The 112,687-nt window shown below is 67.8% G+C and carries 110 protein-coding genes, 3 tRNA genes and 1 pseudogene (1 of these 114 cut by a window edge); 59 read left to right on the plus strand and 55 right to left on the minus strand.

All coding sequences use genetic code 11. The features are described from left to right. The 4 genes from ACFTSF_RS00005 to ACFTSF_RS00020 form a co-directional block, all read right to left on the minus strand. On the minus strand, positions 1-323 hold a 323-nt coding region (locus ACFTSF_RS00005; protein ID WP_380151704.1), incomplete at its 3' end, for a transposase. 451 nt (positions 324-774) lie between these two features. Beyond that, positions 775-2,220: a M81 family metallopeptidase gene (locus ACFTSF_RS00010; RefSeq protein WP_380151705.1), complete on the minus strand. Its 1,446-nt coding sequence runs from the start codon at positions 2,218-2,220 to the stop codon at positions 775-777. A gap of 23 nt (positions 2,221-2,243) precedes the next feature. Further along, positions 2,244-2,612: a YciI family protein gene (locus ACFTSF_RS00015; protein WP_344160534.1), complete on the minus strand. Its 369-nt coding sequence runs from the start codon at positions 2,610-2,612 to the stop codon at positions 2,244-2,246. A 97-nt stretch (positions 2,613-2,709) separates the two neighbouring features. Beyond that, positions 2,710-3,720 carry a LacI family DNA-binding transcriptional regulator gene (locus tag ACFTSF_RS00020; protein WP_380151706.1) on the minus strand — a complete coding sequence of 337 codons (1,011 nt, stop codon included), beginning with the start codon at positions 3,718-3,720 and terminating at the stop codon, positions 2,710-2,712. 124 nt (positions 3,721-3,844) lie between these two features. On the opposite strand from ACFTSF_RS00020, the gene ACFTSF_RS00025 reads away from it, so the two are divergent. Continuing rightward, positions 3,845-5,749 (plus strand): glycoside hydrolase family 30 beta sandwich domain-containing protein, encoded by a 1,905-nt coding sequence (locus ACFTSF_RS00025; RefSeq protein ID WP_380151707.1) that lies wholly within the window; start codon positions 3,845-3,847, stop codon positions 5,747-5,749. Here ACFTSF_RS00025 and ACFTSF_RS00030 read toward each other — a convergent pair. Continuing rightward, entirely contained in the window at positions 5,746-7,299 is a 1,554-nt protein-coding gene (locus tag ACFTSF_RS00030; RefSeq protein WP_380151709.1) for an alkaline phosphatase D family protein, read from the minus strand. The two genes, ACFTSF_RS00025 and ACFTSF_RS00030, sit on opposite strands and share 4 nt — an antisense overlap. A gap of 112 nt (positions 7,300-7,411) precedes the next feature. Between ACFTSF_RS00030 and ACFTSF_RS00035 the strand changes: the two genes are divergently transcribed. Continuing rightward, entirely contained in the window at positions 7,412-7,858 is a 447-nt protein-coding gene (locus ACFTSF_RS00035; RefSeq protein ID WP_380151710.1) for a GNAT family N-acetyltransferase, read from the plus strand. Here ACFTSF_RS00035 and ACFTSF_RS00040 read toward each other — a convergent pair. Both ACFTSF_RS00040 and ACFTSF_RS00045 read right to left on the minus strand, forming a co-directional pair. Next, positions 7,855-9,294, minus strand: coding sequence for an ATP-binding protein (locus ACFTSF_RS00040; protein WP_380151711.1), 1,440 nt, complete (start codon positions 9,292-9,294; stop codon positions 7,855-7,857). The genes ACFTSF_RS00035 and ACFTSF_RS00040 overlap by 4 nt on opposite strands. Before the next feature lie 46 nt (positions 9,295-9,340). Then, positions 9,341-9,961 carry a hypothetical protein gene (locus ACFTSF_RS00045; RefSeq protein WP_380151712.1) on the minus strand — a complete coding sequence of 207 codons (621 nt, stop codon included), beginning with the start codon at positions 9,959-9,961 and terminating at the stop codon, positions 9,341-9,343. A 27-nt stretch (positions 9,962-9,988) separates the two neighbouring features. On the opposite strand from ACFTSF_RS00045, the gene ACFTSF_RS00050 reads away from it, so the two are divergent. Then, positions 9,989-10,771 (plus strand): aminotransferase class IV, encoded by a 783-nt coding sequence (locus ACFTSF_RS00050; RefSeq protein WP_380151713.1) that lies wholly within the window; start codon positions 9,989-9,991, stop codon positions 10,769-10,771. Here ACFTSF_RS00050 and ACFTSF_RS00055 read toward each other — a convergent pair. After that, complete coding sequence (locus tag ACFTSF_RS00055; RefSeq protein ID WP_380151714.1) at positions 10,768-12,225, minus strand: CCA tRNA nucleotidyltransferase; 1,458 nt, start codon at positions 12,223-12,225, stop codon at positions 10,768-10,770. The genes ACFTSF_RS00050 and ACFTSF_RS00055 overlap by 4 nt on opposite strands. A 24-nt stretch (positions 12,226-12,249) precedes the next feature. Here ACFTSF_RS00055 and ACFTSF_RS00060 point away from each other — a divergent pair, with 24 nt between their 5' ends. The 8 genes from ACFTSF_RS00060 to ACFTSF_RS00095 all read left to right on the plus strand — a co-directional run bounded on the left by ACFTSF_RS00060 (position 12,250) and on the right by ACFTSF_RS00095 (position 22,165). Further along, a complete protein-coding gene (locus tag ACFTSF_RS00060; protein WP_380151715.1) occupies positions 12,250-14,535 on the plus strand; it encodes a DUF6049 family protein in 2,286 nt (761 codons plus the stop codon). After that, a complete protein-coding gene (murJ, locus tag ACFTSF_RS00065) occupies positions 14,528-16,174 on the plus strand; it encodes a murein biosynthesis integral membrane protein MurJ (RefSeq protein WP_380151716.1) in 1,647 nt (548 codons plus the stop codon). The genes ACFTSF_RS00060 and murJ overlap by 8 nt, the downstream gene beginning before the upstream one ends. 94 nt (positions 16,175-16,268) lie before the next feature. Then, positions 16,269-17,930: a protein kinase family protein gene (locus ACFTSF_RS00070; protein ID WP_380151717.1), complete on the plus strand. Its 1,662-nt coding sequence runs from the start codon at positions 16,269-16,271 to the stop codon at positions 17,928-17,930. A 20-nt stretch (positions 17,931-17,950) separates the two neighbouring features. Continuing rightward, the gene (sigM, locus tag ACFTSF_RS00075; RefSeq protein WP_344160563.1) at positions 17,951-18,625 is read left to right on the plus strand and encodes an RNA polymerase sigma factor SigM; all 675 of its coding nucleotides are present in this window, start codon (positions 17,951-17,953) and stop codon (positions 18,623-18,625) included. A 142-nt stretch (positions 18,626-18,767) separates the two neighbouring features. Beyond that, entirely contained in the window at positions 18,768-19,532 is a 765-nt protein-coding gene (locus ACFTSF_RS00080) for a hypothetical protein (protein WP_380151718.1), read from the plus strand. Positions 19,533-19,649: 117 nt separating this feature from the next. After that, positions 19,650-20,636, plus strand: coding sequence for a thioredoxin-disulfide reductase (trxB, locus tag ACFTSF_RS00085; RefSeq protein ID WP_380151719.1), 987 nt, complete (start codon positions 19,650-19,652; stop codon positions 20,634-20,636). Positions 20,637-20,668: 32 nt separating this feature from the next. Then, positions 20,669-20,998, plus strand: coding sequence for a thioredoxin (gene trxA / locus ACFTSF_RS00090; protein ID WP_132409012.1), 330 nt, complete (start codon positions 20,669-20,671; stop codon positions 20,996-20,998). Between the two features lie 42 nt (positions 20,999-21,040). After that, positions 21,041-22,165, plus strand: coding sequence for an N-acetylmuramoyl-L-alanine amidase (locus ACFTSF_RS00095; RefSeq protein WP_344160574.1), 1,125 nt, complete (start codon positions 21,041-21,043; stop codon positions 22,163-22,165). Here ACFTSF_RS00095 and ACFTSF_RS00100 read toward each other — a convergent pair. Next, positions 22,150-23,334 (minus strand): FAD-dependent monooxygenase, encoded by a 1,185-nt coding sequence (locus tag ACFTSF_RS00100; protein ID WP_380151720.1) that lies wholly within the window; start codon positions 23,332-23,334, stop codon positions 22,150-22,152. The two genes, ACFTSF_RS00095 and ACFTSF_RS00100, sit on opposite strands and share 16 nt — an antisense overlap. Positions 23,335-23,426: 92 nt before the next feature. Here ACFTSF_RS00100 and ACFTSF_RS00105 point away from each other — a divergent pair, with 92 nt between their 5' ends. Next, on the plus strand, positions 23,427-24,371 hold the full coding sequence (locus tag ACFTSF_RS00105) for a DUF6528 family protein (RefSeq protein WP_380151721.1): 945 nt from the start codon (positions 23,427-23,429) through the stop codon (positions 24,369-24,371). Between the two features lie 9 nt (positions 24,372-24,380). Further along, positions 24,381-24,707, plus strand: a complete 327-nt coding sequence (locus ACFTSF_RS00110) for a helix-turn-helix transcriptional regulator (protein ID WP_344160582.1) — start codon at positions 24,381-24,383, stop codon at positions 24,705-24,707. On the opposite strand, the gene ACFTSF_RS00115 is transcribed toward ACFTSF_RS00110, so the two are convergent. From ACFTSF_RS00115 to ACFTSF_RS00130, 4 genes are read right to left on the minus strand one after another with little or no spacing between them, the layout of a single operon-like run. After that, positions 24,687-25,331 carry a permease prefix domain 1-containing protein gene (locus ACFTSF_RS00115; protein ID WP_380151722.1) on the minus strand — a complete coding sequence of 215 codons (645 nt, stop codon included), beginning with the start codon at positions 25,329-25,331 and terminating at the stop codon, positions 24,687-24,689. The two genes, ACFTSF_RS00110 and ACFTSF_RS00115, sit on opposite strands and share 21 nt — an antisense overlap. A gap of 30 nt (positions 25,332-25,361) precedes the next feature. Beyond that, on the minus strand, positions 25,362-25,748 hold the full coding sequence (locus ACFTSF_RS00120) for a DUF2784 domain-containing protein (RefSeq protein WP_380151723.1): 387 nt from the start codon (positions 25,746-25,748) through the stop codon (positions 25,362-25,364). Between the two features lies 1 nt (position 25,749). Next, a complete protein-coding gene (locus ACFTSF_RS00125) occupies positions 25,750-26,400 on the minus strand; it encodes a GNAT family N-acetyltransferase (RefSeq protein WP_344160591.1) in 651 nt (216 codons plus the stop codon). Positions 26,401-26,452: 52 nt separating this feature from the next. Further along, complete coding sequence (locus tag ACFTSF_RS00130) at positions 26,453-26,641, minus strand: hypothetical protein (protein WP_344160594.1); 189 nt, start codon at positions 26,639-26,641, stop codon at positions 26,453-26,455. Between the two features lie 134 nt (positions 26,642-26,775). Here ACFTSF_RS00130 and ACFTSF_RS00135 point away from each other — a divergent pair, with 134 nt between their 5' ends. From ACFTSF_RS00135 to ACFTSF_RS00155, 5 genes are all read left to right on the plus strand, one after another. Continuing rightward, positions 26,776-28,086 carry a PLP-dependent aminotransferase family protein gene (locus ACFTSF_RS00135; RefSeq protein ID WP_380151724.1) on the plus strand — a complete coding sequence of 437 codons (1,311 nt, stop codon included), beginning with the start codon at positions 26,776-26,778 and terminating at the stop codon, positions 28,084-28,086. Between the two features lie 132 nt (positions 28,087-28,218). Next, complete coding sequence (locus ACFTSF_RS00140; RefSeq protein ID WP_380151725.1) at positions 28,219-29,166, plus strand: D-alanine--D-alanine ligase; 948 nt, start codon at positions 28,219-28,221, stop codon at positions 29,164-29,166. Between the two features lies 1 nt (position 29,167). After that, positions 29,168-29,983 carry an SURF1 family protein gene (locus ACFTSF_RS00145; protein ID WP_380151726.1) on the plus strand — a complete coding sequence of 272 codons (816 nt, stop codon included), beginning with the start codon at positions 29,168-29,170 and terminating at the stop codon, positions 29,981-29,983. Next, complete coding sequence (locus ACFTSF_RS00150) at positions 29,980-30,327, plus strand: DUF3817 domain-containing protein (protein ID WP_380151727.1); 348 nt, start codon at positions 29,980-29,982, stop codon at positions 30,325-30,327. The genes ACFTSF_RS00145 and ACFTSF_RS00150 overlap by 4 nt, the downstream gene beginning before the upstream one ends. A 214-nt stretch (positions 30,328-30,541) precedes the next feature. Next, positions 30,542-30,724, plus strand: coding sequence for a hypothetical protein (locus tag ACFTSF_RS00155; protein ID WP_380151728.1), 183 nt, complete (start codon positions 30,542-30,544; stop codon positions 30,722-30,724). Between the two features lie 1,399 nt (positions 30,725-32,123). Here the strand turns inward: ACFTSF_RS00155 and ACFTSF_RS00160 are convergent. From ACFTSF_RS00160 to rpmH, 8 genes and pseudogenes are all read right to left on the minus strand, one after another. After that, positions 32,124-33,077 carry a ParB/RepB/Spo0J family partition protein gene (locus tag ACFTSF_RS00160; RefSeq protein ID WP_380151729.1) on the minus strand — a complete coding sequence of 318 codons (954 nt, stop codon included), beginning with the start codon at positions 33,075-33,077 and terminating at the stop codon, positions 32,124-32,126. Next, positions 33,074-34,021 (minus strand): ParA family protein, encoded by a 948-nt coding sequence (locus tag ACFTSF_RS00165; RefSeq protein WP_272948643.1) that lies wholly within the window; start codon positions 34,019-34,021, stop codon positions 33,074-33,076. The genes ACFTSF_RS00160 and ACFTSF_RS00165 overlap by 4 nt, the downstream gene beginning before the upstream one ends. 599 nt (positions 34,022-34,620) lie before the next feature. Then, a complete protein-coding gene (gene rsmG, locus ACFTSF_RS00170) occupies positions 34,621-35,295 on the minus strand; it encodes a 16S rRNA (guanine(527)-N(7))-methyltransferase RsmG (protein WP_380151730.1) in 675 nt (224 codons plus the stop codon). Beyond that, positions 35,292-35,801 (minus strand): protein jag, encoded by a 510-nt coding sequence (locus ACFTSF_RS00175; protein ID WP_380151731.1) that lies wholly within the window; start codon positions 35,799-35,801, stop codon positions 35,292-35,294. Before ACFTSF_RS00175 ends, rsmG begins: the two co-directional genes overlap by 4 nt. 295 nt (positions 35,802-36,096) lie before the next feature. Beyond that, positions 36,097-37,017 (minus strand): annotated as a pseudogene (yidC, locus tag ACFTSF_RS00180) (membrane protein insertase YidC); the annotation flags it as partial. Between the two features lie 66 nt (positions 37,018-37,083). Beyond that, positions 37,084-37,425: a membrane protein insertion efficiency factor YidD gene (gene yidD / locus ACFTSF_RS00185; RefSeq protein ID WP_380151732.1), complete on the minus strand. Its 342-nt coding sequence runs from the start codon at positions 37,423-37,425 to the stop codon at positions 37,084-37,086. Beyond that, the gene (gene rnpA, locus ACFTSF_RS00190; protein WP_344160627.1) at positions 37,422-37,769 is read right to left on the minus strand and encodes a ribonuclease P protein component; all 348 of its coding nucleotides are present in this window, start codon (positions 37,767-37,769) and stop codon (positions 37,422-37,424) included. Before rnpA ends, yidD begins: the two co-directional genes overlap by 4 nt. Before the next feature lie 25 nt (positions 37,770-37,794). Then, complete coding sequence (gene rpmH, locus ACFTSF_RS00195) at positions 37,795-37,932, minus strand: 50S ribosomal protein L34 (RefSeq protein WP_132165595.1); 138 nt, start codon at positions 37,930-37,932, stop codon at positions 37,795-37,797. Positions 37,933-39,179: 1,247 nt separating this feature from the next. Between rpmH and dnaA the strand changes: the two genes are divergently transcribed. The 6 genes from dnaA to ACFTSF_RS00225 all read left to right on the plus strand — a co-directional run bounded on the left by dnaA (position 39,180) and on the right by ACFTSF_RS00225 (position 46,440). Further along, positions 39,180-40,781: a chromosomal replication initiator protein DnaA gene (gene dnaA / locus ACFTSF_RS00200; protein WP_380153063.1), complete on the plus strand. Its 1,602-nt coding sequence runs from the start codon at positions 39,180-39,182 to the stop codon at positions 40,779-40,781. A 484-nt stretch (positions 40,782-41,265) separates the two neighbouring features. Then, positions 41,266-42,411: a DNA polymerase III subunit beta gene (gene dnaN, locus ACFTSF_RS00205; RefSeq protein ID WP_344160630.1), complete on the plus strand. Its 1,146-nt coding sequence runs from the start codon at positions 41,266-41,268 to the stop codon at positions 42,409-42,411. 26 nt (positions 42,412-42,437) lie between these two features. Further along, positions 42,438-43,361 carry a phosphogluconate dehydrogenase (NAD(+)-dependent, decarboxylating) gene (gnd, locus tag ACFTSF_RS00210; protein ID WP_380151733.1) on the plus strand — a complete coding sequence of 308 codons (924 nt, stop codon included), beginning with the start codon at positions 42,438-42,440 and terminating at the stop codon, positions 43,359-43,361. 1 nt (position 43,362) lies between these two features. After that, the gene (gene recF / locus ACFTSF_RS00215) at positions 43,363-44,502 is read left to right on the plus strand and encodes a DNA replication/repair protein RecF (protein WP_380151734.1); all 1,140 of its coding nucleotides are present in this window, start codon (positions 43,363-43,365) and stop codon (positions 44,500-44,502) included. Then, the gene (locus ACFTSF_RS00220) at positions 44,495-45,070 is read left to right on the plus strand and encodes a DUF721 domain-containing protein (RefSeq protein WP_380151735.1); all 576 of its coding nucleotides are present in this window, start codon (positions 44,495-44,497) and stop codon (positions 45,068-45,070) included. The genes recF and ACFTSF_RS00220 overlap by 8 nt, the downstream gene beginning before the upstream one ends. A gap of 56 nt (positions 45,071-45,126) precedes the next feature. Next, positions 45,127-46,440 carry a hypothetical protein gene (locus tag ACFTSF_RS00225; RefSeq protein WP_380151736.1) on the plus strand — a complete coding sequence of 438 codons (1,314 nt, stop codon included), beginning with the start codon at positions 45,127-45,129 and terminating at the stop codon, positions 46,438-46,440. A 10-nt stretch (positions 46,441-46,450) separates the two neighbouring features. Here ACFTSF_RS00225 and ACFTSF_RS00230 read toward each other — a convergent pair whose 3' ends face one another. From ACFTSF_RS00230 to ACFTSF_RS00240, 3 genes are read right to left on the minus strand one after another with little or no spacing between them, the layout of a single operon-like run. Beyond that, entirely contained in the window at positions 46,451-47,008 is a 558-nt protein-coding gene (locus ACFTSF_RS00230) for a hypothetical protein (protein ID WP_380151737.1), read from the minus strand. Next, a complete protein-coding gene (locus ACFTSF_RS00235; protein WP_380151738.1) occupies positions 47,005-47,604 on the minus strand; it encodes a hypothetical protein in 600 nt (199 codons plus the stop codon). Before ACFTSF_RS00235 ends, ACFTSF_RS00230 begins: the two co-directional genes overlap by 4 nt. 2 nt (positions 47,605-47,606) lie before the next feature. Further along, the gene (locus ACFTSF_RS00240; RefSeq protein WP_380151739.1) at positions 47,607-48,236 is read right to left on the minus strand and encodes a hypothetical protein; all 630 of its coding nucleotides are present in this window, start codon (positions 48,234-48,236) and stop codon (positions 47,607-47,609) included. Positions 48,237-48,525: 289 nt separating this feature from the next. On the opposite strand from ACFTSF_RS00240, the gene gyrB reads away from it, so the two are divergent. The 6 genes from gyrB (at position 48,526) to ACFTSF_RS00270 (ending at position 54,720) form a co-directional block, all read left to right on the plus strand. Continuing rightward, a complete protein-coding gene (gene gyrB / locus ACFTSF_RS00245) occupies positions 48,526-50,622 on the plus strand; it encodes a DNA topoisomerase (ATP-hydrolyzing) subunit B (RefSeq protein WP_380151740.1) in 2,097 nt (698 codons plus the stop codon). 90 nt (positions 50,623-50,712) lie between these two features. Beyond that, positions 50,713-53,370 carry a DNA gyrase subunit A gene (gyrA, locus tag ACFTSF_RS00250; protein ID WP_380151741.1) on the plus strand — a complete coding sequence of 886 codons (2,658 nt, stop codon included), beginning with the start codon at positions 50,713-50,715 and terminating at the stop codon, positions 53,368-53,370. Then, the gene (locus ACFTSF_RS00255; RefSeq protein WP_380151742.1) at positions 53,370-54,299 is read left to right on the plus strand and encodes a DUF3566 domain-containing protein; all 930 of its coding nucleotides are present in this window, start codon (positions 53,370-53,372) and stop codon (positions 54,297-54,299) included. Before gyrA ends, ACFTSF_RS00255 begins: the two co-directional genes overlap by 1 nt. Before the next feature lie 96 nt (positions 54,300-54,395). Further along, positions 54,396-54,472 (plus strand) — tRNA-Ile (locus ACFTSF_RS00260). A 31-nt stretch (positions 54,473-54,503) separates the two neighbouring features. Then, on the plus strand, positions 54,504-54,635 hold the full coding sequence (locus ACFTSF_RS00265) for a DLW-39 family protein (RefSeq protein WP_238176512.1): 132 nt from the start codon (positions 54,504-54,506) through the stop codon (positions 54,633-54,635). Between the two features lie 12 nt (positions 54,636-54,647). After that, positions 54,648-54,720: transfer RNA gene (locus ACFTSF_RS00270), tRNA-Ala, on the plus strand. 321 nt (positions 54,721-55,041) lie between these two features. Here the strand turns inward: ACFTSF_RS00270 and ACFTSF_RS00275 are convergent. Beyond that, positions 55,042-55,449 carry an NUDIX domain-containing protein gene (locus ACFTSF_RS00275; RefSeq protein WP_380151743.1) on the minus strand — a complete coding sequence of 136 codons (408 nt, stop codon included), beginning with the start codon at positions 55,447-55,449 and terminating at the stop codon, positions 55,042-55,044. Positions 55,450-55,557: 108 nt separating this feature from the next. Between ACFTSF_RS00275 and ACFTSF_RS00280 the strand changes: the two genes are divergently transcribed. Continuing rightward, positions 55,558-56,196, plus strand: a complete 639-nt coding sequence (locus ACFTSF_RS00280) for a DUF402 domain-containing protein (protein WP_380151744.1) — start codon at positions 55,558-55,560, stop codon at positions 56,194-56,196. An 889-nt stretch (positions 56,197-57,085) separates the two neighbouring features. Here ACFTSF_RS00280 and ACFTSF_RS00285 read toward each other — a convergent pair. Then, positions 57,086-57,559, minus strand: coding sequence for an NUDIX hydrolase (locus ACFTSF_RS00285; RefSeq protein WP_380151745.1), 474 nt, complete (start codon positions 57,557-57,559; stop codon positions 57,086-57,088). 59 nt (positions 57,560-57,618) lie between these two features. Continuing rightward, the gene (locus ACFTSF_RS00290; RefSeq protein ID WP_380151746.1) at positions 57,619-58,005 is read right to left on the minus strand and encodes a hypothetical protein; all 387 of its coding nucleotides are present in this window, start codon (positions 58,003-58,005) and stop codon (positions 57,619-57,621) included. Between the two features lie 34 nt (positions 58,006-58,039). On the opposite strand from ACFTSF_RS00290, the gene ACFTSF_RS00295 reads away from it, so the two are divergent. Continuing rightward, positions 58,040-58,720: a nucleotidyltransferase domain-containing protein gene (locus ACFTSF_RS00295; RefSeq protein WP_380151747.1), complete on the plus strand. Its 681-nt coding sequence runs from the start codon at positions 58,040-58,042 to the stop codon at positions 58,718-58,720. Here the strand turns inward: ACFTSF_RS00295 and ACFTSF_RS00300 are convergent. Genes ACFTSF_RS00300 through ACFTSF_RS00310 form a run of 3 tightly spaced genes read right to left on the minus strand, consistent with a single transcriptional unit; the run spans position 58,670 to position 61,205 of the window. Then, a complete protein-coding gene (locus ACFTSF_RS00300) occupies positions 58,670-59,221 on the minus strand; it encodes an AAA family ATPase (protein ID WP_380151748.1) in 552 nt (183 codons plus the stop codon). The genes ACFTSF_RS00295 and ACFTSF_RS00300 overlap by 51 nt on opposite strands. 8 nt (positions 59,222-59,229) lie before the next feature. Further along, positions 59,230-60,213 (minus strand): GNAT family N-acetyltransferase, encoded by a 984-nt coding sequence (locus tag ACFTSF_RS00305; protein WP_380151749.1) that lies wholly within the window; start codon positions 60,211-60,213, stop codon positions 59,230-59,232. Between the two features lie 41 nt (positions 60,214-60,254). Beyond that, entirely contained in the window at positions 60,255-61,205 is a 951-nt protein-coding gene (locus ACFTSF_RS00310; protein WP_380151750.1) for a threonine/serine dehydratase, read from the minus strand. Positions 61,206-61,281: 76 nt separating this feature from the next. On the opposite strand from ACFTSF_RS00310, the gene ACFTSF_RS00315 reads away from it, so the two are divergent. The 5 genes from ACFTSF_RS00315 to ACFTSF_RS00335 all read left to right on the plus strand — a co-directional run bounded on the left by ACFTSF_RS00315 (position 61,282) and on the right by ACFTSF_RS00335 (position 65,508). Next, positions 61,282-62,574 (plus strand): epoxide hydrolase family protein, encoded by a 1,293-nt coding sequence (locus ACFTSF_RS00315; protein ID WP_380151751.1) that lies wholly within the window; start codon positions 61,282-61,284, stop codon positions 62,572-62,574. Between the two features lie 277 nt (positions 62,575-62,851). Further along, positions 62,852-63,463, plus strand: a complete 612-nt coding sequence (locus tag ACFTSF_RS00320) for an FMN-binding negative transcriptional regulator (RefSeq protein WP_380151752.1) — start codon at positions 62,852-62,854, stop codon at positions 63,461-63,463. A 51-nt stretch (positions 63,464-63,514) separates the two neighbouring features. Beyond that, complete coding sequence (locus tag ACFTSF_RS00325) at positions 63,515-64,075, plus strand: RNA polymerase sigma factor (RefSeq protein WP_344160692.1); 561 nt, start codon at positions 63,515-63,517, stop codon at positions 64,073-64,075. Continuing rightward, the gene (locus ACFTSF_RS00330) at positions 64,072-64,656 is read left to right on the plus strand and encodes a hypothetical protein (RefSeq protein WP_380151753.1); all 585 of its coding nucleotides are present in this window, start codon (positions 64,072-64,074) and stop codon (positions 64,654-64,656) included. Before ACFTSF_RS00325 ends, ACFTSF_RS00330 begins: the two co-directional genes overlap by 4 nt. A 192-nt stretch (positions 64,657-64,848) precedes the next feature. Next, positions 64,849-65,508, plus strand: a complete 660-nt coding sequence (locus ACFTSF_RS00335; protein ID WP_380151754.1) for a VanZ family protein — start codon at positions 64,849-64,851, stop codon at positions 65,506-65,508. Between the two features lie 263 nt (positions 65,509-65,771). On the opposite strand, the gene ACFTSF_RS00340 is transcribed toward ACFTSF_RS00335, so the two are convergent. After that, entirely contained in the window at positions 65,772-66,383 is a 612-nt protein-coding gene (locus ACFTSF_RS00340) for a pentapeptide repeat-containing protein (RefSeq protein WP_380151756.1), read from the minus strand. A gap of 105 nt (positions 66,384-66,488) precedes the next feature. Here ACFTSF_RS00340 and ACFTSF_RS00345 point away from each other — a divergent pair, with 105 nt between their 5' ends. Together ACFTSF_RS00345 and ACFTSF_RS00350 are read left to right on the plus strand one after the other, a co-directional pair. Then, positions 66,489-67,385, plus strand: coding sequence for an NAD-dependent epimerase/dehydratase family protein (locus ACFTSF_RS00345; RefSeq protein ID WP_380151757.1), 897 nt, complete (start codon positions 66,489-66,491; stop codon positions 67,383-67,385). A gap of 4 nt (positions 67,386-67,389) precedes the next feature. Beyond that, positions 67,390-68,175: a protein phosphatase 2C domain-containing protein gene (locus ACFTSF_RS00350; RefSeq protein WP_380151758.1), complete on the plus strand. Its 786-nt coding sequence runs from the start codon at positions 67,390-67,392 to the stop codon at positions 68,173-68,175. On the opposite strand, the gene ACFTSF_RS00355 is transcribed toward ACFTSF_RS00350, so the two are convergent. The 3 genes from ACFTSF_RS00355 to ACFTSF_RS00365 are packed head-to-tail and all read right to left on the minus strand — an operon-like array spanning position 68,133 to position 71,219. Continuing rightward, positions 68,133-69,023, minus strand: coding sequence for a DUF4328 domain-containing protein (locus tag ACFTSF_RS00355; RefSeq protein ID WP_380151759.1), 891 nt, complete (start codon positions 69,021-69,023; stop codon positions 68,133-68,135). The genes ACFTSF_RS00350 and ACFTSF_RS00355 overlap by 43 nt on opposite strands. A 43-nt stretch (positions 69,024-69,066) precedes the next feature. Next, positions 69,067-70,602, minus strand: coding sequence for a glycerol-3-phosphate dehydrogenase/oxidase (locus tag ACFTSF_RS00360; protein ID WP_380151760.1), 1,536 nt, complete (start codon positions 70,600-70,602; stop codon positions 69,067-69,069). After that, positions 70,599-71,219: a TetR/AcrR family transcriptional regulator gene (locus ACFTSF_RS00365; protein WP_380153064.1), complete on the minus strand. Its 621-nt coding sequence runs from the start codon at positions 71,217-71,219 to the stop codon at positions 70,599-70,601. The genes ACFTSF_RS00360 and ACFTSF_RS00365 overlap by 4 nt, the downstream gene beginning before the upstream one ends. A gap of 116 nt (positions 71,220-71,335) precedes the next feature. Here ACFTSF_RS00365 and ACFTSF_RS00370 point away from each other — a divergent pair, with 116 nt between their 5' ends. The 3 genes from ACFTSF_RS00370 to ACFTSF_RS00380 are packed head-to-tail and all read left to right on the plus strand — an operon-like array spanning position 71,336 to position 74,654. Beyond that, positions 71,336-72,883, plus strand: a complete 1,548-nt coding sequence (locus tag ACFTSF_RS00370; protein WP_380151761.1) for an FAD-binding oxidoreductase — start codon at positions 71,336-71,338, stop codon at positions 72,881-72,883. A 23-nt stretch (positions 72,884-72,906) separates the two neighbouring features. After that, positions 72,907-73,626 carry an SDR family NAD(P)-dependent oxidoreductase gene (locus ACFTSF_RS00375; protein ID WP_380151762.1) on the plus strand — a complete coding sequence of 240 codons (720 nt, stop codon included), beginning with the start codon at positions 72,907-72,909 and terminating at the stop codon, positions 73,624-73,626. After that, on the plus strand, positions 73,623-74,654 hold the full coding sequence (locus ACFTSF_RS00380) for an S-adenosylmethionine:tRNA ribosyltransferase-isomerase (protein WP_344160726.1): 1,032 nt from the start codon (positions 73,623-73,625) through the stop codon (positions 74,652-74,654). Before ACFTSF_RS00375 ends, ACFTSF_RS00380 begins: the two co-directional genes overlap by 4 nt. 182 nt (positions 74,655-74,836) lie before the next feature. On the opposite strand, the gene ACFTSF_RS00385 is transcribed toward ACFTSF_RS00380, so the two are convergent. Beyond that, positions 74,837-75,445 carry a TetR/AcrR family transcriptional regulator gene (locus tag ACFTSF_RS00385; protein WP_380151763.1) on the minus strand — a complete coding sequence of 203 codons (609 nt, stop codon included), beginning with the start codon at positions 75,443-75,445 and terminating at the stop codon, positions 74,837-74,839. Positions 75,446-75,491: 46 nt separating this feature from the next. Between ACFTSF_RS00385 and ACFTSF_RS00390 the strand changes: the two genes are divergently transcribed. Next, a complete protein-coding gene (locus ACFTSF_RS00390) occupies positions 75,492-75,908 on the plus strand; it encodes a PPOX class F420-dependent oxidoreductase (RefSeq protein ID WP_344160747.1) in 417 nt (138 codons plus the stop codon). Here ACFTSF_RS00390 and ACFTSF_RS00395 read toward each other — a convergent pair. Both ACFTSF_RS00395 and ACFTSF_RS00400 read right to left on the minus strand, forming a co-directional pair. Then, complete coding sequence (locus tag ACFTSF_RS00395) at positions 75,905-76,648, minus strand: rhomboid family intramembrane serine protease (RefSeq protein WP_344160750.1); 744 nt, start codon at positions 76,646-76,648, stop codon at positions 75,905-75,907. The genes ACFTSF_RS00390 and ACFTSF_RS00395 overlap by 4 nt on opposite strands. A 60-nt stretch (positions 76,649-76,708) precedes the next feature. After that, positions 76,709-77,251, minus strand: coding sequence for a peptidylprolyl isomerase (locus ACFTSF_RS00400; protein ID WP_380151765.1), 543 nt, complete (start codon positions 77,249-77,251; stop codon positions 76,709-76,711). Positions 77,252-77,407: 156 nt separating this feature from the next. Here ACFTSF_RS00400 and ACFTSF_RS00405 point away from each other — a divergent pair, with 156 nt between their 5' ends. Next, positions 77,408-78,163, plus strand: a complete 756-nt coding sequence (locus ACFTSF_RS00405) for a DUF5324 family protein (RefSeq protein ID WP_380151766.1) — start codon at positions 77,408-77,410, stop codon at positions 78,161-78,163. Between the two features lie 71 nt (positions 78,164-78,234). Here the strand turns inward: ACFTSF_RS00405 and ACFTSF_RS00410 are convergent, their stop codons facing one another. Together ACFTSF_RS00410 and ACFTSF_RS00415 are read right to left on the minus strand one after the other, a co-directional pair. Next, the gene (locus ACFTSF_RS00410; protein ID WP_344160756.1) at positions 78,235-78,558 is read right to left on the minus strand and encodes a hypothetical protein; all 324 of its coding nucleotides are present in this window, start codon (positions 78,556-78,558) and stop codon (positions 78,235-78,237) included. A gap of 176 nt (positions 78,559-78,734) precedes the next feature. Continuing rightward, entirely contained in the window at positions 78,735-79,211 is a 477-nt protein-coding gene (locus ACFTSF_RS00415) for a methylated-DNA--[protein]-cysteine S-methyltransferase (RefSeq protein WP_344160759.1), read from the minus strand. 60 nt (positions 79,212-79,271) lie between these two features. Between ACFTSF_RS00415 and ACFTSF_RS00420 the strand changes: the two genes are divergently transcribed. The 3 genes from ACFTSF_RS00420 to ACFTSF_RS00430 all read left to right on the plus strand — a co-directional run bounded on the left by ACFTSF_RS00420 (position 79,272) and on the right by ACFTSF_RS00430 (position 83,057). After that, complete coding sequence (locus tag ACFTSF_RS00420; protein WP_344160762.1) at positions 79,272-79,988, plus strand: DUF4328 domain-containing protein; 717 nt, start codon at positions 79,272-79,274, stop codon at positions 79,986-79,988. 205 nt (positions 79,989-80,193) lie between these two features. Further along, a complete protein-coding gene (locus ACFTSF_RS00425) occupies positions 80,194-82,293 on the plus strand; it encodes a DUF4328 domain-containing protein (protein WP_380151767.1) in 2,100 nt (699 codons plus the stop codon). Between the two features lie 2 nt (positions 82,294-82,295). Further along, complete coding sequence (locus ACFTSF_RS00430; RefSeq protein WP_380151768.1) at positions 82,296-83,057, plus strand: sugar phosphate isomerase/epimerase family protein; 762 nt, start codon at positions 82,296-82,298, stop codon at positions 83,055-83,057. Here ACFTSF_RS00430 and ACFTSF_RS00435 read toward each other — a convergent pair. Further along, the gene (locus ACFTSF_RS00435; protein WP_380151769.1) at positions 83,044-83,601 is read right to left on the minus strand and encodes a TetR family transcriptional regulator; all 558 of its coding nucleotides are present in this window, start codon (positions 83,599-83,601) and stop codon (positions 83,044-83,046) included. The two genes, ACFTSF_RS00430 and ACFTSF_RS00435, sit on opposite strands and share 14 nt — an antisense overlap. A gap of 93 nt (positions 83,602-83,694) precedes the next feature. On the opposite strand from ACFTSF_RS00435, the gene ACFTSF_RS00440 reads away from it, so the two are divergent. Further along, positions 83,695-84,843, plus strand: a complete 1,149-nt coding sequence (locus tag ACFTSF_RS00440) for an FAD-dependent oxidoreductase (protein WP_380151770.1) — start codon at positions 83,695-83,697, stop codon at positions 84,841-84,843. A gap of 67 nt (positions 84,844-84,910) precedes the next feature. Continuing rightward, positions 84,911-86,614, plus strand: coding sequence for a M14 family metallopeptidase (locus ACFTSF_RS00445; protein WP_380151771.1), 1,704 nt, complete (start codon positions 84,911-84,913; stop codon positions 86,612-86,614). On the opposite strand, the gene ACFTSF_RS00450 is transcribed toward ACFTSF_RS00445, so the two are convergent. After that, the gene (locus ACFTSF_RS00450) at positions 86,611-87,621 is read right to left on the minus strand and encodes a LacI family DNA-binding transcriptional regulator (RefSeq protein ID WP_344160784.1); all 1,011 of its coding nucleotides are present in this window, start codon (positions 87,619-87,621) and stop codon (positions 86,611-86,613) included. The two genes, ACFTSF_RS00445 and ACFTSF_RS00450, sit on opposite strands and share 4 nt — an antisense overlap. 129 nt (positions 87,622-87,750) lie before the next feature. On the opposite strand from ACFTSF_RS00450, the gene ACFTSF_RS00455 reads away from it, so the two are divergent. The 4 genes from ACFTSF_RS00455 (at position 87,751) to ACFTSF_RS00470 (ending at position 92,978) form a co-directional block, all read left to right on the plus strand. Then, on the plus strand, positions 87,751-89,241 hold the full coding sequence (locus ACFTSF_RS00455) for an alpha-N-arabinofuranosidase (RefSeq protein WP_380151773.1): 1,491 nt from the start codon (positions 87,751-87,753) through the stop codon (positions 89,239-89,241). Positions 89,242-89,262: 21 nt separating this feature from the next. Continuing rightward, positions 89,263-91,476 (plus strand): family 43 glycosylhydrolase, encoded by a 2,214-nt coding sequence (locus ACFTSF_RS00460; RefSeq protein ID WP_380151774.1) that lies wholly within the window; start codon positions 89,263-89,265, stop codon positions 91,474-91,476. A 1-nt stretch (position 91,477) separates the two neighbouring features. Further along, positions 91,478-92,317 (plus strand): glycoside hydrolase family 43 protein, encoded by an 840-nt coding sequence (locus tag ACFTSF_RS00465; RefSeq protein ID WP_380151775.1) that lies wholly within the window; start codon positions 91,478-91,480, stop codon positions 92,315-92,317. A gap of 286 nt (positions 92,318-92,603) precedes the next feature. Further along, positions 92,604-92,978 (plus strand): helix-turn-helix domain-containing protein, encoded by a 375-nt coding sequence (locus ACFTSF_RS00470; protein ID WP_380151776.1) that lies wholly within the window; start codon positions 92,604-92,606, stop codon positions 92,976-92,978. 3 nt (positions 92,979-92,981) lie between these two features. Here the strand turns inward: ACFTSF_RS00470 and ACFTSF_RS00475 are convergent, their stop codons facing one another. The 3 genes from ACFTSF_RS00475 to ACFTSF_RS00485 are packed head-to-tail and all read right to left on the minus strand — an operon-like array spanning position 92,982 to position 95,789. After that, positions 92,982-93,950 carry a hypothetical protein gene (locus ACFTSF_RS00475; RefSeq protein ID WP_380151777.1) on the minus strand — a complete coding sequence of 323 codons (969 nt, stop codon included), beginning with the start codon at positions 93,948-93,950 and terminating at the stop codon, positions 92,982-92,984. 51 nt (positions 93,951-94,001) lie between these two features. Then, positions 94,002-95,369, minus strand: a complete 1,368-nt coding sequence (locus ACFTSF_RS00480; protein WP_380151778.1) for a PLP-dependent aminotransferase family protein — start codon at positions 95,367-95,369, stop codon at positions 94,002-94,004. Between the two features lie 18 nt (positions 95,370-95,387). After that, positions 95,388-95,789 carry a hypothetical protein gene (locus ACFTSF_RS00485; RefSeq protein ID WP_380151779.1) on the minus strand — a complete coding sequence of 134 codons (402 nt, stop codon included), beginning with the start codon at positions 95,787-95,789 and terminating at the stop codon, positions 95,388-95,390. Positions 95,790-95,961: 172 nt separating this feature from the next. Between ACFTSF_RS00485 and ACFTSF_RS00490 the strand changes: the two genes are divergently transcribed. Beyond that, positions 95,962-96,642: a pyridoxamine 5'-phosphate oxidase family protein gene (locus tag ACFTSF_RS00490; protein WP_380151780.1), complete on the plus strand. Its 681-nt coding sequence runs from the start codon at positions 95,962-95,964 to the stop codon at positions 96,640-96,642. Here the strand turns inward: ACFTSF_RS00490 and ACFTSF_RS00495 are convergent. The 3 genes from ACFTSF_RS00495 to ACFTSF_RS00505 form a co-directional block, all read right to left on the minus strand. Beyond that, the gene (locus ACFTSF_RS00495; protein ID WP_380151781.1) at positions 96,639-97,427 is read right to left on the minus strand and encodes an ABC transporter permease; all 789 of its coding nucleotides are present in this window, start codon (positions 97,425-97,427) and stop codon (positions 96,639-96,641) included. The two genes, ACFTSF_RS00490 and ACFTSF_RS00495, sit on opposite strands and share 4 nt — an antisense overlap. After that, entirely contained in the window at positions 97,427-98,365 is a 939-nt protein-coding gene (locus ACFTSF_RS00500; RefSeq protein ID WP_380151782.1) for an ATP-binding cassette domain-containing protein, read from the minus strand. The genes ACFTSF_RS00495 and ACFTSF_RS00500 overlap by 1 nt, the downstream gene beginning before the upstream one ends. 122 nt (positions 98,366-98,487) lie before the next feature. After that, complete coding sequence (locus ACFTSF_RS00505) at positions 98,488-99,012, minus strand: EXLDI protein (protein ID WP_380151783.1); 525 nt, start codon at positions 99,010-99,012, stop codon at positions 98,488-98,490. Between the two features lie 259 nt (positions 99,013-99,271). On the opposite strand from ACFTSF_RS00505, the gene ACFTSF_RS00510 reads away from it, so the two are divergent. Then, positions 99,272-100,267 (plus strand): ABC transporter substrate-binding protein, encoded by a 996-nt coding sequence (locus ACFTSF_RS00510; protein WP_380151784.1) that lies wholly within the window; start codon positions 99,272-99,274, stop codon positions 100,265-100,267. Positions 100,268-100,291: 24 nt separating this feature from the next. Here ACFTSF_RS00510 and ACFTSF_RS00515 read toward each other — a convergent pair whose 3' ends face one another. Beyond that, positions 100,292-100,552, minus strand: coding sequence for a cell division protein CrgA (locus tag ACFTSF_RS00515; protein ID WP_344160820.1), 261 nt, complete (start codon positions 100,550-100,552; stop codon positions 100,292-100,294). Positions 100,553-100,664: 112 nt separating this feature from the next. Between ACFTSF_RS00515 and ACFTSF_RS00520 the strand changes: the two genes are divergently transcribed. Continuing rightward, positions 100,665-101,438 carry a DUF881 domain-containing protein gene (locus ACFTSF_RS00520; RefSeq protein ID WP_380151785.1) on the plus strand — a complete coding sequence of 258 codons (774 nt, stop codon included), beginning with the start codon at positions 100,665-100,667 and terminating at the stop codon, positions 101,436-101,438. Positions 101,439-101,465: 27 nt separating this feature from the next. After that, positions 101,466-102,083 (plus strand): aminodeoxychorismate/anthranilate synthase component II, encoded by a 618-nt coding sequence (locus ACFTSF_RS00525; protein WP_344160825.1) that lies wholly within the window; start codon positions 101,466-101,468, stop codon positions 102,081-102,083. 56 nt (positions 102,084-102,139) lie between these two features. On the opposite strand, the gene pknB is transcribed toward ACFTSF_RS00525, so the two are convergent. The 6 genes from pknB to ACFTSF_RS00555 form a co-directional block, all read right to left on the minus strand. Continuing rightward, positions 102,140-103,981 carry a Stk1 family PASTA domain-containing Ser/Thr kinase gene (gene pknB / locus ACFTSF_RS00530; protein ID WP_380151786.1) on the minus strand — a complete coding sequence of 614 codons (1,842 nt, stop codon included), beginning with the start codon at positions 103,979-103,981 and terminating at the stop codon, positions 102,140-102,142. A gap of 114 nt (positions 103,982-104,095) precedes the next feature. Continuing rightward, a complete protein-coding gene (locus tag ACFTSF_RS00535) occupies positions 104,096-105,550 on the minus strand; it encodes a peptidoglycan D,D-transpeptidase FtsI family protein (protein WP_380151787.1) in 1,455 nt (484 codons plus the stop codon). Then, positions 105,547-106,932: an FtsW/RodA/SpoVE family cell cycle protein gene (locus tag ACFTSF_RS00540; RefSeq protein ID WP_380151788.1), complete on the minus strand. Its 1,386-nt coding sequence runs from the start codon at positions 106,930-106,932 to the stop codon at positions 105,547-105,549. The genes ACFTSF_RS00535 and ACFTSF_RS00540 overlap by 4 nt, the downstream gene beginning before the upstream one ends. After that, positions 106,929-108,320, minus strand: coding sequence for a protein phosphatase 2C domain-containing protein (locus ACFTSF_RS00545; protein ID WP_344160836.1), 1,392 nt, complete (start codon positions 108,318-108,320; stop codon positions 106,929-106,931). The genes ACFTSF_RS00540 and ACFTSF_RS00545 overlap by 4 nt, the downstream gene beginning before the upstream one ends. A gap of 10 nt (positions 108,321-108,330) precedes the next feature. Beyond that, entirely contained in the window at positions 108,331-108,813 is a 483-nt protein-coding gene (locus tag ACFTSF_RS00550) for an FHA domain-containing protein (protein ID WP_132406816.1), read from the minus strand. Positions 108,814-108,823: 10 nt separating this feature from the next. Next, a complete protein-coding gene (locus tag ACFTSF_RS00555) occupies positions 108,824-109,657 on the minus strand; it encodes a DUF3662 and FHA domain-containing protein (RefSeq protein WP_344160845.1) in 834 nt (277 codons plus the stop codon). A 168-nt stretch (positions 109,658-109,825) separates the two neighbouring features. Here ACFTSF_RS00555 and ACFTSF_RS00560 point away from each other — a divergent pair. Continuing rightward, a tRNA-Leu gene (locus tag ACFTSF_RS00560) sits at positions 109,826-109,909 on the plus strand. A gap of 67 nt (positions 109,910-109,976) precedes the next feature. On the opposite strand, the gene ACFTSF_RS00565 is transcribed toward ACFTSF_RS00560, so the two are convergent. Continuing rightward, positions 109,977-110,807: a carbon-nitrogen hydrolase family protein gene (locus tag ACFTSF_RS00565; RefSeq protein ID WP_380151789.1), complete on the minus strand. Its 831-nt coding sequence runs from the start codon at positions 110,805-110,807 to the stop codon at positions 109,977-109,979. Positions 110,808-111,009: 202 nt separating this feature from the next. Here ACFTSF_RS00565 and ACFTSF_RS00570 point away from each other — a divergent pair, with 202 nt between their 5' ends. Further along, positions 111,010-112,687, plus strand: the 5' portion of a protein-coding gene (locus tag ACFTSF_RS00570) for a BTAD domain-containing putative transcriptional regulator (RefSeq protein WP_380151790.1). Its footprint extends 992 nt past the window's final position; 1,678 of the gene's 2,670 nt are visible here — the first part of the coding sequence; its start codon is at positions 111,010-111,012; its stop codon lies off the right edge, out of view.

The raw sequence follows: 112,687 nt of genomic DNA on the forward strand, positions 1-112,687 counted from the left end.
CGCGCGATCGTCGTGTGATCAGGCACGTCCTGGGCACAGATCACCCGGAACGCCACATCCACAGTGCACAACCGCTCGATCTGCCGCGACGACCGTACCTTGTTCGCATACGCATACATCAGCAACACCAACAGCATGTCCGGATCGAACCCAGCCCGCCCCTGCCCCACCCGCACCCGGCCGGCATGCAGCACCGACGTGTCCAGCTCCTCGACCGTATCGATCAAGAACCACACCAGATGATCACCCGGCAACCAGGCCGCCATATCCGGCGGCAACAAGAACCCCTGCCCACGATCAACCCGCCGATACCCATTCGCCACCACCCAATCCTCAACCAACCCACCCACCCCGACCACCACCGCCACACCCATTCCGCAACAGGCTCCAGGCGCCGAAAATGCTCCGATCAACGCGCCAGATATCCCCCGGGGCCCGAGACCGCGGGCCGGCCATCACCTTGTGCACCCACCATCCATTCGGGACCCGCCGGAACGGTTGAACCGTGCTCAAGGTCGACGCGACCAGCGCACCTTGGGCACCCCTCGACCACCTTCGGCCCGCGCAGATGGTTGATCCGTGCACAACGTCGTACCGGCTCGTGGGGAGAGCCCTAGCCGGCCTTGGCGCGGTCAGCCCATCGAACGGCGCGGGACGGAGTGGGGTGGGTGTGCTCCCATTTGGCTGGCTGGGTAGGGAAATTGGGGGTTTGGCACTCTGGTTATGGGTGTAGAACCCCTGAGGTCGGTGGGTAGCCGGGGAAATGGGGTCTGGTCAGAGGAGGTTGGGGGTTAGGGCGGGGGTGGGCATTTCGGGGTCGAAGGGGTAGAGGGGGCGGATTACTCCGTGGTGGCCTAGGCGGAGGAGGTCTTGGTCTACGCCGCCGGGGGTTAGGGCTAGGAGCCAGTCGGCGGCGAGGGTGTAGAGCTCGGGTTCGAGGTAGCCGATCTTGACGATGACTAGGTCGGTGGCGGCTGGGTCTAGGCCTAGCAGGGTGAAGTCGGCTAGGTGGTGGTAGGGCTTGCGGCGGGAGGTGAGGATGGCGTGCAGGCCGCCGATTTGGATGACGGCTACGGTTCCGCCTACTGGGTCTTCGGAGAGGGAGAAGACGGTGCCGGTGACTTCGACCGGGCCTGCGGGGCCGGAGTCGACCTTGCCGCCGGCTGCGACGCTGATGGGGTTGCCGACGCCGGCTGCGACACAGGCGGCGACTGCATCGGGGTCGGTGATGCTGGCGTGGATCGCGGTCGCCTGGCCGCCAATCAACTCCTCAACCGACAGCAGTTCGCGCAGGGTCCACGAGACGTCGCCGGCACCGCCGGCGGTCGGGTTGTCGCCGGAGTCGCTGATCAGGAACGGGCGCGCCGTACTCTTCAGACCCGCCGCGACGCACTCGTGCAGCGTCCCGGTCGGTGCTACGAACTCGAAGTCGGACCGTGCATCCCAGTAGGCCTGAGCCAGCTCGGTCGCGCGCTCGGTGATCAGCGCCTCGTCGTCGCCCATCACCACCACGGCCGCCTGGCATCGCGGCTCGTCGGCCCACGCGTACCCGACCCAGACGGCCGCATCCAGTACGCCGGGCTCGTCCGCGATCTCGCCGACCCGCTGGTAGATCGAGGCCGCCGGCTCGATCCGGGTCGACGTCTTCTCCCCCGGCAGCAGCACCGGCACCTGGATCCATGCCTTCTTCGGCGTACCCAGCCCGGAACGCAACCGCTCGACCAGATTCCGCGCTGTCCGCTCGCGGCTCTCCATCGCGTCCTCGTGCGGTGCCATCCGGTAGCAGGTGATCAGATCGACGGCCGAGCCCAGTTCCCGCGACACGTTGCCGTGCAGATCCATCGAGGTCGAGATCATCACGTCCGGTCCGAGCGCGGCCCGAACCCGGGTGGCCAGATCCGCCTCGGCGTCCTGACGGCCGACCACGCTCATCGCGCCATGGATGTCGAAGAACAGGCCGTCGAGCTCACCCGCCGTACCGATCCGCTCGATGATCTCCGCGGACAGGGCGTCGTACACCTCGGCAACGACTGCCCCGCCCGGCAACGACCGTGCATGCAGCAACGGCACCCACTCGACGCCCTCGGCCCATTCCTTCGCGAGGAAGTCGTACCGCTTGAGCAGGTCCTCCCCACGCCGTACGTCGAAGTCGTCCAGGCCGGCGCGATGCGGCGAGAACGTGCTGGACTCGATGGCGATCCCGGCAATCCCGATCCTCATGAAGTCCAACCTTTCACATCCGCTCAGGGCGTCGCACTGGTTTCGACGGAGCGGGGAAAGCGCTGAACCTCCTGGGGCCAGTCGAGCGCGACCGCGAGCCGGCCGGCCCAGTACCGCGCGGCTTCGTCATCCGGTACGTCGATCGCCGCGAATCCACCGAGGTGTTCCTTGGACTCGACGTACGGGCCGTCGGTGAAGACCGGCTCGCCGTCGCGGGCGGTGACGCTGCAGACCACGGACGTGGCATCGAGGCCGCCGTTGCTGAAGAGGAAGACGCCGGCCTCCTTCATCTCCTCGATCACGGGGCGCACGGACGCGGACTTCGCCCGGATCTCCGCCTCCGTGTGCTCAGGAACCCACTCGTCGTTGAAGCTGATCAGGTACTCGGGCACTGTCGTCTCCGATCAAGTCTGGGCAGGCCGGTCGGCCGCCGCACACCAACTCCACGAACAGCTGCACTCCGATCCGACACCACTCACCAGACTAATTTCAACGCTGACCGGTCGAGCCGCGGACAACCAACTCGGTGGCAAGTTCCACGTGCAGGGCTTCGAGGGTGTGGCGATCCAGGAGCCTAGTGAGGAGGGAGACGGCCATCCGGCCCATCTCGGCCAGCGGCTGGCGGACCGTGGTGAGTTGCGGGGTGGTGGCTTGGCTGAGGTCGAGGTCGTCGAAACCGGCGATCGACAAGTCGGTGGGCACGCTGAGGCCTCGGGCGGTGGCGGCTTGGAGGGCGCCGATGGCCGACTTGTCGTTGAACGCGATCAACGCAGTAGGGCGTGGGTCGAGAGCCAGGAGTTGGGTGGCCGCCTCGTAGCCGTCGGCGGTGGTCGGATGGGTATGGCGGACGAGATCCGGGTTGGGCAGGATGCCGGCGTCAGCGAGGGCGGCGTGGTGTCCGGAGAGCCGGGCGTCAGCCGCGAGCCACTCGCGAGGACCGGCGATGACGCCGATGCGGGTGTGGCCGAGGGCGGCCAGGTGAGTGGTCAGTTGTCGAGCACCCGAGTGGTGAGCGGCTGAGACCGAGGGGATGTCGCGCGGGAGGGTCGTGCGCGGATCCACCACGACGAAGGGGAAGCGGCGCGAGCTGAGGCGGACGAGGTCTTCGCTCGACTCGGGCGGGAGGATCAGGATCGCTCCGGCCAGACCGCTCTGGGACGGCAGCCGGGACAGGACCGGCTCGTGGGCCGCGGCTTCGCCGGCGTTGAGGACGACCTGGCGGCCGTGGCGGTCGAGGGTCTCGGCGATGGACGAGACGATCAGCCCGAAGTAGTCGGTCAGCAGGTACGGGCAGCGCACGTAGACCGCACCGGCGACGGGCTTCGGCGTACCGCCGCGGGGAGTCGGAGCGAGCAGGCCGAGCTCCTCGACCGCGCGCTCGACCAGGAGGCGTGTCTCGGGCGCCACGCTGCTGGCCTGGTTGAGCACCCGGGAGACCGTCGCGCTCGACACTCCGGCCGCGGCCGCGACATCGCGCACGGTCGCGCGCCGCCTAGACACTTGTTACATCGCTTTGTTTCACGCTCAGCACTCTAAACCCAGGCGGCACACCATTGACAGGGCTCAAAGAGAGTCGTTTCCTGACGCTGTTTGTTGCACTGTGTTTCACACCCTGAGGAGTGCGATGCGAACACCGATGATCGCCACCGCCTTGGCGCTCACCACCGGTCTGCTGACCGTGCCGACCGCCGAGGCCCATCCCCCGACCACCCAGGCCCGGATCTGGGTGACCACCCCGGACCGGGCCGAGCTCCTGCACGAGCGCACCCCGGTCGCGTTCCAGCGAAACAGCAGCGACCTGACGACGATCACGGTCGACCCGCGGACGACGTACCAGACCATGGACGGGTTCGGCGCCTCGATCACCGACTCGTCGGCGGACGTGCTGTACCGGCTGAGCCCTGCGGTCCGTGAGGAGACGTTGCGGAAGCTGTTCGATCCCCGGCACGGCATCGGCGTCAGCTTCCTGCGGCAGCCGGTCGGGTCGTCGGACTTCACCGCGGCGACCGAGCACTACACGTACGACGACGTGGCCCCCGGCGAGACCGATTTCAAGCTGAAGCAGTTCAGCATCAAGCACGACGAACAGCAGGTGCTCCCGCTGCTCCGCCGCGCCAAGCAACTGAACCCCGCGCTTAAGGTGATGGCGTCGCCGTGGAGTCCGCCGGCCTGGATGAAGACCGGTGACTCGCTCGTCGGCGGTCGCCTCAAGGACGACCCCAAGGTGTACGACGCCTATGCGCGCTACCTGGTGAAGTTCGTCGAGGCGTACACGCGGGCCGGCGTACCGGTCGACTTCCTCTCGATCCAGAACGAGCCGCAGAACCGCAAGCCCGGCGGCTACCCCGGTACCGACGTCCCGGTCCGGCAGGAGGCCGAGGTCATCTCGCGGCTCGGGCCGCTGCTGCACAAGGCCAGCCCGCGGACCAAGATCCTCGGCTACGACCACAACTGGTCGACGCACCCCGGCGACATCGGGACCACCCCGCCCGGTGAGGACCCGGAGACCAACTACCCCTACAAGCTGCTGCAGTCCGACGCGGCGCGATGGATCGCAGGTACGGCGTACCACTGCTACTCGGGCAATGCGGCGGCTCAGACCGCGTTGCACAACGCCTTCCCGGACAAGGGCATCTGGTTCACCGAATGCTCCGGTTCGCACGGGCCGAATGACACCCCGCCGCAGATCTTCCGCGGCACGCTCACCTGGCACGCACGCAACCTGATGCTCGGCACCACCCGCAACTGGGCGAAGTCGGTCGTCAACTGGAACATCGCCCTCGACTCCACCGGCGGTCCGCACCTCGGCGGCTGCGGGACGTGTACCGGGCTCGTCACCCTGCAGGCCGATGGCACGGTGAGCACGGATGCGGAGTACTACACGATCGGCCACCTGTCGAAGTTCGTGAAGCCGGGTGCGGTGCGGATCGGAAGTACGTCGTACGGGACGACCGGGTGGAACGGGCAGCTGATGACGTCCGCCTTCAAGAACCCGGACGGATCGACCGCACTGGTCGTGCACAACGAGAACGACGCGCCGCGGAAGTTCGCGGTCGCGGTCGGCGACCAGTCGTTCGAGTACGAGCTGCCGGGCGGTGCGATCGGGACCTTCACCTGGCCGTCCTCCCGGCTATCCACGCCGACGCCGGTGTCCTTGGCCGGCGCGACCGCAACCGCCTCGGTCAACGGCGCCGAGGCCGGGCTCGCGATCGACGCGGACGGAGCGACGGTGTGGTCGAGCAAGGCAGCCCAGGCGCCGGGTCAGTCGATCCAGCTCGATCTCGGTTCCCGCAAGCTGTTCCGGGAGATCGCACTGGACAGCGGCGGACAGAGCGGTGACTTCGCCACCAGCTGGGAAGTTGCCGTCAGCAACGATGGGGTGAGCTGGTCGAAGCCGGTGACCGGTACGTCGACCGGCCAGCTCACCACGGTTGACCTCAAACCGTCGTACGCGAGGTATGTCCGGATCACCTCGAACGGCAGCAGCGACCACTGGTGGAGTCTGGCGGATCTCCGGATCTATCGCTAGAGCACCTCGAGCCGGGCGCTGCCCCGTCCGGTTCGCACCTGGTAGCTGGTGCTGACGCCCGCGTCGGGGTGCAGCTTGTCGACCGCTCGGTACGACAGCTTCGCCTCGTAGCGGGTCACCTCCAGTACGCCGTACCCGTGCTGCCGCATGTCGACCTGCTTCAGATGCGGGTTGTACTGCAACCGCTTCTGCTCCTCGGCCTTCGCGCCCGCAACACCCTTGGTGTCACCGGTGTTCGTCGACGACACCGACGGTACGACGAACTCCACACCTGCACGCTTTGTCCCGGCCGGGTTGCCGGGCGTGCCCGGAGCGAACCCGGTGTTCCACAGCTCACCCGAGAACGTGTCGTGGTCGTCTCCGGTCACAACGACCAGGTCGGAGACGCGGTCGGCCGCGAGGGACAGCAGTTCGGTCCGCTCGGCGCCGTACCCGTCCCAGGTGTCCATGAACGCCCGCTCGCCGGCAGCGCCGGTGACCATGCCCATCATCATGTTCGGGTTCGCGAGCACCTTCCATTGCGCGCCCGACGAGCGCAGACCGTTCTCCAGCCAGGCCTTCTGATCGGGACCGAGCATGGTCCGGCCGGTGGCGTCCGCTGCCGCGCAGATAATGCTGCCGCCGTCGTTGCACGGCTGGTCGTCCTTGTACTGCCGGTTGTCGATGGCGAACAGTTCGGCCGTCTTACCGAGCCGCAGCGAGCGATACGTCCGGGTCATGTCGTTGGCGTACCGCGGAACCGGCATCCGCTCGAACCACGTGTGCCAGGCTGCCGACTTCTTCTCCTGGAAGAACAGTTCGGGCAGCGACCATTTGTTCTTGGTGTAGTTGTTGCGGAACTCGTGGTCGTCCCACAGCGGCAGGAACGCGTGCTGCGCGTGCATCGCCCGCAGGTCGTCGTCGCTGCGATAGAGCGTGTACTTCGCGCGCATCGACGACAGGACCTGCGGATAGAGGTTCAGGTCGATCCCGCGAACGCCGGGAACCGTGGCCTCGTAGACGTAGTCACCGAGGCCGACGACGAGGTCGAGTTCCTCCGCGGCGAGGTGCCGGTGCACGGCGTAGTACCCCTCGGTGAAGCCTTGGCAGGTGAAGAACCCGATCCGCACCGGCTGGTTCGAGTCCGCCGGGCGCAGGGTCTGGAACCGGCCGATCGGCGAGACCGTGTCCTTCCCGCGGAACTGGTAGAAGTACTCCTCGCCCGCGGTCAGCCCGTTCGCCGGGAAGTGGACGCAACCGTCCCACTGCTTCTCCGCGATCACCGTCTTCACGATCACCGGGCGGGAGAGGTCGCGATTACGCGAGACCACGACCGCCAGCTCGGCGTCGCCGTCGAACAGTCCGCGGGGCACGCGAGTCCACAGCATCGCCCCGTCGGTGCGCGGCACCCCGGCCATCACGCCCTCGGGGAACGTCGCCCCTGTGACCAGGGTCGGCGACGCATCCGCCGCAGTCCGCAGCGCCGGCGTACCGAACGCTTCCAGTGGGACGGCAACCGCCGCACCGAGAACACCTACCGTGCCGAGCACCGTACGCCGAGTCACAGTCATGCCCTGGATAATGAAAGATTTTCATGAATAGTGGAAGACCTCACGGCGACCCGGATCTGGCGAGAGGAAAGCGAAACAGCTGCGTCACGCCTGCTTGCTACCGTCCGGACGCATGATCGAGAACCTGGAACTGCGCGCCGTACCGGGCACCGATCCCGCCATCCGCACCCTCGCCGCCGCGCAGCAGGCCGAGCTCGCCGCGGTCTACGGCGACGACCAGCCGCAGGTCGGCCTGCACCCTGACATCGCATTCATCCTGCTGCTCCTCGAGGGAAGCCCCGTCGGATGCGTCGGCCTCCAGCCGGTGGGACCCGGCCTTGGCGAGATCAAGCGCATGTACGTCGACCCGTCCGCCCGCGGCTGGGGTCTGTCGCGGCACCTGCTCACCGCGGTCGAGGCGGAGGCGCAGCGCAACGGCATCACGCGACTCCGGCTCGAGACGGGTACCCAGCAACTGGAGGCGATCGCGCTCTACACGCATCACGGGTATGTGCCGACCCCGCCGTACCCGCCGTTCGAGAACGAGTCGGCGTCGCTGTGTTTCGCGAAGGACCTCTAGGGCGTCACGGCGTACAACTGCTCGAGTCCAATGGTCAGAACCTCTGGATCAAGACCCGGCTCGAATCCCGCCCCGCTGTAGCAGGCAAGCTTCGTTTCGGACGTGTCGTAGTCACGGGACAGTAGATGCTTGGCCCGCTCCAGCCGCTCCACATGACGGCGCCCCATCACCTCGCCCCACTTCACCTCACCCAGCGACAAGACCTTCTTCCGCTGCCCAGAGGACGCCGCACCCATCACCACGACATCTATCTCGATCTGGCTGCGCCGACTGGGGTCTGCGACCACACCTGAACCGATCTCGCCCGGCAGCTCACCGCCGTACAACTCAGGCTCGGCCCAGAGCGCGAAGTCCCGGCAGAGCTGCTCGAAATGCGGCCCGATGATCTGAGAGGAGAACTTCGATCCCGACAGCCGCCACACCGTGTCGGCCCGACCGCTCTCCAGCAGGCCCCACTGCGAGCGCATGACCACCTCGTAGAAGGTGACCAACGGCTCGGCGATCCGGTACACAGCACGCCGCGACCGGAAGATGTCCGTCTGCGCCCGAAGCAGGCCGCTGTCTTCGAGGACCACCAGGTGATGGCCGATGTCGGTGGACTTCCGGCCGACGTAGTTCGCGATGCCACCGCGCGTATTGTTGCCCACAGCAACGGCAGCCAGCACCGAGTGGTAGAGCGCGGTGTCCCGGACCGCCATCTCCTCTTCCAGCAGATAGCGGGCCTCGCGCATCAGCGGGGTGCGGGAGTTCAGCACGGTCCGCTTGATCCAATCCTCGAAGTCCGCCACCGACTGTGGGGTGTCGTCGCGCGCCAGGGCGCGGTACGCCGGAGTGCCGCCGACGACCGAGTGGACGAGCACGGCAAGCCGCGGGTCCTCCAGTTCCCAGAACTCCTTGGCCCGCCAGTACTCGAACGGCCGAACGATCATCTCCAGGGTTGCCCGACCTCGGAGCGGCGCATTACCGGCGAGCAGGCGCCCCATCACCGACATGGCCGAACCACACAGCAGCAGCCTGATCGGGTGCTGCGCGAACGCGGCCCGGTCGATCTCCCGCTGGATGATCGACGGCACCGCCGGCGCACCCTTGGTGAGGTAGGGAAACTCATCGATGATGAACGGTCCGACACCTGGCTCGAGCGCGAACAGATACCGGATGGCCTCGTCCCAGGTGTCGAGGCGCGGTGGCGACGACTGACCGAGATGACGACCGAGAGCTGCCGCGAAGAGAGCCAGCGACTCAGTCTCTGTCGCCTCGGTGGCGCCGAAGTACAGACCACCGGTCAGATTCGCCAACGACTCGATCAGGAAGGTCTTGCCCTGGCGCCGCCGCCCGCTGACGACACCTAGCCCGGGGTGCGGCGTCGTACCGGAGGCGAACCGGACGAGCGCATCCCACTCACCATCGCGCGCAAAGATCCGATCGGGTTTCTGCATGTTGTAGAACTGTACTTATTATAAATACAGTTATCAAACTTCCATCTCAGGTGTTCGGCAGGTCGAGGACGAGGGCGTCGCCGTCGCGGTGGAAGCCGAGGCCGTTGAGGTACGGCGAGGAGTCGCGCATCCGGGGTGAGGCGAGGACCTGGTGGAAGCCCTGGTCGGTGAAGACGTCACTGCGGCGGTAGACGAACTCACCGGGGGTGAAGTCGCGGTACTTCGGGAGCACGTAGTCCAGATCGATCTGGGCGCGACCCTCGCCGGCGTCGTGGGCGAGGACGACGCCGATCGTTCGCTCGCCGCGCTGGACGAGGAACGCGTACGGGCTCGCGGCGAGCTCGAAGCCGGGGTTGAAGCGGCTGATGTCGCGAGCGTGGGTGGCCAGGACGTGACCGAGGTACGCGTCGTCGGCCCGGACCCGGAGCACCTCGTACTCGGCCTCGTCGTGCCGGTGCCGGAGCAGCCGCCACAGGTGGACGACGTTGATAACCGCCAGGACGGCGTTCATCCCGACCATCGGCCAGACCCCGATGACGAGGTTGAAGCCGACCAGGATGATGCAACCGACCAGGTTCAGCAGACGCAGCCGCAGGATGCGCGTCTGCAGCAGCGACACCACCACCAACGCGGATCCGCCCCAGCCGATGATGCTCCACACGTCCACGATGCGAGCGTAGACCAGAATGACTCCGTGTCAGAAACCTTGTTCCTGAACGGCGAACCACTGCCCACTGTGACGTTGGAGTTGCTCCGAGCAACCACTTATGGCCACTTCTCCTCGCTGCAGGTCCGCGACGGCCGCGTCGACGGCCTCGACCTGCACTTCGAGCGCCTGGACCGCAGCTCCCGCGAAGTCTTCGGCCGCTCGCTGGACTCCGCCCGGATCCGCCAAAATCTCCGTACGGCGCTCGGCGACGCCCGCGACTGCAGTCTGCGCGTCAACGTGTTCTCGCTCGCGGGCGATCTCGACCTGCTGATCCGCCGCAGCGCCCCGATCGAGCCCGGAACCACCCCACTCCGCTTACGCCCGGTCCAGCACCAGCGCGCACTGCCGCACCTCAAGCACACCGGCACCTTCGACCTCATCTATCACGCGCGTCAGGCAACAGCGGCCGGGTACGACGACGCGCTGTTCCACACGCCAGCGGGTGAAGTGTCCGAGGCGTCGATCTGGAACATCTGCTTCGCCCGCGGCACCGAGATCGTGTTCCCGGCCGCGCCGATCCTGGCCGGCATCCGGCAGCAAGTCCTGCAGCGCGGCCTGGCGTCGGTCCCCCTCGCCGGCCTGACGACGTTCGAGACGGCGCCGGTGCCGCTCGCCGACCTGGCGACGTACGACGCGGCTTACCTGACCAACTCGATCGACCCCGCGCTACCGGTCGCCGCGATCGGCGAGATCACCTACGCACCCCATCCGGAGTCGGCCGCGACGATCGCGGCCGCGTACGCGACGCAGGAAGCGCAGCCGATCTAGCGCTCGGCCCACCAGCGGAGGAGTTCTTCGCGGGCCCGCTCTTCGCCGAGTGGGCCTTGGTCGAGGCGGAGTTCCATCAGGAACTTGTAGGCCTCGCCGACCTCACGACCGGGAGCCAGGTCGAGGATCTGCATGATCTGGTTGCCGTCGAGATCCGGGCGCAGCGAGTCGAGCTCCTCCTGCTCCTGCAACCGCGCGATCCGCTCTTCGAGATCGCTGTACGCCGCCCGCAGGGTTTCCGCGCGGCGGCGGTTGCGGGTGGTGCAGTCGGCGCGGGTCAACACGTGCAGGCGTTCGAGCTGATCGCCGGCGTCGCGGACATAGCGCCGTACGGCGGAGTCGGTCCACTCGCCGTCGCCGTACCCGTGGAAGCGCAGGTGCAGCTCGATCAGCTTGCTGACCTGGTCGATCTGCTCGTTGCTGAACCGGAGTGCCTTCATTCGTTTACGCGCCAGCTTCGCGCCGACGACGTCGTGGTGATGGAAGGTCACCTTGCCGCCGTCTTCGAAGCGACGCGTCTTCGGCTTGCCGATGTCGTGGATCAACGCGGCGAACCGGCTGACGAAGTCGGGAGCCTCGTACGGGAGTCGGGACTCCAGATCGATTGCCTGATCGAGCACAGTTAGTGAGTGTTCGTAAACGTCCTTGTGCCGGTGGTGCTCGTCCTTCTCCAGCCGTAGCGCGGGCAGCTCGGGCAGCACGTGGTCGGCGATTCCGGTGGTGACCAGGAGGTCCAGACCGATCCGCGGGTGGTCGGCGCAGATCAGTTTGATCAGCTCGTCGCGGACCCGTTCGGCGGACACGATCGTGATCCGGTCGGCCATCGCGGTCATCGCAGCGACCACTCCGGGATCCGGCGTGAACCCCAGCTGGGCGGCGAATCGGGCCGCGCGCATCATCCGCAGCGGGTCGTCGGAGAACGAGTCCTCCGGGCTGCCCGGCGTCCGGATCACCTTGTTCGCGACGTCGGCGATACCGCCGTACGGGTCGACGAACTGGTGTGACGGGAGCAGCACGGCCATCGAGTTCATCGCGAAGTCACGCCGGGCCAGGTCGCCCTCGAGGCTGTCGCCGTAGGCCACCTCCGGTTTGCGTGAGGTGGGATCGTAGGACTCTGACCGGTAGGTGGTGATCTCCAGCACCCACTCGCCCTTACGACAACCGATGGTGCCGAACGCCTTGCCGATATCCCAGACATGGTCCGCCCAGCCGGCCAGCTGCCGCTCGACCTCGTCCGGATGCGCAGACGTGGCGAAGTCCAGGTCCTTGCTCCCGCGACCGAGGAGAATGTCCCTGACGGGGCCGCCGACCAGGGCGATCTCGTGGCCGGCGGCGGCGAACCGGGCGCCCAGTTCGTCCACGACAGGGGCGATCGCCAGCAGTGACTGGACGCCTTGGCGCTGTACGGCGGACAGGGATCCTGCAGGGCCTGACTGGTCGGCAAAAGGTGACACGGGGAACTAGGTTACGGTGACGGCGTGTTCAGACGGCGACTGAGGCTCTCCGCGGCGGTGACCGCGAGCCTGCTGATCGTTGCCCCGGCAGCGATTTCGGCCGTCCCGGCGATGGCCGTGGACGACGAACCGACCGTCCAGGTGACGATCGACTCGTTCCTTCCGGTGGCCCCCAAACCCGGTCAGCCCGTCACCATCAAGGGCACCGTCACCAACACCAGTGCGGCGACCTTCGAGAACGATCCGCAGGTCGTCACCTGTATCGACCGGCACCCGATGACCACGCCCGGCGAGATCGCCGCGGTGCCGAACGAGCAGAACACCCCGATGAACGACCGGGACAGCTGCTCCGGGATCGGCTTCCAGAACTCGGATTCGACGGCGTACCAGGTCCTCGGCGAGAAGCTGACTCCGAATGCCAAGGTGCCGTTCACGCTGACCGTGCCGTGGAAAGAGTGGCGGATCGACAGCCGCACCGGCGTCTACACCGTCGGTGTGATGTTCCGCGGCGACCCGCAGGACAAGTCCCGGACGACTGCCGGCCGGGCACGCACGCTGATGCCGGTGATCGGCACCGACCCGTTGACGCGACCGGTCAGCACTGCGCTCGTGATCCCGCTGCAGCACCGCCCGACGTTCCTCGGCGGTCAACTGTTCGTGGACGACTCCCTGGCGCAGGCCATGACCACGGGCGGTTCGCTGCGCCGGGCACTCGACCTCGGCAAGCAGCGCCGCGTCACCTGGCTGCTGGACCCCGCGCTGATCGACGCGATCCGGAAGATGGCGGGCCAGTATCGGGTCGGCACGAGCTACAGCCACTCTGTCCCCGGCCTCAACGCCAAGATCGCCCAGAACTGGCTCGCCGACCTGACCAAGAGTCTGGAGACCGGTAGCCAGGTCGTCGCGCTGCCGTACGGCGATGTGGACGTGGCCGGCCTGTACGACGCGGGTGGCTCGCTGAAGGAGCTGGTCCGGCAGGCCCGGATGGCGACCGAGCAGGCGAACCTCGGCTTTCCGGGGCGCACCAACGGGCTCTGGCTGGAGAACACCACCGCCGCGAGCCGCTATCTGGCCTTCGCCGCCAGCGGGTTCGCGGGTGCCGACGAGGCCGAGGACCTGAATCTGGTCAACAGCGCAGCCTGGTCCGGCGACTCCGCCAAGGTCCTGACCCCGGGGACGTCGGTCTACCAGGTGCTGACCCCCGAGGGCCCGGCGAAGCAGACCCGCACAGTCGTCGCCGACTCGGCGATGACCGCCGGTGGACCGGACGCCGGCTCCGATCGTGACCCGCTCCAGGTCCGGCAGCGATTCCTTGCCGAGACCATGCTGCTCGCCGCCTCCTCTGGTAAGCGCCCGGCGACGGCGGTCGTCGTACCGCCGCGGGGTTGGGACACCGACGGCCGCCTGACTTCTGCACTGGCCGGCGCGCTCGCAGCGCCGTGGCTGGCGCCGGTGACCGTCGACCAGGTCGTGAGGGCCACTCCGAAGCCGCGCGCGATCGTGGCCCCGGCCGCACCGAAGACGAACGGGGCCATCAGCGGTCCTCAGCTCGACAAGCTCAAGCGGCTCGAGAAGTCGATCAAGACCTACACGAGCCTGCTGTCCGATCCGGAGTCAGCCGGCCCGGACATGTCCAAAGGGCTGATGCAGTCCGCTTCGCTCGGCTGGAACGGTCAGGCCGACAAGGCCGGGCAGTACGCCGATGTCGAGCTCGGCTCGGTGAACGGGCAGCTCCGCCAGGTGCACCTGGTCAACTCGAGTCTCGACAAGGGCAAGGGGATCAAGGTCAACCTTGCCGGCAGCAACGGCACCTTCCCGCTGACGGTGGCGAACGACCTGGACCACTCGATCCGGGTCGGCGTCGTCGTCCGGTCGGTGAACCGGACCGACCTGCGGGTGCGGCCTGTCGACACCGTGGTCGTGCGGGCGGGCCAGAAGTGGACTCCGCGGATCACCGCCAGCGCCGAACAGAACGGTGTCATCCAGGCCACCGCGCAGGTCGTCACCGTCGACGGCGACCCGGTCGGCGCCCCGCAGCCGATGCTGATCCAAGCGAGTCAGTACGGCAGTGTCGGCTGGATCCTGGTCGGCGCCGCCTGCGCACTGCTCTTCGGTACGTCGTTCGTCCGGATCTACCGGCGGATCCGCGCCGAGCGCCGCAACCCACCGGCTGAGGCATCAGAACCAGAGATCGACCCGCTGCACCCGGCGCCGCTGCCGGCCGCCCCCGGAACGCCCGCCACGAACGGGGATGCCGGCCTCCCGGCGGACGCGTCGCTGAAAGAAGGAGTCGGCTCGAAGGATGGCTGACCGCACCCTGCGCTCCGCGGCGGTGATGGCAGCCGGGACCGTGCTGTCCCGCCTGCTCGGATTCGTCCGGCTCGCCCTGCTCGCGGCCGCCATCGGCACCGCGCTGCGGGCCGACATCTTCAACGCTGCGAACACGATCCCGAACAGTCTGTACATCCTGCTGGCCGGTGGCGTGTTCAACACCGTCCTGGTCCCGCAGTTGGTGCGGGCGATCAAGAACCACGACGACGGCGGTCAGGACTTCACCAACCGCGTGCTGACGTTCGGCTTCGTCGTACTGGCCGTGGTGACGACGGCTTGTGTGCTGCTGGCACCGGCGATCGCCAACCTCTACACCCCGGACGAGCTGCACGACCCGTCTCTGATCACGGAGAAGGCGAACCTGCTGCTGTTCGTTCAGCTCTGTCTGCCGCAGATCTTCTTCTACGGCGCCTTCGTGCTGGTCGGCCAGGTGCTGAACGCGCGGCGCCGGTTCGGTCCGATGATGTGGGCGCCGATCGCGAACAACATCGTCGCCTGCGCGTCGATCGTCGTGTTCCTCTTCATCTACCGCACCGGGGACACCCCGGCGACCTTCACGCACGGCGAGCAGTTGCTGCTCGGTCTCGGGCACACGGCCGGCATCGCGGTCCAGCTGCTGGTGCTGCTGCCGTACCTGAAGGCGAGTGGGCACACCTTCCGGCCGAAGTTCGGGTTGCGCGGGACCGGACTCAGCCAGACCGCCAAGCTCGGCATCTGGACGATGCTGTTCGTCGCGGTCAACCAGGTCACGCTGGTCGTGGTCACCAAGCTCGCGCTCGCCGGTAGTGCGTCCGACGACCTCGGTGCCAAGGCGGGTCTGACGGCGTACCAGACCGCGATGCTGATCATCCTGATGCCGCACGGCATCATCACGGTCTCGCTGGCGACCGCCGCGCTACCGCAGATGTCGGCGCTGGCCGCGGATCGCGATCTCACCGAGGTGGCCAGGCTGTCCGCGCGCTCGATCCGGCAGACGCTGGCGATCGTCGTACCGGCCGCGGCCGCGATGATCGCGTTCGCCTACCCGATCGTCACGGTGATCGCCGGCTACGGCTCCGGTAAGAACAACCTGACGCTGATGGCCTACACGCTCGTCACGCTCGCCTTCGGAGTCGTGCCGTACACAATCCAGTACTTCCAGCTGCGCACGTTCTACGCCTTCGAAGACACCCGTACGCCGTTCTTCCTGCAGTGCGTGATCGCGGCGACGAACATCACGGCCGCCCTGGTCGGAGTCCGGGTGCTGTTGGACGAGGAGCACCTGCGGTACTCCGGTGTGATGCTCGGCGGCGCATTCGCGCTGGCTTACACGGTCGCCGTACTGATCTCCCGGCCGGTACTGCGGCGGCGCGTGCCGCGGGTCGCGGGTGCCGGAATCGGGCTGCCGCTGCTCGCCATGGTGATCGCGGCCGCCCTCGGCGCGGGTGCCGGGCGGCTGGCGCTGTGGGCGGTCGGGCTGGCCGTCGAGTTCTCCGGACCGATCGGCGCGCTGCTCCAGCTGGCCGTCGCCGGAATCGTGCTGCTGCCGGTGTACGCGGGCGTTGCTCGGGTATTAAGGATCCACGAGGTCAACGACGTGGTGTCGATGGTCACATCGAAGCTGCCTGGCCGCCGCTGATCGGACCGCTTGTGCACTCGTGCACCGGGACTGGATCACGATGCCACTACGATGGTGGCTGCCGACCACAGCATCCAGGAGGGCGAGAGACACCGTGTCGAACCAGACCGTCAGTCCTGGTGCACTGCTCGCCGGGCGGTACCGGATCGCCGAGCTACTCGCGGAGATCGACGGTGCACGGGTGTGGCGAGCCGTCGACGAGGTGCTCAGCCGGGCGGTCGTCGTCGATGTCCTGCCGGTCGGCGACCCGCGGACCAACCTGCTCTTCGACGCCGCGCGGCGGGCCGCCGCAGCGGCCGATCCACGCTTCCTGCGGGTGCTGGACTGCGACATGTTCGAAGGCGTCACATACTGCGTGCGTGAGTGGGCCGGCGGTCGTCCGCTGGAGCGGATGCTCGCCAGCGGACCGCTGACCGGCCAGCAGGCCGGCTGGCTGGCCCGCGAGGTGTCCGAGGCGCTGGAGAACCTGCACCGCACCGGTCACGCGCACGGCTCGATCAGCCCGTCGACGGTCGTCGTCACCGACGCCGGCGCGATCAAGGTCGTCGGCCTGGCGACCGAGGCCGCCCTGCGGTCCGCCGGTCCGGGCTCGGCCGAACAAGACGTCTACAACCTCGGTGAGCTCCTCTACGCCTCGCTGACCGGCCGCTGGCCCGGCGCGGCCCCGGCGTGGGGTCTGCAGCCGGCACCGGTGGAGCACGGTCGGCTGATGAGCCCGCGCCAGGTGCGGGCCGGCGTACCGCGCTCGCTGGACGACATCAGCGACCGGCTGCTGGCCGACCCGCCGCGGCACCACGCGCCGCCGATCACCAGCGCCGCCGGTCTGTCCGCAGCCCTGTCCGGAGTCGTCGGCAGCTCACACGAGCCGCCGAACCAGATGGACGAGACCGTTCAGGTCGCCCGGCAGAACGGCAGCATCGACGACGCCACCCAGGTCGTCCCGCAGGCGCCGCCGCCCGCGCTCGACCCGACACCACCGGCGTACCAGTCCTCCAACGGTCACGCCGAGACGGCGGCGTACGCCCCGGCCGAGGCGCGGCCCGCCCGGCGGCAGACCCCGCCGCCGTCGAACGGGAACGGCGGCGGCCGCCGCCGCGCCGACGAGCCGAAGCGGAAGGGCTCGTGGGGCGGCCGGATCCTGATCCTGCTCGCCATCCTGGCGCTGCTCTCGGTGGTCGCGATGGCACAGTTCCTGCTCAAGGGCGCGATGAACAACGACCAGACCGACGACCCCGGTACCGGGAACAAGACCACCCCGTCGGCCAGCAGCAAGCCGTCGGCCACCGGAGCGGTCGCGAAGATCGTCAGCGCCAAGGACTTCGACCCGGAGCCCGCCGGTAACGGCGAGGAGCACCCGGAGGACGTCCCGAACACCTACGACGGCAAGACCAGCACGGTCTGGGAGACCCAGTCGTACAACAACAAGCCGAACTTCGGTGGTCAGAAGCCGGGTGTGGGCATCGTCTACAACCTCGGCGCACCGACCCCGATCTCGAAGGTGATCGTCACGCTCGAGGGTGACGGCACCAGCCTGGAACTCCGGGTGCCGAAGGGTGACGACAAGACCAAGTCGCCGTCGGCGGTGAACGGCTGGGAGCCGATCGCCACCGAGGAGGACCAGCCCGAGGGTGCGGTCACGCTGACTCCGTCGGCACCGACCGAGACGCAGTACGTGATGGTCTGGCTGACGAAGATCCCCAAGGAGAGCGGCAGCAAGTATCGCGGCACGATCGCGGAGGTCTCGATCCAGAAATGACCGCACACCTGGATTCGGGGATGAATCAGCTCCCCCGGATCGGCGTCGACGAACCCGTCCACCCGGCCGGCCCGGTCGGGTACGACCAGCTGGACGACCACGAGCTGCTCCGCCTGCACGTGGCCGGCAACCCGGACACCTTCGGGTTCCTGGTCAAGCGGCACCGGGACCGGATGTGGGCGGTCGCGATCCGGACGCTCGGCGAGCCCGAGGAGGCGGCCGACGCGCTGCAGGAGGCGTTCATCTCGGCGTTCCGCCGGGCCGACTCGTTCCGCGGTGACGCGAAGGTGACCACCTGGCTGCACCGGATCGTGGTGAACGCCTGTCTGGACCGGATCCGCCGCCGGCAGGTCCGCCAGGCCGACCCGCTGCCGGAGGACGAGGACCGCGCGGCCGAGCTGGCCGGACCGGTCGAGGAGGACGCCGCCGAGGTGCGCGAGCGCCGGCTCGACGTCCTGAACGCGCTCAAGCAGATCAACTCCGACCAGCGCAGCGCGCTCGTACTGGTCGACATGGAGGGCTACTCGATCGAGGAGGCGGCCGCGATCCTGGGCTGCGCGCCGGGGACGGTGAAATCACGCTGTGCCCGCGGGCGCGCCCGCCTGCTGCCCCTGCTGCGGCACTGGCAGACCACGCGCGGTGGCGACTCCGACGTGCCGGAGAAAACTGCTGCCGAAATCGGGGGAACCGAATGAGCGGCCAGGCCGTCGTAGCGGAGTCGCCTGGGGTACGCCCCGACTCTGGCGGCCCGATTGCCGACGTCTTCGACCGGAGTACTCCACCGATGACCACCACGCGCGCCTCTCGGGGCACGTCCCGTCTGGGGGCGAGTTCACGATGACCGAGTCCGGTCTGCCGACCAGCGAACATCTCGAGCACCTCGACACCGACACGATTGCCGACCTGCTCGAGAACCTGCTGCCCGCCGCCGAGGCGCACAGCGCTCGTGAGCATGTGAAAGCGTGTCCCGACTGTCAGTTCACCTATGACGCGCTGCTGGAGCTCTCCGAGGACCTCGCGGACGAGGGCCGCACGGACATCCCGATGCCGGCCGATGTCGCCGAGCACCTGGACGCGGTGATCAGTTCCGAGGCCGTGATGCGGGCGTCGACGGTCGGCGTGCACTCGCTGGCGCAGATCCGCGAGGAACCGCACCGGCACATGCCGAAGCTGTTCGGTGCGGCGGCGGCCGTCGTACTGATCGCAGCGATCGGTGTCGGCGTCGTGATGGCAACCAAGGACCGCGCGGCCGAGAACGCGGCGAACACGAACCCGACCGCGATCCTGCCGACCGGCGTGGTCTCGCTGAGCACGTCGCAGATCGCTCCGCAGGTGCAGAAGTGGCTGGAGAACAGCAGTACTTCGCTACTGAACGGCACCGAGGCCGAGCTCAGTTGTGCCCGGACCTTCGCTTCCACCCGCCCGAACCCGCAGGTCCGGCTCGTCCAGCCGGCCAAGGTCGACGGCGCCCGCGCGACGGTGGTCGGCCTGGAGGGCGGCTCACCGCGTGACATCGAGGTCTACGTGCTGACCGGGTGTGACGGAGGCGGCGGCACCGGTACGTCGATCTACGACACCTCGGTGACGCTGCGCAATCGCTGACCGCTTCTGGTGGGCCACGGCGGCGTAAGCCTCCGGCAATCGGTACCGTGGGAATGGTCGGCCTCAAGGATCCGTTGAGTACGACGTACCCGTCTCAACGATTCGAGGAACGCCTGCATGAGCGACTCCGTAGTCCGCAACGTCATCATCGTCGGCTCCGGCCCGGCCGGTTACACGGCCGCCGTGTACGCCGCGCGTGCGCAGCTGGAGCCGTTGGTCTTCGAGGGTTCGGTCACGGCCGGCGGTGCGCTGATGAACACCACCGAGGTGGAGAACTTCCCCGGTTTCGCGCAGGGCATCATGGGCCCGGCGCTGATGGACGAGATGCGCACCCAGGCGGAGCGCTTCGGCGCTGAGCTGGTCGCCGACGACATCGTCGCGATGGACCTGACCGGTGAGATCAAGTCGGTCACCGACTCGGCCGGCACCGTCCACCAGGCGCGTTCGGTGATCCTGGCGATGGGTTCGGGCTACCGCAAGCTGGGTATCGAGCACGAGGACCGGATGTCGGGCCACGGCGTCTCGTGGTGTGCGACCTGTGACGGCTTCTTCTTCCGGCAGCAGGAGATCGCGGTCGTCGGTGGCGGTGACTCCGCCATCGAGGAGGCGACCTTCCTGACCCGGTTCGCGTCGAAGGTGACGCTGGTCCACCGTCGCGGTGAGCTGCGCGCCTCGAAGATCATGGCCGAGCGGGCGTTCGCGAACGACAAGATCGACTTCGCCTGGAACTCCGAGGTCGCCGAGATCCAGGGCGATGAGAAGCTGTCCGGCGTGGTCCTGCGCGACACCGAGAACGGCGAGACCCGCGAGCTGCCGATCACCGGCCTGTTCATCGCGATCGGTCACGACCCGCGCTCGGAGCTGATCCACGGTCAGATTCGGCTCGACGAGGAAGGGTACGTACTGACTCGCGAGGGCAGCACGGAGACCAACCAGCCGGGTGTGTTCGCGGCCGGTGACCTGGTCGACCACACCTACCGTCAGGCGATCACCGCGGCCGGCAGCGGCTGTGCCGCGGCCCTGGACGCGGAGCGCTTCCTGGCCAGCCTCGAGTTCGAGCACACCGTGGCGGCGGCTGCCGCCACCGAGTCCGTCACCGTCTGAACCTGATAACCACCTCTGAAGGAGATATCGCCGTGGGCGAGAAGATGAACGCCGTCACCGACGCCGAGTTCGACCAGACCGTGCTGAAGAGCGACAAGCCGGTCCTGGTCGACTTCTGGGCCGAGTGGTGCGGCCCGTGCCGCCAGGTCTCGCCGATCCTGGAGGAGCTCAACCAGGACCACGGGGACAAGCTGACGTTCCTGAAGATGAACGTCGACGAGAACCCGGTCACCCCGAGCAACTACCGTGTTACCGGTATCCCTACCATCAACGTCTACGTGAACGGTGAGCTCGCGAAGTCCATCGTCGGCGCGAAGCCGAAGGCGGCACTGCTGAAGGAGCTCGCCGACTTCACGGCGTGATTCTGTAGGTAGGACACCGTCCGCCACGGCTAGGAGTGATGTATGGAAGGCCCGCACGGCGTGTACAGGATCGGCGACACCGGTGAGGCAGTCGCCGAAATTATTGGCAAGCTCCAGCGACTGGGCTTGCTGACCGGCGGTCATGACGTCTACGACGAAGCGACCGCCCACGCTGTCCGGGGCTTCCAGCAGCAACGCGGGCTGATGATCGACGGGATCGTCGGCCCGCAGACGTATCGCGCGATCGACGACGCCCGCTGGCGGCTGGGTGACCGCCTGCTGACGTACGTCGTCTCGCACCCGCTGACCGGGGACGACGTACTGGCTCTGCAGGCGAAGCTGCAGGAGCTCGGGTTCGCCGTCGCCCGGATCGACGGCATCTTCGGACCGGACACTCAGCGCGCGGTGACCGAGTTCCAGCGCAACATGGGCCTGCCCGCGGATGGGACGTGTGGCCCGTCGACGTTCAAGGCGCTACAGCGGATCAAGCCGATGGCGACCGGTGGCCGGCCGGACGCGCTGCGTGCCTCGGAGGCCGTGCGCGCCGCCGGACCGCGGTTGTCCGGCAAGACCGTGGTGATCGACCCGGGCCACGGCGGTTTCGACTACGGCTGGGAAGGCTTCGGGCTCCGCGAGTCCGACATCGCCTACGACCTGGCTGCGCGGATCGAGGGTCGGCTGGGAGCAACCGGCGTACGGGCGTATCTGTCTCGCGGCCGCGACCAGGGGCCCGATGAGCTGGCCCGGGCTGCGTTCGCGAACGAGACGGACGCGAACCTGTGCGTCTCGCTGCACACCGACGGCTCCGCGAACCCCGACGCCCAGGGCGTCGCGACCTACTTCTACGGCAACGACCTGCACGGCGCTTCGTCGAGCGTCGGCGAGCAGTTCGCCGGGCTCGTCCAGCGCGAGATCGTCGCCCGCACCGACCTGCTGAACTGCCGCACCCACGCCAAGACCTGGGACCTGCTGCGGCGGACCAAGATGCCCGCGGTCCGGCTGGAGATCGGCTACGTCACCAACCCGCACGACTCGGCCCGGCTCGCCGACGCGGCCTTCCGCGACGTGGTCGCCGAGGCCATCGTGGTCGCAATCCAGCGCGTCTACCTGCCGCCGGAGCAGGACGCGGCGACCGGCATGCTCCGGTTCGGTCAGCTGACCGTCTGATAGTCCGGCAGCTCGATCGCCCGCGCCGCGTCGTGAATCGGCTGGGTGATCTTGCCGACGAGCGCGTCCTTCATCGGTAGTTTCGGGAGGACGCGCAGCATCATCGCGCCCGCCCAGCTCTGCAGCGCGCTCTTGGAAATCATCCGGCCGAGGTTGTCCCGGCCGAGCGTCAGATTCCGCTCGACGTACGGGCGCATCAATCGCTCGTACGCCGTGAATGCCGTCGCCGGCGCGGATTGCGACAGCTCGCCGGCGAGGATGTAGGCGCCGACCAGGGCGAGGCTGGTGCCTTGACCGGAGGCGAAGGACGGACAGTACGCCGCGTCGCCGACCAGGCTGACCCGATCAACGGCGTACCGGTCGAGCTCGACCTGGCTGACGGTGTCGAAGTAGAAGTCGTCGGCCACCGCGACCGCATCGAGAAGCCGGTCGGTCTCCCAGCCCGCGCCGCGGAACGTGGTGTTGAGAATCTCGAACTGCTGCTCGCGGCCCTCGTACTTCTGGTCGGTGCCGAAGAGGAAGAGTGCCTTCGCGTCGTCGTCGCGGCCGGTGCTGTAGAGGTTCACCGTGCGACCGGGCACCGAGTAGACGAGCTCCCATCGATCCAGCTCGAGGTGATTGGGCACGGTCGCGATCGACACCACGTGGTTGAGATCGCGGACCACGTCGCCGCCGAACACCTGACGCCGTACCGTCGAGTTGAGTCCGTCCGCGCCGATCACCAGGTCGAAGGTCTGCGGTTCGGCCCGTTCGAAGCTCACCGCGCCGGTGACCGGATCCAGTTCCGTGATCGTGTCGCCGAATCGATAGTCGACGTTCGCCCGCGTCTCGTCGTACAGGATCTGGCTGAGGTCGCCGCGCATCACCTCGAGGTCCGCTTCACCGCGTCCCATGAACAAATCGGACGGTACGTCGACCAGTCGGCGGCCGGCGCGGTTCACGAACGACATGAACTGCATGTCGGTCGCCATTCCCTCGAGCCGCTCCTTGAGACCCATCTGCTCGACCACGTCGATCGCGGCACCGCGGATGTCGATCTTGTAGCCGCCGGGCCGGAGCGCAGGCGCGCGCTCGACGACTGTCACCTCGAAGCCGTACCTGTGCAACCACCAGGCGAGGGCGGGACCGGCGATACTCGCGCCGACGATCAGGACACGTTGCGGGCTCATGCTGCCTATCCAACACCGACACACCTGTCACTCGCCTGACAAGGCAACGACCCCGCTAGCGTTGGTGATGACATTTCGACCTGGGGGTTGCCATGTTCCGCCTGCTCGGCAGTATCTGTGTCCTGGCCGCACTCCTCACCGCGACCCCACCTGCGCAGGCCGCCGAGGCCGGTCGCCTGGTGGCGGTCACCGATCAGAACTACGACAGTCCGTCCGCGGCTCGGATCCGGTTGATGGATCCCGCCGTAGCGAACTGGGGTACGGCGGCCGCCCAGAAGTGGACGTGGTCGCCGACCAGCGCCAACGGCTTCTCCGGCCTGACCGGCGCCTGGGGATTGCCGACCGACGTGAAGCTGCGGATGAAGGCCGAAGCGTACGTGGCCGTGGTGTCGGACTCTCGCGGACTGGCCGCCCTGATCGGCTATCCGAGCGGACAGCGCCTCTGGGCGGTCAACGTCGGCTCGGCCAACAACCCGCACAGCGTCGAACTGCTCCCCGACGGGAACGTGGCCGTTGCCGCCAGCAACGGTGGCTTCATCCGCGTCTACACTGCTTCGCAAGGCTCGTCGTCCGCGACCTACGCCAGCTTTCCACTGCCCGACGCGCATGGCCTGCAGTGGGATCCGGTGCGGCAGGTGCTCTGGGTGCTGGGTGGCAGCAAGCTCCTCGCGCTGAAGATCACCGGTACGCCGGCCGCACCCACGCTGACCGAGGTGTCGACGGTCCCCGGGCTGACCGCCGGCGGCCACGACCTCACGCCGGTGCTGGAGGACCACGACCGGCTCTGGGTCTCGACCGGCTCGAAGGTCTACCAGGTGAGCAAGTCGAGCGCCTCCATCGTGGCGACGTTCGACCAGCCGGGGATCAAGAGCGTCAGCAGCATGCCGAACGCGCAGCAGGTCCGGACCACTCCGAAGGCCGGGTGCCGGACCGGTTGGTGCACCGACACGGTCAATTTCGCGGTCCCGGCGGCGAATCGAACGATTCCCGGCGCGGAGATCTACAAGGCCCGTGTGTGGAGTTCGCGGTATGAGTAGACTGCCTACATGAAGGCGGATGTTCTGCGTGGGCACCTGGACCCGATGATCCTGGCGGTCGTCGAGCACGACCCGCTGCACGGCTACGCGATCATGGAGGCGCTGCTCGAACGCAGCGGCGGCGCGCTCGACCTGCCGACCGGCACGCTGTACCCGGCACTGCGCCGGCTGGAGCGGGCCGGGTACCTGGCCAGCGAGTGGCAGACCGTCGGCGGCCGGAAGCGGCGGACCTACCAACTGACCTCGGCCGGCCAGAAGATGCTTGCCTCTGGCAAGGAAGAGTGGCTGACCTTCCGGACCGTGGTGGAAGGCGTGCTACGCCCGAATGAGGCGTAGCCCGCGACCGGCCTGCAGTCCGACCAGCAACAGCGGTCCAACGACGAAGGCACCGACCGGGAGGATGTCGAAGTGCCCGGACGTCGTACTCGACTCCCACGTCATCGACAATCCACCGAGACTGATCACCACGGCACTCGCCAGCGCGAAGAAGGCGGTCACCTGACCGGCGTACCGCCGTACGAAGGCGAACCGCTGGCCGAAGCCCGTGGCCAGCACCGCGAGCACCGCGCCCGCGATGACGAAGCCACCGACCCAGCGGACCACGAACTCGAGCACGTCACCCAGCACACTCGGTCCGCCGGCGTCCTGGTTCCAGCCCCACATGCCCGGTTGCCAGACCAGCGGCTGCAAGATCATCACCGCGAACAGCAGCACGGCGGTGTTGCGGCTCTGCGCGACCGACAGCTCTTCCCGGTACGCCGGGACCACGTCGGACAGTTCACCGAAATCCGCGGTCGCCGCCCGTTCGGCCGCCGTACGGTCGAGTCCGTCGGCCTCGAACGCCTCGGTGGCATCGATCAGGTGGTCGCGGGCTTCGGCCACCAGGTCGGCCCGCTTGCGGCGCGGGCCGGGCAGGGCCTTGGTCAGACCCACCAGGTAGTCATCGACAGACGTGGACACGTTCCTCATTGTCCGTCAGGTGAGGGTTCTTCACGTCGGGGATTTCACTGAGCCGACCCTCGATCGCCGCCGGCTGCGCAGGACGAAGAAGCCGACGTACGAGATGACGATCAGCGCGAAGCCGACCTTCTCCGCGATCGGCGTGGAACCCTCGGGCCAGATCGTGCCGTCGAGGTAGTGGTTGATGTAGCCGCCGGCGTACACGTCCTCGCCCCCGCGGCGGAGGAAGTACTTCTCGGCGCCGGTCAGTGGGCAGTCGTAGTCGATCAGCACGATCGCCAGGCTCCAGACCGCAACCGCGAGATGCCACCACACCACCTTCGGCCATCGCCAGGCGAGGAATCCGCCGAGGACGAAGAACAGCAGGAACGCGGCGTGCAGGACCAGCATCACGTCGGCCAGGAGGCGCCACTGCATGTCAGTGCGTCCGGGCCGGCGGTGTGGACTCCCGGACCGTCACCGGCGGCGTCGGCTCCGGCCGGATCGCGCCCATCAGGCGCTCAACCGCTGCCTCCATCTCACTGCGCCAGGTGATCGCCGACCGCAGATCCAGTCGCAGTCTCGGATTCCGCGGGTGCTCACGGACGACGGCGAAGCCGACGGCACGCAGGAAGTCGGTCGGCCAGACACAGCCAGGTCCCTGCCACCGCGAGTCCCCGAACGCCTCGACCGCCCGGAAGCCGCGCTTGAGCACGTCCTTCGCGACCGCCTGGACGAGCACCTTGCCGAGGCCCATCCCGAGATACCGCGGCAGGATGCGCCCGGTCGCCAGTACGACGGCGTCCGGGCTGACCGGCGCGGTCGGGAACGCCTGGATCCGTGGCAGGTAGGCCGCCGGGGCGTAGACCGCGAAACCGGCGAGCTCGTCGTCGACGAACAGCACCACCCCGGCCGGACCCCAGTCGAGCAGGAGCTGGGACAGCCACGCTTCCTTCTCCAGCGCGGTGTCACCGTTGCGGCCTGCTTGTTTCGCGGCCACCGGGTCGAGCTCCCAGAACACACAGTCACGGCATGGCACAGGCAGCTCGCCGAGCGTGGCGAGAGTCAGCGGTTCCAGCCGGCGGGTCATCAGGTCACCGGATTGCGGACTGTTACGTTCGTCACGTTGAGTGCCCGTCGCCTTAGCGGGTGGCCTCGGCCGGAGCGGGGGCCGGTGGCCGCACGTCCGGGGTCTCTGCCGCCCGGGGGGCGACGTAGCGTTGCTGCACCTTCGCAGCCGGTTGCCGCCGGAACAGCTCACCGGCGAATCCGGCCAGTACACCCAGCAGCAGCCCGCCCACTGTCCAGCCGGCTGCCTTGCCCACGCTCATACGTCCACCTTCCGCCGTACTGCCCCTATAAGGCATGGTAGTGAGAGGTCGCGCCGTTCCACAGCCCAGGCGCGTTCGGGCTATCGGGGTTAGCCTGGTGACCTTCCCCTCGTAGACCTTTGTGGAGTGGCTCCGTGAGCGCTGACGTGCCCGATGTCCGGCAGACCCGTCTCGACAACTATGTCGACCGGTACGCAGCACGGACCAAGGGCATGACCGCATCGGAGATCCGCGCACTGTTCTCGGTCGCCAGCCGGCCCGAAGTGGTCTCACTGGCCGGCGGGATGCCGAACATCGCCGGCCTGCCGCTCGACGTGGTCGGCAGCGCGGTCCGCGACCTGGTGATCGACAACGGCGCGGTCGCGATGCAGTACGGCTCCGGCCAAGGTGATCCCGGGCTGCGGGACCAGATCTGCGACGTGATGCGGCTGGAGGGCATCGAGGCCCACCCCGACGACGTCTGCGTGACGGTCGGCAGCCAGCAGGCCGTCGACCTGGTGACCCGGGTGTTCTGCGATCCGGGTGACGTCGTGATCTGCGAAGCGCCGTCGTACGTCGGCGCGCTCGGCGTCTTCCGCGCGTACCAGTGCGAGGTCGTCCACGTCGCGATGGACGACAACGGCGTCGTACCGGAGGCGCTCGAGCAGGCCATCGAGACGGTCCGCGCGGCCGGCAAGAAGATCAAGTTCTTCTACACGATTCCGAACTTCCACAACCCGGCCGGAGTTTCGCTGTCCGACGAGCGGCGGGCCCGGGTGCTGGAGATCTGTCAGCGGGCGAACCTGCTGATCCTCGAGGACAACCCGTACGGTCTGCTCGGCTTCGACGGTGAGCCGCAGCGTGCGCTGCGCGCCGAGGACCGCGAGGGTGTCATCTACCTCGGCTCGTTCTCGAAGACCTTCGCGCCGGGCTTCCGGGTCGGGTGGGTGGTCGCACCGCATGCGGTGCGGGAGAAGCTCGTGCTGGCTCAGGAATCGGCGACCCTGTGTCCGCCGGTGTTCAGTCAGCTGGCCATCTCGTCGTACCTGAGCAGGCACGACTGGCTCGGCCAGGTGAAGCAGTTCCGCGAGATGTACCGCGAGCGCCGGGACGCGATGCTCGCGGCCCTGACCGAGAAGATGCCTGCGGCAACGACCTGGACGAAGCCCGGCGGCGGCTTCTACGTCTGGCTGACGTTGCCGGAGGGTCTGGACGCGAAGGCGATGCTGCCGCGAGCGGTGACCGCGCGGGTCGCCTACGTCCCCGGCACGGCCTTCTTCGCCGACGGTTTCGGCTCCCAGTGCATGCGCCTGTCGTACTGTCATCCGACGCCGGAGCGGATCACCGAAGGTGTGTCGCGACTGGCCGCGGTGATCAACGAGGAGCTGGAGCTGCGGCAGACGTTCGGTCCACTGCAGCCAGGAGCGAGCCACGGCTACGAGGCGCCGGGGCCGGAGCTCAGTTAGCCCTTCCGGGCAAAGGTTTCGCTATGGATCTCCGGGCGACGGGAGATCGTTGATTCGCTAGCGGTACCGTCTCAGTGGGCCTCGGGACCGGCGCCCGCCGGATGTCGCCTTCGAGTGATCGGGAAATGTGTGATGAGTGATCTGGGTCGAGTGCTGGTACTGGCCGGCGGACTGTCGCATGAGCGGGACGTCTCGCTGCGTTCGGGCCGCCGCGTCGCCGAAGCCCTGCGCAGCGTAGGTGTCGAGGTCGAGCAGCGGGATGTCGACTCGACCCTGGTCGACCGCCTCCGCGAAGACACCCCGGATGCGATCTTCCCCGTCCTGCACGGCGTGACCGGCGAGGACGGCGCCCTGCGTCAGGTCCTCGATCTGTACGGCGTTCCGTACGTGGGCGCCGACGCGGCCGCGTGCCGGACCGCCTTCGACAAGCCGGTCGCGTCGACCATGGTCGGCAAGGCCGGGCTGTACACGCCGGAGTCGGTCGTCCTCGGACACGACACCTTCCGTGAACTGGGCGCGACCGCGTTGATGGAAGCGGTCGTCCACCAGATCGGGCTGCCTCTCGTTGTGAAGCCGGCCCGTGGTGGTTCGGCTCTCGGTGCATCGATCGTGCGCTCCGCCGACGAGCTGCCGTCGGCGATGGTGAACTGCTACGCGTACGGGCCGGTCGCGTTGATCGAGCGGTACATCGACGGTATCGAGGTCGCGGTCACCGTGGTCGACGTCGGCGACGGACCGCGTGCGCTGCCTGCCGTCGAGATCGTCCCGGACTCGGGCTTCTACGACTACGAGGCGCGGTACACGGCGGGGGCGACGGAGTTCGTCGTACCGGCTCGAGTGCCTGCTGACGTCGCCGGTGCATGCGCCGCTGCGGCCGTGACCGCGCACGTCGCGCTTGGGCTGCGGGACCTGTCGCGGTCGGACCTCGTGGTCGACGCCGACGGTGTGCCGTGGTTCCTGGAGGTCAACGTGGCGCCGGGGATGACCGAGACCTCGCTGGTCCCGCTCGCCGCCGAGGCCGCTGGCATCGAGCTCGGTGTGCTGTGCCGCGATCTCTTGGCTGCGGCCGCGGCTCGTTGAGATGAACCCGGAACGACCCCTCTGGCGAACGGCGCTCTCGCCGCGCTGGACCGCGTTGCTGCTGCTCGCCCTCGCGATCGCGGGGGTGATGTCTGTCCTCGGTGTGTGGCAGCTCGACGTGTACCGGTCGAAGACCGCGGAGGCCACCGCCAAGCAGGCACTGGCAGCACCGATCCCGCTGCAGTCGCTGTTCTCCGTTGACGAGGGACTACCGGCGAAGGCTGTTGGTCGGCGCGTGACGGTCGCCGGCACTTGGGGTCCTGCCGCGGATCAGGTCTTCATCACCGACCGGCGGAACGGCTCGCAGAACGGCTTCTGGGTAGTCAGCCCGGTCAAGCTCGACAGCGGTGCGGTGATGGTCGTTCGCGGTTGGGTTGCGTCGGTGAACGACCCCGCCGCTGTGGCTCCGACCGGTCCGGTGCAGTTGTCCGGTTCGGTGGTGGCGTCCGAGGCCGCTGACTCATCCGGTGATGCAGCGCGCGGGCGGGTGCTCTCGTCGCTGCGGATCCCCACGCTCGTGCACATGGTCGACTACCGTCTGTACGACGCCTTCGTCGTACAGACCTCGCTGGAGTCGGGCACCGTCCCGTCGCCGGCGCCTGCTGCCGTCACCCCGCCTGCTCCCCCGACCGATCACGCCGGTCTGCGCAATGTGGCGTACGCCTTCCAGTGGTGGATCTTCGCCGCCTTCACCCTGTGGATGTGGGCCCGCATGGTCCTCGACGCCCACCGCGGTTCAGCCGAGGACGACGAGGACCTCCCCGACCAGGACCGGCCGACCGAGTCCGTGGCATCGAGCGGTACCGTTTCAGCGTGACTTCACCCGCAGACCCCGCCACCGCCAGCCCGCAGCTCACCCCCGCCGTCCGCGGCGCGCTGACCCGCTACCGGGTGATCGCCTACATCGTCGGCGTGATGCTGTTGCTGCTCCTGTTCGTCGCCATGCCCCTGAAGTACCTGGCCGACAACCCCGCCGCCATGAACGTCATCGGCCCCCTGCACGGCTTCCTCTTCGTGGTCTACCTGCTAGCCACCTTCGACCTCTTCCGCCGAGTCCGCTGGACCCTCCCCCGCCTCGTCCTGATGGCCGTAGCCGGCACCATCCCCTTCCTCAGCTTCTACGCCGAACGCAAAACCACCCACGAACTCCAGGGCCGCTAACCCCCTGCGCCCTTCATGCTCCCCCTCCTACCGTCGGAGCATGAACCCCGCAGACACCCCCGACCGCCCCCACGAGACCACCACAAGCGCGCCCGCCCACCCTCGTGAAGTCACCACAAGCAACCCCAGCCACGCGGCCCCCGCAAACGCACCCGCCCCGCCTCAGCCAGCAACCGCGGACGCAGCCGGTTCACCTCGTGCGACCAGCTCAGATTTGCCCGGTCGGCTTCACGCGATCACCGCGGCCAACCGAGTCAGCTGGAACGCGATCCACGGCGACCGCCCCGGCCAGCCCGCCGCCTTCTTCGCCGCGGGCGGCTCGGCGCTCGGCGCTGACGAGATAGCCGCCGCCGGTGACGTCGCCGGCCACCGCGTCCTTCAGCTCGCCTCCACCTAACCCACTTCACCGAGTCCCCAGTCCCCGACATGTACGACGGTCTAGGCGCCCCCGCCGCCCACCTACCAGCGACCTACCTCATCCGAGCAACCCGCAATGTTTCACGTGGAACCACGCCGCGTGTCATCAAGTAACTTTGTCGACATATCTACCGTTCTCGGCAGATGCCGATATTCCTCTGGGAGCACGATTCTCAGCGCTCAACCAGACGCCTCACCAGAACCTACACCCCCACCCCGCCCCGCAAAATCAACCTCCCAGAGGAATTCCAGCCCCCGCGAACCACCCGAATCGCTCCACCCGCGGACGACCCTCACCGACCGGCAGTCGCCCACAGACGCCACCCCAGCACGCCCAAGCAAGACCCGCACACAGCCGCCGCCCCGCCCACCACCCTCGACTTGCCCGCACTCCCACCGGGCCACTCGCTGGGTCGCCCATTGCCCCGACCGCCCAGTCCACCCGGTCACCCACTCGGTTGTCACCCGACCACCCGGTCCACCCGGTCCCCCACCTCTCGGTCACTCCATCGCCCGACCGCCCGACCCCACCCGCCCTCGAGCCGACACCCGTCGACCCCGTCATCCCACTCGATGAGTCGTGTCGCGGGCCGTACCTGCAGATCGGCCGCAGATTGCACTCATCCCCGATTGCCCGTGCGACGCGAACCGCCTGCCCGCCGATGTGGTCTCGAGCTGCGCGCGTCACGCGACGGCACGACCCTGCTCGACCGCGATCGTCGGGCCTCGGGTCGAGTCGGCCTGAAGGGTCGGGTGGGCCTGTGGGGTCGAGTAGGCCTGCGGACGGGGTAGGCATGTGGACGGGGTAGGCATGTGGCTCGGGTGTTGCGGCTCGGAGCGGCCGCTCGGCGTGCGGCTGGCCGACTTTGGTCGGCTGAGGCGTCAGATGGGTCTTCGGCGCCGGTTGATGCTTGGAGTAGCTACCCCGCATTTGACTGGCCGCGGTGGTCGGCCGCGGCGTCCAGTAGGCCCTCGGTGTCGGCTGGGCCTTTGGCTGCGGTGTCGGTGGTTGGTGCGGCTGCTCAGCAGGCGGCTGGCCGGCCGTGGTCGGCTGTGGCGACGGGCAGGCTCTCGGCTCGGAGGTTGGCGCTTGGGGCGCCTGCGTGGCACGCGCCAGCGGACTGAGGTCGGCTGGTGCGTGAGGCTGGGCCTGGCGTCGGGGCGCCTCGGCTTCGAGCGGCTGCTCAGCACGCCGCCGACCGACGGTGGCCGCCAGGGCGTCGTTAGGCCCGCGGTATCGGGTGTTGGTGCTTGGAGCGGCTGCTCTGCGTGCGGCTGACCGACGGTGGTCGGCCGAGGAGTTCGGTCGGCCCTCGGCGTCGGGTGCTGCGGCTTGGCACGCGCCGGCCGACTTGGGGTCGGCTGGTGCGTGGGGTGGACTAGTCGGTCTGCTTGTTGGGGTCCATCAGGGTGACGATTCGTTCTAGGTCGTCGATGGAGGCGAACTCGACGGTGATCTTGCCCTTGGTTTTGCCTAGGTCGACTTTTACTCGGGTTTCGAAGCGGTCGGACAGGCGATCCGCCAGGTCGACCAGGCGAGGTGCCACCGGCTTGTTGCGGCGGCGGGCGGGGGTGGGGTCGTCGCCGTTCATGTCGCCTAGGGCGACGATCTCTTCTACTGTGCGGACCGATAGGCCTTCGGCGACGATGCGTTGGGCTAGGCGTTCGATGGCGTCGCCGCTGGGCAGGCCGAGGAGGGCACGTGCGTGGCCGGCGGATAGGACGCCGGCGGCGACTCGGCGCTGGACGCCTGCGGGGAGCTTCAGGAGACGGAGCGTGTTGGAGATCTGCGGGCGCGAACGGCCGATGCGGGTGGCGAGGACTTCCTGGGTGCAGCCGAAGTCGTCGAGCATCTGCTGGTAGGCGGCTGCCTCTTCGAGGGGGTTCAGTTGGCTGCGGTGCAGGTTCTCGAGCAGCGCGTCTCGGAGCATGACGTCGTCGGAGGTGTCGCGCACGATCGCCGGGATCGTGGTCAGGCCCGCGGCCTGGGTGGCGCGCCAGCGGCGCTCCCCCATGACCAGTTCGTACTTGTCGCCGTCGAGCCGGCGGACGACGATCGGCTGCAGGAGGCCGATCTCCTTCACGGAGTGGACGAGCTCGTCCATCGCCTCTTCGTCGAAGACCGAGCGCGGCTGCTTCGGGTTCGGGGTGATCTTCTCGACGTCGATCTCCGCGAACTCGGCGCCGGGTACGGCGGCCAGCTCGGGCCCGGGCTTCGTCACCGGCGGTGCGCCGGGGATCGAGTGGGACTTGGCGCCGAGCGTCTGCGGAGTACCGGGCGTGGGATTGCTGGGGATCAGCGCACCCAGGCCGCGGCCGAGTCGGGTGTTCATCGGGCTCCCTCGAGGTTGTTCCGCATGGCGATCTCGCGCGACGCCTCGAGGTACGACAGTGCGCCGGCCGAGGCCGGGTCGTAGGCGAGCACGGTCTGACCGTGGCTCGGCGCCTCCGAGATCCGCACCGAGCGCGGAACAGCGGTGCGCAGTACGGCGTCCCGGAAGTGCCCGCGGACCTCCGCGGCGACTTCACCGGCCAGCTTGGTGCGGGCGTCGTACATGGTGAGCAGGATCGTGGAGACGTCCAGGCCCGGGTTCAGGTGCGACTTCACCATGTCGATGTGGCGGAGTAACTGGGACAGACCCTCGAGCGCGTAGTACTCGCTCTGAATCGGGACCAGGACCTCGCGAGCCGCTGTCAGCGCGTTGACCGTCAGCAGGCCGAGCGACGGCGGGCAGTCGATGAAGACGTAGTCGTACTTCTCGCCGGCGGCCTCGGTCTCGGCCAGGTGCGCGTCCAGGACGCGCTTCAGCCGGCTCTCCCGGGCCACGATGCTGACGAGTTCGATCTCGGCACCGGCCAGGTCGATGGTCGCCGGGATCACCTGGATGCCCGGGTGCTCGGCGCACGGCTGGAGCAGCTTGCCCAGCGGCTCGTTCTCGATGATCGCCTCGTAGACCCCGGGGGTTCCCTCGGAGTGGTCGATCCCCAGCGCCGTCGAGGCGTTGCCCTGCGGGTCGAGGTCGATCACCAGGATCCGGGCGCCGTACAGCGCCAGGCCGGCGGCGACGTTCACCGTCGTGGTGGTCTTGCCGACGCCACCCTTCTGGTTGGCGACAACGAAGACCCGGGTCTCGGCGGGCAGCGGGAACTCGCGGCCCATAGTGCGTCCTTCATTCACCAGCAGGGTCCGTTCGGTGGCGGCGGCGATCGGAGTCTCGAGAAGTCGTCGCTGAAGCTCGTCCGACGTGGCCCGCGCGGCGATCTGTGCGGCAGTCATAGCGCCCATTCCAATAGGTGCGGGACTTGGCCCGAAGAGGATGTCAGTGGGGGTTGGTGCGGGTCTGCCCCCAGCTTCATCCACAGGCCTCTGTGGATGAATCCCCGCGTAAGAGGGCAGTTTCGTGCGGTCGTCATCCACAGGCGGTGGAGACTCGGAAAGGTCAGTGTCGGCATCGACCAGGGACGCCGTTTCACGTGAAACACCATCATCTCCCGAACTCTCCGTTTCACGTGAAACGGGATCGGGTGTCGACGGCGGAGTGAGATCGAGACCACTTGCTGCGGCCGCCCGAAGAGCCGACCCATCAGCAACTGGCGGAAAGCTGGGGGCCGCGGCCGGCGCCGATTCCGCAGGGACGGCATCCACAACTGCGGACTCCGCCGGAGCTGACTCCGCGGCAGCCGACTCTGCGTGGGTCGGCTCCGCGGGGGTCGGCTCCGCGGCCTGAGGGACATCAGGGGCGCTGTCTGCGACGAGGACGTCCGCCGGTGAGAGGTCAGTTGGTGAGGGGTCGGTCGGCCAGCCGATGCCTTGTGACTTGCCCGGCTCCCCGGTGCTCTTCTCGGGCCACCCGAGGGCACGACTCACCAACCCACTCACCTCCTGCGTCCTCCGCGCCGGGAACCCCCTGCAGCACGTCCGGCCACAATACTCACCACAGTCGTCGGCTGGGCCAGTTCATCCGTGCCGAGTTGATGAATGTGCCAAAGCTCTGCACCCAGCGCCGAAAGTTCGCGCTCGGAGGCCTCGAGTTCTTCCTCCGCGGACGATCCCTTCATCGCCAGCATCAGTCCTCCCTCGGTGCACAACGGCAGGCACCATCCCGCCAGTTTGCCCAACGGAGCAACCGCTCTCGAAGTCACCACGTCGTACGACGCCGGTGGCAGATCCTCGGCGCGAGCCCGGACCACCGTCGTGTTGTCGAGGTTCAGCGCGTCGACCGCTTCCTCGAGGAAGGTGGTCCGTCGCAGCAGGGGCTCGACGAGATCGACCTGCAGATCGGGGCGGACGATCGCGAGCACGATGCCGGGCAGGCCGGCGCCGGTACCGACATCAGCGACCGAGGCCCCCTCGGGGATCAGTCGTTCGAGCACCGCACAGTTCAAGAGGTGCCGGTCCCACAGCCGCGGTACCTCGCGCGGGCCGATCAGACCGCGCAGTGTTCCTTCGGTGGCCAGCAGTTCGGCATAGGCCGCAAGCGGCGCCGCCGCCCGCGGAAAAAGCTTCTCCACGAGCGGCGGCGTTTCACGTGAAACGGAATCTTCGGTCATGCGGGTTGGACGACCACTCGGCGGCGGGGCTCTTCGCCCTCGGACTCGCTGGTCAGGCCGGCGGCCGCGACGACGTCGTGCACGACCTTGCGCTCGAACGGCGTCATCGGGTCGAGACGGACCGACGTACCGGAGGCCTTCACCTCGTCGACCGCCTTGCGGCCGACCTCCTCCAGCTCGGCCTTCCGGTTCGCCCGGTAGTTCGAGACGTCGAGCATCAGCCGCGACCGCTCACCGGTCTCCCGGTAGACGGCCAGCCGGGTCAGCTCCTGGAGCGCCTCCAGGACCTTGCCGTTCTCACCGACCAGGTTCTTCAGGTCCGCGCCGACGATCGACACCGCGGCCCGGTCGCCGTCGATGTCCATATCGATGTCGCCGTCCAGGTCGGCGATGTCGAGCAGTTCCTCGAGGTAGTCGGCGGCGATGTCGCTCTCCGCCTCCAGGGCCTTCAGTCGGTCCGCGGCGGTCGGCTTCGCCGTCTCGGTGTTCTCCAGGCCGTCGGTCACGGCAACTCCTTCATCATGTCGAGGCCCGCCCCACGGGGACCCAGGGTCAATCGCAACAAGGGCACAGCAAGAAGGTCAGCGGCAGGCGCGGTCAGCGCGAACCGCCTGGCTTCTTCTGGGCGGCCCGGCGCTGCGCGGCGGTCTTCGCCGCGGGCTGGCGCTTGGCACCCGATCCCTTCTTGCCGGCCGGCTGCTTCTTGGCAGCATTGGCCTGAGGCTTGTTGGCAGCGTCCTGCTGCGCGGGCTTCGAGGTCTGACCGTTCGCCGCAGCGGTCGGCTCAGCAGCAGGGCCGGTCTTCCGGTCGCTGCGCGACTGACGCTTCGGCTGCTGGCGCTGCGCGGGGCGACGGTCGGTCAGGGTGTCGCCGCTCTCGTCGCCGGCACCGGCCAGGCCCTCGTCGGCCGGACGGCCGGCGCGCTTGTTGTGCTCACGCTTGCGGGCCTCCATCGCGTCGTACGCCGGAGTGCCGGGGGCCGGGTTGCGGCGGATCACGTAGAACTGCTGGCCCATCGTCCACAGGTTCGAGACGAACCAGTAGATGAGCACACCGATCGGGAAGTTGAAGCCACCGATCAGGAAGAAGATCGGGAAGACGTAGAGCATGATCTTCTGCATCTGCGCCGCCTGGCCCTCGAGGGCCTCCTTCGGCATGTTCTTGCGCATCAGCTGCAGCTGGGTGATGAACATCGTCGCGGTCATCAGGATGATCAGCACGATGGCGACGGCCTTGACGTTCGTCGCGCCCGGCCCGTTCGCCTTCAGGAAGGTCTGCGAGATCTCCGCACCGAAGATCTTCGCGTGCTGCAGCGAGCTGACGTACGGCCGCATGATCTCGGAGTGGACGTTGCCCTTCGAGGCGTAGTCCAGCACCCGGAACAAGGCCAGGAAGATCGGCGACTGGAGCAGCAGCGGCAGGCACGAGGAGAACGGGTTGGTGCCCGTGTCCTTGTACAGCTTCATCATTTCCTGACCGAGCTTCTCCCGGTCGTGGCCGTACTTCTTCTGCAGCTCCTTCATCTTCGGCTGCAGCAGCTGCATGTTCCGGCTGGAGCGGATCTGCCGCACGAACAGCGGGATCAGCAGGGTCCGGATGACGATCGTCAGACCCGCGATCGACAGCGCCCACGCCCAGCCGCTGTCCTTGTCGAACACCTGGGAGAGCAGCCAGTGCCACCCGACCAGCAGCGCCGAGACCGCCCAGTACAGCGGCGTCATGACGGCGTTGAAAACGTCTACGATCCCGTCCCACAGGGCGAACTGGGGGACAACCAGATCAATCACTCAAGCACCTCGCTGCACAGGCCCGGCGTCCGCCGACGGACCGAGCTGATCGGCGGAGACAGTCTCTCCGCGGTGGTCGACATCTTTGGGTGGAACGGGGTCGTAGCCGCCGGGGTTCCACGGGTGGCAGCGGGCGAGTCTCCTCGCCGCCAGCCAGCTACCGCGCACCGCACCGTGGCGTTCGACCGCCTGCAGGGCGTACGCCGAACAACTTGGGTAGAACCTACACACCTGCCCATAGAGCGGGCTGATCAGCAGCCGGTACAACTTGAGGAAGCCGATGATCCCACCCCGCACTGGATTACGCAGCGCGGGATTCCTCAGTACATCAGTGAGCCTCATCGCCGGCCCGACAACCGGCTCAACGCGCCGTCGACATCCGCGACCAGTTCGTCGTACGACGCCGAGGCGGACGACGGAAGGGCGCGGACAACGGTCAGACTGCCCGGCGGCAGATCGGGAAGCCGCGCGGCCAGTACGGCGCGCAGGCGGCGGTGGACCCGGTTCCGGAGAACCGCGTTGCCCACCGCCTTGTTCACCACGAATCCGACGCGAGCGGGCTCAGACCGGACGCCGTCCGGGGACAGCAAATGGACCACCACCGCGCGCCGACCGGCTCGCCGTCCAGCACGGACGGCGCGACGGAAGTCGTCGGACCGGTGTAACCGGTTCGACGCAGGCAACACGGGGTGGTCACCGTCGACGGGTCGCTCAGGCCGCGAGGCGCTGACGGCCCTTGTTACGACGGGCGGCGATGATGGCGCGGCCCGCACGGGTGCGCATCCGAAGACGGAAGCCGTGCTTCTTGTGCCGGCGACGGTTGTTCGGCTGGAACGTCCGCTTGCTCACTGGAATGACTCCGGTTACTCGAGAACTCAATGGATGCGACGCTTGCGAGCGCAGCACGAAAGGGCCGGTTCAACACCGACCGATCCACGGTACGTGGACGCCTGTGGACAGGTCAAACCAGGTATCCCCAGAATTATCCACAGGCCCTGTGGACAGAGTAGTGGACGAAAGCCGGAAGCCTGCCCTGTCACACAGTGATCAGACTGATCACGAACTGCAACCACGCACCACGACTACGCTCCGGCGTCTACCCGACACGCCGCAAGTTGCCCCCAATTTGGGGTCCATAGCCTGTGGATGACGGCTTGAAGCAGCGTGGGCAGACTTGTTAGCGTCAGCCCCTCACACCAGAGGTCCCGCACTCCGCAATCGGTAACCAACCCGAACCAGCCGTCGTTCACAACTGTGGACAACCGTGTGGACAGCGCGGTGCCGGGTCCAAGGTCGCGCCACTCCGGAGCAGTCCGGACGGCACCGGCCACCGCAGCGATGAATTCGGGGAGCAACGCGTGGTCGAGGACCATTCCGCCGGTACGGAGTACACGGCGGCGGAGTACACAGGAGTGGACCAACCTGAGGACAAGTACCGCGGTGACGGCGAACCGCCGCTGAACCGGTACAGCCTCAGCATCGACGAACAGCCCGGTACGACGAGCGCCGACCTGCGTCCCGAGCCCACCACCGACTTCCGCTCCGAGCTTCCGCCGGCCCCGACTCCCGATCAGCTCGACTTCCTGGTCCCGCCGCCGGCCCCACGCCGGCCCGAGCCGGAGACCCACCTCAGTCCCTCGCTGCCGATCCCGATGCCCGAACCACTGGCCCCGCGCGATCGGCCAGTCGAGGAGACCCCGGCACTGCCCGAGCAACCGACCAGTACGTCGTACTTCGCGCCCGCACCGTCCGTCGCGGGCGCGGGCTGGCGTACCGATCAGACCGCGAGTTGGAGCAGCGACCAGCACCACCCGGACCCCGAGCCCGAGCCGATTCCGGTGGAACCAGCACCCGAGCGGGTACCTGAGCAACTGATCGAGCGGGCACCTGAGCCGGCGCCCGTGCAGGTAGCAAGTGCAACACCTGGCGCGACACCGAACACGGCACCCGACTGGGGTGTCAGCGGTGGACCGGTCTCCGGACCGAGGCGGAACGAGGGTGATGGACGTGCAGAGGCCGAAGGCATCATCGCAAGCAACCCCACCGCAGCACCGCGGGTCGAGGTGCCCGTTCGCACCGAAGCGGTTGCACCCGTGATGGACCTCGGCGATGCCTGGACCCGAGTGCTGGCCGGCCTGCCGCCGAACCAGCGGGCCTGGCTGACCAACTCGCGCCCGGTCACACTCCACGAGAGCACCGCGATCGTCGCCGTACCCGATGACTTCACCCGCGGTCAGCTCGAGACCCGGCTGCGGCCCGACCTCGAGCGGATCCTGTCCGAGAGCTTCGGCCGGGACATCCGGATCGCCGTCACCGTCGACCCGTCCCTCGACCCAGAGCTCCAGCCGCAGGCACCGCCCGCACCGCCGGTGGTGCGCGAGCCGTTGCGGACCGAGGGTTCGTACCAGCCGACCATCCAGTCCGCGCTGACCGATCCCGACCAGGGCAACCAGCAGCACTACGCGCAGCCGACACCGCAGCCGCGACCGGATCAGGCACCGTCGTACGAGCAGCAGCAGCCCGCTGCCCAGCAGTACGCCCCGCAGCCGAACCAGCCGTTCGCCCAGCCGGCGCAGCAGCCGTTCGGTCACCAGTCCGGCCCGGACAGCCGACCACCCGGTGCACCTGCACCGGCCCAGCCGGCCACAGAGGCGCAGGGTGAAGCACGGCTGAATCCGAAGTACACCTTCGAGACCTTCGTCATCGGCAGCTCGAACCGGTTCGCGCACGCAGCCGCGGTCGCTGTCGCCGAGGCACCGGGCAAGGCGTACAACCCGCAGCTGATCTACGGCGACTCAGGCCTGGGCAAGACCCACCTCTTGCACGCGATCGGTCACTACGTCCGCAGCCTCTACACCGGGGCCCGCGTCCGGTACGTGTCGAGTGAAGAGTTCACCAATGACTTCATCAACGCGATCCGCGACGACAAGGCGTCCCAGTTCCAGCGCCGGTACCGCGATGTCGACGTACTGCTGATCGACGACATCCAGTTCCTCGAGGGCAAGATCCAGACCCAGGAAGAGTTCTTCCACACCTTCAATACCCTCCACAACGCGAACAAGCAGATCGTGATCAGCTCCGACCGCGCGCCGAAACGCCTGGAGGCGCTGGAGGACCGGCTGCGGAACCGGTTCGAGTGGGGACTCATCACCGACATCCAGCCGCCCGACCTCGAGACCCGCATCGCGATCCTGCGGAAGAAGGCCGCCACCGAACGGCTGACCGCGCCGCCCGAGGTGCTCGAGTTCATCGCGTCGAAGGTGCAGACCAACATCCGTGAGCTCGAGGGCGCACTGATCCGGGTCACCGCGTTCGCCAGCCTGAACCGGCAGCCGGTCGATCTGAGCCTGGCCGAGATCGTGCTGAAGGACCTGATCCCCGAAGGCAGCAAGCCCGAGGTGACGGCCAGCATGATCATGGGCCAGACCGCCTCGTACTTCGGTCTGTCGATCGACGACCTCTGCGGTTCGAGCCGGAGCCGGGTGCTGGTGACCGCGCGCCAGATCGCCATGTACCTGTGCCGTGAGCTGACCGACCTGTCGCTGCCGAAGATCGGGCAGCAGTTCGGCGGCCGCGACCACACCACCGTCATGCATGCCGAGCGGAAGATCCGCCAACTCATGTCCGAGCGTCGCTCGGTCTTCAATCAGGTGACCGAGCTGACGAACCGGATCAAACACCAGGCGAAGCAGCAGTAGAGCAGTGCACACCGATTGGCCACACAGGTTGGGGACACAGCTGTGGAAAACTGTGGGAAACCTCGGTGTGTGTTGTGGACGCCCTGTGGGGACAGAAAAGTTCATCCACGGCCGTACACAGACGAAGCGGTGGCCGTCCACACGGCGTACACAGGCCGATTCGGTGTCTGACCTGCGAAGTCTCGGGTTTCCCACAGGATCCACAGGTGCTAAGAACCTTATGGAACCTGTAGAGGAATCTGAGTCCACAAATTGAACGAACGGCCCAACCTGGGGAAAACCCGCTCGAAGGCCGCGACTCGCATCGGTTGCCGGTACCTGTCAGGCTGGTCCCTTCAGCACCTGACAGCATCATCAATTTGGCCCCTTCAACCGATGCAGACGCGACCCGCCCAAAGCGCCACGTCATCCCCGATGGGCGAACACCACCCGTGTCCGTGGCAGGATCTGCCTGGCACCCAGCCGAATCAGGAGGCACCCCGCGGTGAAGTTTCGCGTCGAGCGCGACGTACTGGCCGAGTCGGTGGCCTGGGCCGCGCGCAGCTTGCCCAGCCGTCCGAGCGTTCCGATCCTTGCCGGCCTGCTGGTCGAGGCCGAGGACGGGCAGATCACCCTGTCCGGCTTCGACTACGAGACCTCGGTCCGGGTCACCGTGCCCGCGCAGGTCGCGGACGCCGGCAAGTGCCTGATCTCCGGACGGCTCGTGGCCGACATCTCCAAGAGTCTTCCGAACCAACCGGTGGACTTCGCTGTGGACGGCGCCAAGGCACAGGTCACCTGTGGCAGCTCGCGGTTCACGCTCCAAACGCTTCCCACAGAGGAATATCCGGCTTTGCCGGACCTTCCGGCGGCCAGTGGCACCATCAAGGCCGACGTCTTCGCCCAGGCGGTCTCGCAGGTGGTCACCGCGGCCGGCCGTGAAGACACGCTTCCGGTGCTGACCGGTGTGCGGGTCGAGATCGAGGGATCCACGATCTCGCTGCTCGCGACCGACCGCTACCGGCTGGCCATCCGTGAGCTCGAGTGGAACCCCGAGTCCCCCGATGCCTCGGCCGCCGCGCTGGTTCCGGCCCGCGTGCTGTCCGAGACGGCGAAGGCGATGACCGGATCCGACGTCACGGTCTCGCTAGCTGCGCCCGGCACGGGTGACGGCATCGTCGGCTTCGAGGGCGAGGTCTCCGGTGGCAACCGTCGGGCCACCACCCGGTTGCTCGACGGCGAGTTCCCGAAGGTGCGCGGCATCATCCCGACCGACGCCGCGATCGCGACCCGCGTCCGGATCGAGACCGCCGTACTGGTCGAGGCCGTCAAGCGCGTCGCCCTGGTCGCGGAGCGGAACGCACCGGTCCGGCTGACGTTCGCCGAGGACAGCGTGACGCTCGACGCCGGTAGCGGTGACGAGGCGCAGGCTTCGGAATCCATCGAGGCGCGGGTCGTCGGCGATCCGGTCACGGTCGGCTTCAACCCGACGTACCTGCTCGACGGCCTCGGCGCGATCGGTACGCCGGTCGCCCACCTGGCCTTCACCCAGGCCACCAAGCCGGCCGAGCTGACCGGCGTGCGAGACTTCGACGGTGACCCGATCAGCGAGTTCCGGTACGTGCTGATGCCGGTCCGCCTGAACAGCTGAACGCCAACAGAACAAGGGGATTCACGATGGAGCTCGGCCTTGTCGGTCTCGGCAAGATGGGCGGCAACATGCGCCAGCGGATCCGCAACGCCGGCCACACCGTGGTCGGCTTCGACCACAACCAGGAGATCTCCGACGCCAAGGACCTGGCCGACATGGTCGGGAAGCTGACCGCGACGGACCAGCCGAAGGTCGTCTGGGTGATGGTCCCGGTGCAGGCGATCGACCCGGTCGTCACCGAGCTGGCCGAGCTGCTGTCGCCCGGCGACATCGTGATCGACGGCGGTAACAGCCGCTGGACCGACGACACCCGGCGCGCGGCCCAGCTCGCCGAGAAGGACATCAAGTTCGTCGACTGCGGTGTCTCCGGCGGCGTCTGGGGTCTCGAGAACGGCTACGCCCTGATGTGCGGCGGCGACAAGGACACCGTCGCCACCGTGATGCCGGTCTTCGAGGCGCTCAAGCCCGAGGGCGAGTTCGGTTTCGTGCACGCCGGCAAGGTCGGCGCGGGCCACTTCTCGAAGATGGTCCACAACGGCATCGAGTACGGGATCATGCAGGCGTACGCCGAGGGCTACGAGCTGCTCGAGGCCGCGGATGTCGTCGACAACGTGCCGGAGGCGTTCCGCTCCTGGCGCGAGGGCACCGTGATCCGGTCCTGGCTGCTCGACCTGCTGGTCAACGCGCTCGAGGACGACACCCACCTGGAGAAGATCCGCGGGTACGCCGACGACTCCGGTGAAGGCCGCTGGACCGTCGAGGCCGCGATCGATCACGCCGTACCGGTGCCGGCCATCGCGGCGGCGCTGTTCGCGCGGTTCGCGTCCCGGCAGGACGACTCGCCGGCGATGAAGGCGATCGCCGCGATGCGCAACCAGTTCGGTGGGCACGCCGTCAAGGACGCCGACGCGGCCGACCCGTCGTACGCGACACCGCCGATCAAGCACTGAGGTGTATGTCACCGCCCTGGGTCTGCTCGACTTCCGGTCCTACCAGCAGGCGGAGGTCGAGCTCGCTCCGGGTGTGACGGCCTTCGTCGGGCCCAATGGGCACGGCAAGACCAACCTGGTCGAGGCGATCCACTACACCGCGACGCTGGGTTCGCACCGGGTGGCCACCGACGCACCGCTGGTGCGGGCCGGTGCCACCCGCGCGATCGTGCGGACCGAGATCAAGAGCCAGTACGACCGCGACGTCGTGGTCGAGCTGGAAATCAATCCTGGGAAGGCAAACCGGGCCCGGATCAACCGATCGCCGGTACCGCGGCCACGGGAAGTGCTCGGATTGCTCCGGACGGTGCTGTTCGCGCCGGAAGACCTCGCGCTGGTGAAGGGTGATCCGTCGGAACGGCGGCGATTCCTGGACGAGCTGTTGACCCTGCGCACGCCGCGGATGGCTGGCGTTCGCTCGGACTACGACCGGGTGCTGAAGCAGCGGAACTCGTTGCTGCGCAGCGCTTCGCAGGCTCGCCGGCAGAACCGGACCAGCGCCGCCGAGGGACAGCTCCGCACCCTCGAGGTGTGGGATTCGAACCTGGCTCGCACTGGCGCCGAGTTGCTGGCGACGCGGTTGGAGCTGCTGGAAGCCCTGCGTCCGTTGACAGCCGACGCGTACGACGCAGTTGCCCGAGGCAAGGGTGATGCGCGGCTCGAGTACAAGTCGTCGGTTCCGCTCGAACCCGGTGTCACGTCCCGCGAACAGCTTGCCGAGGTCATCCTCGCGACCGTCCACGAGAAGCGTCAGGACGAGCTGGATCGCGGGGTGTCGCTGGTCGGCCCGCACCGCGACGACGTCGTGCTGGGTCTCGGGGACTTGCCTGCGAAGGGGTATGCGAGTCACGGTGAGTCCTGGTCGTACGCACTCGCGCTGCGGCTGGCGTCGTACGAGCTGCTGCGGGCGGACGGGGGTGAACCGGTGCTGATCCTGGACGACGTGTTCGCCGAGCTCGACACCAGTCGCCGGAACCGGCTGGCCGAGCTGGTCGCCCCGGCCGAGCAAGTGCTGGTGACTGCGGCGGTGGGTGCGGACGTGCCCGCTGAGCTCAGTGGAGTGCGTTTCGACGTAGGCGACGGGACCGTCCGTCGTGCCTGAACCCCGGAAGTCCTCTGAGAGCGACGACGAGAGCGATGTCGCTCCGGAGCTCCCGGTGGACGAAGAGCACGACAAGCAGGGACTGGACCTGGCGAAATCCCTCGCCGGCCGGCTCAAGCAGCAGGCGGCGAACGGCGGCTTCAAGCCGGTCAAGCGCCGCCGTCGGCCGCGGATCGAGGGCGCCCAGGTCAGTGGCGCCCGCCCCGACGACCGCGACCCGCAGAAGCTGACCAACACCCTCGGCCGGCTGATGCGCGACCAGGGTTGGGAGGTGGACGTCGCCGTACACGGTGTGATGGCGCGCTGGCCGTCCATCGTCGGCCCGGAGACCGCCCAGCACTGCACGCCGGAGTCCTACGAGAACAACATCCTCACCGTCCGAACCTCGTCCACCGCCTGGGCGACCCAGCTCAAACTCCTCGCCCCCGACCTCGTCCGCCGTCTGAACGCCGAACTCGGCGACGGCACCGTCACCCAGGTCAACGTCCAGGGCCCACACGCCCCCAGCTGGCGCCGTGGCCCCCGCACCGTCCGCGGCGGCCGAGGCCCCCGCGACACCTACGGCTGACACATCAGGTTCCCGAACGAATAGTCGGCCCTCCGGATGCCCTAGGATCTTGCGCGATGCGCACCCTGGTCGATGGCTTCCGTGAGATGGTCCAGCTGATCGGAGACACCTTCCGGCTCTGGTGGCGGAATCTGCTGCCTCTGACCACTTGGTGGCTGGTCGGTTATGTCGGCTTCAAGGCCGGTACGCGGGCCGCTATCTGGCTGGACGAGCACGCGCACGGCAGCTTGGGCGTCGGTGTCTTCGCGGTCGGTGTGCTGATCCAGATCACCGCCTCGATCGGCATGATCCGGACCTGTGCGAGTTCGCTGTACCGCTGGCGTGACGCCGCCCGGAACAAGTCCGAGGAGACCTCGGACCCGACGCAGCAGGGCTTCATGGAGCTGGTGGCGCTCACGCTGCTGCCGCTGGTCGCGGTCTGGTCGGCGTGGGGCTTCCTCGAGCAGCAGGTCACCGAGCTGTCGGCCAGCAACGGCGTGGAGCGCGGCATGCAGGCCGGCGCGGCATTCTTCGAGCTGAACAACGGCGCCTGGCACAAGTACCTGCCGGCGATCTTCATCCTGCTGGTACTGCGAAGGGCCCTGCAGGCGGTCGACGACAAGTGGCCGAGCCGCCCGGTCAAGTTCGTTCAGGTCTGGGCCGAGTCGTTCTTCCTGCTGCTGACCGTGGTCGTGTCCTCGTACGCGATCAACGACGCCAAGGACTGGTTCAAGGACCGGAGCTTCTGGTACTGGTCGGTGGACTGGTGGGACGCGTGGAAGGGCTTCTGGGAAGGGATCAACATCCCGCTGCCCGCCGGCATCCAGTTCCTCTGGGGATTCACCTGGGAGACGCTCTGGCCGCTGTTCAAGATGGGTGTCGCCGAGCCGCTGACCTGGCTGGCGATCACGACCGTGGTCTTCGGGCACCGCGTCCTGTCCAGCCACGGCGTCTTCACCGGCACCGGGCTGGAGCGCCGGCTCGGTGGCCGGGTCAGCCCCGAGGCGCCGCAGCCGAACCGCTTCGTCGCGCTGACCAACAAGGCGCCGGATCTCGTCCTCGGCGGATTCCGGGAGAAGTTCTACCCGACGCTGAACGCGTTCCGCCTGCTGGTCCGGGTCGGTCCGGTCTTCCTCGGCGTGGTCTGCATGCTCTACACGGTCTGGCTGCTCGGTGACGACTGGCTGTTCGTCCTGGTTCAGCGCGCGATCGGCATCCACGGTCTGCGCTGGGGCCTGATGAACCACGAGATCGCGGACCTGATCCGCAGCCTGATCTTCGAGCCGATCCGGATCGCCTTGCTGGCGGCGGCGTTCGACCTCTGCATCTCGGTCGGCAGTGAGCGCCGGGCCGAGCAGGCGGCCGCGGCCAAGGTGCCGGCGACCGCCTGATCCACCGCGGTCAGACGGTGATCAGGAACCGCTCGTAGTCGTCGCGGTTGACGATCACGACACCCTGTAGGTGCGACAGCGCCTCTTTCGGTACGACGAAGACCTGGGCGAGCTTGTACGGCTTGTTCCGGACCACCGGGTGGTCACTGTCCGAACAGCTTGTCGGTATGACGAACTTGTAGGCGCTGGTGGCCTGCCAGTTGTTCCCGCGGTCGTCCCGCAGCGTGGCGAAACAGTGGAAGCCGTCCTTCTTCAGCCGGAACCCGTCGAGTGCGGTGACGCGCAGCTGGGCCACGACGATGACCGAACCGGCCGGTTGGTCGATCGAGATCTCTTCACCCTCGGTGTCGACCAGCCGGGTGTAGACGGTCATCGAGTCCAGCTGCCAGCTGAGCCCGCCGACGGTCACCGGCCCCTTGTCGACGACGTGGTTGATCGCACCGTCGTTGAAGTTCTGCTCGGGGTCACCGAGGTAGGTCCTCAGCATCAGGAAGCAGCTGGTGGCCAGCAGAACCAGCAGCAACGAGATCTGGGCCGCCAGCCGGGCGGCCCGGTTCGCGCCCCTCATGAGGCCACCCGGGTTTCCCGCTCGGGGATCTGGTAGAGGTCCGTGGCGCCGTCGACGAGTCGCTGAGCGCTCTCCTCGCCGGGGATGCCGAGGTCGACCGACACCATCCGGTTCAGCACGTTCCAGAGCTGTCCCGGCCGGACCTGGAGCGTCAGACCTTTGAGCTCGGCCGGATCGACCTCGAACACGATGGCTCCGGAGACGGTGAAGCCGGAAGCGCCGAACTCGATCCCGGAGTACGTCAGCGGGATCGGGGCGAACACCGCGCCCCCGTCCGAGACCAGCTTGGGCCCCGGGTTGTCCGGTTTGTCGACGCCCGGAGTGGTCTGCCACTCCAGTGCGACGAAGACACCGTTGGTCTCGATCGGCTTGTCGTCGGACTGCGAGTTCGCATCCAGCACCGACTTGGCCAGCTGCATCCGCACCACCGTGATCGACGCCTGCTTCCCGAACTCGAGCGGCTGGCCGATCGTGCCGCTGCTGACCATCATGTTCTGTTCCTCGAACACCTGGTCCGGTGTCGCCAGGCGGGTCAGCCCGCCGATCAGGATGAAGAGAACGCCGACCAGGACGGTCGCGGGGCGGTAGAGCTTCACTCCTACTTCTCCTCCTTGACGACCACGGTCGGCTTCATCCGGACGACCGCGGCCGCCTTCGGCTGCTGCCAGTACGGGTCCTCGTTCGCACCGATCAGCCCGTTGTCGGAGATGTACTGCTCACCGAGGATGCCGACCTCGATCTGGTCCGCGGCGAAGTCGGGCGCGATCTCGAACTTGGTGAAACAGCTCTCCGGCGGCAGGCCGGGCACGATCGCCCAGCCCGTCTCACCGCGGCAACTGGCACCGTTGGACTTCACCAGATCCGCGCCGCCGCCCGGAACCATCCGCAGTACCTCGTTCCGGACCGAGGTACTCGCGTGTTCCTCGGTGTCGATGTTGCGGACGTCGAAGTAGACCCGCAGCTCGGCCTTGGCGGCGGAGTACTCGGTCTTCGGCTCCCGGATGATCTCGGCCTTGGTGAAGCTGAACTCGAACCGACCGGCCGCCACCGTCGCCGGTGCGTCATAGGTCGGGACGGCCCGGCCGACCCGCTGCTTCCAGCCGCCGGTGGCCAGCACCAGCAGCGCCGCGGCGATGACGACGCCGATGACGATCAGCCAGGTCCGCCGGTGCCGGCGGATCACCCGGTCGGCGATCAGGTCGTCGATGACGTCGTCGAGACTCTCCACGGCAGCGATCCTAAGGGGCAGCGGGTGCGCGCGGGGCGGTCTGGACCGGTCCGTGGCCACCTCGCCGTACCGAGTCAGTGGTCAAACGACCGGAGGCCACTGAGCGCCCGTGAGCGCTTTCCGGCCCCCCACCCGCGAGAGGGGACATGGCGAGGAGGGCGAAAAGACGCCCTGAGGTGAGTTTCAGGCGGCTGGTGGCAGGTTCTGCTTCGGTCGACGGGTAAGATGGACCCAGTACGACGAGCCGTGCCCCTAACAACACTGTAGAGGCGGCTTCCACTGTGCCGCGATGCCTCGCGAACGCGGGGTCCGAGGAGGACAACAGCCGGTGACCGACGAGCCGACCGAGATCGACGAAACAACGTCCGCAGACAGCACCGGCATCGCAGAAGCAGCAGTACCAGAAGAAGCACTGCTGACCGAGATCCAGTCCAGCGTCGTCGAGAAGGAGTACGACGCCAGCGCGATCCAGGTCCTCGAAGGTCTCGACGCAGTCCGCAAGCGGCCCGGTATGTATATCGGATCAACCGGTGAGCGGGGACTGCACCACCTGGTCTACGAGGTGGTCGACAACGCGGTGGACGAGGCGCTGGCCGGGTTCTGCGACAAGATCGTCATCACCCTGCTCCCCGACGGCGGCGTCCGCGTCGTCGACAACGGCCGCGGTATCCCGGTCGACATCGTCGAGTCCGAGGGCAAGCCGGCCGTCACGGTCGTGCTGACCGTCCTGCACGCCGGCGGCAAGTTCGGCGGCGGCGGCTACAAGGTCTCCGGTGGTCTGCACGGCGTGGGTGTATCGGTCGTGAACGCGCTGTCCAGCCGGCTCCAGGTCGACGTCCACAAGAACGCGAAGGTCTACACCCAGTCCTTCACCGTCGGCGTCCCGGACGCCGACCTGGCCGAGGTCGGCACATCGGACTCCGACGGCACCACGATCACCTTCTGGCCGAGCGCCGACGTCTTCGAGACGACGGTCTACTCGTACGAGACGCTGACCACCCGCTTCCGCGAGTACGCGTTCCTGAACAAGGGCCTCGAGCTGGTCATCCGCGACGAGCGGCCGGACCACACCGAGGACGGCAACCCGGTCGAGCAGTCCTTCAAGTACGACGCGGGCCTGGTCGACTACGTCAAGTACCTGACCGGCATCCGCGAGACCGTGCACCGCGACGTGATCGCGTTCGAGGCCGCCCAGGCCGACAACTCGCTCAGCCTCGAGGTCGCGATGCAGTGGAGCGGTTCCTTCCAGGAGTCCGTGCACACCTTCGCGAACACGATCAACACCCACGAGGGCGGCACCCACGAAGAAGGCTTCCGGGCCGCGCTCACCTCACTGGTCAACTCGTTCGGCGAGGACCAGGGCATGATCAAGAAGAAGGAGGACAGGCTCACCGGTGACGACATCCGCGAGGGCCTGACCGCGATCATCTCGGTCAAGCTGGGCAACCCGCAGTTCGAGGGCCAGACCAAGACCAAGCTCGGCAACACCGAGGTCAAGGGTTTCGTCCAGCGGGTCGTGAACGACCGGCTCGGCGCCTGGTTCGAGCAGAACCCGCAGGAGGGCCGCGAGATCATCCGCAAGGCCACCGCGGCCGCGAGTGCCCGGATCGCCGCTCGCAAGGCGCGCGACCTGGCCCGCAACCGCAAGGGTCTGCTGGGTGGCGGCGGGCTGCCGGGCAAGCTGTCCGACTGCCAGTCGACCAACCCGGAGGAGTGCGAGGTCTACATCGTCGAGGGTGACTCGGCCGGTGGCTCCGCGAAGGGTGGCCGGGATCCGAAGTACCAGGCGATCCTGCCGATCCGGGGCAAGATCCTGAACGTCGAGAAGGCCCGGATCGACCGCGTTCTGCAGAACAACGAAGTACTGGCGATCATCTCCGCGCTCGGGACCGGTATCCACGAGGACTTCGACGAGGAGAAGCTGCGGTACCACAAGATCGTGATCATGGCCGACGCCGATGTCGACGGCCAGCACATCCGGACGCTGCTGCTCACCCTGCTGTTCCGGTTCATGCGGCCGCTGATCGAGCGTGGCCACGTCTACGCTGCGCAGCCGCCGCTGTACAAGATCCGCTGGAGCAACCAGCCGCACGAGCTGGCCTACACCGAGCGGGAGAAGGACGGCCTGCTCGAGGCCGGTGTCGAGGCCGGCAAGAAGCTGCCCAAGGACAACGCCATCCAGCGCTACAAGGGTCTGGGTGAGATGAACGCGCAGGAGCTGTGGGAGACCACGATGGACCCGGCCAACCGGGTGCTGCTGCAGATCACCCTGGACGATGCCGCCCGGGCCGACGAGACCTTCGCCACCCTGATGGGTGACGACATCGAGGCCCGCCGGAACTTCATCCAGCGCAACGCCAAGGACGTCCGGTTCCTTGACATCTGAGTGCCGCGGCCCCGCAGGTGTGGGGCCGCGACCACTCCAGCGCCGACTTCAGCGACGTACGACGTCTGACACGAACGGGACGAGCATCAGATGACCGAGACCCCCATTTCTCCTGGACACGACCGGATCGAGCCCCTCGATCTGCAGACGGAGATGCAGCAGTCGTACCTGGACTACGCGATGGCCGTCATCGTCGGCCGCGCGCTGCCCGAGGTGCGCGACGGCCTCAAGCCGGTGCACCGCCGGATCCTCTACGCCATGTACGACGGCGGCTACCGGCCGGACCGCGGTTTCTCCAAGTGCTCGCGCGTCGTCGGTGACGTGATGGGTCAGTACCACCCGCACGGTGACTCCGCGATCTACGACACCCTGGTCCGGCTCGCGCAGCCGTGGGTGATGCGGGCGCCGATGATCCAGGGCCAGGGCAACTTCGGTTCGCCGGGTAACGACCCGGCGGCCGCGATGCGGTACACCGAGTGCCGGCTGGCCCCGCTGGCGATGGAGATGGTGCGCGACATCGACCAGGAGACGGTCGACTTCCGCCCCAACTACGACGGCCGCTCTCAGGAGCCGGTGATCCTGCCCAGCCGCTTCCCGAACCTGCTGGTGAACGGCTCGGCCGGCATCGCGGTCGGGATGGCGACCCAGATCCCGCCGCACAACCTGCGCGAGGTCGCGGCCGCGGCGAACTGGTGCCTGGAGAACCCGGACGCCACCCAGGAAGAAGTTCTGGCCGCGTGCATGGAGCACATCAAGGGCCCGGACTTCCCGAACGGCGCCCTGATCGTCGGCTACAAGGGCATCGACGACGCCTACCGCACCGGTCGTGGCTCGGTCACGATGCGCGCGGTGGTCGACATCGAGGAAGACGCCAAGGGCCGGACCAGCCTGGTCGTCAGCCAGCTGCCGTACATGGTCAACCCGGACAACCTGGCGCAGAAGATCGCCGAGCTGGTGAACACCGGCAAGATGACCGGCATCGCCGACATCCGCGACGACACCTCGTCGCGGACCGGCCAGCGCCTGGTGATCGTGCTCAAGCGTGACGCCCAGCCGCGCGTCGTACTGAACAACCTCTACAAGCACACCCAGCTGCAGGACACCTTCGGCTGCAACATGCTGGCGCTGGTCGACGGCGTACCGCGCACGCTCAGCCTCGACCTGTTCATCACGCACTGGATCGACCACCAGATCGAGGTCATCCAGCGGCGGACCCGGTACCGCCTGCGCGAGGCCGAGAAGAACGCGCACATCTTCCGCGGTTACGTGAAGGCGCTGGACGCGCTGGACGAGGTCATCGCGCTGATCCGCCGCAGCCCCGACGTGGAAGACGCGCGCCAGGGCCTGATGAGCCTGCTGGAGATCGACGAGATCCAGGCCCAGGCGATCCTCGACATGCAGCTGCGCCGGCTGGCCGCCCTGGAGCGGCAGAAGATCGTCGACCGGCTCACCGAGCTCGAAGCGATCATCTCCGACCTCGAGGACATCCTGGCCGACCCGGTCCGGCAGCGGAACATCGTCCGCGACGAGCTGGCCGAGATCGTCGAGCGGTACGGCGACGAGCGTCGTACCGAGATCATCGCGGCCGACGGCGACCTGTCCGTCCAGGACCTGGTCCCGGACGAGGACGTCGTGGTCACCATCACCCGCGGCGGTTACGCGAAGCGGACCAAGGCGGATCTCTACCGGACGCAGAACCGCGGCGGCAAGGGCGTCCGCGGTGCGCAGCTGCGGGCCGAGGACGAGATCAACCACTTCTTCGCCACCACGAACCACCACTGGATGCTGTTCTTCACCACCAAGGGCCGGGTCTACCGGGCCAAGGTGTGGCAGCTGCCGGAGTCGGCGCGCGACGCCAAGGGTTCGCACGTGGCCGGGCTGCTCTCCTTCCAGCCGGACGAGGACATCGCGCAGGTGCTGACGCTGCGCGACTACGAGCAGTCCGACTACCTGGTGCTCGCGACCAAGAAGGGCCTGGTCAAGAAGACGGCACTGACCGACTACGACTCGGCCCGGCAGAGCGGCATCATCGCGGTCAACTTCCGCGAGGACGACGACGAGCTGATCGGCGCCGACGTGGCCAGTGCGGCCGACGACCTGCTGCTGGTCTCGCGCAAGGGCCAGTCGATCCGCTTCACCGCGAACGACGAGCAGCTCCGCCCGATGGGCCGGGCCACCTCGGGTGTGACCGGCATGAAGTTCCGCGAGGGTGACGAACTGCTGTCGATGTCGGTCATCCGGGCCGGCGACGACGAGGAAGCGCAGTACGTCTTCACCGTCACCGACGCCGGCTACGCCAAGCGGTCGCAGGTGTCGCAGTACCGGCAGCAGGGTCGCGGCGGGCTCGGTATCAAGGCGGTCAAGCTGAACGACGAGCGCGGTTCGCTGGTCGGCGCGATCATCGTCGTCGACGAGGACCAGGTGCTGGCGATCAAGGCCAGCGGCCAGGTCGTCCGTAGCCGGGTCGACAGCGTGCCGGTCAAGGGCCGGGACACGATGGGCGTCCGGTTCGCCGGGGTCGGCGAGTCCGATGCCGTGGTCGCGATCGCCCGGAACACCGACCTGACCGTCGAGGGCGCCGAGGGTGCCGAAGAGGCCGAGGGCGTCGAGGCGGCCGTGTCCCAGGATGTGGACGCTTCGACAACCGAAACCCCGTCTGGGAGCGTCAGTACTACCGACGAGCGTTCGACGGATGTGAACGGCGCGGCTACCGTCAAAGACGACGAAGCCGGCCAGGAGGGTAACTGATGACCAACCGCGCGAGGCCGACCTGGCCCGAAGGTGCGGACAGCTCCAAGTCTCAGCGCCCCGCGCAGGGCGGGAAGCAGTCCACACCGGCCACTCCGACCTCCAACGGTCAATCCGGCAACGGCCGCCCCAGTGGCAACGGCCGAGCCGCCACGCCGCCGCCGAGCACGCAGCGGCCGGCCAGTGAGCTCCGCCCGCAGCAGCAGCGACCGGGCGGGACGGCCGGAGCGCCGGCCCGCCCCGCACAGCAGCTGCCGGTCCGTCCGGGGGCCCAGCCCAGCACCGCCCGGCCCACCCAAGCACCCAGTACGCCGGGCCGCCCGGAACCGTGGTCGCCGACCGCGACGCCGGCTGCGGGCAAGCCTGCTGACGGCGGATCGTCGTACGGGCTGACTGGGCGCAGTGACAAGCCGGGGACCTTCGGCGGTAAGACCGAGTCGTTCGGTGACAAGGTGAGTGCGGCCCGTCAGGCCGTCCTCGACAAGGCCGCCGCTGTCACCAGCAAGTCCGACAGCGAGAGCGTCGAGCTCGGGGACGCCAAGGCGTCCGCGAAGGGCCAGACCCGCAAGGCCCGGCTGCGGATGTCCCGGATCGACCCGTGGTCGGTCATGAAGACGGCGTTCCTGCTCTCGATCGCCTTCGGCATCGTCACCTGGGTCGCGGTCTTCATCGTCTGGTCCGCGATCGGCGCCGCCGGCGTCTTCGAGAACATCAACAGCACCGTCACCGAGGTCCTCGGCAACCCGAACACCGAGCCGTTCCGGATCGAGAACTACATCAACACCGGCAAGGTGATGGGTTTCACCACCCTGCTCGCCTGCGCCGATGTGCTGATCATCACGGCCTTGGCCACCCTCGGATCCTTCCTCTACAACATCGCCGCCACCCTCCTCGGCGGCCTCGAAGTCACGCTCGCCTCAGAGGACTGACCCCTTCCGGCCGGGCCTTGGTGGGCCCGGCCGGAACCGGTTTGGGAGACAGGCACCTGGTGCGGTAATCTCTCCCAGGTTCGACCCCGTAGATACGGGCCTATAGCTCAGTTGGTTAGAGCGCTGCCCTGATAAGGCAGAGGTCACTGGTTCAAATCCAGTTAGGCCCACCAGATCGTGAAACCCCCGATCCGAGGAGTCCCGGTGCTGAGAAAGATCCTGCTGGTGCTGCTGGCCGGCATCGGTGGATACTTCGCTTACAAGAAGACCCAGCAGTCCCGCGCCGACAAGGACCTCTGGGCCGAGGCCGTCGACCCGGTCACCCCGGGCCGCTGACCACCCCACCACGGGGGCGTAGCTCAACTGGCAGAGCACTGCCTTTGCAAGGCAGGGGTTAGGGGTTCAAGTCCCCTCGTCTCCACGAAGGTCGATGGGCGACCCGTGTCCGCGGAAAGCGCGGACCGGGTCGCCTTCGTCATTTGTGCGGCTGCGCTTCGCTTGCCGCGGGCGGGGGCTTCGCCACCCGCACCCCCTACGGGTCTCGCTTCGCTCGCCCTGCTGTGGCTGGGCGCCGCGGTGGGGTCTCTTCTCCCCCGCGGCAGCTACGCCCACTCCTTCGTCGCGTGCTACGCAGCCGCCCCACCCACCCCAAGCTCTGCGCGCTACCGCGCGCGTTGCGGGCTGCCGCCCGCGGGTGACTGCGGGTGGTTGGCGGGGGTCTTTCGTGGTGCTCGGCGGGTGGTTAGCCGGTTGCGAGCTGGATGGCGTTTCGGAGGTCTGACAGGCTCTCTGGGTGGGCCATCTTCAGGTTTGTGAGCTCGGTGGGCCGGAACCAGCGAAGGTCGTCGTGCTCCTCGGGGGCGGCGTTGACAGGCTCTCCGTTCCAGCGTGTGATGAGGAACGCGTGCACGGCGAGGGTCGGATCGCTGACTGTCATCGGGATGGGTAGCGGGTCGTGGATGTGGATACCGAGTTCTTCGAGGCATTCGCGACTGACGGCTTGGCGAGGCAGTTCGCCCGACTCGACATGTCCGCCGGCGGAGAAGCTCCAGGAATCGGGGTACCACCGACGCGATGGATGGCGATGCACGAGGAGCACGAGGCCGTCGCGCACAAGGACAGCGACTGAGATCGGGATCCGGGCAACCATGGCGGCACTCTAAGCGCGAACGCACTCTCGTGCAGACGCGGAAGATGCGAGTGAGCGTGCGCTAGTTTGCGACCAGTCGGGAAGTCTCTTGGGCCGTACGATGGCGCGATGGTTTTTGCTGTTGGGCGGTCGATTGCTCGTCGGGATGTGCACCTCAACGGGATGATTGCGGCGGTGCAGACTACGCGGGTCGTGCGGGATGACGCGGAGGCGTTGCTTACCTGGACTGCGGCCGGGTCGGACTGCATGCTGCGGGGCACTCGGGACGGCGCGTTGATTCGGAAGATGTCGCTGGCGGAGCGGGACTGTACGCCGTCCATGCTTTGGCCGCGGCCATGGGATGGCCGACACGTGTTGATCCGTACCGAACCTGGGGCTGACCATTCGGTGTGGTGGTTCTTCGACCTGGAGATGCGGTTCGAGGGCTGGTACGTGAACCTGGAGTCGCCGGTACGTCGTTGGTCGGCCGGGATCGACGTCCTCGATCATGCGCTCGACATCCTGGTCGCGCCGGATCGCAGTTGGTCGCTGAAGGACGAGGACGAACTGGCCGAGCGTGTCGACCATCCGGCGTACTGGACGGCAGCCGAGGCGGATCGCATCCGCGCCGCCGGCGAGCGCATCACCGGCGACATCGAGGCCGGCCGGTTCCCGTTCGACGGCCGGTACACGGACTTCCGTCCCGATCCGTCGTGGCGACCCGCCGACCTGCCGCCGTACTGGGACACCGAAGTGGCGTTCGGCTGACCTTCGCTTTTAGGTTGGGTTGTTCAGGGTGTGGCGGTGGAGGGTTAGTCCTGGAGAGCCCAGCCGGCTCCGAGGTTACGGCTGCGTGGGTGTTGTTGCCTTGGGAGTTGCGCCAGACGAGGACGGTTCCTGGGAGGTCGTCGTGGCCTTCGGGGGTGCTGTGAGTGGTTAGCCAGGATTCGAAGGGCTCGTCGTCGGGGTGTTGGGCACCTGCTGCTGCCATGACGGTGGCGAAGCAGGAGGTTGCGCTTCCGTTGGCTGAGGGGTTTCCTCTGCTGCCTTTGGCGAAGGTTCCGCTGAGGGGGCGGGCTTGGGGAAGGATGGTTGAGGCGGCGTGCCAGATCTCGTCGGGTACGGACAGGCGTTGGCAGGGGTATTGCCATTCGCTGACGACTCGTTTGAGGACGGCTTCTCGGTGAGGCTCGACGAGGGTTGGCCACCAGACAAATTGGTGTCCGTCGGCCTGGTCGCGTAGCACCTGGGCGTCGAGGAGGTCGGCCCAATCGGTGATGGTGGGTACTGCTCCTCGGCCGTGTCTTGTCTGGGCTCGGATCAGCTCGGCGCGTACGTCGCGCGGCTGAGCGTGGAACGCGGCTTCGTCGAGCCAGACGACTTCTAGGTCGTTGGCGAGGTTCCAGAACTCATAGGTGTCGCGGAGCTCGGGCGATAGGGCGGGGGCGGGGATTTCGGGTGTGAGCTTGAGTTCGGCCGCTTCGGTGGGGGTTAGGAAGAAGGGCTGACGGGGCGGCGCGAGCCAGCCGGCCCAGCGGTGAAGCAGTGACGGGTCGACCTCAATGCCTAGCACGTCCACCGCTCACACAGTACAAGTCGGGGCGACGTGACGGCTGGGAGCGGGAGAGGTCGCTGCTCCATGGGGATGTGCAGGTGATCAGGAAAGCGGTGGCGGGCTGAGTAGGTCGGTCAGTGGGGATCTGATGTCGGCGGGGTAGAGACCGAGGTCGTCGAACTTGTTGGGTCCGATCCACATCAGTTCGGAGATGTTGTTGGGGGTCTGGGCTTCGGCTTCGTCGCCGGACAGGGCTGGGGTGCCGGTGACTTCGGTCATCAGGAAGTACGAGGCGGGTCTGCCGTTGTGTTGGCCGGTCCACAGGAGGCGGTCGACTCGGGCGGTGAGGGTGGTTTCCTCGGTCAGCTCTCGTAGGGCTGCGTTCTCGGGGGTCTCGCCTTGTTCGACGTGGCCGCCGGGTAGTACGGCGTAGTGGTGGCCAGGGCAGTCCGGAGTGTTGTGGGCGCTGGCCTCGCACATGACGCAGGCGCCGGCTGACTGGTGTCGCAGGTAGCGCTTGATCACGAGGGCGCGGGGACCGTCGACGACAACGGCGGCTGCTCTTGGAATCGGCATGGAGTGGAGACTGCCAGGGCGGTCCGACAGAACGGACCGCCGTACGGCGTGGAGTCGTTCTATGCCTGGGTTGGGCCGTGGGGGTGGAGTCGTTTGTCCAGCCAGCGGGGCCATTTGGGCCAACGGGTGTCCCATTCGAGTTGCCAGTAGCGGTTGGCGAAGTCGATGGGGTCGAGGTCGGTGTCTGGTTGGCCGGCTTCGGCGCTGTGTTGTCTCAGGAGTTGGCGCAGCTTGGTGGGGTTGGTTTCGTCAGTGAGTTCGAGGACGACCTCGTGGTTGGCTGTCGTCGTCATCCTGATGACCTGGCCGGTGTCGGTCAGGGCGGCGGTGTATTCGCCGTCGACGACATCAGGCGCTTCCATCCAGCCTTCGGCAGCGGCGAGGGACTGGAAGATGTGCACCTCGGAGTCGTCGAACAGGAACACGAGTCGCGGATCGTTGCTCACGACCACATCATCGCGGTGATGCGAAAGGTTGGGAATGTACGAAGAGTTGGTGGCGGAGCTTGTTGCCGAGGCGCAGCGGGACGAGGAGGTGGTGGGCGTCCTGTTGACGGGGTCGGTGGCTCGGGGGGATGCGTTGGCGGGGACTGATGTTGATCTGCGGGTGATTCTCGCGGACGGGGTGAGTCGGCCGGCGTTGCATGAGGTGCGGGGTGGGGTGCCGGTTGAGTGGGGGTACGCCGACGAGCGGGGCGCTCGGGAGGCGTTGGAGAAGACTCCGATGCACGTGTATGCGTACTTGGATGGGCGGATCCTCCACGACCCGGCTGGAGTTCTGTCGCGGTTGCGGCAGCAGGCTGTGGAGCGGTTCGCGGGGTACGAGGTCTCGGAGGTGGAGCGGGCTCAGGTCGCCGCGAATCTTCGGTATCCGGCGGAGAAGATCCGGGTCGCTGTCGCGGGCGGAGACTTGTTGAAGGCCGCGTTTGTTGCGTCGACTACGTCTTGGTTTCTGATCGAAGGACTGTGGGCGGCGAACGACCGGCCGTTGCCGCCGAACAGTTCGGTGCGGCCGCATCTCCGGGATCTGGCGGGACCTCCGGACGTCGAGAGCCTGTACGGCGAACTGTTCCTGGCGGACGCGGAGCGGCGGGTCGAGGTGGCGCTGTTCTTATCTGACTGGATTCTCGGCCAGCTCGGGGAGGGACGGCCAGCGGTGTGAGGCCCAGGCTGACCAGGTGGGGTGGTCCGGTGGGGCGGGCGCGAGGTGGGTGCCGTCTAGTTCGGCTTGGTCCGGGGGTTCGAAGACGGTTCGCCACTCGGCCAGCTCGGCATCGCTGATGGTGAAGGTCTGGTCGGGGGTGGTGGTGAAGCGGTGCGTGATGCGTTGGCGTTGCTCTTCAGCGTCGATGGGGAGGTAGACGACTTGGCATCGAGCGCCTACGGCGGCGGCGATCCAGCGCAGGGATGAGCGTTCGTCCTTGCTCCAGAAGCCGAAGTCGAGGATGACGTTGGTACCGAGCTGAGCGGCGCGCATGCCGATCTCGATCAACTTGCCTTCGACGAGGTCGCGCCGGTCCTCCGGATTTTCGTAGTCGAACAACAGGATCTGCCACTCGTCGGTGGTGAGGCGGAGGGCCGGGGCCTCGAGCTCCAGTTGTTTGGCGTGCGTGGTTTTGCCCGCGCCGGGCAGGCCGACGATCAAGTAGACAGTGGCGCGCATACGAGCGTTCACTCCTCGTCGAGTGGGTGGAGGTCGGTGGGGGTCAACACCCAGTGGAAGCCGTACTTCGGGGTGGCGGACCGGTCGATGCGGTCCGGGGCGAAGTACTCGGCGATCAGGTCCTGGAGGCGCTGGTTGAACTCGACGGCGCGGGCGTGTGGGACTCGGCCGCCGTGTTCGCCGGAGGCTTGGACAAACGTGGAGCCGAACATGCCCGCTTGCGAGTCCGCGAAGGCCTGCTGGTAGTCGTAGGTGGTGCGCCCCGGGAGCACGGTGGTGTCGTCGGTGGCTGGTTGCGGCGTACCGAGGTAGTCGACGCCCAGTGGCGTTCGCACCCAGAGATGGTCCGTTTGCGCGACAAGACCGGCCGCCGCCAGTTTCTCGACGTACCAGAGCACTCGCGCATCCGTGACCTGCAGGTCGTCGGCGAGCTGGCTCACTGAGCGCGGTGACTCGAGCTGGCGGACGATGTCCCGCGGGAGCGCGGAGTCCAAAGAGTCCAAGGCAGGTGGGTGGAGTAGTTGTTTGCGGAGGAGGGTGATGGTGGTTTCGTAGCGGGCCGGGCCGTCGGGGGTGTCGATGTCCCATGCGCCGAGTTCGCTGCCGCTGACGGTGTAGCCGAGGCGTTCGTACAGAGCTTGCGGGCGGGGGCTGGCGTCATCGATGCCCAGTTCGGCGAAGGTGATGCCTCGGGTGCGGATGTTGTGTTCCAGCGCTCTGATGAGAATCGTGCCGATACCGCAGGATTGGAATGGGCCCAGGACTGTCAGCTGGTAGATCGTCGCTCCGCCCGCCGGCTTCGTGTAGTCAACGGCTCCGTAGCCCAGTGGTTGGCCGGACGGTCCGCAGACGGCCAGGTAGTCGACCTCGCCGACCTGGGCGCGGGCCAGTTCCTTGACCATCGACGTGAGCTTTGATGGAGACTCCCCCAAGGTCGGCAGATCCTCGAGCGTCAGGTCGCGAACGGTCACTGGCACGACAACCTTGGACATGCATCGCACGCTATGGGTTGCCGCTCGTCCTCGCCACGCGTTTATCGGTCGGTCTGAATCCAGCGGTGGTGGTCGGGTGGGTTCACGTTGCTGCCGCAGATGATGGTGGCTACTCGGCGGCTGGCGAAGCGGGTGGGGTTTTCGAGAAGGGCGGCCAGGCCTAGGGCGGCGGAGGGTTCGGCGACGAGGCCGGCGTGGGTGTGGAGCAGTCGGACGCCGGCGATGATCGACGACTCTTCGACTAGTACGGCGTCATCGGCGACCTGCAGGAGGTCAGCCAGTACTTCGGGGATCGGGCGCCGTCCGGCGACGCCGTCCGCGATGGTGTTGGCGGACTCGGTGGTGACGACGCGCTGCTCGCGGAAGGACAACGTCATCGCCGGAGCGCCCGCCGGTTGGACGCAGACGACCTCGATGCCGGGGGCAAGGTCCTTCAGGACGTGACCGATGCCGGTCGCCATCGCGCCGCCGCCGAGGGCGATGAGGACGGTGTCGAAGGGTATGTCGACCAACTCCAGGCCGATCGTGGCTGCGCCTTCGCAGGTTTCGAGGTCGAGGCTGTCCTCGACGAGTCGGATGCCGGTCGAGCGAGCGATCTCGGCGGCGCGGTCGCGAGCCAGTTCGTGGTCGCCGTCGACCAATTCGAGGGTCGCGCCGAGGGCGCGGATGCGGTCGAGTTTGGCGGGGGTCGCGAACCGGGACGCGACGACGGTGATGTCGAGACCGCGTTTGCGGCCGGACCAGGCGAGGGCCTGGCCGAGGTTGCCGGCGCTGGCGCAGACCGCGGCGTCGCCGGTCAGTTGAGCGGCGACGAGTTCGGTACCGCGGCCCTTGAAGCTGCGGACCGGGTTCGCGGTCTCGAGCTTGATGCTGACCGAGCAGCCGAGTTCCGGTTCGAGCGCTTCGCATTCGTAGAGCGGCGTATCGAGGAAGACCGGGTCGATGACCTCGCGGGCGGCACGGATCCGGGCGGTGTCCAGGCGGGTCGGCACGGCCTCAGAATCTCACGCGAAAGTCGCAGATAATTGCGGAAGCAAGTCCGCCGCAATTGTTCCTACCGTTGGGGACATGACGACAAACACGGAGATCCAGCCCTTCACCATCGAGATCCCGCAGACCGAGGTCGACGACCTGCGGGCCCGGCTGCGGTCGGCGCGCTGGCCGGTCACACCGGCGGTCGACGACTGGAGCCGCGGGGTTCCGGTCGGCTACCTGCGGGAGCTCGCGGCGTACTGGGCCGACGACTACGACTGGCGCGCCGCTGAGGCCGCGCTGAACGCGATCCCGCAGTTCACCACCGAGATCGCCGGCCAGCGGATCCACTTCTTCCACCAGAAGTCGGCCGAACCGAACGCGCTGCCGCTGATCCTGACCCACGGCTGGCCGGGGTCGCCGGTCGAGTTCCAGGCGATGATCGGCCGGCTGACCGACCCGGTCGCGTACGGCGGCAATGCGGCCGACGCCTTCGATGTCGTCGTACCGTCTCTGCCCGGGTATGGGTTCTCGACCCCGCTCGGCCCGGCCGGGTTCAACCTGTTCGGAGTCGCGCAGATGTGGGCCGAGCTGATGAGCCGCCTCGGCTACGACCGGTACGCCGCGCATGGCACCGACGCCGGATCCGGGGTGACCGGGATGTTGACGATGATCGATGCCGCGCATGTGGTTGGGGCGCATCTGGCTGGTGTGATCGCGGCGGCGCCGTTCGGTGGGCCGGTGTCGACCGAGGGGTTGTCGGAGTCGGATCAGACTCGAGCTGAGGCCTTCAACCGGTATCTCGAGGATGGGCTCGGGTATCTGACTCTGCAGTCGACGCGGCCGCAGACGCTGGCGTATGGGTTGAACGATTCGCCGATCGGGCAGCTCGCCTGGATCGTGGAGAAGTTCGCCGAGTGGACCGACCCCGCGCACAAGCTGCCGGAAGAGGCGGTCGACCGCGACCAACTGCTGACCAACGTGAGCCTGTACTGGTTCACCGGCTCCGGTGCTTCCTCGGCCCACGCCGTGTACGACGGCATGCAGGCGTGGAAGGCGATGCTCGCCCAGCAGTCCGGCGGCGACTGGGGTTCCGATGAAAGCGCGGACGCCAGCTCCTCCTGGAGCTCCGACGATGCGAGCGCCGCCTCGGACGACTCGAGCGGCGACTGGGGCTCCGACGGAGCCGGTGCTGCCTGGGGAACGGTGACCCCGCCACCCACCGGTGTCGCGGTGTTCGGTGCGGAGACGGCGATCAAGAGCCTGGTCGACCCGGCCGGCGCGATGACGCACTGGACCGAGTACGAGCGCGGCGGCCACTTCGCCGCAATGGAGGTCCCCGACCTGCTCGCCACCGACCTGCAGAACTTCTTCCGCCGGCTGCGGTAGAGGGGCGGACCGCCCACACTCACCAAGTGCCTTCGGCGGCGGTTTTCGACGAGCTGCTGAGCGTGGTGGTGGAGGTTCCTCGGGAGTTGGTGAGTGGGGGCGGTCCGCGATCAGCAGGTACCGGCCGTCGGTACCGGTTTGAGTGGGGAAGGCGCGCCGATCTGGATCTGGGCGTGGTGTGTAGGCCGGTTCGGTCGAGAAGGCGGGGTGGATTGGATCTGGGCGGGACCGCCGGAGGCGGGGCAGGGTGGGGTGTTGGTCGAGGGTGGGAGTTTGGATGTATGTGCCTGCGCATTTTGGTGCTGGGGATGACGAGGTTGAGGAGTTGTTGGGTCGGCGTGGGGCGGCTGATCTGGTGACGATGACGGATGGCGGGTTGTTGGCGACGATGTTGCCGTTTGTGTATGACGCGGAGCGGAAGGTGCTGCGGGGGCATCTTGCTCGGAACAACGAGCAGTGGCAGCGGCCCGTGATTGGTGAGGCGTTGGTGATCATGCGCGGGGTGGACTCGTACGTCTCCCCCAGTTGGTACGCCGCCAAGCGGGAGCACGGGCGCGTCGTCCCGACCTGGAACTACGTGACCGCGCACGTGTACGGCGTACTGACCGTGCACGACGATCCGGTCTGGGTCGGCGACCTCGTACGGCGGTTGACGGATCTGCACGAGGGGGCGCGGGCTGAGCCGTGGTCGGTGGATGATGCGCCGGAGAAGTTCGTGAACGGGCAACTGCGGGCGATCGTCGGGGTCGAGGTCGCGATCACGCGGGTCGAGGCGAAGGTGAAGTTGTCGCAGAACCGGTCGGTCGCGGATGTGGACGGGGTGATCGCGGGACTGCGGGCGGACGGGGAAGAGCAAGCGGCGTCTGCGGTCGAGGAGCATCGGACGTAACGTCAGGCACCTCCCGGGCCAAGTACTTCCGACTGCGACGGAAGGACGGACGTGACTCAGATTGCCGAGATCGGGCGGGACCCGGATGCGTTCGAGGCGTTCTACACCGAGCACATCGAGCGGATTCAGCGGTTCGTGGCGCGGCGGGTGGACGACCCGTACCTGGCTGCGGATCTGACCGCGGATGTGTTCCTGGCGGCGATCGACGCGGCGGCCGGGTACCGGGCGAACCTCGGAACGCCGGTCGGGTGGCTGTACGGGATCGCCCGGAACGTGGTGTCCGCGGAGAAGCGTCGGCATGCTCGCGAGCTGCGCGCGAACCAGCGGATCTCGGGCCGGCGGCTGCTCACGGCGGACGACGTCACGCGGCTGGAGGAGCGGATCGATGCCGAGGCGTCGGCGCGGGCGCTGTTGCGGGCGATGGACGAGTTGCCGGACGGCGAACGCGCGGCGCTGGAGTTGGTCGCGCTCGACGGCCTCTCCCCGGCCGACGCCGCCCAGGTGCTCGGCATCCGGCTCACCGCGTTCCGCGTCCGCTTGCACCGGGCCCGCGGTCGGCTCAGGTCGCAGTCACTCCATCTGGCACCGACTCCCACGGAGATGACCTCATGAACACCTTCGAAGACAAACTGCTGGCTGAGCTCCGCACGGTCGTCGCCGAGCGGCCGGCCGACATCCGCCGCAAACGGCCGAAGCGGTTGCTGGTCGGTATCGCCGCCTGCCTGACACTCGCGGCCGGTACGGCGGTCGCCGTACCGATGCTCGGGTCGAGTTCACCCGCGTACGCGGTGGTCACGCAACCGGACGGCACAGTGCGGGTGACGATCTATCGGGCGGAAGGTGCCGAGGGACTCGAGAAGCGGCTCCGGGCCGCCGGTGTGCCGGCCGAGGTGGACTTCCTTCCGGCGGGGAAGACCTGCCGCCGGACGCCCGCCGGAAAGCCACCGGGAGACGCGGACAGCCGGCTCACGATGATCCGGGCGAACGGGCAGCCGCCGGTGATGGTGCTCTGGCCGGCCGACTACGGCAGCCGCGGGAGGACGCTGCTACTGGAGGGTGGCACGTCCGGGGCCGAGCGGTTGACGAAGGTCGCGACTCTGATGAGCGGGACGTTCGGTCCGTGTGTTCCGGTGGATGCGCCCAAGATCCACATTCCGACAGAGGAGCCGAAACTTCCGGCTCCCCGGCGCTGACATCGTCCGCATCACCAAAGATCGTTGCCCTCGGCACCTTCATGGCGTGACAGTTTGTGCTCGGATTGTCACGGGTTGTTTGCGGGTGCGTGCAGATGTCCGGACAAGGGTGGCGGGTGGTGCACGCGACGGCAGATCGTCGAGGGGAGGAAGAGATCGGGTCTGGCGGTCGACCACGGGAGGGTCCGGCGAGTGCTCGAGACATATCGCGGCATCCCACATCTACTGGATACCTGGCTCGTGCTGACCGGCATGGCACTGCCGGTCGCACTCTCGTCGCTGCGGCGGCCGGGGGCGTTGCCCCCGCGCCTCGCAGCTTTCGGGATGCCGGCGGCGTTCGCGCTGGTCCTGGCGGCGACGCTCAGTCCGACGCCGCACCGGTTCAGCACGGTGGTCGGTCAGTGCGGTACCCATCTCGCCACGACCGGTGGACTGACCTCGGTCCAGGGTCTGCTCAATGTCCTGTTGTTCGTGCCGGCCGCCGGTGCGCTGGCGCTGGCGAGCGGTCGGCCGGGTGACGGGATCGCCGCGGGGATCGGGCTGTCGGCCTCGGTCGAGGCGGTCCAGGCGTTGATCCCGCAGCTCGGGCGCTCCTGCCAGCTGCACGATCTGATCGCGAACACGGCCGGTGCGTTCTGCGGGGTCGGGCTGGTGGCTGGAGTACAGTCCATCCTTCGACGCCGTCAGCTGGTCATCAGCCCGTACGTCGTCGAGCACGCGGCCATGGTCGTCGTACGGCCTCGACCGCCTGCGCGACACCGGCGCCGGGACCACATCACGCTCCGGCCGGTACCGGTCCAGGTGGTCGCCAAACCGGCGAACGGGCTCCGGCCGGTGGTGAGGGCGCGCTGAGCGATCGCTGTTCGAGCAGAGAGTTATCCGGAAGGTTATCCACAAGTTGTGGGTAACCCGGGGGATGACGACTCAGCTACGTAAAGTTATCCACAGGCCAAGTGTCCTGAGTTGGAGATTCGACGGCACTGGAGGCGCCCAGGCACGCACCTCGCTGCGTTGGAGGAGCATCCACGATGAACACCGCATCGAGGACGCTCCTCCGCCTTGCGATGCACGCACCTGGACACCTCCAGCACTCGCCGACTCCCCAACTCAGGACACTAGGGCCGCACATCGAGCCCGAGAGCGGTCGCCACGACCATCGCCTGCGTTAAGTCGATCCGCGCGTCCCGCAGCCCGACGGTGAGTGGGTCGAGGGTCGACAGGTCCGAACCGCGCAGATCGGCCTTGGTGAAGTCGGCCCGCTGGAGCGATGCACCGGACAGGTCGACGTCCCGCAGTACGGCCTTCTCGGCCCGGATGCCGGTCAGGTCGGCCTCGCGGAGTTTCACTCCGTTGAACTCTGTGCCGCGCAGATCCGCGCCGGGGAGACCGGTGAACGACCAGTCGCCGCCGGAGACCTTGAGCAGGTTGTAGGTGCAGTCGTCGAAGAAGCTGCCGACCAGCTTGCACCCGGTGAAGGTGGTGTCGAACAGTGAGCACCGGACGAAGGTGCAGTTCACGAAGGCGGCGTCGGTGTGGGTCGACGCATTGAACCGGACCCCGCGGAACGTGCACTCCTCGAACACCCCGCCGCGGTTCGCCACCTCGGTCAGATCGGTGTCGATGTACAACACCCGCCGATATGTCTCACCGGACGGCTCGGGATCCTCCCACTCACGCACCGTCGACTCTGTCGGTACCGCACTGTGTCCACCCTGTCGGCTCGCCATCCGTCCACCCTGTCACGACGATCCGACAGGCAGTTGTAATCCTTACGAGTCAGGTTGTGATGGTGCCTTCAGCGGACCGACAACTACGGGCCGCACGATGGAGGAGTGAGCGGATCAGAGCGGGTGATGGTGTTCGGCGCGAGTGGATTCCTCGGCGGCCGGATCTGTGCGCTGCTCGCCGATCGGGGCGTCGAGTACCGCGGACTGAGCCGGAATCGGGGTGAGCCACACCTGCGCTGCGATCTGGCGGCGATGCATTCGTACGCGCTGGAGACCCAGATCGGCCTCTACAAACCAACAGTGGTGATCAATGCAGTCGGCGCGACTTCCGGAGACCCGGCCGACCTGGTCGCCGCGAATGTCACCGCGGTCGAGGCGCTGCTGGGTGCGACCCGCGACAGCGCCGGGCATGCGCGGTTCGTCCAGCTCGGGGCATCGGCCGAGTACGGCGGTGGTCCGCATGGCGCGAGTCAGTCCGAGGGGTCCGCGCTGCGGCCGGCCGGTCCGTACGGGCTGACCAAGCTGGCCGGCTCCGAGCTCGCTGTCCGCGCCCAGCGCAACGGCGCCGATGCCGTCGTACTGCGGATCTTCGACGTGCTCGGGCCTGGGGCGCCGGTGACGACGGTGACCGGCCGGGTGATCGCGGATCTCCGCGACCAGCAGCAGATCCATGTCGGATCGCTGGATGTCTGGCGCGATTTCGTGGATGTCCGGGATGTCGCGGAGGCGGTGGTCGCGGTCGCCTTGACCGACGCCAAGCTGCCCGCGGTCCTGAACGTCGGCAGCGGCCGGGCAACGCTGGCCCGTGACGTGGCCGGTCAGTTGTTCGAGCTGAGCGGCCAGCCGGCCCGGATCGTCGACGACCCGGCGCAGGACGGCGCGCTGGGTGATCCCTGGCAGCAGGCCGATATCGGACTGATCGGTGAGCGGATCGGATGGTCGCCCAAGATCGCTCTGGAGCAGTCACTCGCCGACAGTTGGGCCGCTCCGCGGGCAGACTGACCACGTGGAGATTCGCTCGAGCTGTCAGCCCGCACCGGATCGCCAACCGCCCGCAGTGAACGAAGACCTCGTTCTGACCGGCCCTGACTTCGCAGTGGTGTTCGACGGTGCCACTCCGTTCCAGGGCATCGACTCCGGCTGCCGGCACACGGTGGCCTGGCTGGTCGGTCGACTAGCCCGGTACGTCGCCCCTCCCCTGCTGACCGCGTCCACGGCGCCACTAGCCGACGTCCTGGCGGAGTCGATCGCTGCGGTCGGTGCGGAGCACACGCACACCTGCGACCTCACCAACCGGGACAGTCCGTCGTCCACAGTCGCCATGGTGCGAGTCCGGCCGGACTGCGTCGAGCATCTGGTGCTGGCTGACTCACCAGTCGTCTACCGCGCACCCGATCAAGCCGTGACTGTCCATAGCGACGACCGGCTCGAGCAGTTGCCCGAGCGAACGGTGGAGAGCGTCCGCCGGCTCCGAAACGCCCCCGACGGCTTCTGGGTGGCGAGCACCGACCCGTCGGCGGCGTACGAGGCAGTCACCGGTACGACGGATCGCGGCGAGGTCGCGGCGATCGGCGTACTGAGTGATGGCGCCTCCCGGTACGCCGAGCACTACGGCCGGAGCTGGGACGACCTGATGACCGTGCTCACGTCCGAGGGACCTGCAGCGCTTATCCGGCGAGTCCGGGCGTACGACGAGGCCGCGGAAACGATCCGGTGGAAGCGGTACGACGATGCGACCGCCGTCGTGCTCTACGACAGCGGCCGGTACGACGGGAATCCCGGCGGCCGGTAGTCCTGTACCGGCGGCATCGGCGGCGGAGTGGCGCGCTGCTGCTGCCACTGGTTGACCTGGTACATGAGCAGCGTCATGGACACAGTCGCGACAATCAGCAGCAGTGCGGCGACCGAGAAGCCGATGTCGACCCAGAGAGCGATCTTGACCATGACGTCCTGGAAGCCGTAGAACTCGTCGGTCCGGTCGCGGTTGTCGGCGGACTCGACCACCTGGACGAAGAAGGCGAACGTACCGATGGTCGCGGTGAGCAGTCCGGCGAGGATGATCACCCAGTAGCCGACCCAGGCCGCCCACCAGCTGTAGAGCAGTGCGCGGATCTGCTGGCTGTTGGATGCCCCTGGCTGCTCGAGCGGTTCGCTGGCGCGCACGATGTCCTGGACGAGCTGGAGTGGGTACCAGAACTGGACGCCCGGGCAGAACCACGCTCCGACCACCCAGCCCGCACTCCGCCGATGCAGACCCTGGCCGGGCGGCATGGGGTTGGCCGGCGGGCGTGGTGCCAGTGCGGAGTTCAGGAAGTCGCTGTTCTCGCGGGCGTACCAGAGCCAGAGCAGGTAAGCGATGGCTGTCCCGAGCAGGAAGTAGGCGAGGATGTTGATCAGCCAGCCGCTGCCGGCGATGGTGCGCGTGGCGCTCTCGAACTCCTCCTCGGTGAGGTTCAGGAAGATGAAGTTCTTGACCTCGTCGTACGAGCGCCACATCAGCACCGACTGGAGCACGGTGATCAGCGCGGTCAGCACCATCAGTGCGATGGCGACCAGCGCGAACGTGCGCAGCTGCCGGTAGCGCGGCGGCAGCACCTGGTACGGCCCGTGCCGCGGCACCGGATAGTACGGCTGAGTCATCGTCATCCTCCCCGGCAGCAACGGTATCCCGGGAAAGGATCGATCAGACGGCCGCGAACGCCTCCCGGACCGCAGGCAGCGCCAGCTCCCGGTCGGTGGCGGACAGTCCGATCCGGGTCCGCCGGTCGAGTACGTCGTCCTCGTCGAGCGCGCCCTCGTGCCGCACCGCGAACAGCAGTTCGGCGTACGTCGTCCTGAGCCCGGGCGCGACCGGGTCGAGCGCTGCGCCGGGTGCGGAGATCACCTGGGGCGCCTCGGCGCCGTACCGCTGGACGAACCGCGCCGGAGCGGCCACGGATGCCAGCCGGACCCGGTCGGCCGCACCGACCAGCGGGATCCGGTGCGTCACGCAGGGGCGCCGGGTGCTGAGCGTGGACTGTGCGAGAGCGGTGTCGAGTGCGTCCTGCGCCATCCGCCGGTAGGTGGTCAGCTTGCCGCCGACGATGGTCACCAGCCCATCCGGCCCGGTGATCACCGCATGCCGCCGCGAGATGTCGGCGGTCTTGTTGCCGTGCCCGGTGTCGAGCAGTGGACGCAGTCCGGCGTACGTGCCGAGCAGGTCGGCCCGGGTGAGCGGCGTCTGCACCGCACGGTTGATGGTGTCGAGGAGGAAGTCGATCTCACCGTCGGTCGCCCGCGGTACGTCGCTCACCGGACCAGGCGCGTCCTCATCGGTCAGCCCGACGTACACGCGATCGTCCGGCGCGGGAATCGCCATCACCACCCGGCGCAGCTCCCCCGGCACCGGCACGGTCAGCACCGCGGACAGTCCACCGAAGGCAGCCTGCGGAAGGACCAGGTGTGTACCGCGGCTGGGCCTGAGCTTGATGCCGTCGGTGATCTGGCCGGCCCAGATGCCGGCCGCATTGATCACCACCGTCGCGTCCACGTTGATCCGGTTGCCGGTCAGCTGGTCGACCAGTACGGCGCCCTGGCCGGTCACCTCGGTGGCGGCAACTCGGGTCAGCACACGAGCGCCGTACTGCGCGGCCGTCCGGGCGATGGCGACCACCAGGCGAGCGTCGTCGTACAGCTGGCCGTCCCAGGTGACGAAGCCGCCACGCAGTCCCTCCGGCCGCAGTGTCGGCGCGTAGCGCATGACCTCGGCTGAACTGACGCGACGCGAGTGCGGCAGGTAGTCGTCGCTGGTCCGCGCGAACGTGCGCAGGATGTCGCCACCGAGGAACGCACCGCGCAGCAGCGCCGCCTGCGAAGTCTTTGCCTGCGGCAACCATGGTGCGAGCTGCGGAACCGGGTGGACGAGATGCGGTGCGGTCGTCTTCATCAGAATGCCGCGCTCGACCGCACTCTCGTAGGCGATGCCCACATGGCCGGAGGCCAGGTAGCGCAGGCCGCCGTGCACGAGCTTCGAGCTCCAGCGGCTGGTCCCGAAGGCGAGGTCGTGCTTCTCCACCAGGGCAACGGTTAGACCGCGAGCAGCCGCGTCCAGTGCGACGCCGGCACCGGTCACGCCACCGCCGATGACCAGTACGTCGACCTTGCCGGTCGTCGCCAGCCAGTCGAGCTCACGGATCCGGCGAGCCGCATTCAGACTCGCGTTGCCGATCGACGCGATCATGGCGTCAGGTACTTGGTGAGCATGTCGCGGAGCTGCTCGTCGAGCTTCGGGTACTCCTCCTTCGAGGCCATCACCGGACCGGACACGGCCGAGGCGAGCGCGACCAGGATGATCTGGCGAGCCAGCCAGACCGGATCGCTGCCCTGGATCGAGCCGTCCGCCTGCCCGGCCTTGATGCCCTCCTCCACCAGCGCCAGGTGCGCGACCGTACTGCTGCCACGGCGCTCGAGCAGGTACGGCGTGAGGAACTCGGGATCGAGCTCGATGATCTTGCGCATCAGCGGATGCGTGCGGGTGTGCGCGACGACCTCCACCACGCCCTCGACCAGGCGGGTGCGACCGTCGGCGGCATCCGGCTGGAAGGCCGACATCAGCGCGGTCGTCCACTCGCGGGTCATCAAGGCGGCGACCACGGCCTGCACATTCGGCCAGCGGCGATAGAGGGTGGCGCGGGAGACCTCCGCGTGCCGGGCGATATCGGCCATCGTCATCCGGCGCATCCCGATGGCGAGCAGCAGCTCGTACGCCGCGTCCAGGATCCGCTCCTCGCCGATCGCGTTCGCGGGCGCGGGACGGCTACTGGTCTCGGACCCTGATTCGCTGCTACGCTGAGACATCACGCGTCATAGTGTATCAGCGACTTTGACGCCGAGGAACCGTCGTGGGCAGGTGGGATCAGGGGTTTCATCTGCTCACGACGCTACCCCGCCGAACCACTCATGGGGAGCCTGCAATGACCGAATCAGACTTGCCGGTGGTGCAACTCACGCCAGGGCGCTGGGGTGATCCGGAGGTCTCGGTCGAGGTGCCGGCTCCGGCGCTCGCCGCGCTGCACCACCTCGGCGTACGGCGACCTGAGTCCGGGCCGGTCGATCCGGCGGACCGCCCGGGGCTGACGCCTCAGCAGGTGGCTGTGCTGACCGAGGTTGTCGGTGCAGAGCACGTCTCGACCGACCTGACCGCGCGCTGGGCGCACACCCGTGGGTACTCGACACCTGACCTGCTGCGGCATCGCGCCGGTGACACTTCAGACATGCCGGACGCAGTCGTCTTCCCGGCCGACCATGACCAGGTCCTGGCGTTGCTGGCCGCTTGCGCCGAGCACGACCTCGCTGTGGTGCCCTACTCGGGCGGTACGTCGGTGGTCGGCGGGCTCGCGGCGTCCCGGCGGTTCGTGACCGTGGATCTGCGCCGGCTGGACCAACTGCTCGAGGTCGACGACATCTCGCGGACCGCGACGCTGCAGGCAGGTGTGCGTGGTCCGGCGGCCGAGGCGCTGCTTGCGAAGCACGGCTACACGCTCGGGCACTTCCCGCAGTCCTACGAAGGCGCAAGCATCGGCGGGTACGCCGCCGCCCGGTCAAGCGGGCAGTCGTCCGCGGGCTACGGCCGGTTCGACCAGATGGTGGTCGGGCTGACGCTGGCGACTCCGCGCGGCACGGTCGAGCTCGGCCGCGCGCCGATGTCGGCAGCCGGTCCGGATCTGCGCCAACTGGTGCTCGGATCCGAAGGAGCCTTCGGCATCATCACCTCGGTAGTCGTGCGGATTCGCCCGCGGCCGCAGCAGCGGCACTTCGAGGGCTGGCGATTCGACACCTTCGAGGCCGGACTGACCGCCGTACGGCGATTGGCGCAGGACGGGCCGTTGCCGACCGTGCTCCGGTTGTCGGACGAGGCCGAGACCGCGGTCAACCATCCGGATGGACCAGGCGGCGTACTGGCGATTGTCGGTTTCGACGGACCGTACAAGCCGGCGACTGCTGACGTGCTGACCGCAGCAGGTGGTCAGAACCTTGGTGCGGAATCAGGCGAGGCCTGGCGGGTCGGGCGATACAAGGCGCCATACCTGCGGGACCCATTGCTTGATGAAGGCGCACTGGTCGAAACGCTTGAGACTGCTGCGTTCTGGTCGCGTGTCCCCGCGCTGAAGGCCGCTGTGACCGAGGCGCTGGTCGAGTCGCTCAGTGCGCAAGGCACTCCGCCGCTCGTGCTCTGCCATGTGTCGCATGTGTACGAGACCGGCGCATCGCTGTACTTCACTGTCATCTGCGCGCAGACCGCGGAGCCGATCGACCAGTGGCGGCAGGCGAAACTCGCTGCGAACACTGCGATCGCTGAAGCGGGCGGGACGATCAGTCATCACCATGGCGTCGGCACGGATCACCGTGAGGCGTATGCGGCGGAGATCGGGCCGTTGGCGGTCGAGATGTTGCAGGCGGTCAAGGGTGTGCTGGATCCGGCGGGCGTCCTCAATCCGGGGATCCTCTTGACCTCAAGTTAACTTGAAGTTGGACAGTTGCGGGCATGACTCCTGAACCCGCCAACCGTCCTGTCGCTCTCATCACCGGTGCCTCGGCCGGCCTCGGACTCGCGCTGGCCCACGGGCTGGCCGATCGGGGCTGGGCGCTGGTGATCGACGCCCGCGGTGCCGACGCACTCAAGGATGCCGCCGACGCGCTGGCCGATCGCACCGACGTCGTACCGCTGGCCGGTGATGTAACCGATCCACAGCACCGCGCCGATCTGGCCGACGTGATCGGCGAGCTCGGTCGCCTCGACCTGCTGATCAACAACGCGAGCTACCTCGGGCCGAGTCCGCTGCAGGCGTTGGGCTCTGCGGACCTCGACGAGCTCCGTCGCGTCTACGAGGTCGATGTGGTCGCACCACTCGCTCTGACGCAGGCTCTGCTTCCCGCACTCACTGCGGCGACCGGTGTGGTCGTCAACATCAGCTCCGATGCAGCAGTCGAGCCCTACGAGACCTGGGGCGGCTATGGCTCGGCCAAGGCAGCACTCGACCACGCGTCCCGAGTGCTCGGGGCAGAGCACCCGTCGCTGGCCGTGTACGCCGTTGACCCGGGTGACCTCCGTACGGCGATGCACCAGGCTGCGTTCCCTGGTGAGGACATCTCGGACCGGCCAGAGCCCGCGACCGTCGTACCGGCGTTTCTGGCGTTGCTCGACCAGCGGCCGACGAGTGGTCGCTACCGGGCTACGGAGTTCGCGCCGGCGGTGACACCGTGACGGTCCATCCACACACGAGGTTCGTCCTGCCTGATTCGCTCAACGCCAGTGAGCCGCCAGAGGCTAGAGGGTTGTCGCGGGATCAGGTGAAGCTGCTGGTCGCGGAGGGGTCGACCGTCACGCACACCCGCTTCGATCGGATCGGTGATCACCTGCGACCCGGCGATCTGTTGCTGGTGAACACTTCCGCGACGCTGCCGGCCGCAGTGGACGGCAACTGGATCACAGGTGCCGGAGTGGCCCCGGTGGTCGTGCACTTCTCCACCGCGCTCGACGACGGCAACTGGGTGGTCGAGCTACGCAACGGGGGTACCCCGATGTTCGGCGGTTCGGCCGGCGACCAGGTGGAGCTGCCACGAGGCATCCTCACGCTGCTGGCTCCGCATCAGTCCGAGTCCAATCGCCTGTGGCGAGCCAAGCCGCCGGTGACGGACATGGTCGGTTACCTGCATCGGCATGGGCGCCCGATCACCTACAGCTATGTGAACAAGCGGTGGCCGATCGCGTCGTACCAGACTGTGTTTGCCAGGGACCCGGGCAGTGCCGAGATGCCCAGTGCGGCTCGGCCGTTCAGCTTCGAGCTAGTGAGCCGGCTGGCCGCTCAGGGCGTGTTGATCGCGCCGATCACGCTGCACTGTGGCGTCTCCTCGCTGGAGAGCCACGAACCGCCGTTGCCCGAGCGGTACGACGTACCCGAGCACACCGCACGATTGGTGAACTGGGTGAAGGGCAACGGCGGTCGCATCGTGGCAGTGGGAACCACTGCGGTCCGGGCGATCGAGTCGGCGGTCGCGGCCGACGGATCAGTCGTCGCCGCGCACGGCTGGACCGACCTCGTCCTCGGACCCGACCACCCCGCGGTCGTCGTCGACGGCCTGATCACCGGGATGCACGCCCCCGAGGCCTCGCACCTTCTCCTCCTGGAGGCCGTTGCGGGAGGTGGCACCGTGCAGCAGGCCTACGACGCGGCTCTGCATGAGCGATACCTCTGGCACGAATTCGGGGACAGCTGCCTGATCCTCCGCTGATGATGCACCGGGCTCGTTGCCCGGCCTGGCGCGCTTGTCCACAGCACGTGGGCTCATCGAACAGTCCTAACCGCCTGGGTCCCCCGTCGGGACGTGCCTCCATTGGACGCACTCTCGGCGGAACGTGTCACGCTCTTTGACACAACCGAGCGCAAATTGTGGCCTAGCCCGTTTTCCGCTCGTCAATTCGCTCGGGGTCGGGCGTAGCCGTGGAGGAAGGCGTGGACGCCGGTGCTGACGGTGTCGGCGAGGTCGGGCGTGGGGCCTCCGCGGTAGGACGGGTTGGATCCGGAGATGAGTTGTGAGAAGTGCAGGGCTGCAACCATCGGGTCGTCGATCGTGAGCAGGCCGTCGGCGGCGAAGGCTGCGAACCGTACGGCGATGGCGCGCCGAACCGCCAGTGGGCCGGCCTCCTGCCAGGCGTCGATGGCGTCCTGCGGGATGTGACCGGCCTCGGCGTTGACCTGCCGGACCAGGGCCGAATGCTCGGCGAAGTCGGGGATGGGTGTCCGCCAGGCGATGCCGAACGCGACCAGGTCGGACTCCAGGTCGGTGATCTCGGTCAGGTGGCTCTCGACGATGGCCAGTTGCGCGGCGGCGACGCTGGTCGCGCTCGCCTGGATCACCGCTTGGAACAGCCCGGCCTTGTCGCCGAAGTGGTTGTAGAGGGTGCGCGTCGAGACGCCGGCCGCGGCCGCGATCACGTCGATACTCGCCCGCGCATAGCCGTCCCGCGCGAACACACTCAACGCCCCGGTCAGCACATCCTGCCGCTTGCTGCTACGAACCACGGAATCCCTCTGGTCTAGGTACAACGCTCGTTGTACTTTAGCGGGTATGGCATTCACTGAGGAAGAGCTGAACTACCTGAAGACCCAGCCGCTCGCCCGGCTGGCCACCGTCGGAGCGGACGGGCAGCCGGACGTGGTGCCGGTGGGGTTCGAGTACGACGGGACGTACTTCTACATCGGCGGTGCGATGGAGCCGGGGCGGACGCGCAAGGTGCGCAATGTCGCGGCGGGGCAGCAGCAGGTGGCGTTCGTGATTGACGACCTGGTCTCGGTCGACCCGTGGTCGCCGCGGTTCCTGCGGGTGTACGGGACGGCCGAGGTGGTGACGCGCGCGGGGCGGTTCGGTGCGGGGCCGTATTTGCGGATCACGCCGACGACGAGTTGGAGTTGGCACCTTGACGGGCAGGCGCTCGACCACGACGACCTGTTCGGGCCGCGGCGGACGGAGCACGCTGTCAGTTAGAGGCGGGCCTTGCTGCGGCGGCGTTTGGTGTCCTGGAGGAAGAGCCAGGCCACTGCGGCGCCGGTGACGAAGCCGCCGAGGTGACCTTCCCAGGAGATGTTCGGGATCAGGAAGGACAGTACGGCGGTGATGGCGACGTAGCCGAGGATCCAGGTGACGTCGAGGTTGCGGGCCCGGCTGACCACCAGCAGGGCACCGACCAGGCCGAGTACGGCGCCGGACGCGCCGAGGGTCGCCGAACCGGGGGCGCTGATGAGCCAGACCGCGATACCGCCGCCGAGGGCGGACAGCAGGTACAGGATCGTGAAGCGCAGCCGGCCGAGCATCTGCTCCAGCGGCGGTCCGATCTGCCAGAGCATGAACAGGTTCGAGAAGATGTGGAAGATCTGCACGTGGGTGAACGCCGACGTGAGCAACCGCCACGGCTCGGACTCGACCAGGATCGGGAACAGCACCAGATCGTTGAGGACCTGCGGGCTGCCGACGCGAACCGCGATGAACACGAGCACGTTGAGCGCGAGCACGGTCATCGTGATGACTTGGGGATTACCGCGCTGGATGCCGCCGAGCGACGTACGGGTCCGCGGGATCGACTTCACGCCCTCGTTGAAGCAGCTCGGGCACTGGAAGCCGACCGCCGCGCTGTTCATGCAGTCCGGGCAGATCGGGCGGTCACAGCGCTGGCAGCGGACACCGGCGGGCCGGTCCGGGTGCCGGTAGCAGACGGAAGCGGTCGTCACGGCGGGTCCTCCGGGGGAAGGCGACGGGACCGGTCCCTCGACCGGTCCCGCGGGGGTGGATCAGGCGTTCTTGCGCTCGATGACCACGTGGTTGATGACGACCGGGTCGATCGGCCGGTCGGCGGCGGCGGTCGGAACCACCGCGATCTCGTCGATCACCTTGCGCGACGCGTCGTCGGCGACCTCGCCGAAGATCGTGTGCTTGCGGTTCAGGTGCGGGGTCGGGGTCACGGTCACGAAGAACTGCGAGCCGTTGGTGCCCTTGCCGAACTGGATCCCGGCGTTCGCCATCGCGAGCAGGTAGGGACGGTCGAACTGGAGCTCCGGGTGGATCTCGTCGTCGAACGAGTAGCCCGGGGTTCCGGTGCCGGTGCCGAGCGGGCACCCGCCCTGGATCATGAAGCCCTGGATGACGCGGTGGAAGCCCAGGCCGTCGTAGAACTTCTCGTGGCTCGGCTGCCCGGTCTGGGCGTCCGTCCACTCCTTGGTGCCCTCGGCCAGGCCGACGAAGTTCTCCACGGTCTTCGGTGCGTGGTTGGGGAACAACCGGATGACGACGTCACCCATCGTCGTCTGCAGGGTCGCGTACAGCTCTTCGGCCACGGGAGTCACTCCTCGGTAGTTACATCTGACGCCATCGATCCTGTCACGTCCGGGCAAGAATCCGTGGGACCGGGGGTTTGACAGGTGGGTACGCGTACGATGCAGATGAGACCGGATTTGTCCAGAGCGGTATCAGTTGCGTCCATGGAGGGAACTGTGGGTTTGAGGAAGTCCAAGGGCCGGATCGACATCGCGAAGGACCGCGTCCGGCCGTTCGCCGAAACGGCATCGGAGAAGCTCGGCCCGGCCGTGGGCACCGCACGGGAGAAGGTGTCGCCGTACGCCGAGAAGGCTGTCGAGCGTGGCGCGCACCTGGCCCACGTCGCGGTCGAGAAGGCCGGACCGCGGATCGACGATGCCCTGGCCAAGGTCGGACCGGCCACCGAGCACGCCGCCGAGAAGGCGCGTGAGCGGTTCAACGACGACGTGCTGCCGAAGGTGTCGGCCGCGCTGGCGTCACTGGCGGCCGCCGCCGAGCCGGTGGTCGAGGAGACCTCGCGTCGTGGCAAGGCCACCAAGGCCGCGCTGCGCGGCGAGATCGACGTACCGAAGAAGAGCCACAAGCTCCGTACGGCGGTGCTGCTGCTCGGCCTCGGTGCACTCGCTGCCGCGGCTGTGAAGAAGCTGCTGACCCCGCCGGAGCCGGCCTGGCAGTCGACGCCGACCAGCGGCCGTGACTACAGCTCTGCCGCGGCTCCGCGTTCCCAGAGCTCGGAGACTCAGAGCGCGAACGGGCACACGGCGGCAGCCAAGACCGAGACCCCCAAGCCGGAGGCTCCGAAGGCGGAGACCCCCAAGGCCGACGAGACCAAGGTCGAGGATGCCAAGCCGGAGGTTAAGGCGTCGTCCAACGGCACCGCGAAGAAGACCACCACCAGGAAGTCGACGGACACCAAGCCGTCGGATTCCTGAACCGAAGTACCGCAACGGCGAAGGCCGCGATCCCCGGTGGGGGTCGCGGCCTTCGTGGTTGATGCCTGCAGTCAGATCGGCTGCGGCTCGGCGTCGGGCTCCCCGTGCGTCGCGGCCATCGTGTAGCGGCCGGCCGACAGGAGCTGGGTGGCATAGCGGTGGGTGATACACGGATAGGTGCCGCCGCAGTGGGTGCAGAGCGCGTGGTTGCGATGCATCCAGGGGACGATGCCGAAGCGTTTGGTGCGCGTGAGTGGCTCGCGGTCCGGCGCGTGCATCTGGAGGGCGGTGCGCGCGGCGTCCTGGATTTCGGGAGCTGACCACTCCTCGGCGCTCTTGTTCATGAGCTCGCCGAGATCGGGGTGCGGGTGGGGGGTGGAGCGAGTCTTCGTCATGTGGGCGTCTTCCGAGGCAGGTGGGAGGACGGCCGGTCGGTCACTGGCTGAATCGTTTGATTCTTCGGTGATCGATCGATCGCTGATAGCAACGGTAGTCCTGCCAAGTCCAACGAGGCGCGCCGCGCGGGGCTATGTCGGTGTCAGATCTTCGTCAGGTTTCGCTGCGTGCTCGGTCAGGACCACAGGGTCTCGAAACTGACCCGCGCCTCGAGCTCCAGCAGATGCCGTTTGGTCGGGATGCCACCACCGAAGCCGACCATCTTCCCGCCGGCCCCGACGACCCGGTGACAGGGCACCACGATCGGCAGTGGATTGCGGTTGCACGCCGTCCCGACCGCGCGGGAGGCACCCACGTCGTTCGACACGATCTTCGCGACATCGCCGTAGGTCTGCATCTCGCCGTACGGGATCGTGGACAGGTGCTGCCAGACCGCCCGCTCGAAGGACGTCCCGCTGGTGACGGACAACGGTAGGTCGAAATCCTGCAGGTCGCCGGCGAAGTACGCCGTGAGTTGCTCGGCGGCGCGGCTCAGCAGCGGGTCGGACTGCTCGGGATGGTCCAGCCGCTGGAAGCTGACGCGGCACAGACCAGTGGTGTCCACGGCGAGCGAGAGCTCACCGATCGGTGAATCGATGACGGACCAGCGCATGTGTCCTATCTTCTCGGGCGGCACCGACACTTTGGGCGACTCCTGTCCTACATTTGGTCCATGCCGAGCCCCCGGCCGCAGCAACCGCCGCTGGATCGATGGTTCAGTTCTGAGCGGGCGATGGGGTTGGCTTCGTCGGTGCTGATCGGGGTCGTGACGATCACCACGTGGGCGACCACCTGGTCGGACTGGTACTCCTATCGGACGGTCGAGCGGTACGGCGATGATCCGGACCGGCTCGCCGAGGCGGACCTGTTCTCGGGGTCGCTGGGGATCATCTCGGCGCTCGCGCTGTTCGCGGCGGCCGCGGTGTTCATCGTCTGGCTGTGGCGGGTGCGCTGGAACGCGGAGATGTTCTGCCGGGGTGAGCACCGGTTCACGCGCGGGTGGGTGATGGGGAGCTGGATCTGCCCGGTGGTGAACCTCTGGTACCCCAAGCAGGTGGTCGACGACATCGTCGCGGCCAGCGATCCGCGGACGCCGCCGCAGACCGAGTCGCTGCGCGACCTGCCCGGTACCCGGCTGGTCTGGGCCTGGTGGCTGACCTGGGTGGTCGGTCTGGTCTCCGGCAACATCGTGCAGCGCGGCGTCCTCGGTGGCGCGAACACGGTCGGGGACCTGCGGACCAACGTGATCCTGTCGACGATCTCCGCGCTGGCCACGTCGGCGGCCGCCGTACTGGCTGTTCAGTTGATCGCCCGGATCGATGACCTGCAGGCGAACCGGCCCTGGGTGCCTTGGTGGGCGGTCGATCAGTACCAACCGCCTGCGCGGTAAACCAAACCGTTACACACTGTCGGATCTGTCGTTACAAGTGGTGATGGCCGTACGAAAAGAACACGTTAAGTCGATACCCTCCGTGCTGGGACCGGCTCCCTTGGCGTACCTACTTCGTGGTATCAATGTGGCTCGGTCATGCGGGGGCAGGTTCTGGCCGAACCGACTAACAGACGGAGTTCCGGCAACGCGAGGGACGCACGACGTGAGCCACCCGCAACCTGCAGTGCTGTCCGCTGTACAGCAGCACCAACCCGACGACGAGTGGCAGTCGCACGCAACTGAGGAGTTCCAGCAGGTAGGTACGGTCGGCAAGATCGCGATCGGACTGCTGGGCGCGTCGACTGTCACCCACCTGCTGTCCACCTGGTCCGACTGGAACACGTATTCCGTGGTCCATCGCTACCTCGGTGGGATGCCGAACGTCGACGACGCGGATCTCAATCGTGCCGACGCGATCGCGAAGGTCACCGCGATCCCGAACGTGATCATCTCCGTCGCCGCGGCCGTGGTCTTCGTGATCTGGCTGTGGCGCGCGCGGGTCAACTCCGAGGTGTTCTGCCAGGCCGACCACCGCCGCAGCCACGGCTGGGTGCTGGCCAGCTGGTTCGTCCCCGGCCCCAACCTCTGGTACCCGAAGCAGATCGTCGACGACGTCTGGCTCGCCAGCGACCCGAAGACCCCGGTCTACACCGATGACCTCCGCCGGTTCCGGACGCCGACCCTCACCTCCCTGTGGTGGGTCGCCTGGATCGGCGCTCTCACGTTCGACGTGGTCGTTCGCCGGTTCCTGATGTGGATGGAAGCAACGGTCGGTTCGCTGCGCGGCATCGCCTTCGCCGGTACGGCGTCGCTCGTGCTGACCGGAGTGTCCGCTGTCGCCGCGACCCTGGTGATCCGCAAGATCACCGCGATGCAGACCGAGCGCGAGTGGACCCCGTGGTGGGACCAGCGCGAGCCGAAGCTGACCGCGGTCCCGACGTACGCGAACGACGACACCGACGAGCAGCCCGCCATCGCCGAGCCGATCGCGAGCTCGGCGCAGGTCGGCCTCGCGTCATCGCCCACCCGCCGCCTCGAGCGCCAGCCCGAGTTGCAGTTGGCCGGCGGCGGTGCCGCACCGGCCGCGGGCAGCCCGTTCGCCGCAGCGGCAAACGCCCCGGCCGCCAGCCCGTTCGCAGCACCCGCAGGTGGGTTCCCTGGCGACGGTGCGGCTGCGGGGTCGTTCCCCGGTGGCAGCCCGTTCGGGGCGGAGGAGCCTGCTGAGGAGGCGCCCAAGTGGAGCCCGTTCGCTCCGGTGGCGGAGAACTGGCAGAGCGAGCAGTCGGTCGACGCCGGTCCTTCCACCGAGCAGTTCGACGCGGTGTCGACCTGGCAGGACGAGACCAGCAGCACGAACGAGCAGACGGCGTACCAGCCGCTCAAGCCGTCCTGGAGTGAGTACCTGGGCTCGTCGGCCGACGAGGACCCGCTGGCCGCGGCCAAGAGCCGGTGGATGAGCGACGAGCCGTCCCGGACCAGTGTCCAGCCCGACCCGTACGCGTACCAGCCCGAGCAGGCTGACCCGGAGCCGTCGTGGGCCAGCAGCTACTCCGAGCCGTACACGTCGTACGAGAGCACTTCGGACTATCTGACTTCGACGGCATCCCCGTCGTACGAGCCCGCACCCGAGCCTGAGCCCGCGCCCGTTGCGCGCGCTGGTCGCAGGGCCGCTCGGGTCGCGGTGGACAGCCCGTCGGTGATCCAGGAGACGCACAGCGTCTACCCGCCGTCGCACGAGCCCGCCTCGACCGGGTACTACGAGCCCGCGCCGGTGCAGGCACCGCAGGACGACTTCCTGACGCCGTCGAAGCCGCTCCCGTCGGTCCCCGAGTACGGTCCGGAGCCGTCGTACGGCTCGGAGACCCCCTCGTACGGTTCGGACTACAGCAGCTCGTCGTACGAGCCCTCCAGCTACCAGTCCTACGAGACGCCGGCGACGGACTACACGTCGTCGTACACCTCGGAGTACACGAGCACCAGCAGCTACGACTCGACGCAGTACGGGTACAACTCGGACTACACGAGCAGCGCCTACGAGCCGTCGACCCCGTCGTACGACACGTACAGCCCGACCTCGTACAGCGGTTCGGAGTACACGAGCACCACCGAGTCGACGCCGTCGTACGACAACTACAGCTACCGCAACGAGTCGTCGTACGGGCAGCAGCCGGCCGAGGAGTACCCGTCGTACACGCCGGAGGAGCCGAGCCAGCCCGAGCAGCCGACCGGCCCGCGGACCCACCCGCGTCGTCGCTGGACCTGATCGTGCCGTTCGCGTTCTCCACCCTCGGGTGCCACGGTGCACCCCTGGACGAGGTGCTGAAGCTTGCCCTGAGCAACCAAATCACCGGACTCGAACTGCGGACCGCGCCCGATGAGTTCACCCACACCGGGCTGTCGGCGGCCGAGCGTCGCGAGCTACGGAGCCGGATCGAGGACGCCGGTCTGGAGATCCTCGCCGTCAGCAGCTACGTCAAGCTCTGCGCGGTCGAGGAGCAGCCGCTGGAAGCGCACCTTGAGCTCGCCGCCGATCTCGGTGCCCGTGGTGTCCGAGTCTTCCCGGGTGACGACCCCACCGACGAGACCGGTGCGGGCGAGTTCCGCGCTCTGGACCGAGTGGCGACCGCGCCCAAGGAATCCCGGATCCTGCTGGAGACCCACGACTCGCACTCCGCCGGACGCAAGATGGCAGCCCTACTAAGCCTGATCGATTCGAACGTCGCGGGCCACAACGTGCAGGTGATCTGGGACAGCGCGCACACCTGGTCGCACGGCGAGACGCCGGCCGAGGCGTTCGCGCACCTGCGGCCATGGCTGGAGTTCGTCCAGATCAAGCAGAGCGACTCGACGCAGAACTACCGGCCGGTGGCGATCGAGGACGGCGACTTCCCGATCCAGGATCTGCTCAAGGCGCTCGAAGGCACCGACTACCCGCTCTCCCTCGAGTGGGAGACGAAGTGGCACCCGCATCTGCCGTCCCTCGAGGAGACGCTCCCCGCGGTTGCGCGCTGGCTCACTCCCCGCTGAGCGGCGCCGTCAGGTAGCGCGTGACGGTCGGCGCGAGGAAGGCCACGACCTCGTCCTCCGTCAGCGCGGTCACCGGCGGGAACCGCAGGATGTAGCGGCATAGCGCGAAGCCCATGGCCTGCGTGGCGACCAACCCGGCTCTCACGGCCGGCTGATCGACAGCAAGCCGCCCCAGCACCGGGGCGAGCTGGGTGGCGAAGACCTGCCGCATTCGCTCGGCCGCGCTCTCGTTGGTCGCCGCGGTCCGCAACAGCACCCGGAAGGTGTCCTGCTCCTCCCAGCGTGCGAACAGGTGCCGAACCAGCACCGCGCCCACCTCAGCGGCCGGTACGTCGCTCAGATCGGGGAGCCGGACGTCGAACTCGGCCGCCTCCGCGAACAGCTTCTCCTTGCTGCCGAAGTACCGCATCACCATCGCCGGGTCGATCGCCGCGTCGGCCGCGATCGCCCGGATCGTCGCCCGCTCGTACCCGTCGGCACCGAACCGCTCCCGGGCCGCGGTGAGGATCGCCGCGCGCGTTCGGTCCGACTTCCGTTGCACCATCGGGCCAGCATATGCCAACAGGCGTTGACTTCTACCAGACTGCTACTTACAGTGAAAGTCAACAGACGTTGACAAATGCTCGGGGAGGCGGCAATGGACGTCCAGGTCGTAGTGGTGGGTGCAGGACCAGTCGGACTCGCAACGGCGGTGGCGCTCCGGCAGCAGGGGCACGAGGTGGCGGTGATCGACAAGCTCGCCGCGGGCGCGAACACCTCTCGCGCAGCGGTGATCCACGCCGGGACGATGGATGTGCTGGAGTCGATCGGCGTCACCAAGAGCCTGCTCGCCACCGGACTTCCGCTGCCGCAGTTCGCGATTCGCGACGGCGACAAACTGCTGGCGGGGTTCGGCTTCCGGAGCCTGCGAACCAATCACCCCTACACGCTGACCATCCCGCAGACGGTCACCGAGGCGGTCCTGCTGGAGCGGCTGCAGGAGCTGGGTGGCTCGGTGCTGCGACCGGCGTCCGCGGTCGGGCTGACTCAGGACGCCAACGGCGCCCAGGTGACCCTCGACACCGGTGACGTGATCAACGCGCAGTACGTCGTCGCTGCCGACGGCGTCCGCAGCGCGATCCGGGAGCTGGTCGGGATCGCCATGCCGATCGGGACCCCGATGCTCTCGGCCAGCCTGATCGACGTCCGGATCGACGGTGGACTGCGGACGGACGAGGTGACTCTGTACTTCGCCCAGGCGGGCGTGCTCGTGGTCGCGCCCTTCGCGGACGGTTCGTTCCGGCTGGTCGCCGCGACGCCTGATGCGCCAGAGCACCCGGACGTCGCGTACGCGCAGCAGCTGGTGGATGTGCGTGGGCCGAAGTCCGAGCGGCCGATCGTGACCGACATCGTGTGGGGTTCGCGCTTCCGGGTCTACGAACGCGTCGCGGATCGCTACCGGGAGGGCCGCGTCCTGCTGGCCGGCGATGCCGCGCACACGCATAGCCCGGTCGGCGGACAAGGCATGAACCTCGGTCTGCGTGATGCCGTCCGACTGGGCGGCGCGCTGTCCACCGCGCTCACCAGTGGCGACGAGTCCGAGCTCGACGCGTACGTCGTACAGGGCCGGGCGGAGGCGGTTGAGGTCGTGGCGCTGGCGCACCGGTTGACGCGCGTGGCGAACGCGCCGCGACTGCTGCGGCCGCTACGCAACCTGATCCTCGGTCGGGTCGGCCGGTCGGAGTCGGCGAAGCAGCGGGTCGCCCAGCGCATTGCGGGGCTCGCGGGGTCGCGCGACGAAGGTTAGCCCTCGCCGCGCGGAGAATCGCTTCCCCGGGACCGGTGCGACCTCTACCCTCCAGTTACCGCATGCAATGCCTCAACTACTGGAGGTCATCGTGTTCCGTCCCGCCCGATGGACTCGACTCGTTCCCCTCGCACTGGCGGCCGTCCTCGCCGTCGGTGCCGGGAGCCAACTGCCTGCCGCCGTGCAGGCCTCGGCGCCACCGGACCGCAAGGCCGTGGCAGAGCAGAACGACGAGCTGATCCAACTGCTCCGGGTGCACACCCCGACGCAGTCCGACCGTCAGCGGCTGACCAGCCTGGATCTCGACCTGGCCGAGTCAGCCGGACCGACGTACACCGATGTTGTTGCCTATGGCAAGAGTGATCTCCGGCTGCTGAAGCTGGCCGGATTCACCTGGTCGGTCCTGGAGGACGACCTCGAAGGCGCTGATCGGGAGCGCGAGAAGGCCGATGCCGAGTACGCGAAAGCCGTGCGGAACAAGGCGGTTCTGGCCACCTTGCCGAGCGGGCGGACGGCGTACCGGCAGCTTGCCGACTTCAACAACAACCTCGCGAGCCTGGCGCAGCAGTACCCGACCAAGGCCAAGCTGATCAGCCTCAAGGAGAAGTCGCTCGAGGGCCGGACGGTGCAGGGTCTGGAGATCTCGCACGACGTCGCGACCAGCAGCGGCAAGCCGGTGTTCCTGATGATGGGTCTGCACCACGCCCGGGAGTGGCCGTCGGGTGAGCTGACCATCGAGTTCGCCTACGACCTGCTGCAGAACGACGGCACCGACACGCGGATCACGAACATCCTGGAGAAGTCCAAGGTGATCATCGTGCCGGTGGTGAACCCGGACGGCTTCAACCTGAGCCGGACCCTCGGCTACGAGATGAAGCGGAAGAACTGCCGGATCACCAACGGCCAGCTCCCGACCGCAGGTCAGTGCGCGCAGTCGTCGAACCAGTCCCGCGGTGTCGACCCGAACCGGAACTACTCGGGCTTCTGGGGTGGGCCGGGTGCGTCGACCAGCCTGACCTCGGAGACCTACCGCGGTCCGAGCGCGTTCAGTGAGCCGGAGACGCGCAACATCCAGTCGCTGGTGTCCGCGCACCAGGTGACCACGCTGATCACCAACCACACCTACTCCAACCTGGTACTGCGTGAGCCGGGCTACGCGAGTGCGCAGAACACTCCGGACGAGACGGTGTACAAGTCGCTGGGTGACCAGATGGCCGCGCAGAACGGCTACACCAGCCAGAAGGCATACCAGCTGTACGACACCACCGGCACCACCGAGGACTGGTCGTACTACGCGACCGGTGGTCTCGGGTTCACCTTCGAGCATGGTGCGAGCAGCTTCCACCCGGCGTTCTCGAACGTCGTGAACTACTACTTCGGATCTGGCAGTACGGCGGGCAAGGGGAACCGTGCGGCGTATCTGCTCGCGGCCGAGTCCACCATCAACCCGGCCCGGCACTCCGTCGTCACCGGTACCGGCCCGGCCGGCGCCGTACTGCGGTTGAAGAAGTCGTTCACCACCAAGACGTGGAACGGCACCCTGCTGCCCGACGTGCTCGAGACCACGATGACGGTGCCGGCGGGCGGCACGTACACGTACCACGCCAATCCGTCGACGCGCCCGATCACCATCCAGAACGGTGGCGGTACCGAGTCGTGGACGCTGACCTGTGAACGCCCGAGCGGTCAGGTGCTCGAGACCCGCTCGATCACCGTCGCCCGCGGCGGCAGCGTCACCGCCAACCTGACGGCCTGCTCCGCAGCTTTCTAGCCGGCGGTCGACTCCCGGATCTCCAACGTGTAAGGGACGGTGAGGTTGCGACGTGCAGCCTCACCGCTCCCGGCGATCCGTTCGAGCAGCAGTGCGACCGTCTGATCGGCGAGCCAGTCCTTGTCCGCGGAGATCGTGGTCAGCGACGGCGAGTGGTAGCGGCCATCCTCGATGTCGTCGAAGCCCACGACGGCCACATCGTCCGGCACCGACAGACCCGCGTCGGCGAGCGTGCGGAGCGCACCGAGGGCCAACAGGTCGTTGAAGCAGAAGACCGCGTCCGGAGGCTCGGGCAGCTCCAGCAGCGCGCGCATCGAGGCCGCGCCGTCCAGCCGGTGATACCCCGTCCCGGCCAGCTCCAGCGCCGGATCGTGCGGCAACCCGGCCGCCTTCAACGCCTTCCGATACCCACGACGCCGTACGGCGCCTGTCCCCGACGCACCGCCGCCACCGACACCGATGGCCGCGATCCGCCGGCGTCCGAGTGATACGAGATGAGTGGTCGCGTCGTACGCCGCCTGGACGGAATCGACCGCAACATGGTCGAAGGTGCCACCCGTCGTCCGCTCGCCGAGCAGCACGATCGGCTTCCCGCTGCCGACCGCCGCGCTGATCTTCGCCTGTGAACTGGTGATCGGGGAGAAGACGATGCCGTCGATCAGCTGACCGCGCATCCCGTCCAGCACCATCTGCTCGGCGGCCGGCTCGCCCTCGGTCTGCTCGATCAGCACGGTGATCCCGCGCCGCTTGGCGGCCCGCGAGAACGCGGCCCCGAGCTCGGCGAAGTACGCCGAGGCCATCTCCGGGATCGCCAGCGCGATGAAGTCGGAGCGGCCCTTGCGCAGCGAGCGGGCACTCACGTTCGGCCGGTAGTCCAGGTCGGCGATCGCGGCCTCGACCTTGGCCCGGGTGTGCGCGGTGATGTGCGGATAGTCGTTGATCACGTTCGAGACCGTCTTCACGGACACCCCGGCGCGCGCCGCCACATCGCTCAGCCTGGTCGCCATCCGTACCTCCTGTTGCAGACCTGTCGACCGAGTGTGCCACGGTCGCGAGCGGTGAACCCTTTACCGTGGATGTCAATCGTTGTAAGAATCCGCGGTAAACGTTGTAATGCTCTGATTGGTGGAGGTTTCATGGCACGGCTCGTAGTGGATCCGGCGTTCGTCGTCGGAGCGGTGGACCGGCGGTTGTTCGGATCGTTCGTCGAACACATGGGGCGCTGTGTCTACACCGGCATCTACGAGCCCGGGCATCCGACGGCCGACGCGGACGGTTTCCGGACCGACGTCCTCGAGCTGGTCCGCGAACTCGGCGTGACCGCTGTCCGCTATCCCGGCGGCAACTTCGTCTCGAACTACGACTGGGAGGACGGGGTCGGGCCCAAGGACCAGCGGCCGCGTCGCCTCGACCTGGCCTGGCGCGCGATCGAGCCGAACCAGTTCGGCACCGACGAGTTCGTCGCCTGGGCCGGCAAGGCCGAGGTCGAGCCGGTCTGGGCGGTCAATCTCGGCACCCGCGGGATCAAGGAAGCGGTCGAGCTGCTCTCGTACACCAACCTTCCGGCCGGCACCGAGCTCCCCGATCGCCGCGTCGCGAACGGCCACGAGGCGCCGTACGGGATCAAGGTCTGGTGCTTGGGCAACGAGATGGACGGGCCCTGGCAGATCGGCCACAAGACCGCTGAGGAGTACGCACGGCTGGCCGAGGAGACCGCGAACGCGATGCGCCGCGTTGACCCGGAGCTCGAGTTGGTCGTCTGTGGATCGAGCAACTCGCAGATGCCGACGTTCGGCGAATGGGAGCGGGTCGTCCTCGAGGGCACCTACGAACTGGTCGACCATCTCAGCCTGCACGCGTACTACGAACCTCGCGACGACCCGGCGAGTTTCCTGGCCTCGGCCGAGGACATGGACCGGATGATCTCGTCGGTGATCGCGACCGCCGACCACGTCAAGGCACTCAAGCGCAGCTCGAAAGAGATCACCCTCTCGTTCGACGAATGGAACGTCTGGCGCCAGTCCGACTTCCCCGGTGAGCTCGGCCTCGGCATCCGTGAGGTGAGCCCGCTGATCGAGGACACGTACACCGTCGACGACGCGGTCGTGGTCGGCAGCCTGCTGATCACGCTGCTGCGGCACGCCGATCGGGTGAAGATCGCCTGCCTCGCTCAACTGGTCAACGTGATCGGCCCGATCAAGACCGAGCCGGGCGGACGCGCGTGGCGGCAGTCGATCTTCCACCCGTTCGCGCTGACCGCTCGGTACGCCGGTCCGACTGTCCTGCAGACCGCGATCAGTGACGGGCCGGAGATCGACACGGCCGCGTTCGGCCGCGTCCCCGCGCTGTGGAGCACCGCGACGTACGACGAGAAGACCGGCGAGATCGCGATCTTCGTGGTGAACCGGAGCGAGACCGACAAGATCGATTTGGAAATTCCGGCCGGTGGGCTGCGTGCGGTTACGCGGCACCTGGCCCTGTACGACGACGACCGTGCCGCCGTGAACACGGCTGACGATCCGGACCGGGTGGTACCCCGGGTGATCGACGGGACCGCGATCGTCGACGGCGTCTGCACGGCCACGCTGCCACCGGCTTCGTGGCATCTGATTCAGCTCACCGTGTAATCCGAGAGGGGACCCCTGCCCGTGCCTCCCAAACGATTCCTGGCCGCAGCGCTCGCTGTGGCCGCCGTCGCAGCCGGTACGTCGGCCGCGACCGCAGCGCCCGCGCCGACCACGACCAACGCGATCTCGTCGACCTTCGCCGACACCTTCGCCGACCCGTCGATCATCCAGGGCCGGGACGGCTACTGGTACGCCTACGCCACGTCCGACCCGCTGGTTGCGAACGGCCCGTTCGGGCTGATGCACATGGCCCGGACCAAGGACTTCAGCTCCTGGGAGTACCTGGGCACGGTCTTCAACGAGCAGACCAAGCCGTCCTGGGCCGCGCCGGGCTCGTTCTTCTGGGCGCCGGACATCCGGTACTTCGACGGCAAGTACGTCATGTACTTCACTGTCACCGACACGCTGGCCAACCCCGGCAGCGACTTCGCGATCGGCGCCGCGACCGCACCGACCCCGACCGGGCCGTGGACCGTCAGCGATGGACCGGTCGTGACGCCCAAGTCCGACGGGAACGGTGGCTGGTACAACACCATCGACCCCGCGCTGCTGACCGCGGCCGACGGCAAGCGGTACATGTACTACGGCGGTTTCTACGGCGGGATTTCGGTCACCGAGCTGACCCCGGACGGACTGCACGCGGTCGGCGAACCGACCCAGGTGACGATCGGCGACCGCTACGAAGGCTCGTACGTCGTCTACCGCGACGGCTACTACTACCTGACCGCGTCGTCGATGAACTGCTGCGCCGGCCCGACCACCGGCTACTCGGTCTTCGCCGGGCGCTCGCGTTCTCCGAAGGGCCCGTTCCTGGATGCCGACGGGGTCGCGATGACCGAGTCGCGCGTCGGCGGTACGACGGTCATCACGCAGAACGGCAACAAGTGGATCGGGCCGGGGCACCACGCGTTCATGACGGACGCAGCCGGTCAGGACCACATCGTCTACCACGCGATCGACCGCAACGCGGCCTGGCTGACCGACCCGTTCGGGATCAACCGCCGGCCGATGCTGATCGACCGCATCGACTGGATCGACGGCTGGCCGCGGACCCGCGCCGGTTCCGGTCCGTCCGAGGGTCCGGTGCCGGCGCCGGTCACGGGATCCGGTTTGGGAATTGACGCGACCGATCCGGCTGGTGGTCTTGCCGGTGCATCCAGGCGTCCTGGTGATGCGCTGGGTGGGCCGACGGCGGCGATCTCGGGTGCCGCGCAGACCCGCAAGTCCGCTGCACCTAATTCGCTTCGGGTCGAGGCCGATGTTCGGCTCGGGTCGTCGTTCACCACGGTGCTTGGTGGTCACCAGGTCTTCGCGAAGGTTGCGGATGGCAAGGTGACGGTTGCGGCAGGACGTCGTACGGCGTCTGCTCCGTTGCCGGCCGATTTTGACCGGGCGCAGTGGAACAAGCTGATCGTCGAGGTGTCGGGTACCACGGTGAGCGCGCGGGTCAACGACGCCGGGCTCGGCGACGTGTACGCCGAGGCGAAGATCGACGTACCGGGGTTGAAGCTGGCTGCCGCGCCTGTGCGGTGGGTCGGGTCGGCCGAGGTGGACAACCTGACCGTACGGCCGGTGGCCACGCCGGTACGACGGTTGGCCGCCGTACCGAAGCCTGGGAAGCTGCTCGCTGGTGACGACTTCTCGGGTGAGCTCGGCGCGGACTGGTCGTGGGTGCGTCCCGATGCCAAGGCAGTAGTTGCTGATGGCAAGTTGTCGTGGCCGTTGCAGAACGCGGACCTCGTCGGTGGCGGGAACAACGCGGGGCTGCTGTTCCACAACACGCCCGCCGGGGACAGTTGGATCGCGGAGACCAAGCTGCATCTCGACACCGGGTCGGGCGACATCCGCAACTACCAGCAGGCCGGGATGATCGCGTACCTGAACGACAGTGACTTCGCACGGCTCGGCAACGTCGCGATCTGGAAGACGCGGCAGATCGAGTACGGGCGGGAGTTGGTGGCACGACCGTCGGACGGCGCGACGAGCTACGGCGCGGCCGCGATCGGTCGCTCGGCGCCGACGCAGTGGATGCGACTGGCGTACCACAAGAACGCGGCCGGCGAACATGTCTACCGGGCCGCATCCAGCGTGGACGGCAAGAACTGGACCTGGGGTGCGTCGTGGGTGCTGTCGGCCCCGGCAAAGCTCGGTCTCTTCGCCCACGGCGAGTTCACCGGCGCGAACCCCGCACCGGTCGCCACCTTCGACTACCTGCGGTTCTACGAGAGCAAGTGACATGGAGGTCTACGCCGGCAACTTCGCCGACCCGTTCGTCCTGGCCGTGAACGACACGTTCTACGCCTACGCGACGAACGGCCCCCTCGGCAACGTACAAACCCTCAGGTCCACCGACCTGAGAACCTGGGAGCCCGTCGGTGACGCGCTCCCCACGTTGCCGGCGTGGACCACCCCAGGCCGCGTCTGGGCGCCAGAGGTAGTTGCCCACGGCCCCGATCGCTACCTCATGTACTACACCTCCGCCAACCCGACCACCGGCCACCAAGCGATCGGCGTCGCGGTCGCCACCAACCCGCTAGGTCCATATGTCGACAAATCACCTTCGCCACTTCTGAGCCAGGCCGACGAAGGCGGTTCCATCGACGCCTCGCCGTACCGAGACTGGCTCTACTGGAAAAACGACGGCAACGCCATCGGCGCCGACACCTGGATCTACGCCCAGCAGTTGTCCGATGACGGGCTCACCCTGGTCGGCCCGTCGCACCGCCTCATCAAACAAACCCTCCCCTGGGAAGGCGCCTTGGTAGAGGCCCCCTACGTCCTGGAACGCAACGGCCTCTTCCACCTCTTCTACTCAGCCAACGCCTTCGACAAACCGCAGTACGCCGTAGGCCACGCAGTCGGCCCAACCCCCACCGGCCCTTTCACCAAGTCCGGCGCCCCGATCCTGTCGGGCCCCGGCGGCCCCGGCCACAACATGGTCCTCTCAACCGAAGGCCACGACTATTTCGTCTACCACGCCTGGGACCCCACCCAAGTAGGCACCGACCCCCGAGGCCGCACCATGCACATCACCGAACTCACCTGGAACGGCGACCATCCAATCGTCGGTGGATAACAGGTCCGCCCACTCATTCAGACCCATATGACTTGCGAGTCATATGGCACGGATATCATAGTGGTGTCAGCCTCCACGACCGCCTAACCACCCCGCACCCCCACCACTTCGCGGCCAAAGGTGCGGTGGCTGCTCTTTGGGGGTGGGAAGGGGGCTCCGGCACAGTGGTTGTTGCGGTGTTCGCAGGTGACAAGGCCCGGATCGGCGATGTGTTCTACAACTCCGTCGGGGCGCGGGCTGATGGGCTCATCGACCAGTGGAAACGAGAGAAGATGAGGGGACAGGCATGACCGACAACGACACGCCCCCAGCCGGCTTCGAGCGTGGCAACGACTTTTTGAACGAGCTGCTCGCCGATCCGGAGCGGGCGGCACGCGTCGCTGAGCTCCGGGCCGAGATGGCTGAGATGGATCGGCTGTATGCCGAGAACCTGGCGGCGATCCGGCGGGCCGGCGATCTTACCCAGGTTCAGCTGGCGCAGAAGCTCGGTGTGGGACAGGCCGTGGTCTCCCGGGTCGAGCGTCACCACGACATGTTGTTGTCGACGCTGGCCGACTACCTGCATGCGACCGGGGCCAGGCAGCCCCGGATCGTGGCTGTCCTCAATGGGATGGAGGTCGAGCTCGACCTCGACCGGTTCCGGGGCGCTCGGTCGGCCTAGCGATCAGCTGCAGTTCCAGCGGACGGGCTGGTTGGTGTAGCCGTCGGTGCCGTAGAGCTGGCGGGTGTTGGTGATGGCGGCGGGGGCGATGCCGGAGGCGCCGCCGGGGTCTTTCTGTTCGAGGGGGCGGAGGCCTTGGCCGGTGATGGCGGCGTTGGTGTCGATGAGGACGTCGCCGCGGTCGTTCAGGGCGGTGGCTTTGCCGGGGGCGATCGGGGTGGCGGGGGCGCCAGTGGCGAGGTCCCAGCGGACGGCTTGGCCGGCGTCGGTGCCTACTGCGATGCCGTTGCGGATGGCCGTTGCTTCTGGGTAGGAGCCTGACTTCGGAAGGAGGGCGACTGTGCCGTCGGGTCGCCAGATGACGGCTTCCTGGGCGCGGACGCCGGCGTTCTCCCAGTCCCAGTCCTGGATGATGCCGACCACGGTGCCGTCGTCGTCGATGTCGTTGGCGATCGCGTGGTTGAAGCCGGCGGGGACCGGGAGGACACGGGGCTGGTTGGTCGCGCTCCAGACCACGCCGTGACCGTTCTGGCCGTTCGCGTCCGTTGCGTAGCCGACGGCCAAGCCGTGGGCATTGTCGATCGCGCTCAGCCCGGCGTCGGCGTACCCGGCGGGTGTTGGGAGCTGCTCAGCTGATCCGTCGCGGTAGCGCAGGTTCGCCGCGTTGGTGGTGATGAGGATCTGGCCGTCGTCGCTGGCATCGATTGCGAGCGCCCAGTCCCCGGTCACGCCGAGCTGCGTCGGTACGCCGTCGTGCCAGCGGACCACGCTCCGCAGACCGTCACTGCGCTCACCGGTTCCCACCACGAACCGTCCCGCCGGTGCGGCGCCGGATGCGCCCACGCTCGTCAGGCCGGGTACGGCGGTCAGCGGATGCTGCAGGCACTTCTCGGCCGGTGCGGCGTGGGCGAGCTGCGGCGCCAGTAGCGGGAGGGCAAGGGCGAGGAGTGCCAGACCGGCTCGTTGATGCATGGCTCGAGCGTGGCAGGTGGCCGGTCCAGTGCGTCAGCCTTTCGAGTCAGCCTAAAACATCACTTCGGTCAGGATCGTGAGAGCTCGGTTCAGGTCGTCGGTGGTGGGGGTGGCGTAGCCGATGACGAGGCCGGGTGGGCCCGGGATGGAACGGCGGTAGTCCGAGAGCGGAGCTACCGCGACGCCGGCTTCGCGCGCTCGGGCCGAGACCTCGCGGTCGTCGAGGTGGTCGGGCAGGAGGAGCGTGATGTGGAGGCCCGCGTCCTGGCCGATGATGCGGCCGTAGGGGGCGAGGACGGAACACGTGTGGGTACGGCGTTCGGCGTACCGGCGGCGGTGTTTGCGGATGACTTGGTCGAGGTAGCCGTCGCGGAGCATGGAGAGGAGGGCGGCCTGCATCGGCCAGCCGGGCCAGTCGCCGGAGTTGGCGCGGAAGGTGGCCAGGCGGTCGACGGTCGCGTCGGAGGCGACCAGCCACCCCAGGCGTAGCGCCGGGCTGAGGGTCTTGGACAGCGTGCCCAGGTGGACAACCCGGTCGAGGTCGAGCTGGGCGAGCGCCGGTAGCGGCGCGACGTCGAAGCGGAACTCGCTGTCGTAGTCGTCCTCGATCAACATCGCCTCGGTACGGCGTGCCCACCGAATCAGCTCGTTGCGCCGGGCAACCGGGAGCCGACCACCAAGCGGGTACTGATGCGAAGGCGTCACATAAACCGCAGGCAGGTCATCGGTGAGCGCCGAAACCTGCAGCCCGTCCCGATCCACCGGTACGTCGACAATCGCGAGCCCGTGGTCATGCGCAGCGGCCACCGCGTTCAGGTAGCCAGGATCCTCGATCGCGATCCGGTCCCCCGGCCTCTGCATCACCGCGAGCAGCAACCGCAGTCCGTGCACGGTCCCATTGGTGACCAGGATGTTCTCCGGCCCACACGCGATCCCGCGCACCCGCCCGACATGCTCGGCCAACGCCACGCGAAGCGCCGGCAACCCCGCAGCATCGTCGTACCCCCGAGGCGGTGACTGCGCAGACACCTCCCGCCACGCCCGACGCCAGCCCGGATCCGGCGTCGGATCAATGAACGGGATCCCAGGCCGCAGCGTCAGCAGATCCCTCTCCGGAGGCGGATGAAACGTCGTACGCCGCCGCTCAGCTGGCCGCAACGGAGCCACATCAGTGACAAACGTGCCCGCTCCCGTCCGTCCCTCGATCCACCCCTCAGCCTGCAACTGGTCATACGCCGACTGAGCCACCGCCCGCGACACCCCCAGCTGCCGCGCCAAATCCCGAGTAGAAGGCAACCGATGCCCAGCCTGCAATCGCCCATCCACCACCGCCGCCCGAAACTGCTCAGCCACCTGCAAATGCAGCGGCATGCCGACAGACCGGTTCACCACCAGCGGCAGTGAACTGTCCATCGGCATGCCGTCATCGTAGGTGGGTCAGCTGTTCCCGTCGTTCTCCGTCCAGGCGCAGTTGAAGCCGCGGCCCGAGATCTCGGCGCAGGCCTGGAGCTCGGTCGGGCTACCGCCCCAGAAGAAGGTGGTCAGGGCGGAGCCGAGAAATCCGCTGGTCCTGGCGCGAGCCAACTCGCCACCGCCGCGGTACCGAATGATCGCTACGTCAGTGGAGAAGGTGTCGTAGATGTATGCGCGGTAGGCGATCCGGCCGTTCGCGCCAGGCGCGTTGATGCACTGCAGGAGTTCGATCTTGGTCCCCGCGACGCCGCGGTAGTTGATGGGGGTGCAGGTCTCCTGGACCGAGGCGCTGGCCTGGGTGGGGGCAATGACGGCGGCCGCGGCGAGGGCGGCGAGGGTGGCGGCGGAAGCTAGCAGGCGGTTCATTGATCTCCTTGGGCGTGAGGTAAAGCGGTCTATGCCGCAATAACAACAGTGGAGATCAGGTCCGACAACCGAACTTGTACGTAGGCGACTACGTAGCGTGCGGTAAGTGGACTACCTGATTCGACGGCAAGTGGACCGTGGCAGCAGGCCACTCGTCGCCGACGCTGGACACATGACGACGACGCCCATGCAACCGACCGCTCGGACTTCACTTCGCCGGGAGAAGCAGCGCGCCGCTACGGGGCGGTCGGCGCTGTACGACGTACTGGCCGAGGGGATGTTCTGCCATCTGGGGGTGGTGATGGACGGGGTGCCGGTGGTGTTGCCGACGGCTTATGGGGTGGATCTGGATCGGGGGCCGGACGGGACGTTGTATCTGCATGGGTCGGTGGCGGCTCGGAGTGTGGTGGCGGCGCCGGAGCAGACGGTGTGCGTGACGGTGACGCATGCGGATGGGCTGGTGCTGGCGCGGTCGGCGTTTCATCACTCGGTCAACTACCGGTCGGCGGTGATCTTCGGCGTACCGCGGCTTGTCACGGATGCGGACGAGAAGCTGCACGGGTTGAACCGGATCGTCGACCATCTGGTTCCGGGCCGCTCGTCCGGCACGAGGGCGCCTAATCGCAAGGAGCTGGCCAAGACGTCGGTGCTCGCGCTCGCGCTCACCGAGGCGTCCGTGAAGACCCGCACCGGTGAGGCGAACGATGAACCCGACGACCTGGACCTTCCGCACTGGACCGGCGTGGTTCCGCTCCGGGTGGTTGCCGAGGAGCCGATCACGAACTCGGACTGCGACCTGCTGGTGCCGGCTCACGTCCGCACGAGAGCCAGCCAGCTCGGAGCTCCCTCTTAAGCCGCAGTGCCCTTGTTGTAGCTCTTCTGGGCCCAGAAGTAGCCGACGATGGTGATCGCGACACACCAGGCGATGGCCAGCCAGCCGGAGCCGGACTCCATCGGCGAACCGAGGAGCAGGTGCCGGAGCGTGTCGATGATCGGGGTGAACGGCTGGTACTCGGCGAACCAGCGGATGCCGCTCGGCATCGCTTCCAGCGGCAGGAAGGTGTTGCTGAGGAAGGGCAGCACGAAGCTGATCGGCAGCACGATGTTGCTCGCGCCCTCGGCCGTCTTGCTGATCAGGCCGAGTGCGATGGCGAACCAGGTGAGCGCGATGGTGACGAGGATCAGCAGCCCGGCCGCGAGCAGCCAGTCCACGATCGACGCGTTCGGGCGGAACCCGATCAGGACGGCGAAGCCGACCACGAGGGTCAGGCTGACGATGGTCAGGATCACGTTGCCGAGCACGTGCCCGGTCAGGACCGACGGGCGGTAGATCGCCATCGTCCGGAAGCGGGCGACGATGCCCTCGGTCATGTCCACGGCCGCGCCGATCGCGGGTGACATCGTGCCGGAGGCGATCGACATCAGCAGCAGTCCGGGCGTGAGGAAGTCCAGGTAGTCGAAGCCGCCGCCGTTGATTCCGGCCGAGAAGGTGTCGCCGAAGACGAGACCGAACAGCAGCAGCATGATGATCGGCATACCGATGGCGCCCGCCGCGAGGGACGGATAGCGCAGGGAGTGCCGCAGGTTGCGGCGCAACATGGTGGCGGTGTCGGCCACGGCGTACGACGTGGTGCTCATCAGCTGGCAACTTTCTGGTCGGAGTGGTCGGTGACGGCGAAGAAGACGTCGTCGAGGTCGGGAGTGTGGACGGTGAGTTCGCTGACCTCGAGGGATGCGTCCTCGATCCGGGCCAGCAGGTCGCGCAGGGCGTGCACACTGCCGTCGTTCGGCACCTGCAGCGTCAGCGCTTCGTTGTTGGGAAGAGCGGTCGGCAGCACCTGACCGGCGAGCGTGAAGTCCTCCGGCGAGTTGAACCGCAGCTGCACATGGCCGCCGGGCACGAGCCGCTTCAGCTCCTCCGGCGTCCCCTGTGCGACGAGCCGGCCATGGTCGAGTACGGCGATCCTGTCGGCCAACTGATCGGCCTCTTCCAGGTACTGCGTCGTGAGCAGCACCGTGACTCCGCCGGCGACTAGCTCCCGGATCATCGTCCACATGCTGTGCCGGCTGCGCGGGTCGAGACCCGTGGTCGGCTCGTCGAGGAAGATGATCTGCGGGCTGCCGACCAGCGTCATCGCCAGGTCGAGCCGGCGCTTCATCCCGCCGGAGTACGTCATCGCGAGCTTGCTGCCGGCCTCGACCAGGTCGAACTGCGCCAGCAACTGGTCGGCCCGTTCCCGCCCGGCCCGGCGGCCGAGGTGGTACAGGTCGGCCATCATGATCAGGTTCTCGCGGCCGGTCAGCAGCCCGTCGACCGCCGAGAACTGCCCGGTGACGCCAATCGCGGCCCGGACCGCGTCAGGATCGGCGTACAGGTCGTGTCCGGCGACCCGGATCTGCCCGGCGTCCGCGGTGATCAGCGTGGACAGGATCTGTACGGCGGTGGTCTTGCCGGCGCCGTTCGGCCCGAGCAGGGCGAAGATGGTGCCTTGGGCAACGGTTAGGTCGATGCCGTCGAGGACGAGCTTGTCGCCGTAGGACTTGTGCAGTCCGAGGGCTTCGATCGCTGCAGACATGAGGAGTTCCTGTTTCCGGGCAGGCTGCCGCCGCCCTGGGGTGTGGTGTGGGGTGAAAAAGGGTGTGCAGGACCAGCCGGCCGACCTGAAGGGGCGCCGGGAGGTTTGGTTGTGGGGACGAGCTAGATGTCGAGGTCCTCCACCGCGGGCTGGTCGGCGGCCATCTCGACCAGGTCGTAGAGGTCGTTCGGGATCAGGTCACGCAGTTCCTCGACGGTGTCGACCACGTCGAGGGTGGCTTCGCCCTGGGCCATGCTCCAGGACTGGTCGGTACTCCAGTTGCCGACCCAGGACCGCCAGCCGGACAGGTACTTCTCGTCGTCGCCGCCCTGGCTGAATTGCGCGCTTCGGTCGGCGTGCAACACGAACTTCCCGCTCCGGGTGCGGTACACCTTGAAGGCCTCGTAGCCGGAACTGCTCGATCGACCGCCTTCGGCGAGCAGGACCCCGGAGAACCGCTGTTTACGTCCGGATCCACGCCCGACCCGGACGGTGATCTCGTCGTACCCCTCGAGCTTGCCTTCCTCCAGCTCGACGTACTTGCGCAGGGCGATCGAGATCGCCGAGGACAGGTTGCCGGCCAGCTCCTGGGCACGCTTGTACAGCGGCAGGTCGTCGTCCGACACGTAGATCGTCTTGTTCGGCATAAGTACAACTATACGCATAGCTGTACGTAGAGCGCCAGCCTGAGATGAACGGTGTGGAAACAGTCGTCGGCAAAACCTGATTTATCCACAGATTTGGCCCAGTTTGCGGTGGAAACGGTGGAAAAGTTGGGGTCAACCTGGGGATAAGTCGGCCGAAACGGTGTGCACAGCTGGGGATACGGGTGTGGATAACTCCGAGCCAGAGTCGTGATCTAAGGTAAGGCTTGCCTTACTCGATTACCCGTGAAGGAGCTCCACGATGCTGTCCCGGCGAAGTCTGTTGCTCGGAGCGGGAGCCGCCGTCGTGCTCTCGGCCTGCTCGAACTCCGAAGATCCGCAGGATCTGGGCGGTGCCGCGACCGGCCCGTGGGAGTTCACCGACGATCGCGGGGTGAAGATCACCCGGCCGTCCCGGCCCACCACGCTGGTCGCGCAGATCCAGTCCGCCGCCGCGCTGTGGGATCTCGGCCTGCGCCCGGTCGGCACCTTCGGCAAGGCCAAGAAGGCGGACGGTACGGCGGATATCCTGGCCGGCAGCGTGGATCTGACCAAGGTCACGTCGTTCTCGGAGACCTGGGGCGAGTTCTCGGTGGAGAAGTTCGCCGCGCTGAAGCCGGACCTGCTGATCGCGCCGATCCACATCCCGAACGAACTCTGGTACGTCCCGAAGGAGTCCGTCACCGCGATCGGGGCGATCTCACCGACCCTCGGCGTCGACTACCGGGAGCGCTCGGTGGATACGGTCATCGACCGGTACGCCGAGCTCGCGGCCGCGCTCGGCGCCGACCTCAAGGCCGAGCCGGTCCTCAAGGCCAAGGCGGATTTCGCGACCGCCTCGAAGGCGCTCAGCGACTTGGCCGGCCGACAGAAGGGACTCAAGGTCCTCTTCGTCTCGGGCGCCAAGGACGGTCTGTACTTCGGCAATCCGGCTGCGTTCTCCGACCTGTCCCTGCTGAAGAAGCTCGGGGTCGGTTTCGTCACGCCGGACTTCGACCCGAAGGAGCCACACTGGGAGAACGTCTCCTGGGAGCTCGCCGACAAGTACCCGGCCGACGTCATCCTGTACGACGCGCGCAACGCCGAAGCGTTCACCGTGGACAGGGCGAAGTACCCGACGTTCGCCCGGCTGCCCGCCGTACGGGCGAATCAGGTGTTCGCCTGGAACCCGGAGACGCCGACCAGTTGGGCGCAGTTCGCGCCAGCACTGCGTCAGCTGACCGCGGACCTCGGCAAAGTGCGCCCGATCACCGGCTGAGGCCCGCGGGTCAGAAGTTGGTGGTCAGACCCACTGCGTGGAGACGACGAAGCCCAGCGCGATCAGGCCCATGCCGACCAGCAGGTTCCAGTTGCCGAGGTCCTTCATCACCGGGATGTCCTGGCCGGCGACGTAGAAGACGACCAGCCAGGCGAGCCCGAGCAGCCAGGACGCCAGCATCAGCGGGGCCACCCAGACCCGACTCTGGGTCCGCGGCTGCTTCGGCGTCTTCTCGGCCTTGACCTTCTCGGTCTTCTTCTTGTTACGACTGCTCGACTCGGGCACGGCTGAACTCCTTGTAAGGACGCATAAGCTGACCTCTTGAGGGCCAGGAGGCTCGGACCTGTCGGTCCGGTCCCGGGTTAGCGTAGTGCAGAGAGCGATCTGGAGGTGACTGGTGCGTAGGTTGAAGCGGATTTCACTGTGGCGCGCGGGCGTGCCACTGGCGCTGCTGTGCGCCGGTCTGCTCTTCGCGACCAGCGCCACCAGTGCCCGCGGGACCGACCTGCGACCCAGCCGGAACACGACGCTGGCCGGGCTGGTGGAGGAGCAGAGCCGCCGCAGTGCTGCCCTGGTCCGCCAGCACGCCACGCTCACCCAGGAGATCGAGCAGCTGCAGGCGCAGCAGGGGTCGATCGACCCGAAGCTGGCCAAGCGGCTCAAAGGCCTGTCCGACGCGGTCGGCATCACACCGGTGACCGGTCCCGGACTCACCGTGACGCTCAAGGACGCCCCGAAGGAAGTGGTCCGGGACAATCCGGATGTGGACGCCGACTGGCTGGTGATCCACCAGCAGGACATCCAGGCCGTGGTGAACGCGCTCTGGGCCGGTGGCGCGGAGGCGCTCTCGATCCAGAACCACCGGGTCATCTCCACGACCGGGATCAAGTGCGTCGGCAACTCCGTCGTCCTGCACGGCGTTCCGTACCTGCCGCCGTACAAGATCACCGCGATCGGCGACCGGCGGAAGCTGCAGAAGGCGCTCGACGACTCGAAGTACATCGAGAACCTGCAGGACTACGTGGTGAAGTTCCAGCTGGGGTACGACGTGAAGACCGAGTCGTCGATCGCGATGCCCGCCTACGAGGGCACCCTGGACCTGCAGAGCGCGACCGTGCCCGGGTTCGACCGCACGCCGACGGTCAGCCCGACCGCAACCGGCGGGCGTTAACTCGGCTCGCCTGTCAGAATGGGCCGCATGCCGCGGATCCTCGTCGTCGACAACTACGACTCCTTCGTCTACAACCTGGTGCAGTACCTGCAGCAGTTGCAGGCCGAGACCACCGTGCTGCGCAACGACGAGGTCACCCCTGACCAGGTCACGGCGTACGACGGTGTTCTGCTCTCCCCCGGTCCCGGGACCCCGGAAGAGGCCGGTGCCTGCGTGGACATCGTCAAGGAGGCGGGTGGCCAGGTGCCGATCTTTGGCGTCTGCCTCGGTCTGCAGGCGATCGGCGTCGCGTACGGCGGCGTGGTCGGCCGGGCCGATGAGCTGCTGCACGGCAAGACCAGCCAGGTGTTCCACGAGGGCGCTGGCGTCCTGAGCGGCCTGCCGTCGCCGTTCACCGCGACCCGGTACCACTCGCTGGCCATCGCGCAGGACACCGTCCCGGACGAGCTGCAGGTGACCGCGCGCACCGAGGCCGGCGTGATCATGGCGGCGCGGCACCGGGACCTGGCGGTCGAGGGCGTCCAGTTCCACCCCGAGTCCGTGCTCACCGAAGGCGGCCACCGGATGCTGGCCAACTGGCTGGAGATGTGTGGTGACGCCGGCGCCGTCGAGCGCTCCGCCGGGATGGCCCCGCTGGTCAGCTGACTCCGGACAAACGAAAGCCCCCGCCGAGGCGGGGGCTTCGTCGTACCGGGCTGTGGTCAGCCGCCGATGATCGGCGTGGTCGTCGGGTTGCTGGGGTCACCGGACGGGTCCCCTGACGGGTCGCCGCTCGGGTCACCGTCGGGCAGCCGGTTGATGGTGATCGTGATCGTGCTGCCCTTCTGGGCCTTCGTGCCGCCCTCGACGCTCTGCGCGATCACGGTGCCGTCGACCGCGTTCGGGTCCTCGCCGTACTTCTGGCCGACCAGGAAGCCCTTCGCCTTCAGCTGAGCGATGGCGTCGTCGGCAGGGACGGTGAGTAGCTGCGGCACCTCGACCATCACCTTGCCGCTGGAGACGGTCAGCGTGAAGGTCGTCCCGGAGCCGTACTTCTTGCCCGGGTCCGGGCTGATGGCCAGCACAGTACCGGCGTCCTTGTCGGAGTCCTTCTCGATGTTCTTGGCTGCGACCTTGAAGCCACCCGGGGCGTTCTCGATCTTCGATCGGGCCTGGTCCTCGGGCAGCCCGATCAACCCCTCCGGTACCGAGAAGGACTGCTGGCCGGAGGAGAACGTCACGGTGACGGTCGAGCCCTCTTCGGCCTCGGTGCCGGCGGCCGGCGTCGACGAGATCGCCTTGCCCTTGTCGACGGTCTGGCTCGGCACCGAGTCGCCCTGGGCGAAGACCAGCTTCACCTCGGCCAGCTTCGCGGTCGCCTGCGAGGTGGTCAGCCCGCTGACATCCGGTACGGCGACCTTCTGCGCGACCGGGGTGGTCGCGCCGCCCCCGCCGCCGTTGTTGTTGTTCTTGCCCATGTTGTTGATCAGCGCGTAGCCACCGATCGCGACCGCGACGATGGCCAGGCCGAGCAGGAAGTAGGCCAGGCCGCGGTTCCGGCGGGCGCGGGTGTCCTCGAGGTCGTCGTCGCCGCCACCGGGCGGGAGCAGGTCGTCGCTGGTCCGCCGGAACGTCTGGGTGGCGGTCGGTGCGACAGCGGTCGGGGCCATCGCCCGGGTCTCGGCGACCGCGTGCATCGGTGCGGTCACCTGCTGACCGGCCAGCACCCGGTGCAGGTCCTGACGCATCTCGGTCGCGCTCTGGTAGCGCTCGTCGCGGTTCTTCACCAGGGCCTTGAGGACGACGGCGTCGACCTCCGGCGGGATGTCCGGGTCGAACGACGACGGCGGCAGCGGCTGCTCCCGGACGTGCTGGTAGGCGACCGACACCGGCGACTCACCGACGAACGGCGGCCGGCCGACGAGCAGTTCGTACAGCAGGCAGCCGGTCGAGTACAGGTCGGAGCGGGCGTCCACGGTCTCGCCGCGGGCCTGCTCGGGCGACAGGTACTGCGCGGTGCCGATCACGGCCGCGGTCTGGGTCATGTCCGAGGTGGTGTCGGCGACCGCACGGGCGATCCCGAAGTCCATCACCTTGACCTGGCCCTGCGGGGTCAGCATCACGTTGCCGGGCTTGATGTCGCGGTGCACGATGCCGGCCCGGTGGCTGTAGTCCAGCGCCTCGAGCACACCGGAGGTGATCTCCAGGGCGCGCTCCGGCATGATCTTGCGGCCCTCGCGGATCAGGTCCCGCAGGGTCTTCCCGGTGACGAGTTCCATCACGATGTACGGGATGGTGATGCCGGAACCGTTCGGGTCCGGCTCCTCGCCGGTGTCGTAGACCGACACGATGGTCGGGTGGTTCAGCGAGGCCGCCGACTGGGCCTCCCGCCGGAATCTCGCCTGGAAGGTCGAGTCACTGGCCAGGTCGACCCGCAGCCGCTTGATCGCGACCGCCCGGCCGAGCCGGTTGTCGATCCCCCGGCGCACTTCGGCCATGCCGCCGCGGCCGAGCGGTTCGCCTTCTTCGTACCGGCCGCCGACGAGACGTGCCTGCGATGTCATGACCTCAGCCTTCCAACCTGTCCGGAAACACACTCAATTTGCCCACGGTAGCGACTGCGCCTCGTGGATCCCCGTTGGAAAGACGCTCTGTGAACGCATCATTCCGTATGGTGCTCATCGTTGGAGCACCGCCTCCATCACGGCTTTGGAGATCGGCGCGGCCAGTGCGCCACCGGCGATGTCGTTGCGGGCGACGTCCGCCGATTCGATCATCACCGCGACCGCGATCTGCGGGTCGTTGGCCGGTGCGAACGCGGTGAACCAGGCGAACGGCGGGCGTTCCGGCGACGTCTGCGCCGTACCGGTCTTGCCGGCCACCTCGATGCCGTCGATCTGGCCCTTCTTGCCGGTGCCGTTCTTGACGACGTCGACCATCATGCCGGTCAGCTGCGCGGCCACCTCGGGGGTGACGGCCTGGTGCAGCGACTCCGGCTTGGTCTCGGAGACCGTCTTCAGGTTCGCGGTCTTCACGTTCTGGACCAGGTAGGGCTTCATCACCTCGCCCTTGTTCGCGATCCCCGCGGCCACCATTGCCATCTGCAGCGGCGTCGCGCGGACGTCGAACTGGCCGATCGCGGACTGCGCGGTCTGCGGCTGGTTCGGGTCGCCGGGGAACGCGCTGGCCACACCGGACAGCTCCGGCAGGTGGCGCTCACCGAAGCCGAACTTGGCCGCCTGGTCGCGCAACGCATCCGGTCCGATATCCAGACCGACGCTGCCGAAGGCGGTGTTGCACGAGTAGCGCAGTGCGATGGTCAGGGTCGCGTTGTTGCTGCCGCCGCAGTTCTTGCGGTCCTCGTTCACCAGCGGGGTGGTGGTCTGCGGGAGCGGTAGCTCGGCCGGCGAGTTCGTCTTGCTCTCCGGCGTGTACTTGCCGCTCGAGAGCGCGGCCGCGGCGGTGACGAGCTTGAAGGTCGAGCCGGGCGGGTAGGTCTCGCGCGCCGCGCGGTTCAGCGTCGGCTTGTCCGGGTCCGCGTCGAGCTTCTTCCACGCGGCCGAGACCTTGCTCAGGTCGTGGCTTGCGAGCTGGTTCGGGTCGTACGACGGGGTGGTCGCGAGGGCCAGGATCTTGCCGGTCTTCGGATCGATCGCGACGACCGCGCCCTTCTTGCCCTGCAAGCCCTTGTACGCCGCCTGCTGGGCCGCCGCGTTCAGCGTCAGGGTGACACTGGCGCCCTGCTGCGGACGGTTGCTGATCACGTCGATGATCCGGCGGAACGCCAGCGACGGGTCGGAACCGTTCAGCTCCGAGTTCTGGTTCAGCTCGATCCCGGCCCGGCCGAACAGGTACGAGTAGTACCCGGTCACCGGTGCGTAGGCCGGCCCGTTGGGGTAGGTGCGCTGGTACTTGAACCGGTCGTTGGACGGATCGCTCTTCGCGATCGGGGTGTTGGTGCCGATCAGGATCGCGCCGCGGTCGACCGAGAACTGCTGGTCCCGGACCCGCTTGTTGTCGTTGCGGCCGTTGAGCTCGTTGGACCGGAAGGCCTGCAGGTACGTCGAGTTCGCCATCAGGGCGAGCATCAGCACCATCGCCGCCACGGCCAGTCGTCGGATCGCCGAGTTCATGCCTTCTGCACCGCCATCGCGATCGTTTCGTCGGACACCGGGGCGGCGGGTGTCTGTGGTCTGCGGGCCTGGTCGCTGATCCGCAGCAGCAGCCCGATGATCGCCCAGTTCGCGACCAGCGACGTACCGCCGAGGGCCATGAACGGGGTGGCCAGACCGGTCAGCGGGATCAGGCCGGTGACACCACCGACGATCACGAAGACCTGCAGCGAGAACGACATCGCCAGACCGGTCGCGATCAGCTTGCCGAAGATGTCCCGGCAGGCCAGCGCCGTCCGCAGGCCGCGCTCGATGATCAGCGTGTAGACCAGCAGGATCGCGATCAGCCCGGTCAGCCCGAGCTCCTCGGCGAACGAGGAGATGATCATGTCGCTGTTCGCGTACAGGGTCAGGTGCGGCTGGCCCTGGCCGAGGCCGCGACCGAGAATGCCGCCCCAGGCCTGACCCATCAGGCCGACGGCGATCTGGCCGCCGTCGATCGAGAACGGGTCCAGCCAGTCGTTGATCCGCCGCGTGACGTGGCCGAAGGTCTGGTAGGCGAAGTACGCACCGGCGACGAACAGCAGGCCACCGATGATCAGCCAGCCGGCCCGCTCGGTGGCGACGTACAGCAGGAACAGGAACAGGCCGAAGAACAGCAGCGACGAGCCGAGGTCGCTCTCGAAGACCAGGACGCCCAGGCTGACCAGCCAGGCGACCAGGATCGGGCCGAGGTCACGGGCGCGGGGGAGATCCAGACCGAGGAACCGGCGGCCGGCCAGCGTCAGCACGTCCCGCTTCACGACCAGGTAGCCGGCGAAGAAGATGACCAGGCAGACCTTGGCGAACTCGCCGGGCTGGAACGACATCCCGGCCACCCGGATCCAGATCGACGCGCCGTTGATGTTCACGCCGAGGCCCGGGACGAGCGGCAGCACCAGCAGCACCAGACCGACCAGGCCGAGCGTGTAGGTGAAGGCCTGCAGCCGCCGGTGATCGCGGATCACGATCACGACGGCGAGGAACAGGACGACGCCGACCGCGGTCCAGGTGATCTGCTGCGGTGCGAACGGGACCCCCTTGGTCCGGCCGATCGAGGTCAGCCCGAGGTCGATCCGGTGGATCATCGCGACGCCGAGACCGTTCAGCAGCACCGCACACGGGAGAATGACCGGATCCGCGTACGGCGCCCGGAAGCGCAGCGCGAGGTGGGCGATCAACGCCAGCAGGCCGATCCCCGCGGCGTACAGGCCGGTGCTGGCCGGGACGCCGCCCTGCGCGGTGATCCCGATGTTGACATAGGCGCCGACCGAGATACCGACGGCGATCAGGAGCAGGAACAACTCCACCCCGCGCCGGGTGCGCGGGATGATCTGGATGACTGACGTGGAAGCAATACTCATTTGACGCCGTCGCAGTCGTCCGGGTTGGCCGTGCCGCCCGGGGTGCTCGTCGGAGTCCCGGACGGGGTCCCCGACGGGGCCTTCGTCGGCGCGCTGGCCGGCGGCTTCGACGACGCCGGCGGCTTGGACGGTGTCGTGCTCGGCTTCGGCGTCGGCGGGGTGAGCTTCTTCGCGCACTCCTCGGCCGTCGCCTGCAGCTCGCTGACGATCGCACGGGCTCCGGGCAGGTCGTCGGCCTCGATATTGCTCTCCACTTGCTGGCGGTTGTACGTCGGAAGCTTGTCCACCTGCAACTGCTGCTTCTCGTAGACCTTGGTCAGGGTGATGCCGGGAATGTCCGCGTCCACACCTTGGAAGATCGCCACGAAGTCACCGTCGGTGCCGACGTAGTACTGGTCCTGGGTCCAGCGGTAGCCGTACCAGCCGGCTCCGCCGATCAGGCCGAGGATGATCACGACCGCGAGGATCCGCCGTACCCATGGGAAGCGCTTCGGCGGGCGGGGCGCGTAGCGCAGTTCCTCGGGGTCGAGGGTTCCGCCGCGGCCGCCGCTGCCACCACTGTTGCTGCCGCCGGGGACCAGCGTGGTCGCCTCACCGCGGCCGGTGCCGCCCTGGGCGAGCTCGGCCGCGGCCCCGACCAGTTGCGGGGTGGTCCCGCTGGCCGGCGGGGTCTCGACCACATCGGCCACCACACAGGTGATGTTGTCGTTGGAGCCTGCCTCGAGCGCGTGCGTGATCAGCTCGACGACGACCGAGTCCGGCGTGCCGTCGGCCATCGAGGCGGCGATCACCTCGGCGGCGACGTAGTCGGGCAGACCGTCGCTGCACAGCATCAGCCGGTCGCCGGCCTGGACGTCAAGGATCTGCAGGTCCGGATCGGAGTCGGGGCGGCCGTCCAGCACTCGCAGGATCAGGTTGCGGTGCGGGTGGGTGAAGGCCTCCTCCTGGGAGATCCGGCCCTCGTCGACCAGCGACTGCACGAAGGTGTGGTCGTGGCTCAGTTGGTAGAGCAGGCCGTCCCGCATCCGATAGGCCCGGGAGTCGCCGAGGTGCGCGAGGCCGAGCTGCTGGCCGTCGAACATCAGCGCGGTGACAGTGGAGCCCATGCCCTCGCGCTCGGGGTCCTCCTCGACCAGCTCGGACAGCCGCTCGTTGGCGCGGTGCACGGCACCGGCCAGCGCCTCGATCATGTCCTCGCCGCCGATGGTGGCGGTGTCGAGCCGCCGGATCACCTGGACCGCCGCCGCGCTGGCCACCTCACCGGCTGCCGCGCCACCCATTCCGTCGGCGAGCAGCAGCAGGTGCGGACCGGCGTACGCCGAGTCCTCGTTGTTGCGGCGCACCCGTCCGACATCGGACAGTGCGGCGTAGTCGAGCGACAGGGTCATCGAGGCAGGCCTACTTCGCGATGTTCAGCGTCGTCCGGCCGATCCGGATCGAGCCACCGATCTCGGCCGGCACCGGGCGGGTCACCCGCTGGCCGTCCAAATACGTCCCGTTGGTCGAGCCGAGGTCCTCGACCCACCACTGGCCCTCGGACAGGAACAGTCGCGAGTGCCGGGTGGAGGAGTAGTCGTCGTCGAGCCGGATCTGGCAGTCCGAACCGCGGCCGATCACCACCGGCTCCTCGACCAGGGTCGCACCGACCCCGGCCTGCGGGCCGTCGGCGATCGTCACCGATCCGGGCAGACCCTTCCGCTTCTTCACCGGTTTGGCCGGCTTCGGCGTCCGGGCCGCGGCCGGTACGGCGGCTGCCGCGGCGCGGCTGTCCACCTTCGCCCCGAACAGGTCGGAGCGAATCACCGAGAGCACGGCCAGCACGAACATCCACAACAGGGCCAGGAACCCCAGTTTGATCAGGGTCAGCGTCAGTTCCGACATGGTCCCGCGGTCACCACCCGCTGCTCGGCGGCTGAGCCATCGGCTCGTCCGCCAGCCGCAATGTCATCGTGGTGTTGCCGATCCGCACCGTCGAGCCGTCCACCAGCTCCTGCTCGGTGGCGCGCCGGCCGTTGACCAGCGTGCCGTTGGTCGAGCCGAGGTCGACCAGCACCACCCGGATCCCGCCGTTGCCCTCGGGCATCAGCCGGATCTCCGCGTGCCGCCGGGAGACCCCGGGGTCGTTGATCTGGATGTCCGCGTCGGTACCGCGGCCGAGCACGACACCCGGCGGGTTGACCGGGCGGCGGCGCCCGTTGACCTCGAGCATCACCTGCGGGTGGCCGCTGCGGCGTGGCTGCGGGGCGGGCGGTGGGGTGACCGGGGCGCTCTGCAGCACCGTCTGGCCGTCGTTCGGCGGCACGTAGGGCTCCTGCTGGTAGGGCTGCTCATAGGACGGGCTGCGTCGTTGGGGCGTCCCGACGGTCGCACTGACCACCCGGAACTTACCGGTCGGGAGGTCGTCCTGCTGGGTCAGCTCGATCTCGATCGGCCCGGAGAACGTGTACCGCTGGATGTCGGCATGGTCCCGCAGCTCGTTGGACAGCTCGTGGTTGAGGGTCCGGCCGTACGCGTTCAGGCGCTCGAAATCGCCCGGGCCCAGTTCGATGGTGAAGTGGTTCGGCACCAGCCGCCGGTCCCGGGACAGGATCCGGGCGGTGTTGTCGATCTCACGCTTGAGCGCCGCAGCCAGCTCGATCGGCTCGACATCGCCCTTGAATGCGCGCGCGAAGACACCGCTCACGATGCCCTCCAGACGTCGCTCGAAGCGCTGCAGCGGTCGCACGCCTCCTCCTCCAGGTCGGTCCACGGTCCGTGTCCACCGGTCATGGCGGACACACCGGGTACGACGATCGATCGTAACGGGAGGTTCGACCGAACCCGCAATGTGAAGCACCGGGGAATCCCGTGCTAATGTTCCTTCTCGTCGTCAGGACATCGTCCGAGCGGCAGCGCGCGGGTGGCGGAATAGGCAGACGCGCACGGTTCAGGTCCGTGTGCCCGAAAGGGCGTGGGGGTTCAACTCCCCCCTCGCGCACAGCGATTGCCAGCAGGAATCCCGGTCGAGAGACCGGGATTTTTTGTTTGTCCTGACGTGTCCCGGCTCACAGCGCCGTCCGGTTGGTGGACCGTGGATCGGTGACCGCGCGGGAGCGGTAGATCTCGCCCTTGTTGGCGATCGCTCGCCAGGGGCGGGCGGCGCGGAGCGGGAAGTTCAGGGTGGGGTCGTCGCGGTCGATGGTGGCGATGGCGAGCTCGGACTGGCCGACCACCTGGGTCGTGTAGAGGCCGGCCGGGGTGATCAGGCCGGACGGGGTCGGGTCGTCGGGCAGCGCCGGGAGTGAGGTCGAGACCCAGTAGCAGTTGATCGCGGCGTGGGCGGCGGCCTTGGTCTCGAAGGGCTCGTTGGCGCCGTACGACGAGAGCAGCAGGCACTCGACGCCGAGTCGCTCGTACTGCGCGAAGAGGTGCGGGAAGTTGATCTCGATGCAGATCAGGGCGCCGAAGCGGTAGCCGTCGACGTCGAAGACGACGGGGTCGAAACCGGGTGTGTAGAAGTGCGTGATCTCGGTGTGCGAGCAGTACCGCTTGTCGTAGCGGTCGACCAGAGTGCCGGTGTCGGAGATCACGTACAGGCTGTTGTGCGGGCGGTGCGGCGGGGTCAGCGGATGCGCCGAACCGAGCACGACCCAGATCTCCAGCTCGGCGGCCAGGGCCATGATCTTCTCGAGCTCGGTGCGGACGACCGCCCAGTCGACCTGGGACCAGTCGGCGATCTGCGCCTTCGCATAACCGCTCAGCATGCCTTCGGGAAACTGCACGAGCCGGGCCCGCCCGGCCGCTGCCTTCCGCATCAGCGAACGAACCGTCTTCCCGTTCGCCGCCGCGTCCGCAGTGATGGTCGGCTGAGCGATGGCAATGCGAATCCCCGTCATCGCCCTACCGTCTCAGCCCGCGCCGACAGATGTGGGGACCGGCGCGGGGAATCCGTTCGCTGCAACGACTGGTCAGGAACCTTGGTAGGCGGAATCTCTGCGGGACATGTGCTCTCCTTCGTTCTTCCGTACCATCGCGCACGAGGTTTGACCGCAACCTTGTGTCAGCCTTGAATCCGCAGGTCAGCGCGCTGGAGGGACCATGGAGTACGGCGTACTCGGGGAGGTCGTGCCGACGGAGCTGGGGCATTTGCGGCAGCGTTCGGTGCTGGCCGTGCTGCTCCTCGGAGCCGGTCGCCCGGTCACCGCGGACCAGCTCGTCGACCGGGTCTGGGGCGACAGTGCACCGCAGCGCGCACGCGAGACGCTGTACGCCTACCTGTCCCGACTGCGCACTGTTCTCGACGCAGAGCTCGTCCGTCAGTCCGGTGGCTATGTTCTGCAGGTCGACCCGGACCAGGTCGACGTCCACCGCTTCCGTCGTCTGGTGGTGGCGGCCGGTGCCGAGGAGTCCGTAGCTCTCTTCGAGGAGGCACTGGGCCTCTGGCGCGGTGAGGCTCTCGCCGACCTCGACACCCCCTGGTTCGTCGAGCAACGCGAGCGCCTGCACGCGGAACGCTTCGCGGCCGAGCTCGACCTGACCGACCTGCAGCTGGCCCAAAACGAGTACGGCGATCTTCTGCCCGTGCTGCGGAGTCGCAGCCAGGCGCATCCGCTCGACGAGCGCGTGGCCGGTCATCTGATGCTGGCCTTGCAGCGAGCCGATCGTGCTGCTGACGCACTGCAGGAGTACGACCGCATCCGGCGCGCACTGGTGGACGAGCTGGCGATTGAACCGTCCGCCCGGCTCCAGCAACTCCAGCAGCAGCTCCTCGGTACGACTCAGGTCGACCGCGTGGTGCCGCAGCAACTACCCGCGGCACCGGCCACCCTCATCGGACGCGATCCGGCGCTCAAGCAACTCACTACTGCTCTGGCCGGGGACCACCAGCAGGCGACGGTTGCGGTGTCGGCCGTCGGTGGCGCTGGTGGAATCGGCAAGACCTCACTGGTTCTGCACTGGGCGCATCGCAACCTGGCGCGGTTCCCGGACGGCCAGCTCTTCATCGACCTGCGCGGTTTCGACCCGGTGGAACCACCGCTGCCGGTCGAGACAGCCATGAGCGGTCTACTCCAAGCTCTCGGTGCCGGACGGCTCCCACCCGATCCACAAGCTCGGGCAGGTCTGTACCGGACCATGCTGGCGGGCAAGCGGCTGCTACTCGTCCTGGACAACGCCAAGGAGAGCTCTCAGGTCGCACCACTGCTGCCCGGTACGGCGGGGTGCACGGTGATCGTGACCAGCCGCAATCGCCTCGGTGGACTGCTCACGCGGCACGGCGCCGTACCGGTGGATCTTGATGTCCTCGATCCTGCGGACGCGCGGGACCTCCTGCAGCGACAGATCGGTGCTGACCGAGCGAGTGCGGAGCCGGCGGCGTTCGACGAGCTGCTGACGCACTGTGCCGGTCTGCCGTTGGCACTGGCGATCGTGGCCGCCCGGATCGCCGGCCGGCCCGACTTCCCGTTGTCGGCCTTTGCAGATGAGCTACGAGACACCGAGGCTCGGCTGGACGCGTTCGAGGCCGGTGAGCTCGACGCGGGTCTGCGCAGTGTCTTCGATTGCTCGTACCGCGCACTCGACCGAGATGCCGCCGCCCTGCTCGCGTTGCTGGCTCGCGTCCCCGGACAAGACATCAGTACGGCGTCAGTGGCGGCGCTCGTGGACGGGAACCCGCGCCGCAGTCTCGCTCGGCTGGAGAGCGCCCACCTGATTCGCCAACACGCCCCTGGTCGCTACAGCCTGCACGACCTGATCCGCCTGTACGCCCGCGAACAGA

Source organism: Kribbella sp. NPDC056951, from assembly GCF_042674205.1.
GTDB classification, from domain to species: domain Bacteria; phylum Actinomycetota; class Actinomycetes; order Propionibacteriales; family Kribbellaceae; genus Kribbella; species Kribbella yunnanensis.

Coding starts and splice junctions, on each gene's coding strand:
- ACFTSF_RS00010 (WP_380151705.1), bottom strand. CDS start 2,220: ATGAGGATCGGGATTGCCGGGATCGCCATCGAGTCCAGCACGTTCTCG.
- ACFTSF_RS00025 (WP_380151707.1), top strand. CDS start 3,845: ATGCGAACACCGATGATCGCCACCGCCTTGGCGCTCACCACCGGTCTG.
- ACFTSF_RS00030 (WP_380151709.1), bottom strand. CDS start 7,299: ATGACTGTGACTCGGCGTACGGTGCTCGGCACGGTAGGTGTTCTCGGT.
- ACFTSF_RS00035 (WP_380151710.1), top strand. CDS start 7,412: ATGATCGAGAACCTGGAACTGCGCGCCGTACCGGGCACCGATCCCGCC.
- ACFTSF_RS00040 (WP_380151711.1), bottom strand. CDS start 9,294: ATGCAGAAACCCGATCGGATCTTTGCGCGCGATGGTGAGTGGGATGCG.
- murJ (WP_380151716.1), top strand. CDS start 14,528: ATGGCTGACCGCACCCTGCGCTCCGCGGCGGTGATGGCAGCCGGGACC.
- sigM (WP_344160563.1), top strand. CDS start 17,951: ATGAATCAGCTCCCCCGGATCGGCGTCGACGAACCCGTCCACCCGGCC.
- ACFTSF_RS00080 (WP_380151718.1), top strand. CDS start 18,768: ATGACCGAGTCCGGTCTGCCGACCAGCGAACATCTCGAGCACCTCGAC.
- trxB (WP_380151719.1), top strand. CDS start 19,650: ATGAGCGACTCCGTAGTCCGCAACGTCATCATCGTCGGCTCCGGCCCG.
- ACFTSF_RS00095 (WP_344160574.1), top strand. CDS start 21,041: ATGGAAGGCCCGCACGGCGTGTACAGGATCGGCGACACCGGTGAGGCA.
- ACFTSF_RS00100 (WP_380151720.1), bottom strand. CDS start 23,334: ATGAGCCCGCAACGTGTCCTGATCGTCGGCGCGAGTATCGCCGGTCCC.
- ACFTSF_RS00105 (WP_380151721.1), top strand. CDS start 23,427: ATGTTCCGCCTGCTCGGCAGTATCTGTGTCCTGGCCGCACTCCTCACC.
- ACFTSF_RS00110 (WP_344160582.1), top strand. CDS start 24,381: ATGAAGGCGGATGTTCTGCGTGGGCACCTGGACCCGATGATCCTGGCG.
- ACFTSF_RS00120 (WP_380151723.1), bottom strand. CDS start 25,748: ATGCAGTGGCGCCTCCTGGCCGACGTGATGCTGGTCCTGCACGCCGCG.
- ACFTSF_RS00125 (WP_344160591.1), bottom strand. CDS start 26,400: ATGACCCGCCGGCTGGAACCGCTGACTCTCGCCACGCTCGGCGAGCTG.
- ACFTSF_RS00130 (WP_344160594.1), bottom strand. CDS start 26,641: ATGAGCGTGGGCAAGGCAGCCGGCTGGACAGTGGGCGGGCTGCTGCTG.
- ACFTSF_RS00140 (WP_380151725.1), top strand. CDS start 28,219: ATGAGTGATCTGGGTCGAGTGCTGGTACTGGCCGGCGGACTGTCGCAT.
- ACFTSF_RS00145 (WP_380151726.1), top strand. CDS start 29,168: ATGAACCCGGAACGACCCCTCTGGCGAACGGCGCTCTCGCCGCGCTGG.
- ACFTSF_RS00160 (WP_380151729.1), bottom strand. CDS start 33,077: ATGAACACCCGACTCGGCCGCGGCCTGGGTGCGCTGATCCCCAGCAAT.
- ACFTSF_RS00165 (WP_272948643.1), bottom strand. CDS start 34,021: ATGACTGCCGCACAGATCGCCGCGCGGGCCACGTCGGACGAGCTTCAG.
- rsmG (WP_380151730.1), bottom strand. CDS start 35,295: ATGACCGAAGATTCCGTTTCACGTGAAACGCCGCCGCTCGTGGAGAAG.
- yidD (WP_380151732.1), bottom strand. CDS start 37,425: ATGAGGCTCACTGATGTACTGAGGAATCCCGCGCTGCGTAATCCAGTG.
- dnaA (WP_380153063.1), top strand. CDS start 39,180: ATGGACCTCGGCGATGCCTGGACCCGAGTGCTGGCCGGCCTGCCGCCG.
- gnd (WP_380151733.1), top strand. CDS start 42,438: ATGGAGCTCGGCCTTGTCGGTCTCGGCAAGATGGGCGGCAACATGCGC.
- ACFTSF_RS00225 (WP_380151736.1), top strand. CDS start 45,127: ATGCGCACCCTGGTCGATGGCTTCCGTGAGATGGTCCAGCTGATCGGA.
- ACFTSF_RS00230 (WP_380151737.1), bottom strand. CDS start 47,008: ATGAGGGGCGCGAACCGGGCCGCCCGGCTGGCGGCCCAGATCTCGTTG.
- gyrB (WP_380151740.1), top strand. CDS start 48,526: ATGCCTCGCGAACGCGGGGTCCGAGGAGGACAACAGCCGGTGACCGAC.
- gyrA (WP_380151741.1), top strand. CDS start 50,713: ATGACCGAGACCCCCATTTCTCCTGGACACGACCGGATCGAGCCCCTC.
- ACFTSF_RS00255 (WP_380151742.1), top strand. CDS start 53,370: ATGACCAACCGCGCGAGGCCGACCTGGCCCGAAGGTGCGGACAGCTCC.
- ACFTSF_RS00275 (WP_380151743.1), bottom strand. CDS start 55,449: ATGGTTGCCCGGATCCCGATCTCAGTCGCTGTCCTTGTGCGCGACGGC.
- ACFTSF_RS00280 (WP_380151744.1), top strand. CDS start 55,558: ATGGTTTTTGCTGTTGGGCGGTCGATTGCTCGTCGGGATGTGCACCTC.
- ACFTSF_RS00285 (WP_380151745.1), bottom strand. CDS start 57,559: ATGCCGATTCCAAGAGCAGCCGCCGTTGTCGTCGACGGTCCCCGCGCC.
- ACFTSF_RS00295 (WP_380151747.1), top strand. CDS start 58,040: ATGTACGAAGAGTTGGTGGCGGAGCTTGTTGCCGAGGCGCAGCGGGAC.
- ACFTSF_RS00300 (WP_380151748.1), bottom strand. CDS start 59,221: ATGCGCGCCACTGTCTACTTGATCGTCGGCCTGCCCGGCGCGGGCAAA.
- ACFTSF_RS00305 (WP_380151749.1), bottom strand. CDS start 60,213: ATGTCCAAGGTTGTCGTGCCAGTGACCGTTCGCGACCTGACGCTCGAG.
- ACFTSF_RS00315 (WP_380151751.1), top strand. CDS start 61,282: ATGACGACAAACACGGAGATCCAGCCCTTCACCATCGAGATCCCGCAG.
- ACFTSF_RS00320 (WP_380151752.1), top strand. CDS start 62,852: ATGTATGTGCCTGCGCATTTTGGTGCTGGGGATGACGAGGTTGAGGAG.
- ACFTSF_RS00330 (WP_380151753.1), top strand. CDS start 64,072: ATGAACACCTTCGAAGACAAACTGCTGGCTGAGCTCCGCACGGTCGTC.
- ACFTSF_RS00340 (WP_380151756.1), bottom strand. CDS start 66,383: ATGGCGAGCCGACAGGGTGGACACAGTGCGGTACCGACAGAGTCGACG.
- ACFTSF_RS00355 (WP_380151759.1), bottom strand. CDS start 69,023: ATGACTCAGCCGTACTATCCGGTGCCGCGGCACGGGCCGTACCAGGTG.
- ACFTSF_RS00360 (WP_380151760.1), bottom strand. CDS start 70,602: ATGATCGCGTCGATCGGCAACGCGAGTCTGAATGCGGCTCGCCGGATC.
- ACFTSF_RS00365 (WP_380153064.1), bottom strand. CDS start 71,219: ATGTCTCAGCGTAGCAGCGAATCAGGGTCCGAGACCAGTAGCCGTCCC.
- ACFTSF_RS00370 (WP_380151761.1), top strand. CDS start 71,336: ATGACCGAATCAGACTTGCCGGTGGTGCAACTCACGCCAGGGCGCTGG.
- ACFTSF_RS00375 (WP_380151762.1), top strand. CDS start 72,907: ATGACTCCTGAACCCGCCAACCGTCCTGTCGCTCTCATCACCGGTGCC.
- ACFTSF_RS00390 (WP_344160747.1), top strand. CDS start 75,492: ATGGCATTCACTGAGGAAGAGCTGAACTACCTGAAGACCCAGCCGCTC.
- ACFTSF_RS00410 (WP_344160756.1), bottom strand. CDS start 78,558: ATGACGAAGACTCGCTCCACCCCCCACCCGCACCCCGATCTCGGCGAG.
- ACFTSF_RS00415 (WP_344160759.1), bottom strand. CDS start 79,211: ATGCGCTGGTCCGTCATCGATTCACCGATCGGTGAGCTCTCGCTCGCC.
- ACFTSF_RS00420 (WP_344160762.1), top strand. CDS start 79,272: ATGCCGAGCCCCCGGCCGCAGCAACCGCCGCTGGATCGATGGTTCAGT.
- ACFTSF_RS00435 (WP_380151769.1), bottom strand. CDS start 83,601: ATGGTGCAACGGAAGTCGGACCGAACGCGCGCGGCGATCCTCACCGCG.
- ACFTSF_RS00440 (WP_380151770.1), top strand. CDS start 83,695: ATGGACGTCCAGGTCGTAGTGGTGGGTGCAGGACCAGTCGGACTCGCA.
- ACFTSF_RS00445 (WP_380151771.1), top strand. CDS start 84,911: ATGCCTCAACTACTGGAGGTCATCGTGTTCCGTCCCGCCCGATGGACT.
- ACFTSF_RS00450 (WP_344160784.1), bottom strand. CDS start 87,621: ATGGCGACCAGGCTGAGCGATGTGGCGGCGCGCGCCGGGGTGTCCGTG.
- ACFTSF_RS00455 (WP_380151773.1), top strand. CDS start 87,751: ATGGCACGGCTCGTAGTGGATCCGGCGTTCGTCGTCGGAGCGGTGGAC.
- ACFTSF_RS00465 (WP_380151775.1), top strand. CDS start 91,478: ATGGAGGTCTACGCCGGCAACTTCGCCGACCCGTTCGTCCTGGCCGTG.
- ACFTSF_RS00470 (WP_380151776.1), top strand. CDS start 92,604: ATGACCGACAACGACACGCCCCCAGCCGGCTTCGAGCGTGGCAACGAC.
- ACFTSF_RS00475 (WP_380151777.1), bottom strand. CDS start 93,950: ATGCATCAACGAGCCGGTCTGGCACTCCTCGCCCTTGCCCTCCCGCTA.
- ACFTSF_RS00480 (WP_380151778.1), bottom strand. CDS start 95,369: ATGCCGATGGACAGTTCACTGCCGCTGGTGGTGAACCGGTCTGTCGGC.
- ACFTSF_RS00485 (WP_380151779.1), bottom strand. CDS start 95,789: ATGAACCGCCTGCTAGCTTCCGCCGCCACCCTCGCCGCCCTCGCCGCG.
- ACFTSF_RS00490 (WP_380151780.1), top strand. CDS start 95,962: ATGACGACGACGCCCATGCAACCGACCGCTCGGACTTCACTTCGCCGG.
- ACFTSF_RS00495 (WP_380151781.1), bottom strand. CDS start 97,427: ATGAGCACCACGTCGTACGCCGTGGCCGACACCGCCACCATGTTGCGC.
- ACFTSF_RS00500 (WP_380151782.1), bottom strand. CDS start 98,365: ATGTCTGCAGCGATCGAAGCCCTCGGACTGCACAAGTCCTACGGCGAC.
- ACFTSF_RS00505 (WP_380151783.1), bottom strand. CDS start 99,012: ATGCCGAACAAGACGATCTACGTGTCGGACGACGACCTGCCGCTGTAC.
- ACFTSF_RS00510 (WP_380151784.1), top strand. CDS start 99,272: ATGCTGTCCCGGCGAAGTCTGTTGCTCGGAGCGGGAGCCGCCGTCGTG.
- ACFTSF_RS00525 (WP_344160825.1), top strand. CDS start 101,466: ATGCCGCGGATCCTCGTCGTCGACAACTACGACTCCTTCGTCTACAAC.
- pknB (WP_380151786.1), bottom strand. CDS start 103,981: ATGACATCGCAGGCACGTCTCGTCGGCGGCCGGTACGAAGAAGGCGAA.
- ACFTSF_RS00535 (WP_380151787.1), bottom strand. CDS start 105,550: ATGAACTCGGCGATCCGACGACTGGCCGTGGCGGCGATGGTGCTGATG.
- ACFTSF_RS00540 (WP_380151788.1), bottom strand. CDS start 106,932: ATGAGTATTGCTTCCACGTCAGTCATCCAGATCATCCCGCGCACCCGG.
- ACFTSF_RS00545 (WP_344160836.1), bottom strand. CDS start 108,320: ATGACCCTGTCGCTCGACTACGCCGCACTGTCCGATGTCGGACGGGTG.
- ACFTSF_RS00550 (WP_132406816.1), bottom strand. CDS start 108,813: ATGTCGGAACTGACGCTGACCCTGATCAAACTGGGGTTCCTGGCCCTG.
- ACFTSF_RS00565 (WP_380151789.1), bottom strand. CDS start 110,807: ATGACGGGGATTCGCATTGCCATCGCTCAGCCGACCATCACTGCGGAC.